Below are 115,343 nucleotides of genomic sequence, written 5' to 3' on the forward strand. Positions count from 1 at the left end.
CCAAGGCTGGCCGGGGTGGTACACCAAGTGGGTTCACCACCCCATGCCATCGATTAGGCGGCGGCTTCAACCACAAACAGATGACTGCGCGCCCCCCGCACAAAGTGGGCGTGATGGGCGGTTTGGGCCATGAGTCCTTCAATCAGCAACCACGCCTGGGCGCTGCGTTCGGGAATATCCTCAATCACCACAAAACCGCCGGGTTTTACCGCCGTTAAAGCAAAGCGCAGGGTGTTAATGTTGGCATCCACCGCATGCAGACCATCATCAATAATGAGATCAAACTGCTTACAGCCTAAATGATCCGGCAACGCGGCTAGGGATTGAGGCTTGAGCTGATCCACATGGGCGGTGCGGATACGTGTTTCCTGGAATAGAATCTGCGCATCCACATCGGCACCATAGACCTGGGCCTGGGGCAAAAAGTCGCGGAATGCCCGTAATGAGGCCCCCGGCTTACCCCCCACCCCCATTGAGGAGACCAGTTTGGGGTTGTTGGTCCCCAAGCCAACCTCCAACAGGTTTAAGGGGGCATCCAGACCCAGTTTCTCCAGCAGGGTGGCATAGAGATGGTGGTAGTTGTGGATGGTGCTTTTATCCGACCCATACTTTTGGAACAGCGCCCCCAACGGTTGCGCAGTCTGGTTTACACCACCGCCCCAGCTCTCACAGGTTGGGTTTTGAGCAGGGGCTGCCACCACCCCAAGATCCTGCATCAACCCTTGTAGATGGGCAGGAAACTGGTTGGCATTATTCAACGCCAGGTTGGGATCGTTGACGTTGGCACTGTTGGGAAACCACATGGTCAAACGCTGTAGCAGGCCCATATCCACAAACCCATAGATCTCTTTTAGGGTATCAAAATCACGACGGGCACGGGTGATCTCCCGGTTACGCATGCGCGTCACTTCCTGCTCAATGGGATCCATGTCTGTTCCTTTCTTAACCCCGTTTAAGGGCCATCCACACCGTGTTGCCACGCCTGGGTAAAGGCGGCATGAAAGTGGGAGAGTTGATGGTGTTGGTGTACAAACTGGTAGGCGGCTTCCGCACGCTGCTCCAGCTCCTGCACAGGTTTTTGGGCCGCTTCTTGGCAATAGGCCACCAGGGTGTCAATTTGGGCATCGGGTAACATCAGCGCAAAGTCATGGCCATCCACCCCGCTTTGCTCGGTCATAATCGGGATCATGCCACCGGCCATCACATCCAGCACACTGGTACTGGCCCCTTCCGAACCGGTGGGGTAGAGCATAAAGGCCGCCTGCGCTACCAGTGTTTTAAACGCAGCACTGCTGATATCCACAAAACCATGCTGCTGAATGTTCGGTGCCTGGGCCAGGGTATCGGCATACAGCGCCAACAGCTGCTTTTCGATAGGCCCACAGATATGCAGCGTCAACGCTGGCATCTGCGCAAAGGCCTCAATACAACGGTCCAACCCTTTAAGCACCGCACCACTACCGCCAATCCAAACAAAATGGCGTTTGGCTTGGTCCATCTGCCGGGGGATATCCGCTTTGCTAAAAAACCGGTGGCTATGGTTGGGTACCCGATAGATGGGTCCATCAAACACCCCACGGTAGGTGCTGGTGGTCCAGGCGTTACCCAGGCAGATGATGGCATCACTGAGCAGGGCATTGCAGGTATCCTGATACGGCTTTAGGCGCATGGGGGGTAACAGCACCCCCTGACGCCGCTGTAGATCCCGCAAACGGTGCAGCTCCGCCACATGGCGCTGTTCGGTATAGGCTTCAGCGGCAAACAACAAACGCCGCCCTGAATACGAGCCTTTATAGCTGTTTTCCAAAGGGTTACCAAAACCAATCAGCACATCATACTGGGTATAATCAATGGGCTCATCCACCATGCAGTGGTAGACATCCAGATCATAACCAGACTGGGAGATGACCCGTCCAATGGTCCGGCTGGTTTCAATATTGGGGTGGTAGTTGGGAAAGCTGCGGTTGACGAAGGGATAGGGAATATAGCTGAGCAGCACCCGCCGCCCATGCTGGGTGGCATAGGGATTTTTAACCAAGGGGGGCTGTTTAAAAACCGCCATCATGCCCTCCTAAGCGCGCTCTGTTGGCAAGGCAACCCCGGCCTTGTGCAACAGCGCCTGGGCCAGTTCCGCCAACGGAGCGGCCTGCTCCTGGGGGCTGTGCAGCGCCCGTTCACACCAGGTGAGCTGCTCAGGTCCTGACCAGGCCGATTTTTGTAGCTCAACCAACTGGGCTTGCGGTGTTTGCGCAGGGGCTGTAGAGAGCACCGTCAACGGTTTTTTCATCCCCTCAAACAGGGGCGTAAAGTTGGCGGGCTGAGCCTGATCCAAGCCCATAAGCTGGTGACGCACCTGTTGGCAGATGGGCAGATGACCGTTGGCCTGCAACCACTGATCCACCCGCCCCTGAGGTTGAATGTTGCTCAGCGGATCCACCGCCACCACCCCAACCACCCGTGGGTCATCCGCCACCGCTGCGGCCAACACCGCCCCAAGGGAGACCCCCACCAGCAAAAAGCGCTGTCCGGGGCTATGGTTTAACACCAGGTTAAGATCCGAGATCAGAGCCTCCAACGTCAGCGTCTCTACCTGGGTATTAACCGGGCTATGGCCCCGCAGTAGCGGAAAGAGCAAATTGGCCTTACCCACCCAGGGAACCGCCCAACGGTAGAGTGGCTCTAGGGATTGCAACAACCCGTGTAGAAAAATCACGGTGAGCTCAGACGCCATGGTTTTTTCCACCAACGGAATGGCCACCTCACCATTATGCAGCATGCGTATGCCGCTATCCTGCTCTGAAAACCCCCGTTTTTCAGGGGGCAGAATCTGTAACTGATCCCACTGAAATTCAATATTTTTCCATAACAGTTTCTGGTTCCCGGCATTCACCAGGGTGCCATCCATCATCTGGAACAGGTGGGTCACATAGGGGCTGTTGTCGTAGATGGCATCCAGGCTGTTATCGGGAATGTTAAACTTGGCAAAGTGCTCTCGACGCACAAAAAAGGCATTGACCTCAAAAGCGGCCACCAGCTCATAGCCTTTGCTTTGGCCCAGCTCCACCATGGCCGCCAGAGAGGAACCATGGCTCACCTTGGGGTCGGCATCCTGAATATAGATCACATCATTGGGCACGGTCTGGTTGATCTCAATCACCACCACATGGGGGCGGTAGTGCTGGCAGGCTTTCCACACATGGTAGTCGTTGCCATCAATATCAATGCTCAACAGGGCGGGGTCTTCAGGACAGGGGGTCTGCGCCAGCAGGGTGTCCAGATTATCCTCCGCCGTATAACCGACAAAGGCGTTAAGGGGGTGAATATCCGGGTAAGGCTGGCAGTTATCCAACAGTTCTAAAAACTTACGGGCGCTGCCCTCAATCAGCACCCCCTGCCACCCTTGGTTGGTCAACAGGTGCCAGGTGTTGCTCAGGTGTTGGCCATCCCACGCGCCAAACTCCACACTAAAGCGGTTGGGGGGGTTAACAATCCCCATAATCGCCTCAATCACCCCATCTTCCCCACACTGTGAGTGCACATTGCGACGGTGTTGATGCAGATGAATGGATTGGGGGTTGAGTCGATCCCGTGGGGTTAAACGCATGGTGGGCATGGTGGTAGGCATCCCAGGCTAAAAAAAAGAGTGTAAAATCCGACCTTATTCTGCCCTGTTTTACGGGTAGCCCCAAGGATTATAAAACATGGCCCTGCCTCATCGGCCAAGGGTGACCCCAATGGCTGCCATCTCATGCAGGCTGGCGCCTGCTGGGCGACCGGTTTTTGCCCCCCCTGATGGCGCTTATCGCCCCCCCGACCCTCAGAAGAAAACCAACGGCGGATGCCCCAGCGCCACATCCGCCCCTTTAGCCCGAGCCGAGGCCAAAACACAGGGGCAAACCCGCTCAGAGTTCTCCGCCACCAGATAGAAGCGCGTGGGATGCCCCCCATGCGCCCAGGCGTCGGCAACCGCCCCCTTTACGCACAGGTAGCGACACACCCAGCCACAGCCCATGAGTGGGGGGATAAGGCTCTCGATGCACACGGCCCCGACCCTGACCAACTTGAAGCGTCGTAGGGGCTCCTGAACACTTGTTCGAGACCATGCCTTGCAGGGGCACCCAACGCCCCACCCCAAGCTGTGAGGGCATGGTAAAGTAAGTCAGGCCAGCAGGGCGGCACACCCAGACACAGCCCATGAGAGGGGGGATATCTTGACGCGCACGGCCCCAACCCTGCCCAACTTGAAGCGTCGTAGGGGCTCCTGAACACTCGTTCGAGACCATGCCTTGCAGGGGCACCCAACGCCCCACCCCAAGCTGTGAGGGCATGGTGAAGCTAAGTCAGGCCAGCAGGGCGGCACATCCAGCCACAGCCCATGAGGGGGGGGATAAGGCTCTTGACGCGCACGGCCCCAACCCTAGAGGGGGGCTGCTGGCTGAACACCTGTAGAGCAGTCCAAGCGCATGAACATCTTCGGGCTAGGCCCCACCAAACCGTAGAAAAATCGCCGGTGTGGGGAGAGGCCAACCCCGCCACGCGCCCCCAGTGCCTAACCGCAGGGGGGCACAACACCCTGCCCGACTACCCCCCAGATCCAGGCCGTCGGCTGGACCGGTGGTGCAGCTGATCCAACTGGTCCAGCTCCCAGGGGGTAAAGCCCGCCTGAAGGCGCACCTCGCGGTTTACCGCCCCTTTGCTGCCATATTTAAAACGCCCATTGCTGGTTAACAGATCCAAAAACGCCTGTTGCCGGTCCATACCACGGGTCTTGCACAGCGCCGCAAACCAGCGGCTGCCCGCCGCCACATGGCCGATCTCCTCTTCCCCAATCTCGGTGAGAATGTCGGCGGTCTGCTGGTCGCCCCCTTCCAGGAACTTACGTCGCATAATGGGCACCGCCTCTAAGGCTCTGGCCTCAAGATAACGGGGCACCAACATCATGCGGTGCAGGGGATCTTCCGCTGTTTTTTCCGCCATTTGCCACAAACCATTATGGGCGTGAAAATCCCCATAATCGTATCCATATTGACGCAGCCGATCACGCAACATCTCATAATGTTTGGCCTCTTCCAACGCCACCTGCGCCCAGTCCCTATAATAGGCGTGGGGCAAGCCAGAGAAGCGCAACACTGCATCCCAAGCCAGATTGGTCGCCACAAACTCAATATGGGCCAAGGCATGAATATGAACCGCCCGCCCCTGGGCAGAAACAGGGTTACGCTTAGGCACCTGCTTAGGCGAGACCAGCTCTGGCTTTAGGGGACGCCCCGGTGCCTGTACGCCACCATGCCCCACCACCCCATAGTCCGTCTCATGATCAAGCGCCAGCCACAGCTGGGCCGCTTGCCGGGTCAGGGCCATTTTGGTTTCAGGATCGGTCTCATAATAGGCCGACAAGGCCACTTCGCGGGCAAAGTTAAGGGACATGGCTTTCATTCAGATCAGAGGGGAAAACACCTACTTTATAAAGCTTCCTAGCCACAGACAACCCCGACTGTCGCCGCGGATGCTTTAAAGCTCAACAGCCCCCCCAAACGCAGCCCGCCCGCACATGCCGCCCGCTGCAACAGCAACGCGACCGCACCACCCGAAGCCCCCAAGAAAAAAGCCCGACCAAAAGGCCGGGCTTTTTTAAAAAGAGCCTTCCACAGAGCGATCAGCAGACCTTGGCGGCCGCCCGGATCAATGCCCGACCTTTTTCAAAGGCCTGATCGTTGATATCCACCAACTTGGGCTTGCGCACCTTAAAGCGATCCAGCAGGCACTTTTTCAGCACCTCCGCCCCAAAGGGTAGCTGGTCGGCCACGGCCCCCAACATAATGCTGTTAACCAGTTTCAGGTTACCCAGCTCACGGGCCGCTTCACCGGCATCGAACGGATAACAGGTCACCCCGGCTTCACGGATCGCCATTACCGGGTCCTCTGGATAATCAAACAGACCAATGGAAACCACAGGGGGCTCCAAACGCAGCGTATTCACCAACGCCGCAGCACCAGGACGCAGATGGGGGATCCAGCGCATGCCTTCAGCCGCTTCAAAACCCAGAATAAAGTCCGCCGTACCCGCGGCCACCACCGGGGAGAACACCTTCTCACCAAAACGCACGTGGGAGGTCACCACCCCACCCCGTTGGGCCATACCCGCCACTTCGGTTTTTTTAACATCATGACCGGTGGCAATGGCCGCCTCAGAGAGCACCTCTGCCGCGGTCATAATCCCCTGGCCGCCAATACCGCAAACCAGGATGTTTGTCGTTTGATCCGCTTCCATCAGGGCATCTCCGCAACAACAGGGGTAAAGGGTAAAATGGCATCGTGGGCGCAGGTATCGGGGCAGAGATTACAGCCGGTACAGGCGCTGGTCTCAATCTTCACCCAGGCCAGATCGACCTCTTTACCGTTATTCTTCACCTCTTTACCACGCTTGGTGACCAAAATAGCCGGGCAGCCGACATCCAGGCAGTTGGCGCAGCCGGTACACTTATCTTCCTCCACATAAAGAGGCTTAAGGGCATCATAATCATCAATCAACACACAGGGTTGATCGGTCAAGATCACAGAAGGCTCGTTCTGCTTCACCTCATGACGCACCGTCTTGAACAGATCGGGCAGCACATAGGGGTCAACACGGCGAATACGCTCCGGACGCACACCCAGGGCCTCCACCAGCTTGGCAAAGTCCACACGGGGGGCCTCTTCGCCATGGATATCCCGACCGGAACCGGGGTTTTCCTGACCACCGGTCATACCCACCGCACGGTTATCCAGCAGCATAATGGTGACATTGCCCTTGTTATAGACAATATCCAACAACCCCTGCATACCCATATGCAGGAAGGTGGAGTCACCAATCACCCCCACAATGCCCTTCTTCTCATCCACCGCACCCCGGCCTTTATCCAGACCCAGGGCAATCCCCATGGAGGCGCCCATAGAGATGCAGGTATCCAGTGCCTCCCAAGGGTGACCCGCACCCAAGGTGTAGCAACCGATGTCGCCAGAGATGTAGATGTTACGAACCCGTGAGAGGGTATAGAACACCCCAAGGTGGGGACAGGCGGTACACATGGTGGGGGGACGTGGGAACACCTTCACCGGGGGAATGGTGACCGGCGGCTTGTAGGTCTCGCCCAACAGTTTGGCCACCGGGCCCCGCATATTGGCCGGGGAGAGCTCACCAAACTCAGGCAGGATATCCTTACCGTGGATCACCACATCCAGCCCCATGGCCTTCAGCTCGCCTTCAACCAGCGGCTCAACCTCTTCGGCCACCACAATTTTTTCCACCTGCTCAGCCAGGGCACGGATCTCACGCTCAGGCAGCGGGTGGCTAAAACCCATTTTTAAGATGGGGTGGTTGGGGAAGGCCTCTTTGACATGCATATAGGCCGGGCCGGAGGTGATAAAACCAAGGCGCTTATCCGCACCCTGCTCCAGACGGTTCAACCCACTGCGGTTGGCCATATCCTTTAAGCGGCGGTCACGCTGCAACATCCACGGCACCCGTTTTTGGGCTGCGGCGGGGGTCATAACCCAGCGGTCAGGATCTTTTTTAAACCCCGCCACCGCTTTTTCATGGCGCTCCCCAACCGTCACCATGGCTTTAACATGGCAAATACGGGTGGTCATACGCAGAATAACCGGGGCATCCAGATCTTCGGACAGGCCAAAGGCCAGACGGGTCATCTCAAACGCCTCTTGCGAGTCCGCAGGCTCCAGAATAGGCAGGTGGGCAAAACGGCCCCAAAAGCGGGAGTCCTGCTCATTTTGTGAGGAGGAAAAACCCACATCGTCCGCCACAGCGATCACCAGACCGCCCCCCACACCCGCCAGGGTTTGGGTCATTAAAGCATCAGAGGCCACGTTCAGCCCCACATGCTTCATGGCACAGAAGGCACGGGACCCAGCCATAGAGGCACCGATGGCAACCTCCAGAGAGACCTTCTCATTCACCGACCATTCAGAATACATATCCTTAAACAGGCATACGTTTTCCAAAATTTCTGTGGAGGGTGTTCCAGGATAGGCGGCCGCCACACGGCAACCGGCTTCCCACACAGCACGGGCCACAGCTTCGTTGCCCGACAGTAACATTTTTGTACCCGCTTCTGCGGATACCAAGGGATGCGTTAGCATACGTTTATCCAACTTTCTCAGGGTCTCGCGCCCTGCTGGTCCAAACCGATAAGGATCGCCGGTTACCCCTTCCGGTGATCCACCACCCGTACCGCTTTACCTTGGGAACGGGGTACTTCACCGGGCATTTTCACCGCCACGCGACAGGAGATCCCGATGAAATCCTTAATATCCTTTAATGTCTTACTGGCCACACGATCCATCGCTTCCTGCCCCTGTTCAGCCAGGGGTACCGACGCTTCAACGTTGACCAGTAAAGAGTCCATATTACCGTCACGGAACACTTCAATCTGCCAGAATGGCGAGAGTGTCTCCGTCTTTAACAACACCGCCTCAACCTGAGAGGGAAAGACGTTCACACCGCGAATAATCAACATATCGTCGGTACGTCCCATGGGTCTGGCCATGCGTACATGGGTCCGACCACACTTACAGGGTGAGGGGTCTAAAAAGCTGATATCCCGTGTGGCATAGCGGATAATGGGGAAGGCCTCTTTGCTCAGGGAGGTGATGACCAGCTCCCCTTTTTCGCCCACCGGCAACGGCTCACCGGAGTCGGGATCCACCACCTCAACCATGAAGTGATCCTCCCACACATGCAGCCCTTTTTTGGCATGCACACACTCCTGGGCCACACCGGGGCCGATCAGCTCCGACAGACCATAAATATCCACCGCATCAATATGCAGGCGTGACTCAATTTCATAGCGCATGGCCTCGGTCCAAGGTTCCGCGCCAAAAAAGCCCACCTTCACCGGCAGTTTACGCATATCCAGCCCCATCTCCTCGGCCGCTTCCGCCAGGTTCAGCGCATAGGAGGGGGTGCAACAGATGGCATCAGGCAAAAAATCTTTAAGCAACATCAACTGCTTCTGGGTTTGCCCACCAGAGATAGGAATAACCATGCAGCCCAGCTCTTCGGCCCCGTAGTGAAAACCCAACCCCCCGGTAAACAGCCCATAACCGTAGGCGTTCTGCACCCGGTCACCGGCCTTCAAACCGCCGGCGCCCAGGGAGCGGGCCATCAGGCTAGCCCAGGTTTTGACATCCCGGCGGGTATAGCCCACCACCGTCGGTTTACCGGTGGTGCCTGAGGAGGCATGCACACGCACCACCTGCTCTTTAGGCACCGAGAACATGCCAAACGGGTAGTTTTGGCGCAGATGTTCCTTTTTGGTAAAGGGCAGATGCCGAATATCGGCCAGGGTCTGGATGTGGTGTGGTTTAACCCCCAACTCATCCATGGCTTCACGGTAGTGATCCACCGTGGCGTAACAGCGCTCTACCGTATTTTGCAAGCGGCTTAGCTGGAGCTGCTGTAGATCCTCACGGGGCATCGATTCCAATTCAGGCTGAAACATCTTCCAGGTACTCCTTACCCACCAACAGGTCACAAAAAAATGGTCCCCAGGGGTTAACCATCCCCCTTTATGGGTTCCTTCTAAGGGTGTCGGCCACCGATCTTTGGCCCGTCACAGGCTCCGCCCTGCTCCGGCCAACCACACCCTGCTCAACCACCGTCACCCCCCTTACAAGTGGGGTCTCACGGGCTCGCACAGCCCTATAAGGGCTCTGAACTTTTAGGCTCCATCCAGTGGTCCACATGGTCGGAACGCATATAGGCGGTTCCTGAGTAGTGGGCCACATGGGTGCCATCTTCCTTATGCACATTCACATCATAATGGCCGGTTTTGCGGCTACGGCTAAGCTGCTTGGCTTCGCAGATCAGCACCTCGCCCTCATAAGAAGGGGCCGAGAAGGTGATGGAACAGGAGAGCGCCACCGCCACCTGCCCTTCACTGTTACAGGCCACACCAAAAATGGTATCGGCAAAGGCAAAGACCGCCCCACCGTGGATAATCCCCACCCCGTTGAGCATCTCCTTACTCACCACCATACGGGCCAACCCATAGCCGACATCGGCATCGGTAAACTCAATACCCAAGGTACGGGCAAAAGGGATGTCACACATCCAGCGGCCCACTTTTTGGGCCAAGGCCTTGGCATCGTCACTCATCGGTTTTACATATCCTCAGAAATCATATCGTAACCCCGGTCTTCCAACGCCTTAACCAGCGCCTGGGGGTTGGCGGCCTTAAAGCGGATAATGACAATCCGCAGACCGGTTTTATCGGGGTGTAAGGGGGAGACAACCGTGGCGATATAGCCCCCCAAAGCATTGATCCGCCCCAACAGCTCGGTCAACTTGCCGGGTGCATCGGACAGGTGCATGGCGATCCGGGCACTCTCTTTTAAGGTCGAGCCGGTGACATCCAAAAAAAAGTCCATCAGATCAGACTGGGTCACCACCCCCACGAGCTGATCGTGCGCATTTAAAACCGGCAAAAAACCGATCTCTTTTTCCCGCATCAGCACCCCAGCCTCTTCAATCAGGGTCTTGGGGCCGGTGGTCACCACCGCTTTTTCCATAATGGTCTGGGCGGTCACCTTGCTGAGCAGATAGTTGGCCTCAGAGACCGACAGGGTGGTCACCGCTGAGGGTTGGGCCCGCTCCAGATCATGGCTGGTCACCACCCCCACCAACGCCCCATCCTCCACCACCGGTAGATGATGAAAGCGGCGCGTACGCATCAGCTCATTCATCTCGGTCCAGGTCGCCGTGGGGGCGATGGCAACCACCTCCAGGGTCATGATGCGATCCACATACATGGGCTTTCCTCTGCTCCGTTTAAACGTCACAACAACCAAACCATGGCCTGCACCCAACAGGGCCCGCCAAGCCGACTCCCCTACTCACCCCGCATACCGACTGCACCGGGCCGATCAGGGGAGCCTGTCACGGTGGGGCCACCGCGCTTAACAGCCCTGACCAGGCCGCACGCGCTAACAACGCGGGTTTAGTGGCCCAGATAGGCCTTTTTAATCGCTTCATCATTAAGCAGCGCCTTACCCGCCCCCTCCATCGCCACCCGCCCGGTCTCCAGCACGTAGCCCCGGTGGGCGATGGTGAGCGCCGCACGGGCGTTTTGCTCGACCAACAGGCAGGTTAAACCCTGTTCACGGTTTAGGGTTTTGATCACCCGTAAAATCTCCGCCACCAGCAGGGGCGCCAACCCCATGGAGGGTTCATCCAACAACAGCAGCTTGGGTTTGCCCATCAACGCCCGACCAATGGCCACCATCTGCTGCTGCCCTCCCGAGAGGGAACCGGCGGCGTCGTGGCGTTTCTCTTTTAAAATGGGGAACAGATCATAGATCCACTGCAGGGTCTCGCTCAGCCAAGCTTGCTGGTTGCGCTGGGCATAGCCCCCCAGCACCAGATTATCCTCAACCGATAGGGCAGAGAACATCTGCCGCCCTTCTGGCACATGCCCCATCCCCATTTGGGTCCGTAGGTGGGCTGCGGTTTTGGTAATGTTGGTGCCCGCAAACTCAACCTGCCCAGCCGCCATGGGTTGCACCCCTGAGAGGGTACGCAGCAGCGTGGTCTTACCGGCGCCATTGGCCCCAACAATGGCCACCAGCTCACCGGTGTGGACCGTCAGGGCAATCTCTTCTATGGCGGTTACCCGGCCATAGCGGCTGCTTAAACCCGCGACCTGTAACATGACTTCAGAGGCCATCAGTCAACGCTCCATCCCCCAGGTAGGCTTCGATCACACGGGGGTTATCACGGATCTCCGCAGGGCTACCCTCGGCCAACTTACTGCCAAAATCCAGCACCAGCAGCTGTTGGGAAATCCCCATCACCAGCTCCATATTGTGCTCCACCAACATGACGGTTATGCCACTTTGGGCCAATTTTTCAATTAACGCCCCCATCACCGCCGTCTCGGTATCGTTCAACCCTGCCGCGGGTTCATCCATCAGCAACAGCTTGGGTTCGCTGGCCAGGGCACGGGCCACTTCCAGACGTTTCAACTCACCATATGGCAGGGCATCGGCATCGCGCCCCTCCAGGTGGGAGAGCCCGCAAAAAGCCAGCGCGTCACGGGCTTGCTCCTGCATCAAACGGTCCTCTTTAACCGCTGAGGGCAAGCGCAGTGCAGCCGCCCAAAAGCCCGCCTGACCATGGCGATGCCGCCCCACCAGGACATTCTCTAACGCTGACATATTGAAAAAAATTTGAGGGGTCTGGAAGGTTCGGGATATCCCCATGGCCGCCATGGTGTGGGGTTCGGCCCCAACCACCGCTTGATCGTTATAAAAGATCTGCCCAGAGCTCGGGGTGTAGATACCCGACAGCAGATTAAACAGGGTGGTTTTACCGGCACCATTAGGACCGATCACCGAGAAGATCCCCCCCTGCTCCACCGCAAAGCTCAGCTCAAAAATGGCCGAGACCCCACCAAAGCTTTTGGTTAAATGGTCGGTACGCAGCAAGCTACTCATCGCACCGCCTCCGCACCCGGTTTAAAGCGGGTGAACAGCCGCACCATGGCCACCCACACCCCCTGGGGCAAAAAGATCATCAGGGCCATCATAATGCCCCCGAGAATTAGCATTTCATATTCATCAAACAGCACCAACACCTCAGGCAGTAGGGTCAGCACAGCCGCGCCAAACACCGCCCCATAGGTGGAGGCCAAGCCCCCAAGCACCACCATCACCACCAGCTCAATCGAGAAGTGGAAACCAAAGGTCTCAGGACTGACAAACCCTTGTTGATGGGCAAACAGAGAGCCCGCCACGGAGGCAAACAGGGCGGAGACCACAAAAATTTTAACTTTAATGGTGGCGGTATCCACCCCCATCATCTGCGCGCCAACCTCTGAACCATGCAGGGCACGCAACCCATGCCCCACGCGGGAGGCCACCAGGTTTAGGGCGATCCAGACCGAGATCAGCATGGCCACCATCGCCACCCCGTACCACTGCAGGTCGGTTTCGATCATCCAACCAAACAGGGCGAGCGGTGGGATATCACTCAGGCCATCCGGGCCGCCGGTAATCTCCACCGGCTGCACCATAAGGATGTTGCAGATAATGCCAAAGCCCAGCGTGGCCATAGCCAGATAGTGCCCTTTTAGGCGGAGCACCGGACGGGCAATACCCCAGGCGACAATAAAGGTTGCCCCCATCCCCACCACCATGGCCAACCAGGGGTTCAGACCAAAGTTGGTGGTGAGCAGACCACTGCTGTAGGCACCGATGCCAAAGAAGGCCGCATGGCCCAGCGAGATCTGCCCGCCATAGCCGATGAGCAGGTTTAACCCCACCGCCATCATGGCGTTAAAGGCGATCATGGTGCCCACAACGGTGACGTAGTAGTTATCCGGGAACAGGACCGGCAGCGCCGCTACCAGCACCACCAGGGCCAAAAAGCTCAGCAGACGCCTCATACCCGCGCCCCCTGTTTTTTACCAAACAGCCCACTGGGACGGAAAAACAGCACAAACAGAATGACAATAAAGGCGATGGCATCTTTGTAGCCGGAGTCGATCAACCCCGCCCCTAAAGACTCCAACACCCCCAAAATCACCCCACCAGCCACCGCCCCCATGGGGGAACCCATGCCCCCCAGGATGGCGGCACAAAACCCTTTAAGCCCCAGCATCATGCCGGACTCATAACTGGCCAGACTAATGGGCGCCACCAGCACCCCCGCCGCCGAACCCAACGCCGCCGATAAACCGTAGGAGAAAAGCAGCATGCGCCGCACCGGTATACCCGCCAGCGCGGCGGCCATGGGGTTTTCGGAACAGGCAAGAATCGCCTTCCCCGTCAAGGTCTTATTAAAGAAGCGATGCACCCCAAACACCAGCAGTGCCGTGACCCCCATGACCCACAGGTTTTGGGGCAACAGGGTCGCACCGCCAATATGAATGGGGGTATCACCAGAGAAGTGCGGCAGCGCATGGAACTGTTTACCCCAGATCAGCAGCGCCGCCCCCCGCAAAAAGACCGAGGCACCAATGGTGATAATAATAACCGCCACCACCGAGGCCCCACGGGCCTGGGCAATGGCAAAGCGTTCCAGCGCCAACCCCACCAGCACGGTCATGGCCATAGCCGCCAGAATCGCCACCGGTAGCGGGGCCCCACCAGAGACCATGGCGATGGCCCCCATGGCCCCCACCATCACGAACTCCCCCTGGGCAAAGTTCACCACCCCAGAGGCGTTATAGATAATGGCAAACCCCAGCCCCACCAGGGCATAGGTCGCCCCCAGTGTGATGCCAGTTAGCAGGTATTGCAGCAGTGCATCCATCATAGTGGTCGGTGACCTGTCTTACTTAACGATGGTCCAGTTACCATTTTTGATTTCCAACATCTTAAAGGCATCCATACCCAGCCCCAGATGATCCGTGGCGCTCATGTTGAACACACCACCGGTACCCACAAAGCCCTGGGTCTTCTCAATTTCATCCCGGATTTTTCTGGAATCCAGACTATTGGCACGATCAATGGCCTGCAGAACCACCATCAAACCATCATAGGCGTGCCCACCAAAGGTTGAGACGGAACCATGCTTGGCTTCATAGCTGTTTTTATAGTCCAGCAGCACCTGTTTTTGGGGGTCACTATCGGGCAGGCTTTCGGCCACCAGCAGCGCGGCGGCGGGCAGACGTACCCCTTCAGCCGCTTTACCTGCCAGCTGAATGAATTTTTTAGAGGCCACACCGTGGGACTGATAGAGCGGCACAGTAATACCCAACTGGCGCACGTTGCGGGTCACGATGGCGGGACCGGAGCCCAGACCAAAGTTTAAAATCGCCTGGGCGTCGGTGGTACGGATTTTGGTCAACTGGGCGGTCATATCGGTATCTTTTTTACCGTAGGACTCATCGGCCACAATTTTAATACCATACTGAGGGGCCAGGGCCTGGCTTTGGGTACGACCGGATTTATCAAAACCACCATCACCGGTGATCAAGGCAATTTTGGAGATACCACGGGCCTTCATATCGGTAAAGATCTTGGCCGCCGCCATACGGTCGGTATGGGGCATTTTAAAGGTCCACTTCTGTACCGGTTCGATAATCTTTACCGACCCAGCCAGGGAGACAAAAGGCACCCGGGCCCGTTTGATATCTGGCATAACCGCAATGGATGAGCCCGAGGTGGTCCCCCCCACAATGGCGTGGACCCGATCTTTTTTAAGCAGACGCTTGGCAAACTTCACCGCCATTTTGGCTTGGGTGCCGGTGTCATAGTGGATCAGCTCGACCTGACGGCCATCGATCCCACCCTTGGCGTTGACTTTATCCACATACATTTTCAGGGTCTTTAGCTCCGGGTCCCCCAAAAAGGAGGCCGGACCGGTGACCGACAAAAAGGTACCAATTTTAATATTCTCTGCCTGGGCTGTAGCCACACCCAGACCTAAACTGACAACCGCAGCGGCCATGGTTAGATTTTTTTTGAACGACATCAGCACATCTCCTTAGCGCAGCTGTATTAGAAGCGGTAGTTCAGTTCAAAACGCGCAAAGTGGGCGTTATCTTCATCCGCGGCATAGTAGTCACCGGGGTTCAGGAACTCATAAACCATGTGGCCACTCCAGCTCTTATCCATTTTATAGGTCAGTTTGCTGGCCAACAGGGCACCCCGGTTTTTACCGGTACCCGGACCATCATCGGTATCCGCCAAGATCATGTGACCACGCAGCTTACCGGCCAGTTTGTCGGTCAACTGAGCGCTCACACCCACAGAGGGGGTGATGATATTGCTGTAGTTACCGGGGAAGTTGTTGGAGGTGTTGTTGGCGGTGACGCCATCACCAATGACACTGTAGACATACAGTTCACTAAACTGGGGCCACTGCCCCCAAACCTGGTGCCAGCCCTCTTCATCGGTGGTATTGGGATCATCACCGGAGAGGTAGTATAGGCTCAGGTCGGCTACGGGCTTCATGCTCTCAGCCACGGGCAGCTTGTACTTAAGGGTAAAGTCAAACAGGTGGGCGTCACTAAAGTCGATCCCCCCTTGGCGCTCGCCCCACTGGGTTGCCAGCTCTATGTTTGCCGACAGTCGGTCACTGAACTTTGGCATAAAGCGGGCCCCCACGGTGTGCAGGTCGGCATCGTTACCGTCCCCATGGGTATCTTCATGTTTAAAGACGTAATAGTACTCCTGCTTAACCGAGTACTTGTTGTTTTTAATATAGATACCACCACCACGACCATCGTAACCGGCCAGCTGGCGCTCTTTGCTGTGCAGAGCAAAGTCATCTTCATCATTGTTGGCCATGGCAAACAGATCCACCGAATAGTCGGGCATCTTGTAGCTGGCACGAACGGCGTTATGGTAGATGGTACGGGAACCATCCCCGGGGGTGCCTTCCAAAATCACCTTACCGGTGCCGTAGATCAACGCCTGACGACCAATGCGTAGGTCCAGCTTACCGCCGAGCAGCTTGGTGAAGTCCAGGTAGAACTCATCAAACACAAACTCCGAGATAAAGCGCTTGCTCACACCGGGCTGGGCACCACTGGAGTCTTTATCATTAAAATAGTCCCAGAACTCATTGGTCACCCGCGCTTTAAAGGCGGTGTTGTCCGTCATCTGGTAACGACCCCATAGGCGGCTACGGGTACGGTGGTAGAGCCACGGTGCTAAAATGGTTCCGCCCAATTGGGATGAAAGGGGAATTTCATCCATGTTCACAACCCGAAAGCGCACATCACCGCCCCAGGTAAAGGGATCGCCCTTTTTATCTTCGGCCAAAGCCGTTGTGGTCATGGAGAAGGCCAACATGGAGGCCGCCAAGGTCATACCCGTCTTGTTCATATAGTCCACCCCATAGCGTGTTACAGAGCACCTAAACCACGTTTTTGCCATCATTTTCATGAATGACATAACGGTTTAGTGCCCAATAAAGCCCAATTTGTCGTGTGATAACCTTCAATTCATAGCAATATTTCCACCACAAAGCAAACGGAAGTTACGAAAAACAAACACATATTATACAAACATCATTATTGAAAATATGTTTTTAACTGTATATAAATTTCATTCCCTCCATCTGCCTCTTTTTTGGGCTTTGTATTTATTGAGCTATCTCGCGCACCAATGACATTCATCAAAATCATACCAACTTAGGTCTAGATTCATTTTAATGATGATCCTTTTGCCCCCTGCATTACCCGCCTATACTTTCTTCCATTCACCCACTATTGAGACCCGCCCCCAGCCAAGGAGCCCCCCGTGGATTATAAAGCCCTCATGCGTCCCGGCATTATCAACACCATGCCCTACCGACCCGGCAAACCCATTGAGGAGGTTGAGCGGGAGCTCGGTTTAAGCAACATTGTTAAACTGGCCAGCAATGAAAACCCCGAACCGCCCCTGCCTGAGGTACTCACCGCCATTCAAGGCGCGGCCCAGACGCTTAACCGCTACCCGGATGGCGCCTGTTTTGCCCTGACCAAAGCACTGGCGGAGCATCTTAAGGTCGAACCCCAATCGCTGATGCTGGGCAACGGTTCCAATGAAGTGATTGATATGCTCATTCGGGCGTTGGTCTCCCCCGGTGAAAATGTGGTCTACGCCCACCCCAGTTTTGTGGTCTACCCCATCACCTGTGGTATTCACTTTGAGTGTGGCCGCGCGGTGCCCTTGGATAAGCATGACAGTCACGATCTACCCGCCATGGCCGCGGCGGTGGATGACCAGACCAAACTGCTGTTTATCTGCAACCCCAACAACCCCACCGGCACCTACACCACCCAGGCAGAGCTGGATGTGCTGATGTCACAGGTGCCTGAGCATGTCATGGTGGTGCTGGATGAAGCCTACTATGAATATGTCACCGCTCAGGACTATCCCGATACCCTGCCCATGCTGGCGCGCTACCCCAACCTGATTGTGCTGCGCACCTTCTCCAAAATCCACTCCCTGGCCGGGTTACGCCTTGGCTATATGGTGGGGCATCCTGATCTGGTGGCGGAGCTACATAAAACCCGTGAACCCTTTAATGTCAACAGCATAGCCCAAGCCGCAGCCATGGCCTGCATTGACCGGTGGGATGTCGTCGCAGGCCGCCGGGAGCGCAACGCGGAACATATGGCGAGCTTTGGCCAAGCGCTGGCGGGTTTAGGTTTTGAGGTCACCCCATCCCAGGCCAATTTTCTGTTGGTACGCCACGCCAAACCCGCAGGCTGGTTGTGTGGCGAGCTGCTGAAAAAAGGGGTGATTGTACGCCCCATGGATCGCTTTGGCCTGGGGGATGGCGCCCTACGCATCAGTGTAGGTTTGCCCCAAGAGAATGCCGCCTGTATTGCAGCCTTAACAGAGATCTTGGCCTAAGGCGGGATCTCTGCACCCCCCCCTTTTAAACCCTGTTCCCCAGGGTTTAAAAGGGGCCCCCAAACAGCCCACGGCGCGGACAGCCTGAGCCCCCCAACCCCTAGCCCATGACCTGGGCAGAAGAGCCCCCCAAGCTACAGACCCCCAGCACAGCCGACGATGTAACCAAGCCAGCCCCAGAGAGCCTATCCATTTAACAGAGCTGGCCCTCCCCTACCCCCATCCCTCACCAAGGGGGACCGACCCGTTTGCTCAAGCCCCTCAGGGCCACTCAGCCAGCCCCCATAAAGCGCCCCAGCTGAACTTAAGGGCATGCCGCAGGCTTTAGATACGCCACAAGCCGTCCATCATGCTCGGGTTGGCTTGACGGTCACCGACCGTGGCGGCATCGCCTGTCGCCACGGCTTCTGATGTGAGCGGGGGTTGGAGCCAGCGCTCTCTTGGCGTATGGAGCAGGACGAGGGGCGTCGAGGATCACCCCCGACGCGGATGAGGGGCGAGGGGCGTCGAGAGTCGCCCCCGACGCGGATGAGGGGCGAGGAGCACCGGTGGCGGCCCCTTTGTGCTCTCCAACCGTAAGCGGGCCCCCCTGTTTGAACCATGGCGCGAGATCCCCGCGGTCGAGATGATCCGTTTTGGCCCCCTCTTCCTGGGGCTCTTCCCCCGCGCCCCCCCCTAGAGCGTATGGCAGCTCTCTGGGCTTATCAGCGGGTATCCCTCTGGGTTCATACCCAGCCCCCCAAAAAAAGAGGACCGAAGCGGTGGTCTATACACGGGTTACTTAGGGCATCAACCGTGGCCACCAGGCGGTGCAACGCAGAGGGAACAACGATGATGTGGAGACCATATGTGAACAGCACCCCAAGCGCCTGCGCCAGGGTAGGCCCCGAACCTGCCCTCTATGGCGCGCCCCCTGGGGTAGACCACGACGGCCCCCGGTTGCAAAAGGGGGCCGAGCTTATGCGCGCTGCCCTGCGCGGCCACACCACCCGGCTTGGCGCACCCAATCTCGGTATTGGCCACCCATACGGGTAAAATCCCCCTCAGGCCGGACGACGCTATTCCAGATACAGAGCAAACCCACAACACGCCCCAAGACCCGAGCGATGAAAGCCGCAACATGCCGGTGATCTAACCCCGTGCAAGTTGCGCGCAGCCTGCGCGGCCACCGCCGGATAGGCCGCGTTAACCGAGCCAAAGCCCCACCCGCCTAGCCACCGCGTTAACCGGGTTACACCGTCGCGCGGGGCGCCACCGATCAGCCCACCCCCCACACAACACCCCACCCACACCCATTGCCGACTCAAGAGAGAGGGACACCACACCGTCACCACCAGCCCCCAAGCTGTACCGATCCATGGGGTTTATCGGGAGCGGCCTGCGGATCCTGAACCTTCCCATTGCATCCCCCATGCAGAGCGGTCATCATGGCGGTTGGATTAAAAACAGCCCAAGAATGGTCCCATGGATAGCAACGACGCCCCCTCCTGGAAAAAGGTTCTGAGTGTTTTTGAGCTCAACAGCGCCATCCGCGATCTGTTAGAGGACACCTTTGCCCATGTGCGTGTACAGGGTGAGATCTCGCGCATCAGCGCCCCCGCCTCGGGCCATGTCTATTTTAATTTGGTGGATGATCAAGCCCAGATCCGTGCGGTGATCTGGCGGGCCACCAAAATGCGTCTCCCCCACCAGCCCCGCGCCGGGGAAGAGGTACAGATCACCGGGCGCATAGGGCTCTATCCACCCCGGGGTGAGTATCAGATTATTGTTGATGCCATGACCCCCAAAGGGGCGGGAAGTGAGCGGGAAAAACTGCTGCAACTGCACCGCAAACTGGCTGGGGAAGGTCTGTTTGATGCCGACCGCAAACGCCCCCTGCCCCACCTGCCCACCACCATTGGTGTGGCCACCTCAGAAACCGGTGCCGCCCTACAGGATATTATCCGTGTTTTAGAGAGCCGCAACCCCGGTTTTCATCTGATTTTAGCCCCCTGCCAGGTACAGGGGTTGGATGCCCCCGACGCCATTGTTCAAGCGCTATATGCCCTAAACCAGGATGCCCGAGCGGATGTCATTATCTGTGGTCGGGGCGGCGGTTCGGCAGAGGACCTGGCCTGTTTTAACAGTGAACAAGTGGTACGGGCCATTGCCGCCAGCGACATCCCCGTGGTGAGTGCGGTGGGGCATGAGGTCGACACCTCTCTGGCAGATTTGGCGGCCGATCTACGTGCGGCGACCCCCTCGCAGGCGGCGGAACTGGTCATGCCAGAGAAGATCGCGCTTAAACAGGAGGTTACCGATCTGGCCTTGCGCATGCAACGCCGCATGCAGGTAGAGTTCAACACCACCCAACAGCGCCTGACCCAGGCTAAACAGCGACTACAACACCCCAACCGGCGCATAGACCAAGCCCGGCTACGGTGCGACGAGCTGCAAATGCGGCTACACACCGCACTGGCCCGGCGACACCCGCAACTGCAACAGCGGCTGAGCACGCTGCAACAGCGGCTGGATAACTGGGCGGAAGGCCCCACCCTGCGCCAACATCAGACCCAAGTTGAGCAGCTCACTCAGCGGGCGACCCAGGCCTTTGGTCACGGGGTTGCGCAGAAAAAAAGCCGCCTAACCAGCGCCCAACAACAGCTCAGCGCCCTCTCCCCACAACAGGTTTTGGACCGGGGGTATGCCATTGTACGGGATCAAAACGGCACCATTGTGCGGGATGCCCACACCACCCCGGAACAGAGCGATGTTACCATTACCTTGGCCAGCGGAAAATTGGATGCCCGCGTGACCAAACAGCACCCATAAGATGATCTGGAGCCCACCATGCACGGACGCCTACTGCTACTGCTAGCGACTCTCTTTTTAAGCCCAGCCAACCTGTGGGCTGCGACCCTGGAGCTTTCCAACACGCTCATTCCAGGCTCAGCTGTGCTGTTAAAGATTAAGGATTTTCAATCCGGTAGCCAGTTTAACGGTACACTGGGTAAAGAGGCCTTTCCCATTCGCGACAACGGCTATGCCTTGATCGCCCTAGATATGTCTGCCAAACCCGGCAGCCTGCCCCTAACGGTGACTGTCACCGCCCCAGACGGCCAAAAGGAGCAACTCCGTCATACGGTTAAAGTGAGCAAACGCAGTTATAAAACCGAACGTATTGACGGCCTACCCAAAAAGAAGGTTGATCTCGACCCTAAGGATCTGGCCCGGGCGGGTAAAGAGACCCGCGCCATTAAAGCCACCTATAAAAGCCGTGGGGCCATACCCGGTTACATCAGTGGTTTTGCCATGCCGACTAAAGGGCGTTTTTCTGGTGTCTTTGGTAGCCGCCGTATTTTAAATGGCAAGCCCAGGCGTCCCCACAACGGGGTGGACATTGCCGCCCCCACCGGCACCCCCCTACGCGCCATTGCCCCGGCCGAAGTGGTGTTAACGGGTCAATCCTATTTTTTTACCGGCAACACCGTGGTTCTGCACCATGGTGATGGCATGACCAGCCTTTATGCCCACATGGATACCATCACCGTTAAAGAGGGCGATATGGTGGCGCGTGGCCAAAAAATCGGCACCATCGGCATGACCGGACGGGTAACCGGCCCCCATGTACACTGGGGCACCATGGTCCGGGGCAAACGGGTCGACCCCTTACTGCTACCGGGCATTCGAGATTAAGCCCCCCTTTTTTGTCGTTTGATTGTGAAGCCCTGGCCTTTTAGACCAGGGCTTCTTGGTCTCAGGCGCCCCCCAACCACACCCAGCAGGTCCGGCCTGCGCCTACCGCCCCTCATGGGCATCCTCAGACGCCCCCTCAGACACGGCCCATCAGCAACCACCCAACACAGAGCTCCCCCCCTAAACACAACCCATCAGCAACCACTCGATAGATAAGCCACCCTGACAACGCCCTAAACATGGCCCATCAGCAACCACCCGACAGATGGTGAAGTGCCTCTTTAATTGAACCGCCCCTGGGTCGATGCACTATGCACGCGGCCCCTGCGAATGATGCCCACCCCACAGCGCACACCCGATCACGCCCCCCACCTTGGGTGAATACCGCCTGACTTCACCCACCCCATACCCAGGCAGACGGCGAAAGAGCTTTTCAACAACACAACAGAGGGAGGCATGCAGACGCTGCCGGTTAATCAGCGTCAACGGCGCTCACGTCATTAGGGCCCCACCAGCCCCCTAAACACAACCCGCCTGCAACCTCCCGATAGATAAGCCACCCTGACAACGACCCAAACACAACCCATCAGCAACCACCCGACAGATGGTGAAGTGCCTCTTTAATTGAACCGCCCCTGGGTCGATGCTCTATGCACGTGGCCCCTGCGGATGATGCCCACCCCACAGCGCACACCCGATCACGCCCCCCTGCGGATGGATGTCTCGACTATTCTCTACAGCTTTGGCCCATGCCTCCTCTTGTTGAAAACCCAGGCAGACCTTACACCATGCTTGCCTTGTTTAATATTGAATGATATATTCATTTTTAAAGCACACCCAACAGGAGCTTGCCGTGCAGGTACGCAAAGCACATATCCGCCAGCAAATTTTAACCGCTGCCGAGCAGCAGTTTGCCCAACGCAACTACAGCCAGGTCACCATGGGGGCCATCGCTGGCCATGCGGGGATCTCTACGGGAAACATCTACACCTACTTCCCCAATAAAAAGGCGCTTTTTCAGGCGGTCCTACCCCCTGAGTTTATAGAGACCTTTTTACAGCTGACCCAAAAGCGTATTGCGGCCTTTAGCCAGCCCCAGGGCCTCTCCCCCCACACCTGTACGACAGAGGCCCAAGAGCTCACGCAATTTTGGATCAACAACCGCCTGAAGGTGATCATTCTACTGGCCAGGGCTGAGGGCTCGGAGCATGCTGACTTTACCCAGCACTACATCCACCGAATGACCGAGCAGACCTTACAACAGCTACCGGATCACCTGCCGACGCTCAAGGTGACCGAGGTGGTGCAGTTTACCTTTAACACCATGCTGGTGAACGACATACACACCTTGGTTTCCATTCTTCAAACCTTTGATGAAACATCCAAAATTCTTAAAGCGTTTGAGGCAGCCGGCACCTACCAAATGGCGGGCTTACAGGCCTTTACAGCCTGGTGTTGCCCGCCAGAAACCCCCTAATCCACACGCACTTGGAGCCGTCATCATGGCAGGGTTACAACTGGCGATTATGACCAAAACGGAACGCAACACCGCCCTACAGCAGATCCGGGATATCATTGGAGAGAACGGCGGTTGGATCACCCACCACACACTTTTTTCCAACCTCTCAGCCACCCTTAATTTTGAGCTTTCAAGCGAACAGATTCCCCTTTTTTTATCGGCACTAAACTTGGCAGGTTACACCCACACGGTAGAAACCCCAGCCAAGGGTCATGGAGATATTTTTGCTCAGATCGCCCTAACCTTTATCCATCACGAACCTGATCTTAAACGGTCCGTACCAGCCTTTGGCTAAGCCCCCAACCGGACCCGCCACGACCCGGTGAATGGGGCTTACCTATAACGCCCCCCTTAATCGTTGGGGCGACAGAGGCCGCACCCCAAGGGTTATGGGGCGGGTTTTGCTCCAATCGCCCGACCCCTTACCCCTCACGAACCAGACTTTTAAACGCACGGTGCCGACCTTTGACCAAGCCCCACACCAGGCCCCCCTAACCGGAGACCCCTTACGGGCTGGCCAGCCTCATCACTTATACAAAGCCCACGCCCCTTAACACTTTTTTTGGGGGGGCATGGGGGCCACATTCCAAGGGGCACGGAGGGCACAGGGGGCAAGCACGCCCCCAAACAGCCACAATGCATGTCGAGCCGGATAGACCACACACCGCGCCGAGCTTTGGCTACCCCCCCAACCGGGCAACACACACGGCCCGGCTGACCCCGCTTACATATAAAAATTCACATCCGCTTTTAATGCTTTGGGCAGAAAACTGGCGGCTCCGACCCAATCGGTAATTTCCGGTATAAAGGCCTGCTGGTCATACTCAAACAGATCAACGGTCATTTGGCAGGCCACCATCTGTACATCAGCTTCCAGACAGAGCTCACGCAGCTCAGCCACACGGGCTACCCCTTTATTATCCATCGTTTTTTTCATCATACCCGTCGCCATAGACTCAAAACCCGGCATCATGGCCATAACAGAGGTGGGAATCGTTAGATCCACCCCCTTGAGCACACCACTGGGCATTTTCATGGGCATGGCCGGGTTACCCAACGGCGTGACCTTAAGATCCAGATCTTTTTTGAGTAAATTCAGTCCGTAGAAGGTGAAAAAAATTGAAACATCCCACCCCAGCGCCGCTGCTGTTGAGGCTAAAATAAAGGGGGGATAGGCCCAATCTAAGGTGCCTTTGGTGGCGATAATGGTCATGGCCGGCGTGTGGTTGGCCGCCTGCATGGCCATACGCTGATCAAAGCGGTCATCAAACCACTGTTCCATCTGCTCGAACTGAACGGGGGTAACAGCCTGTTCCATTGCTTTTCTCCCTTAAACTTTACGAATTTGAAAAACAAAATTGGCACCATCCTCTTCCGCAGCCATCAAGTGATGGCCCGTCTGTGCGCAAAAAGAGGTCATATCCTTGATCGAACCCGGATCAGAGGCCATCACCTGTAACACCTCCCCCGTTTGCATGCCTTTGAGCCTTTTTTTGGTTTTAACGATCGGCAACGGGCAGTTCATACCCCGGGTATCTAATTGATGCGTTTGTTGTTGCATGAGGGTTCTCCTCCTCGTGAGTTGACTGGTCGGTCAAGTCCTGGTGCTAAAAAAACGCCTCAACCCTGAGGCGCCTGTGACCGCCATATATAAGCATATCGCTATATGCTTATATCCAGCAATAGGTTGACCGGTCGGTCAAGTCAAGATTTTTTTATCTCCCCCCCCCCCATAAACAGCCCATACACTTCAGAGATGCAGAACACCCATGCCTTGAACCATAAAGAACTTTTGCCCCATCCAACACAAACCTTATGGATAGCCCCCCAGACACCACAACCCCCAGCCCACTGTGGATAGATGCGGATCGTACCACGGATCCATGGCACCCGACTGGTTCAAGCGCTGTGGTGCAGACCTCGCCACGGACCCTCCTTGAGGGGTCAAGGCCTCTCGCCCCGAGCGTTCTCACGGTAGGGTCAGCGGTTAAAGGCCGATCCCCAAAAGCCACACCCGCAGCATGGAGCCCTCTTGTCGGCATCACCAGCCAACCGAGCCCACAGCTAACCTAGGCTCTGCGTGCCGATATGCCATCCTGTTGGGCCGTGCCATGCGTGTTGTGTCGAAGATCTACTTAAGGGGGGTCGATGCTGACCAGCAGGCACGGCTTACAGAGACAAGAGCTCTATGGCCCTTACCCCCATCACCGGGTTTTCGATGGATCTATACCGACCAAGAGGTGCATCAACAGGTGTGGGTGCCGGATCGATGCCGATCACTTAAAGCACGCTCAGAGAGCAACAGCCCATGGCGACACCGACCCCCTGGTTGCCCACCGGCCAGGGGGGGGAGAACAGCCCACCACCAAACGATGACTCTAAGCGATACAAGCAGAGGATGAGGAAAAACAGACCGAATGATCAAGCGCCATACCGCCCTAAAGGTGCAGAGATAGCGCACCCGCTCAAAGAGCGTCCCCCAGCCGAGCCTCTATAACAACACACCATCGCGCTGCCCTAACAGAGGTGGACAGGGGTGCCGAGCCATGAACATAGGGGTGGGATATAGGCGCTGCAGATCATCACCGACGGCAAGACTAAAGCACCGCCTTTAGAACAGATCAGCCACAGCCGATTCCGGCAGGGTTATGCCAAATTCATTTTGCAAAACATGTAGATAAGCTTGGGCTGTGGGTATACATTTTTCCTGACGCTGGCCATCCTTGGTCTGCAGGTACACCCCATCGGTCAGGGTTTTGCGCCCCCCTGGCATGGGACGGGTCACCAGCCGCTTTTGGGTAAAGATCGAGTCGGCTGAGGTTTGGGTATGGTGACATGCCGACTGAAAATCAGCCCGTTTTTGAGGGGTCACCTTAAACGCATAACGTGGCTGCCACGCGTTATCTTGCTCCAAAAAAAGTGCCAGATAATCGGTCGCATAAGGGCCAACGGTATAGAGGGTATCCTCCCCCTGCACACGGGTTGGGTTATGGATTGAGAGCGGCTGACCAAACACCTTACCATTGCCCACATCCACCAAATAACACGCCCCCTCCCAATGAACAAGCAGGGCCATATGGTCTGTTTTACCGCGCAGGGCATCCCCCGGGAACATCTCCGCCGCAATAAAATCGACCGCGTAACCCAGTGAGGTAAGCAGATCGTAAAACAGACCATTCAGCTCATAACAGAGCCCACCCCGGCCTGCTTTTACCAGCTTATCAAAAACCCCCTGGGGGGAATAATCCAGGGGAATCTGCTGGTGTATATCCAAATTTTCAAAGGGAATATGGGTGAGGAATTGCTGCTGTAATGTCGCCAGCAGTGCCAAGCTTGGCACGCAGGTTCCATCGTAGCCAATGCGGTGTAAAACGCGTTCTATATCCATGGGCAACCTCCACTTGGCCGACCTTAAACAGGGCACCCCCTGCTGAAAAGGGGGCCACACGACAGCTCATGGCCTGACCGAGAGATAGACATCTCTTAAGGGCTAAAAGATAAAGGGATCACCCCATTTGGTGTGACCCAAGCCTGCACGCTGCCGCCGCCCGACACCAACCACGGAGCAAGCAACCCTTAAGATAGGCAGGTTCCACACAGCAGAAGAGCGCGCAGATAGGAGGGGATTAGGATAACAGCTGGATATATCGAGCCGTTCAGCCCCCCAAACAGACCATTGCAGAGGATTAAGCCTGCTCAATGCGCACCGTTTTAAGGGCAGGACCCAAGGTACGAACCACCTCCGGATCATTACGGGTTTTGGCCAGCAAAATCACCCCTTCCAAAAAAGCCAACATCGCTTGAGCGGTGGCCGGTACATCCATCGGGGCCAGCTCCTTTTGTGCCACCGCCTCTTCCAGGGTGGCATGAAACTGGGCACTGGCTTTTTCAAATACCGCCGTCAAGCGGGCCCGCAACAGTTCATCACGGGTAGAGACCTCTAACGCTAAATTACCAAACAGACAACCCGGCATACGCTTTTGTTGATCTTTATCCTGGGCCGCCTTCTGCCAGTAATAGATGGCATCGACCATATATTCCAAACGCTCCATAGGGGGCAGCGCCCGATCAAAGGCCTCGGCCACAAAGCCCAATGCCCAGGCATCGGCCATCACATCAATCACCGCCATCACCAGCTCTTGCTTGGAGGCAAAAAAGTGATAGAAGGAGCCTTTTTGCACCCCAGCACGGTCGCAAATCTCTTTAATGCCCACATCGGCATAGCTGCGTCCATGGAACAGTTCACGAGCGGTCTCTAAAATACGGGAACGGGTATCGGTCTCTTTAGTCATAGTACCGTTAAGCTTACATGGAATGGACCGGTCGGTAAAGCAACGACACCCCACCGGTAACAGCCCCCCCTTGGGCGGAAATCAATACCGTAACGAGCATTGCAATTTTGGCGAATTTCGCCTATTTTGAGCTATTTTCCCCGGTTCGGACAGACGACGGCCCCCTTTCCTTCTAAGCAGAGCGGAAAAACAGCCATGAGCGGTGACAAAAAACAAGGTTTTGAAGCCTCCTTGGAACGACTGGAAACATTGGTCGGCGACCTTGAGCGGGGCGAGCTCCCCTTAGAAGAGGCTTTATCGGCCTATGAAGAGGGTATGAAACTGGCCAAACAGTGCCAAAAGCGGCTAGACAGTGCCGAAAAACGTATTGAGAAAATCGCCACCCCCGCCCTGAGTGACGAGGAGGCTTAAGACCATGGAACTAAAAAGCTACTTAGCCGACCAAAAGCACCTGGTAGAGAGCGCCCTGGACCGTCTGCTGCCCACCGCCGACCGTGAGCCACGCCGCCTAACCGGTGCCATGCGCTATAGCCTGTTGATTGGCGGCAAACGCCTACGCCCCATCCTAACCCTGGCCTGTTGTGAAGCGGTTGGGGGGAGTTCAGAGCGGGCCATGAACTATGCCTGTGCGCTGGAGTGTATTCATACCTACTCCTTAATCCATGATGATCTACCGGCGATGGATGATGATGATCTGCGCCGGGGCCACCCCACCTGTCACCGACAGTATGATGAGGCCACCGCCATTTTAGCGGGTGACGCCCTGTTAACCCACGCTTTTGAGCTGGCGGCCAAACCGGTATCGGGTGTCTTGCCGGAGATCCGCTTGGATCTAATCCGTGAACTTTCTCTCGCAGCGGGAACCCACGGCATGGTCGGCGGTCAAATGCTGGACATACAAGGTGAAAAACGCCCGTTGGAGCTGGTTGCCCTACAGAACATCCATATCCACAAGACCGGTGCGTTGATCCGGGTGGCCTGTTTGGCTGGGGCCAAGCTGGGCGGTGGCACCCCTGACCAGGTCAAACGTTTAAAGCGCTATGGCGAGGCACTGGGGCTGGCGTTTCAGATTACCGATGACATCCTGGATGAAGTGGGCGATGCCAAAACCCTAGGTAAACCGACGGGATCGGACCGCGCCCTGGATAAAGCCACCTACCCCAAACTGATGGGGCTGGCCCAGGCCAAAGAAGCTGCGGAAAACCTGATTGAGCAGGCACACAAGGCGCTCTCGACCTTTGGAGCCGAAGCAGATCCGCTACGGCAGCTGGCCAATTTTGTCATTGCCCGCACCCACTAAATACAGATCGTCTGCACATACTTAAAGAATGCGACTATGACCACCCTACTCTCGACCATTGAATCCCCTCAGGATCTCCGCCAACTGGGCGAGGCGACCCTGCCTCAGGTTGCGCAAGAGATGCGGGACCATATTATTGAGTGTGTCTCCCAATCCGGCGGGCACCTTGGCGCAAGCCTGGGTGTGGTGGAGTTGACCCTTGCCTTACACTACATCTTCAACACCCCGGATGACCGTTTGGTTTGGGATGTGGGGCATCAATCCTACGGTCATAAGGTGCTAACAGGCCGTCGTGATCAGCTCTCCAGCATCCGGCAGCGCCACGGTTTAAGCGGCTTTACCAAGCGATCTGAAAGCCCTTTTGACCCCTTTGGCACCGGCCACTCCTCTACCTCGATCTCGGCGGCCATGGGTATGGCCCGCGCTTCTAAAGCCAACGGCAGCACCCGCAAAGCGGTGGCGGTTATTGGTGATGGCGCCATGGGTGCGGGTATGGCGTTTGAGGCCCTTAACCACGCCGGTCATGATAATAAGGATCTGGATCTGGTGGTGGTGCTCAATGATAATGAGATGTCCATCTCCCCCAACGTGGGCGCCCTCTCCTCTTACCTAAACCGCATGCTGAGCGGCGGAGCCTACAACGCCTTTCGTGATGGCACCGGCAAGGTGTTAAAGACCATCTCCCAATCGGTGTGGGACGCGGCAAAAAAAGCTGAAGAGCATGTTAAAGGCATGGTCATGCCCGGCACCCTGTTTGAAGAGCTGGGCTTTACCTACTTTGGCCCCATTGACGGGCATGACTTTGACACCCTGCTGCCCACCCTGCGCAATGTACAGAAATTGGGCGGCCCCATTTTGCTCCATATCATCACCAAAAAGGGCAAAGGGTTTACCCCGGCTGAAGAGCACCCTTGCACCTACCATGGTGTGGCACCGTTTGATAAAGATACCGGCGCCATCCAAGCAGGCAGCAATGGCGACTCCTACACCAAAGTGTTTGCCCAAGAGCTGTGCAAGCTGGCAGAGAATAATCCAGAGATCCACGCCATCACCGCGGCCATGCGTGAGGGCACCGGTCTGAACCTGTTTGAAAAACAGTTTCCGGAACGCTTTCATGATGTCGGCATTGCCGAACAGCATGCCGTTACCTTTGCTGCAGGGCTGGCGACAGAAAATCTACTGCCGGTGGTGGCCATCTACTCGACCTTCATGCAACGGGCCTATGATCAGCTGATTCATGATGTCGCCTTGCAGGATCTACCGGTGATTTTTGCCCTCGACCGGGCGGGTCTGGTGGGGGCCGATGGTGCCACCCATGCGGGGGCCTATGATCTCTCCTTTTTGCGTGCAGTACCGGGCATGATCATTATGGCCCCAGCGGATGAAAATGAACTCCGCCATATGCTGCATACCGCCGTGGCCCTTAAAAAACCGGTGGCGCTACGCTACCCACGGGGCAGCGCGATGGGCCTGGAAGTAGAACCCCCCCAGGTGCTGGAGCTCGGTAAAGGGCGCTGCCTACGCAAGGGACACCAAGCCGCGATTTTGGCTGTCGGGCAACCGGTTCACCCTGCGATGGAGGCTGCTGAGCTGCTTGAACAAGAGGGGATCTCCACCTCGGTCTATGATGCCCGCTTTGTTAAACCCCTGGATCACGCCATGCTGCAAGAAGTTGCCATGCATGATGTGATTTTGGTGGTGGAAGAGAACGCCGTGCAAGGGGGCTTTGGCAGTGCGGTGCTGGAGTTCTTTAGCAGCCAGGGCGCGCTGGATAAAGGGCTAAAAATTCGCTGTATTGGCATCCCCGACCGTTACATCCCCCATGGCACCCAAGGGCAGTTGCGTGGTGAGATTGGGCTGGATGCCAAAGGGATCGCCGCCACCCTGCAAGAGCTGCTGTAAGGCTATAACGGGGCTTGGCATAGAGCGGCCCTGCCCCCTAAACGCGGCCCAAGCGACCTAACCCGTTGGTGCCACACCACGGCTGTGCCCAGGGTTGGCCACCAGCATATGGGCCCGCTGTGCGCTTATAGAGCGGCCAGACAGCCGCCAAACAGGTGTTTCTTTTTTCGATTGTTCCTGCTCTTTTTTGGCGATCCCCCCATGTCACACAAAGCCCCCAAACAGCGCCTGGATACACTGGTTCTCAACCTCGGCCTGGCCACCAGCGAAGCCCAAGCCCGTAGTTTAATCATGACCGGGCAGGTGTTGGTGGATGACCACCCAGCGACCAAAGCGGGGGCGCAGGTGGCACAGAGCGCCCCTATTCGTTTAAAAAACAGCCATAAAAGCCGTCAGTGGGCCTCCCGCGGGGGGGATAAACTGGTGGCGGGGCTCGACCATTTTAAACTGGACCCCACAGGTATGATTGGCCTGGATATTGGGGCCTCCACCGGTGGCTTTACCGATCTACTGCTGCAGCGGGGCGCGACCAAGGTCTATGCAGTGGATGTGGGTCATGGTCAACTGGCTTGGCGCTTGTTGCAGGATGAACGGGTGATCAACCTGGAGCGCACCAACGCCAAAGATCTTACCCCAGCGCTCATTGGTGACCCCATTGATATTTTGGTCTCGGATGTGAGCTTTATCTCCCTAACCAAGGCCCTGCCCGCACCACTGGCACTGTTAAAGTCCGGGGGGGTTGGGGTGGTCCTGGTTAAACCCCAGTTTGAGGTCCCCCGTGAGGTTGAAATGACCGGGGGTGTGGTGCGGGATCCGCAGCTACAACAGGCCTGTGTGGCACGCATTACCGTGTGGTTGCAAGAGCAGGGCTATGCGGTGCATGGTCACACCCCATCCCCCATTAAAGGGCCCAAGGGTAACCAGGAGTATTTGCTCTATTTTTCCAAACCACACACCTAAGCCCCCATAACCATTGCACCGAACCTGGGTTGCACGTAAGCTTTTAACGTTTTTAGGCTTCTTTAGTGGGATAATGATCCAATGCCATACACCCGTCACCTCCTTGCACTGCTACTGGCCACCTTGCTGCTGCTCCCGACCCTGAGCGGAGCTGAAGAGGAGGAGGATCGGGAGTTGGTGACCCTCGACCCCATGCAGCAAAAACAGATGCAGGCCAATATGCGGGATCATCTGGCCGCCATCAACGAGATCATCGGGGCCCTGGCTGAGGGGGACTATCATGCCGCAGGGAACATTGCCGAACAGCGTTTAGGGGTTAGCGCCCGCCATAAACATGGTCGGCCCGGCATGGGGGCTTCTATCCCAGACTCTATGCGTGCCTACGGTCTCTCTATGCATCAAGCCGCCAGCAACTTTCCCATCGCGGTGCAAGATGCCCAAATGGAAGAGCCTGAAGATCAGCTGCCTTTAATCTTTTCTGCCCTACAAGAGATCACCGACAACTGCGACGGCTGTCACAGCAGCTTCCGTATTCGTTAATATACACCGCACCCGGCATACCGCCCCCAGCAACCCCTGGCACACCCTGCGGGTACTCCTACTGCTGTTTGCCCTGGCGCTGGCCCCCACCCCCCATCTACCTAAAGATCATGGGGGGCAGACCCATGCCCAGCAGAGCATGCATCAGGCCCATGGGGGTATCCACAATGCACAAGGTGAACACGCCGCTCACCCTGTCACATCCGCCCCTCAAGGGGCAGACCTCTCTCACCCCAGCCACACCGCCCCAAGCGACCACGGCCACCTGCACAGCGGCGGCCTACATGACCATATGGGGGATATGCTGGTCGCGCGGAGCCATCCCCCCGCTCACACCACGGGGCAGCACCCGCAGCTCATGCTGGCCAATGCCGCACCCAACGGTTTTTTTGACCCCCTAGAACGCCCACCTGCCCCACATGCCTGTTACCTGACCTAACCCGGAAACACCGCTCATGCTGTATCCCCAAGATGCGACCCTCTGCCCTGCCGCCATGGTTTGGCAGGGTCGAACCCCAGGTCATGCTGCATGAAATTTCCGGGCTAACTTCTCTCAATAAAAGGGTCAGCACCCAACTGACCACACGGAAGGAACAGACCATGTCGCATGGGATCATGCGTCGCCTACCCATGCCTACATCCCAACGTTGGATATTGCTTATGGCGGCCACACTCACACTGTTTATGCTGTTGAGCAACCCAGCACTGGCTCACGGGGTTGCCCATGGCGACCGTATGTACAGACAACAGGCTCAAGGGGTTTTGACCCTCCCCTTTCTATACTTGGGGGCCAAACATATGGTCACCTGCTGTTTCTGTTTGGGGTGATTTTTTTTCCACTACCGGCTCAAAGAGGTTGGCCTGTATGTAACCCTGTTTGCTGTGGGTCACACCCTCACCCTGCTCACAGGTACCTTACTTAACCTTAACGTTAACGCCTATTTGGTGGATGCGATCATCGGTCTTTCGGTGGTCTATAAGGCGTTGGATAATATGGGCGCTTACCAAAGTTGGCTGGGGTGGCAACCTGACACCACAAAGCCACCTTTATCTTTGGCCTGTTTCACGGGTTGGGCTTGGCGACCAAGCTGCAAACATTTGACCTACCGACCCAAAACCTGTTTAGCAATCTGATCGCTTTTAACATTGGGGTTGAGCTGGGGCAGATCCTAGCCCTTAGCGTACTGCTGCTGTTCATGACGGTGTGGCGCAAAAGTCCACACTTCACCCGTCACGCTTTTACCGTTAACACCTGGTTAATGGCCGCAGGTTTTACCCTGATCGGCTTTCAACTCACCGGCTTTTTCCTGGCTTAAGGGGGTAGAACACCATGCATGCAAAGCCACAACAACACCCCGCATGCCCCAGTCAGCAGCAGCTACGACGCGCCCTGTTCCAGGCCCTGATCATGGCGACCCTATTACTGCTGCTTTGGGTACTACCCACAGCCTACCGGCTGGACCCCACCGGGCTTGGGCAAAACTGGGTTTGATGACACCCTTAACAGAAACCGAGGATATCATTGGCCAAATCATCACCCAAGCCCCCGCTCTTCCAGCCCCACCAGCGGCCCCTACACCCGCCACACAACCGGAGGTCGCGGTGGCCACAGCCCAGCCGCCCCTTAACCAGGACACCATGGAACTGACCCTGGCCCCCAACCAGAGTGCGGAGATTAAACTGGCCATGGTGCAAGGCGATGAAGTGCACGACCAGTGGACGGGCAATGGTGGACGCCTAAACTATGATACCCACGCAGACCCCTTTGATCATCCAGACGCCTACCACAGCTATGATCGGGGTCGCCACGTAGGTCGTAAAAAGGGGGTATTAAAAGCCCCCTTTCACGGCTACCACGGCTGGTTTTGGCGCAACCGCAGCCAGCAGACCGTGACGCTGAACCTTCAGGTTGAAGGCCTCTACCAACAGATCAAACGCGTAAAATAAGCCCTTAATGTTCAGCCCCTTCCTAGCTTAAAGGGGGCCGATACAACAGAAGCTTAAGCGCGGCCATTCTTCTAAACAAGGCCTCCAGGGTATGTACCTGGAGGCCGCAACCTTAAAAACGGGGCAACAACCACCTGCTCAGCAGCCCCCTGACTGATAGCCCCCCTAATCGCCCGCAAAAAACCAGAATCAGCCCAGAAGGTTTTGGTGGGACAATAAGCTTAACGGTACACCCTGAGACAGACAAAGCTTACCTCAGCCCGCCCTCACTGCACCAACACAGCTTACAGGTTGCTTGTGTTCTTCAATACCGCGTCACCGTACCCCTTGAGAGAGGGGAAGAAGCCCCCCGCCGACGCTAAAAAAAAGCCTCCAGAATTGAATCTGGAGGCCTTCTTTGACACACAATGTCACTTTAAAGCTCAGAGGCACAGCAACTTAGACGTACCATTTATGCGGCTATTTGGTACTAAAGCGACACACCCCATCCCAATCAACCGGTGGTGGTTCCGCCCGGTAGGTCTCACAACGTTTGACATAAATCTCGGCCAAGGCATCCGCAGGATCTTCGTTAAGAAGGGCCGCAAAGCCCGTGCTTGCCTCATCCCAACGTTGATTAAGGTAGCTCTGCTTGGCCACTTCCCAACGTGCGCAGCGGGCGACCTGATCTGCCGTCACTTTAAGGTGGTCTGGACCTTCGTTGAGCAACCCCAGCAGTTCATACACTTTAACCGGTATGGAGGTCCCCTTGGCCATCACCTGATCCACCGAGCGCACCAAGAAACGATCCCCACACGCCACACGTACCGACTCACTAATCAAAATGGCGGTACCATAATATTTATTCAGCCCCTCAAGGCGTGCGGTCAGGTTAACCGCCGCCCCCATCACCGTATAGTCCATGCGGTCAGAAGAGCCCACATTACCCACCACCATATCGTCGGTATGCAGACCAAAACGGGTGAACATAATGCTCTGTCCATCCGCCTTCCAGCGCGCATTCAACACCCCCATACGGTACTGACTCTCCAGGGCGGAGAGGCACCCTTTAAACGTGTGGTCAGCCACATCATTTGGGGCATTCCAAAAGGCCATAAGGGCATCACCAATAAACTTATCAATGGTACCTTCATGCTCCAACACAGCCCCACCCAGCTCTTCAAAGTAGTCCGAGACCTTCTTCATTAACTGCTCGGGGGGCATGCCCTCAGCCATATCGGTAAAGCTGGCGACATCCGTAAACATCAAGGTCAGCGGCTGACGCTGGCCACCCAACGCCACCTCTGAGTCCGACTGCATCAACTGACGCACCAACGCTTTGGGTGCATAGCGGCCAAACGTGCCCAAGGTAGATTTCATAGAGCCAATGGCATCGGCCAGGGCATCAATCTCTTCAATATTGGAGACCACATCCACCGGATCTTCCAACTCAAAGCGGCTGATCTTCTCTGTCTCACGGGTTAATGCCTTAATGGAACGGGCAATGCGCACCGCAATCCAGTAACTCAGCGGGAACATGAGCACCACGATCAACGCAGAGATGATCAAACTCTGCTCCAGAACACTCTGGATCGGCCCAATAAACTGCCGCAAAGGGGCCGTCAGGGCCAAATACTCCTGCTGGCCAAAATCACCCGGCACTGGCGATAAAGTGCCCAAATGTTTTTCGCCCTCAATCTCTACAATAAAGGTGTGGGCCTGGTTAAAGCTGCGGCCACCACGGGTCTTGTTTTTAAGCAGGCTGTCGATCCAACGGACCAAGGGGTCATTCAAATCCTGCAAACGGGCTGGTACCAATTTGGGTTTTCCGTCATCCGACTTCCCCATCACCATGGCTTTTGAGGCATCGGGATGGGCGGTCAACGCTCCCTTGGCGTTTACACTAAACACCTCCCCTTCTTGGGAGATCTGCTGACGGCGTAGAAAGTCGGAAATAGAGGAGAGGGTTACATCCATCCCCACCACCCCCCGCTTACCAGCATTACTAAACTGACGGGAGAAGGTCACACCAGGCTGCTGCAAAAAAGCGTAGATATAGAGGTTGGATTTAACCGTCTGCTTGGCGGCCATGGCATTTTTATACCACGGTCTTTGGCGGGGGTCATAGCGGGCAGGCTCGGGCTTGTTCTGGCCTAAAGGCTGGCCCATTTCATCCAAAAAAAACCACTGGGCCATACGCTGCCCTTGCCCATTTTCAGCAATACGCTTAATACCAAAATGGGTCTGGGCCGGTGCCCCAAGTTTATCAATCAGCTTACTATGCAGCTTAAAATTGGCGGCCTCGTAAAAATCCCCATTCTCAAACCCAACCAGTACGGCATAGATATCCGAACTGGCTCTAAGGGTGGCTAAGAGATACGCCTGGGCAGGATGGTCTTGATCTAGCACGACATCTGCAGCCAGCACAGGGTTGGCCGCCGCCACATCGGTCAACGCCATAATGGGGGAGTAGACACCATCCATACGCTCAAAAATGGTTTTACTCTTCTCTTCCATCAAGTTCCAGGCGGACTCAATGGTCACCACATGGCTGCGGTCGTAGTTAAACCAGATAATTGAACCCGTTGCCCCCAACAAAAGGATCGACAAAACGCTCAAAATATTCAGATGAAACGGAACCTTACGTGTTGTTTTCTGCATATCTGGACACCTTAAAACGATAAAAGCGCCCCAAATGGGCGCTTATGCATCTTAAAACCTGGATATATCTTACCCATTACGCCACCAACGTTCAATCAAATAATCCCGCAAAAACACTCACTTATAAGACAGAATCAGCGATTAAACAGACGCTGCATGGTTAAGTTACCGTTACCGGCCTGATAACAGGCCTGGGCTAAAAACAGCTCACCACAGGCGATGGCATCCATCAGCGCATCATGGGCGGCATAGCGGGGCAGATTATAGCGGGTACGGGCCGTAAACAGACGTAACGCGCCGGGCTCAAAGGTTGGGCTACGACGGTCCAGAATCTGCTTTTCAATGATCAGCGTATCCACCGCAGGAATAAGGGGGACTTCACCATACAACTGCTGGCAGGCATTGCGGATAAAGTTGATCTCAATGGGGCAGTGGTGGGCAATAAGAACATGCCCTTTTAGGGCATTTAAGACACGGGGCATCACCTCAGCCAGGGACTCCCCGTGGGCTTCGGCATGGTCATCGGTAATACCATGTACCACAGCAGAGTCATGAGAGATGGCATTTTCAGGACGGATCAGATAGTGGGCGCGATCTTTAAGGATCAAACGGCCATTACGCACGGGGGCATAGCCCACACTAAGAATTTCACTTTTTTTAGGATCTAGGCCGGTGGTCTCCAGATCCAAGGCCAAAAACTTGACATCCCGGTAATCGGTTTTGGCATCGACAATGGGTACTGAGAGAAAATCTCGGATGGGTTCACTTTTTGCTTTTTCAAATAAGCGTTTTCTTTGCCACTCCATAAAGGTGCGTTTAAACAGCATATTTCCCCCGAAAAATGAATAACTAATGCGCTACCAACCTACCTATCTTAAAGCCAAATTGAAAACCCAGATACAACAAGGGCGTCTGTCCAATAATCGACAGACGCCCATCATACCTTATTATCCGAAGCGTCCTACCTGAAAACGTTGTCCAAGCGCCGATTGCATTGTTTTTACCACAGAGAAGGCATCTTTAAGATGACTGCGGTCAAACTGTGTCAACTCTTCTGGGGGCATATAGTTATCGGCCTTATGGCCACCTTTAATCCGCTTGGCCTGGTGGCGTAGACGCACGGTGTTGATAAAGCGCATGGCGTCGATCAAATCGGTGGAGCCATCTTTACTAACCGCCCCACCCTCCATGGCCATTTCCAAGCGCTCAATGGTATCCACCGCCGTAACACCGGCATCCAGCGCATAGACACGGGCGAGATCCACAATAGGCACCACCCCACTATGTTTTAGATCAAAGGTATCTTTATGCGCTTTATCCCGTTGCAACACAAAGTTGCGGAAGAAACCCAAGGGCGGCGCGTGGGTTAACGCATTGGCCGCCATGTATGCCAGGAAGATATTGTTGCCTTTGGTTTTGCTCAGCATGTGCTTTTGCACCTGCTCAAACAGGGGCTCATGCCCCCCCACAAAGCGGATATCAAAAAACACACTGGCCAGCATTAATGCCTTCGGCTCGGGCTCTTCGGTCCACTTATCAAAGTACTGAATCCACTTAGAAACCGGCTGCCGCCACTCGGGGTTGGAGGCCATGACATCACCGGGGCACAGATAGTAACCGCAGGCATCCAAAGCATCGCGCATATGAATGGACAACTGCTCAAAATATTCACCATGTTCGGCTTCGTCATACTCATCCGAAAGGATCAGGGCATTATCCTGGTCAGAGTGCGCAGTCTGCTCAAAACGGGCTTGCGAGCCCCCCACCATCCAGGCATAAGGCACCGGTGATGGACCCATTTTTTGATGGGCCAGCTCCAGCAACCGGTTGTGGATGGCATCGGTCACCGAGGTGATCATTTTACCAATCAGGTGGCTATCCACACCGCTGTTGATATGGTTGACCAAAATGTTGGGGATCCGCTCTGAAGCGGTACTCAGCGTCTCCACATCTTCCGCTTTACGTACAATGCTCATTAATTGCACCGCAGAAGCAGGCTGGTTACGCACCAGATCGGTATTGGTGATCATACCCACCAGCTTCTCATCCTCTGTCACCGGAATATGGTGGATGTTGGTGCGCATCATCATCAACTGGGCTTCACTGACCGCCGCTGAACTTTCGATGGTTGAAGGGTCGGCGGTCATAATCGCCGACACAGGTTCATTGATATCCAGCCCCGCCACAATCACCCGCTTACGCAGATCCCGGTCGGTCACAATACCGATCAACTTATCCTGGTCATTCATAATCAGCAGGGAGGAGACCCGAATGTCGGTCATCTTAGTGGCCGCTTCACGCACGGTCATATCTGGCGTACCGGTAATGGGTGAGCGGGTCATGGCATCGCCAATGGCCTGGATGATAATGGGGGTTTTGGTCACCGTCTCATTGGATTCTTTAACCTGGATCGCGCTGCGCAGACGCTGGGCACCCATGGGGTCAAAGTAGTAAGAGAACTGGGAGTGATCGTCACAAAGCTTACGGAACAGGTCAAAGGGCATGAGATAGATCAGGCTATCTTCGGTGGCCACATTGGCGTTCTGGACCTTACCCCCATTCATCAGCGAACCAACCCCAAACACATCCCCTTCATCCAGGTGTGCCAACAGGTGGTTTTCAGGATCCCGTGTCTCCACCGCACCGGTACGGATGATATGCAGATGGTTGTTGTGGTTGCCAGGGGTCAGAACGGCGGTATCCCGTCGTACATAGCGAATTTCTAACTGACCGGGCAGATCATTCATCACCTCATCGGGTAGCAGATCAAACGGGTGTCGCTGGGTCAGAAAGTCCTTAATCTGAATTAATTCAATGTCCATGGTGTGCCACCCCTTATCCTTATTCAACCAACAGGCATCATAAACCGGTTGGAAAACGTATCGTGTATATGCTCATTCCCTATAGTGCCGGAATGACAGGACAATACGATGACAATCACAGGACATTCCAGAAAATTTTTTGCGAATGCAAAAAAACTTAAGCTTAGAAAAAATACCTATCATTCCATAAAAAAACCCCGCCCAGATGGGCGGGGTTTTAAGTGTCACTAAAATCTTACGACTTAGTGGGTAGCGCCACCAGCACCTTTGGGGATGCGGATGTCTTCTACCATGTGCTGAATCTCTGCGGGAGGTGCCTTAGTGATCCGAGAGACCACAAAGGCTGTTCCGAAGTTCAACAGCATACCGATGGAACCGATGCCCTCTGGGGAGATACCCAGCAGCCAGTTATCGGGGGTGTTCGGTGCCATAGGTGTGATGAAGATACCCTTGAAGTACAGGATATAACCCATGGTGAAGGTCAAACCAACCAACATACCGGCGATGGCACCTTCACGGTTCATACGGGTAGAGAAGATACCCATGATGATGACCGGGAAGAGTGAGGAGGCAGCCAGACCAAAGGCGAAGGCCACCACCTGCGCCACGAAGGCCGGCGGGTTTGCACCAAGATAACCCGCCACACACACCGCTACAGCTGCAGCGATACGTCCAGCCAACAACTCTTGTTTCTCCGAGATACCCGGAGCAAACGTACCTTTTAGCAAGTCATGCGAGATACCGGCGGAGATCACCAGCAGCAGACCCGCAGCGGTGGAGAGCGCAGCCGCGATACCACCAGCAGCCACCAGGGCGATTACCCAGTTAGGCAGCTGTGCGATTTCGGGGTTGGCCAACACCATGATGTCGCGGTCAACGTACAGCTCGTTGGCGTACTTAGCGTTGCCAACAGGTGCAGCCTTAGGATTGGGATTGACGACCTTACGCTCACCATGGCTACCACGGGATTCGCCATCAAACTTAGGCTTACCAACCAGAGCTTTACCACCAGCGTACTGCAATTTGCCGTCGCCATTGTGGTCATACCAAGCGATCAGACCAGATTTTTCCCAGGTCTTAAACCAACTCGGCATTTGGGTGTACTCGGTACCAGAACCGTCTTTACCGTTGACGGTATTGACCAAGTTCATGATGGACAGAGCGCCAACAGCAGGAGCTGTGGTGTAGAGCAGCGCGATGAACACCAAGGCCCAACCAGCAGACATACGAGCGTCACGTACCTTAGGCACGGTGAAGAAACGTACGATCACGTGGGGCAGACCAGCGGTACCAACCATCAGAGCGATGGTAATGGCGAACACGTCGATCATGCTCTTGTTGTTGAAGGGCTCGGTATATTCTTTAATACCGATATCCACCAACACTTTGTCCAGTGTCTGCAGCAGGTAGCCGGAGCCGTCGGCCATCTCAGAACCCAAAGCGATCTGGGGAAGAGGATTGCCGGTGAACTGCAGAGCAATGAAGATAGCAGGCACGGTGTAAGCGAAGATCAGCACAACGTACTGAGCAACCTGGGTGTAGGTTACACCCTTCATACCACCGAGCACAGCATACAAGAACACGATGCTCATACCGATGCCCAGGCCGACAAGAATGTCAACTTCCAGGATGCGGGAGAACACGATTCCAACACCACGCATCTGACCAGCCACGTAGGTGAAGGAGATGAAGATCAAGCAGATTACAGCAACCACACGAGCGGTGGTTGAGTAGTAACGGTCACCGATGAACTCGGGTACCGTAAACTTGCCGAACTTACGCAGGTAAGGTGCCAGCAGCAGTGCCAGAAGCACATAACCACCGGTCCAACCCATCAAGTACATACCACCTTCATAACCCATAAAGGCGATCAGACCCGCCATGGAGATGAAGGAGGCGGCACTCATCCAGTCAGCCGCAGTAGCCATACCGTTGGCGATAGGGTGTACACCACCGCCTGCTACGTAGAACTCACCAGTGGTGCTTGCTTTGGACCAGATCGCAATGCCGATATAAAGCACAAACGACAGGCCAACAAACAGATAGATAAGATATTGCAGTTCCATGTTGTCTCAATCCTCTCGCTTACTCTTCAGCCACGCCGTGTTCTTTATCCAACGCATTCATTTTGAACACATAGAAGAAAATCAGAACCACAAAGGTGTAGATGGCGCCCTGTTGAGCAAACCAGAAGCCGAGGGGATACCCGCCAATGCTGATGTTATTCAGCGCCTCAACGAACAGGATGCCGCAGCCGTAGGAAACGATGAACCATACGATCAACAGTTTCCAAAGTAAGCTGATATTGGCGTTCCAATACGCTGTATTATCCGTCTTTTCACTCATACTGTTCTCCCTAATGCTCAACAATGGCCTTGTATTACACCACTGAGCCAATAAGACCAGGGGTCGTCCATGGTGCGACCCAACCGAAAAAAACTAACCAAGTTCCATCCAACAGATCAATCTAAAAGCATATCTGCTGATGGATATTCATAACACTTATCCAATGGATGATTGATTATTCATACTGCATTCCGCCATAGCATGCCAACCTATTTTTAAAGAATAGCCCAACAATTTATTGATAGTTTTATCCATCAATTCGGCTTTTACGAAGAATATCTGCAAGCCATTGTTTACATTAACTATTCAGCAAACTTAAACCATGCATTTTTTGCAATATCGCACATTCACAGAATAAATATACGATGCGCCACCCATACAGCTCTCTGCATTCATTGAATGAATAACCACTAAACAGACAATAAAACCGACTCAACTCAACAGCAAATGCTTATATAAGGCCCGTTTCAGCCACCCTACCCTGTCATCCTAATCCACCCGCTTCGAAAAGCCGAACTTCTTTTATAATTAAATTTTTATATATACAATAAACCAAATGCATCCAACCCCCTTTTCATTGCCCGTGATTCTACCCATCGCTTTTCTTTTTGCAGCGCAACAAAACAAGGCTATTCTTTCGAAATATGACATCAGCCCCTAGATTAACTAATCGGACAACAGAGATGTTTTATTTTGCAACGCAACAAAACACTCAATAACCGTGCTCTATTCTTCTGATTCTCTACTATAACTGCCTTCTTCTTTATTTTGCGTTGCAGAAAAACCACCCCTCGCAATGGTCTTACCCGCTCCAAACCTAAAGCTAACACCTATTATTCCAATCGATCGTCTCTTAAGCAGGGTAGATTCTGTCTATAACGCCACCCCACCCCCTTGTTATTCAAACACTCCCCATGGTTACGCACAGATAATCTTCGATATCTCGAGATAACAACATTTAATAACCCTATAAACGATAGACCCTCTTTTCCAGTATCGTTTATCTCCCTCCCCCCCCATACAACAGGGGGGGAGGGATCACTTGCTACAGGGGCCATTTTTCTTCCATCAACAGGCATTCATAGGCTCTTGTGTCTCTCTCTTTAATCGATCGACTCGGTTCCCCCTCCCCTGACCACTTGCATGAACCCTTTCACGGTGGATTGGCTCAGGAGGTTTCGTAAACACGAGGGAAAACCATTAAAAGGGGTTGGGGATTATTAAGGGGAGGCTCTGCCTGCCCCTTAATCGGGTCCGGGCAGAGCCCGGCGGGTCCAGGGCAGAGCCTGTTGGGTCCGGGCAGCGCCGGTTGGGTCCAGGGCAGCGCCCGGTTCAGATGAATAAGCTTTTAGGGAGGTGGAAGGATCAGACACTCTCTGAACAAACCGCAGATCTGCCATGCCCGACGCATCCATCGACACTCTCAAAGAGATCGAGGTGGTCCTGCAAACACTCCCCCTACTAATAAAAAATCTTTAAAAGAGTGTGGCACGTTTTGCTGCTGGGGTTGGCTCAGGCGGTTTCGCGCACACGAGGGAAAACCATTAAAAGGGGTTGGGGATTATTAAGGGGAGGCTCCGCCTGCCCCTTAATCGGGTCCGGGCAGCGCCCGACGGGTCCGGGCAGCGCCCGGTGGGTCCAGGGCAGCGCCCGGTTCAGATGAATAAGCTTTTTTTGGGGGGGAAGGATCAGCCACTCTCTGAACAAACCGCAGATCTGCCATGCCCTGCGCATCCATCGACACTCTCAAAGAGATTGAGATGGTCCTGCAAACACTCCCCCTTCTATTAAAAAATCCTCAAAAGAGTGTGGCATGTTTTGCTGCTGGGATTGGCTCAGGCGGTTTCGCCCACACGAGGGAAAACCATTAAAAGGGGTTGGGGATTATTAAGGGGAGGCTCTGCCTGCCCCTTAATCGGGTCCGGGCAGCGCCCGGTGGGTCCAGGGCAGAGCCCGGCGGGTCCAGGGCAGAGCCCGGCGGGTCCAGGGCAGAGCCCGGCGGGTCCAGGGCAGAGCCCGGCGGGTCCAGGGCAGAGCCCGGCGGGTCCAGGGCAGAGCCCGGCGGGTCCAGGGCAGAGCCGGTTGGGTCCAGGGCAGAGCCGGTTGGGTCCAGGGCAGAGCCTGGTGGGTCCAGGGCAGAGCCGGTTGGGTCCAGGGCAGAGCCTGGTGGGTCCGGGGCCGCGCCGGTGGGTCCGGGAGTGCTATTAACGCCGTTCGAAGAGCCGTTCCAGATCTGCGAGGGAGAGACGAACATGGGTGGGGCGTCCATGGTTGCACTGCCCTGTATTGGGGGTCCGCTCCATTTCACGCAGCAGGGCATTCATCTCTTCACGGGTGAGATGGCGCCCAGAGCGTACCGAGCCATGGCAAGCCATGGTGGCCAGCACTTCATCCCGTGCTTCGGTCAGGGCTGTGGCCTCCCCCACTTTTTCCAGTTGTTCCACCACATCCCGCACCAGGGGGGCGATTTGCCCACGTGCCAGCAGGGCTGGGACCTCCCGGATGACGAAGGCATTTTCTCCAAAGGATTCCAACCCAATCCCCAATTGCGCCAGGGTTACTTGCCAAAAGGCCATGCGTTCGGCCTCTGCGGCGGTGAGTTGCAGCACCTCTGGCATGAGCAGCATCTGTGTTTCGATTTTCTCTTTACGGTCCCAGGCACCTTTCATGCGTTCATAAACAATGCGTTCATGGGCGGCGTGTTGATCCACCAACACCATGCCTGCTTCCGTTTGGGAGACAATATAAAGATTGTGCAACTGGGCCACCGCTTGCCCCAAGGGACCATGGTCTGGGGCGCTTTTCCCATCAGGTGGGGCCAGTGGTGGTGCGACGGGGGATTCCAACGAGGCATAGCGGGATTGACTCTCCAGCTCCAACGCCCCTTGTTGTTGAGGCGTCCAATCGGCCCGACGTGGTGGCGTGCCCTCCTGAACTTTGGGGGGGTAATTGGTTTGCCAGGATTGGGGCTGAGAGACCGCAGAGGGCAGTTCCACGGGGGGTTGCGCGGCATGCGGTGCAAAAGGCTCATCGGCAAAAGGGTCCACCGCGGGGGGGGCCTCAAAAACGGGGGGCTGCTCTGCACTTTGAAAAGGGCTTTCACTGGGGGTATAGGCCCGAGGTCCCAAATCTTGCAGGGCACCAGTCAGCGCCCGACGGAGCAGGCCATAAACCGATTGCCCATGGCGAAAGCGCACCTCCGCTTTGGCCGGGTGTACATTAACATCCACCTCTTCAGGATCCACCTCCACAAACAGCGCTGTCAGGGGAAAGCGCTCCCGAGGCATTAAGTCACGGTAGGCTTCACGCACCGCCGCGGTTACCACTTTATCCCGCACCCAGCGGCCATTTACAAACAGATGCATGCCTGAGCCTGAGCCACGGTTTAGGGTTGGCAACCCCACCCAACCGGAGACCCGCATCTGTTCATCCCCACTATTAATCTCCATACAGTTGGGCACAAACTCCCCCCCCAACACCGCCCCCAACCGCTCGACATAGCTGGATTCATCCTCAACAGGGCGATAATTTTGGGTCTCTTTACCATTAATAGAGAGCTTAAACCCCACACGGGGATAGGCGATGGCAAAGCGTTGGATGAGTTCGGTAATGTGGTTGGCTTCCGTTCGGTCTGCTTTTAAAAACTTCAGGCGGGCGGGGGTGTTAAAAAACAGATTACGCACCGTAACCCGTGTGCCAACCGGCATGGCTACCCGTTTGAGGGGTTGGCGCTCGCCACCCAAAACGGTTAAGGCCACCCCATCGGGTTCTTCATCAATACGGGTCGCCAGCTCCAATTGGGCGACTGATCCGACGGAGGGCAGCGCTTCACCCCTAAACCCCAAGGTGCCGATGCAAAAGAGATCCTCTGCGCTGTGGATTTTAGAGGTGGCATGGCGGGTTAAGGCCAGGGTGGCCTCCTCTTCCGACATACCGTGACCGTTATCCACCACCTGCATAAGGCGCTTACCGCCCTGCTCGGCCTTGATCTCTATTTGGCTGGCACCGGCATCGATACTGTTCTCCACCAGCTCTTTAATGACCGAGGCTGGACGCTCGACCACCTCACCAGCGGCAATCTGGTTGGCCAGGGTTTCAGGAAGCTGCTGAACACGGGGACGGGCTGAGGTCTGCATGGATGAAAACTCACAAAGTGGCAAAAGCACAGTAATGGGTTAACGGGCAGTGGTGACATTGGGGTTTGGCACTGCAGTGATCTTTGCTATGGCGCACAATTAGGGCATGGAACTCACCCAACACCGCCGCGTCGGCGGGTAACTGCCCATGCACCGCCTGCTGTAGGGTGTTGTAAGGCCAACGATTCTCGATCCAACCCAAGCGTTGAAACAACCGTTGGGTATAGCTATCTACAATAAACCAGGGCTGCTTGGCTTCATAACAGCATATGGAATCGGCCGTTTCTGGGCCAATACCATAAATGGTCAGCAGGGTCTCCCGCAGGCTCTCTCCCTCTATCTCAAACAGCAGCTTGGTGCAGTCTTGATAGTGAATCATAAAGAGAGCCAGCGCCCGGATGCGTTTATACTTTTGCCGAAAAAAACCGGCTGGGCGGATTAAGCTTTGAATCTGCGCCTCTGGTGCGCTGCGCAGGGCCTCGGGACTATGCAAACCAGCCCGGTGTAGCGCCTGCACGGCACCATGGGCTGCCACCCATGTGGTGTTTTGCACCAACATCGCCCCCAACATCATCTCAAAACTGCTCTGCGCAGGCCACCAGTGTTGAGGGCCATAGTGTTGCAGCAGATGATCGTAAACAGCGGGCAGTGGCCAGCTCTGGGCACGCATCAAACGGGATGCCTGCCCAGTATCGCTCACTTTTCAGACTCCGTATCCGCATCCCCCTCATGTTTAGGGAGCTTGGCCGCTTTTTGCAGCTTGTTCCACTCATCCACCGTTACCGCGCGCCACTCACCACTGGGGACATCCCCCAACTCCACACCGCCATAGCCCACACGGATCAAACGGGCCACCTGCACATCGTAGTGGTTAAAGATACGCCGCACCTCACGGTTGCGTCCCTCACGCAGGGTAATGGTGTACCAGCTGTTGTTGCCGGTCTCACGCCCCCGATCCAGGGTAATCTCCAAAGGTCCGGTTGGGCCATCTTCCAGGCGCACCCCTTTTTCCCGGATCTCCTTAAGCTGTTCTTCCAGCAAAACCCCATAGGTCTTTACCCGATAAACACGGGGAACCTCGCGGGAGGGGTGCATCAAACCATGGGCGAGCTGACCATCGCTGGTTAAAATCAACAAACCTTCCGAGTTAATATCCAGCCGCCCCACGGTAATGAGCCGTGTGCCGGGGTTTTGAATAAGGTCAAACACCGTACGGCGCTCTTGGGGATCATTGCGGGTACAGATAATACCCGTGGGTTTATTGAGAATAATGGCGGTATTACGGCTGCGCTTGGGTACGATAATCTCGCCATCCACCGCGACCCGATCTTTTTTGGCCACCTTAATACCCAGGGTTTTGACCACTTCACCATTAATGGCCACCCGCCCTTCCTGAATCCACTGCTCCCCTTCCCGGCGGGAACACAACCCTTGCTCAGAGAGCCACTTTTGCAGACGAGGCGCCGCCCCTGTGACACGGGCACTGCCCGCCGCACGCACCCGACCGGAAGCTGGATTATTGGGGGTGTTGTAGGATGGGGTCGGCATGGGGAACTTCTTTTTGGCCGGACGCTTATTCTCTTGATCAGACTGGGACGGATCGGTCGAGGTACGCTGGCTACCCGGCGCAGAACGCGCCCCGGTACGTGGGGCTGGCCGATTAAACTCAGTGCGCCCCTCCCCACCACGACCGCCTCGATCCGAACGTCCCTCGCCACGGCTGCTTGAATAACCGGAACCGCCACGCTCGCCACCGCGACCGCCTCGATCCGAACGACCCTCGCCGCCGCGACCGCCTCGGCTGTCCGCATAACCGGAACCACCGCGCTCACCGCCGCGACCGCCTCGGCTGTCCGAATAACCGGAACCACCGCGCTCGCCACCGCGACCGCCTCGATCCGAACGACCCTCACCGCCGCGACCGCCTCGGCTGTCCGCATAACCGGAACCACCGCGCTCACCGCCGCGACCGCCTCGATCCGAACGACCCTCGCCACCGCGACCACCTCGGCTGTCCGAATAACCGGAACCGCCACGCTCACCGCCGCGACCGCCTCGATCCGAACGACCCTCACCGCCACGACCGCCTCGGCTGTCTGAATAACCGGAACCACTGCGCTCACCGCCACGACCGCCTCGATCTGAACGACCCTCGCCACCGCGACCGCCTCGGCTGTCCGAATAACCGGAACCACCGCGCTCGCCACCGCGACCACCTCGGCTGTCCGCATAACTGGAACCACCGCGCTCGCCGCCGCGACCACCTCGGCCAGGGCGCTCACTCTCCCCATCATCCATCACCTTGGCCGCCCGGTAAGGGCGGGCAGGACGGGAGGGACGACGGGCATCTTGGCCAGAGCCCCCCTCTTGACGGGCCGTGGACTTAGCGGGTGCTTTTCGACCACCAGCATGTTTGGCCGTCCGCGAGCCGGGCTGCCCCTTGGAGGCCGCCGGGCTGCTGGGTTTACGCTTAGACTCTGGTGAACCTTTACCCTTGTGCACCGTCGACTTTTTACGGTTGCTACGGTTGGGACCAGATTTGGTCGAGCAAGCCCCACTGCTGCAGCTACTGGTGCGCGTTTTCCGGCGGCTCTTAGCTTGACTCATCGTATTTTCCTAACCACATGTACCGTAACAAAGTAGACCAACACTAAAGATCACCTTAACCAAACCGCTGGCCCCCGCGTAAGCGGTGCCGCAGCCCTGGACAAAGGGGATCCAACCCAATAGACACCAAGGGTCAGTACACATAACCGAGTACTGACCCTTGGTGGAATATGATGCTTTAAGGATAGAGGGCCAGCCGCAGACGACCAAACCTTTTTTGCTTAACGAAAACGGTGGGTGTCCAAAGGCAGGCCAATAGCCTCTTGCACCTTGCGCATATACACCTCGGCACGGGCACGGGCTTTTTCAGCACCTTGCGCCAACACTTCTTGAAGATAAGGCCGATCTTCAATGATCTCTTCATACCGGGTACGGATGGGCTCAAGCACCTCAACCACCGCTTCGGCGGTCTCCACTTTAAGTTTACCATACATATTATGATCAAAGTGGCTTAACGCGTCATCCATACTTTTGCCGGTCAGGGCGGTATAGATGTTCAACAGATTGGCCACACCGGGCTGGGCCGCTTCATCAAAGCGAATGGTGGCCTCATTATCGGTCACCGCTTTTTTGAATTTTTTAATGATGCGCTTGCTGTCATCCAACAACATCACTTTGGCCAAATCAGACTCGGCAGTTTTGGACATTTTTTTGGTGGGATCCTGCAGATCCTTCACCCGTGCCCCCCCCTTGGGGATCATCGGCTCAGGCACCACCAGGGTATCGCCATAGATGTTGTTAAAGCGCATGGCCACATCCCGCGACAGCTCCAGATGCTGCTTTTGATCCTCCCCCACCGGCACCCGCTCAGAACCATAGAGCAGAATATCTGCCGCCATCAACACCGGGTAGGTGAACAGACCGGCATTAATGTTATTTTTATGACGTTGGGATTTGTCCTTAAACTGGGTCATACGCTCCAGTTCACCCATTTGCGTATAGGTGTTGAGCAACCAAGCCAGCTCAGAGTGGGCCGGAACATGGCTCTGCACAAAAATGGTGCTGCGCTCCGGGTCAATACCACACGCCAGATAGAGCGCCGCCAGAGAGTAGATCGCCTCGGTCAGCTCTTTGGGGTCTTGACGCACCGTCAACGCATGCAGATCCACCACACAGAAGATACACTCGTGATCCTCTTGCAGGGCAATCCACTGCCGCAGCGCCCCCAGATAGTTGCCCAGGGTCAATTGACCGGTAGGCTGCGCACCACTGAACACCACAGGACGAAGGGATGGATCAGACACAAAAACTCTCCTAAACACCAACAAAAAACCGGAGGGATGGTACACCTTAAGCGCCCAGCCTCTGGCAACAATTTAGATCAAACCGGTCACACTGGCCACCGCATGGGTCACCATAGACATCATGGGACCCAGGATCTGCCCCAGCAGACCAGAAAAAGCCAAGACCATAACAATAATGATGCCCCAGCGCTCCAACCCCGCCCAGCGCATATCCCATGGGTGGGGCAGCACCGCGACGGCAATACGCCCCCCATCCAGCGGCGGCATGGGCAGCAGATTAAACACCGCCAAGATGACATTCATCTTCAACATCGCCAGCAGCATGAGCGCCACAGGGGTTGCGAAGAAGTCGGGCATTAACCCCGCACCATGCAGCAGCAGCGCCGCCACCACCGCCAGAACCAGGTTCATTAACGGACCCGCCAACGCCACCCAGAACATAGCCACCCGCAGAGAGCCATGGAAGTTGCGTGGGTTCACCGGTACCGGCTTAGCGCCACCAAAGGCAAAAGGTTGGCCCATGGTCACCATGGAGAAGATTAAAATACCCACGGGAATCACAATGGTCCACATGAGATCAATATGCACCAGGGGGTTTAAGCTCAACCGCCCCATCATGGCTGCGGTATGGTCACCAAAACGGCTGGCCGCATACCCATGGGCCCACTCATGCAGGGTGATCGCTAAGAGAATACCCGGTGCCCAGATGAGTACGTTTTGAATAATGCTATTAATATCCAGCATGGGTTACATCTCTTCCTGGGGTTCAAGATCCAACAACAGACGGATCTGGGCAATCAGCTGCTCCAGATCCAAAGGCTTTTGCATAAAACGGTGATAACCGGCTAAATCCTGCGCGCCGCTCTCAACTTCATCATCGGCACTAATGGCAATGACCGGGGTGCTGCGTAGCATCGGGTCAAGCTGTAGTTGATCAAACAGATCGGGCATCTGTGCACGAAAGCCCCCCACGTTCACCAACAACAGATCCACCCCCCCCTGTAACAGTTGCATTTTAGCCACATCCACATCACTCACCGGGTCCATACGCAGATAGTCATACCGGCGCATCAAGACCGACATCAGCTGGAGATCAACAGGGTTGTTTTCCAGATAGAGCACCACCTTGGGTTGTGGCGCTTGGGCCGCTTCATCCAACACCTGGCTGGAGAGCTCACAGACATCCCCACTTTTGGGGAGGGTAAACCAAAAGGTACTACCCTGCCCCACCTTACTCTCCAACCCCAGGGCGCCCCCCATGGCCTCCACCAGACGGCTGACAATGGATAGACCGATGCCGGTCCCCTCAATGGTGCCATCCTCAATCAAGCGGTGGAACGGCTCAAAGATCCGGGCTTGCTGATCCTTGGGTATGCCCATACCACTATCTTGAACCTCAATCCGGGCCTTACCCAGTGCATCCAAGCGACAGGAGAGCTCCACCACCCCGCCCTCATGGTTGTACTTCACACCATTGCTGGCCAGGTTGATCAAAATCTGTTTTAAACGGGTGCGGTCGGCCAGTACATCACAACGGTCACACAGCCCTCTTTTCAAGTTATGCCGCAACCGTACCCCTTTGCGGTTGGCCATGGGGGTGACCAGGGCAATGGCCTCACGAATCACCTCCTGCACATGCACCGGTCCAACCTTTAGACCCACCTTATTCTCTTCAATCTTGGCCAGGTCCAGAACATCGTTAATCAACTCCAGCAGGTGTCCACCCGCCTGAATGATCTCCCGCGTACACTCCCGTTGAGACTCCGTTAACGGCTCGTTGGGGTCGGACTGCATCACCTGTGCAAAGCCCAAAATCGCATTCATCGGCGTGCGCAGCTCATGGCTCATACTGGAGAGAAAGCGTGTTTTGGCCTCGTTGGCCCGCTCGGCGCTCTCTTTGGCCTGCTTCAGCTCAACCTCTTCCATCTTACGGGCGGTGATATCCCGCACCACCGCCACACAAAACGCCCGCTCTTCTAAGTGAAAACTGCTGGCCGAAACCCCAACCTGCAGGGTGCGGCCATCCGCCCGGCTGGCCGACAGCTCCCGGTAGAGGCTGGCCCGGTGTGGATCCTCCCCTGCCACTGGGGCCGGGGCATCGTGCAGGGCATCGTGCAGGGCATCTTCCAGTGGAAAGTCGGGCAATAACCACTGAATGGTAGGCTGTTCCATCTCCGCCAGGGTGTAGCCAAACATACCGGCCGCCGCCGGGTTGAGCATTTCAATGCTCCCCGAGGCCTCCATGACGACCACCCCTTCACGGGTATTATCCAAGATCGCCTGTAGCCGCTGTTCCGACGCCATATAGCGCTCTTGGGCTGCCTTTTGCGCCGTTACATCGGTCCGCACAGAGATAAACTCCCGCGGGGTACCGTCGGTATCCATAAACGGTACGATGGTGGCGGACACCCAGTAGGTGGATCCGTTCTTACGGCGATTTTTGACCTGACCATGCCAAGTTTGACCCGCGCTGATGGTATCCCACATCTCTTTATAAAAAGAGGCGGAGTGATGATCAGACTTCAGCATACGGTGGTTTTGGCCAATGAGCTCACTGGGGGTATAACCGCTGGTCTCACAGAACTTTTGGTTCACAAAGGTAATGTTGCCGTCATGGTCGGTGACACTGACAATGGCGTGTTGGTTCAAGGCCAGCTGCAGCTGCTCCAGCTCATGCAGGGCCGAACGCATATACTCCACCCGGCCCACCGTCTGCCGCCGCTGGCGTACCCGCTCCACCACCGCACGGACCATCAACCCCGGCTGCACCGGTTTGATCAAAAAGCTCTCGCTCTCCTTGGTCTGATCCAGCAGCCGCCGCCCGGCATTGTTCTCAACCATCAGCAAAATGGGCAGTTGCGAATAGGTTTCGCTCTGTCGCACCACCGCCGCAATCTCCAAGCCGTTGGCGTCGGGCATATACAGATCCAACAACAGGACCTCTGGCTTAAAGCGCTGAATGGCCGGTAGCAGCTCTTCGGCCTCACGAATGTAGACCACCTCCATCTCCACCATCTCTAACAGAGACTGGTAGAACTGCCCCAGGGGTTCATTGTCATCCATAATCAGCACGCGGGCGCGCTGGGCATGGTTGTGGCGTTGATGGTGGGCAATTAATTGGCGGGCCAGTTCATCCGCCGCAATGGGTCGGGCCCGGAACGCGGTACTGCCCAGGCGCACGGCACAGAGACGGTGGTCCATATTATCGCTACCGCCCAAGACCAGCAGCGGCATAGGCATCTGCTCTTCCTGGCACATCAAGCCGGGAATGGTCCCTTCATCCACCCGCGCAGCCATGGCTTCCAGATCCACCAACACCGCCGCTGCCGAGGATTTTAACACCTCATCACGCAGTGCTTGATAGCTGGGCATGGGCACCAGGCGGTACCCTTTGCTCTTTAAAAAACCACTTAGCTCCGCCAGCATGGTGGTGTCTTGAGAGAAAGCCAACACCGTGTGGGAGAGCACCTCCTCTTGCAAAAACAGCCCATAATCCCGCGGCAGTTCCACCGTCTCTTGATGCGCCAATTTGGCTTGGGCACTCTCACTAAGCTCCGCCAGCACCTCTCGCAGCTCCTGACGCATAGCCAGGGCGTCCTCCATAGAGATATCTTGACGGCTGAGTTTTTGCAGGAGGTTACCAGCGTCCTGAGCCAAGTCCCGCAGCGTACGGCACTCAAAGGTCGCGCAACTGCCCACCACCCCCTGCAAACGGGCATGCCACTGGGCACAGTGCCAGCGTCGTTGCCGATCCACATCCGTCGGGGCGGCCACCAGTAGATCCAGATCACGACACAGGGAGGGAATTTCTGCTATAAAATCAAGCCGTAGCTGCTGAAACCGCGTGGCTAGCTGCACTTCCTGCCTGGATGGAGCGTGCTCTGACACAGGGCTCTCCTAAGCGGCATCCCCATCCACAATGGTGCCATCCTGCATACGCAGGCGGCGTCCCATGCGGGCGGCCAGATCCGGGTTGTGGGTTACCATCAGTAGGGTCAGGTCCTGCTCTTGGTTGAGCGCCATCAGCAGATCATAGATGGCATCCGAGGTGTGCGTATCCAGGTTACCTGTGGGTTCATCGGCCAGCAGCAGCTTGGGCTCCCCCACCAAAGCACGGGCGATGGCCACCCGCTGTTGCTCCCCACCGGAGAGCTGACCCGGACGATGGGTAATCCGGTGCCTCAACCCCACCCGCTCCAGAACCGCCGTCGCTTGTTCCACCGCCTGGGTCCGTTCCATACGACGGATCATCAACGGCATCATGACATTTTCCAGGGCATCAAATTCCGGCAACAGGCGGTGCTGCTGATAGACAAAGGCGATATTCTCGTTGCGCCAGCGGGCCAGTTTGCCACGGGAGAGGGCAAACAGATCCACGCCATCCATGGTCACCTGACCTGAGCTGGGACGGTCCAGGGTACCCAAGATCTGAATTAAGGTACTTTTACCCGCACCCGACTGACCCAGCAGGGCCACCACCTCACCCCGGTCCAAGGTTAAGTCCACCCCTTTAAGCACCTCAACCATGCCCCCTTCGGTTTTAAAACCACGGGTCAGTGCTTGGGCTTTTAATAAAATAGAAGAGGGCTCACTCATAGCGCAGGGCCTCCACCGGATCCACACGGGACGCCCGCCAAGCGGGATAGAGTGTCGAAAGCAAGCTGATGCTCAAAGAGATAATGGTGATCCAGATCAGATCCGATGTCAGCACCTTAGAGGGGAGTTTATCAATGTAGTAGACATCCCCATGTAAGATCTGAATACCGAAGGTTTTTTCGATCCAACCAAGGGTGGCTTCCAGATTTTTAGCCAGCAGCAGACCAAAGCCCAAACCAGCCATGGTCCCCCCCACACCAATAATCCCGCCGTTGATCATAAAGATCGCCATAATCGAGCGCCCACGGGCCCCCATGGTCTTTAAGATCGCAATATCCTTACCCTTCTCCATCACCACCATAATCAACGAACTGATAATGTTAAAGGCTGCAACCAACACCACCAGGGAGAGGATCACAAACATGGTGGCCTTCTCCAGCTTAATGGCATTGAAGAAGTTACGGTTCATCTGCATCCAGTCCCGGATCCAATAGGGGCCAGCCAGACGTTTTTCCAAATCTCGGCGCACCCCCATGGCCAAATCAGCATGGGGGGTTTTAACCTCAATACCGGTCACTTTGTCGCCAAAGCGTAGCAGTTTTTGGGCGTCTCTTAAGTGGATATAGGCCAGGTTACTGTCATACTCATGCATACCGGCATTAAATATACCCACCACCCGAAACCGCTTAACCCGGGGCACGGTACCGGCGGGGGTCACGTTGCCTTTGGGCACCATGACCGTGACCCGGTCATTCAAGCCTACCCCCAGGTTATTGGCCAGCGACTGCCCTAACACAATGCCAAAGCCCGACATGGCCTCGATCTGCCCGCGCACCATATTGGCGTGCAGGTTGGAGACCTTTTTTTCCCGCGTTAGGTCAACCCCACGCACCGCAATGCCGTAGGCCTGCCCACCGCTATAGACCAAGGCGTTGGCCAAAATAAAGGGGGAAGCAGCCACCACATTCGGGGTGGCCTCTACCCGCTTGAGCACGGCATCGACATCCCCCATTTTACCACCGTAGGACTGCACCACCACATGACTGATCACCCCAAGGATTTGCCGTTGCAGCTCCTCCTTAAAGCCGGTCATCACCGCCAGCACCACAATCAGCGCCGCCACACCCAGGGCAATACCGGCTACCGATAGCCCGGTAATGGCGCTGATAAAACGTTGGCTGCGTTTGGCCCGCAGATAGCGCAACCCCACACGCCACTCAAAGGTGCTGAACATGGCCGCTCCTGTTGGTCGTGGTTACGCTTCCCGCTTCATTTGCGGAAAGAGCAGTACTTCACGAATATTGGCCGCGTCGGTCAACAGCATGACCAAACGGTCAATGCCAATACCCTCACCACCGGTCGGGGGCATGCCATACTCCAGGGCACGGATGTAGTCGGCATCAAAATGCATAGCCTCGACATCCCCGGCATCCTTGGCTTCCACCTGTTTTTGAAAACGGCTGGCCTGATCGGCAGGATCGTTAAGCTCTGAGAAGGCATTGGCGATCTCACGACCGGCAATAAACAGCTCAAAACGCTCTGCAATATCAGGGTTATCATCACTACGACGGGAGAGTGGTGACACCGAGATGGGATAATCAATAATAAAGGTCGGTTGCATCAATTTATGCTCAACACCCTCTTCAAAGACATTGAGCAACAGCATGCCATCATCCCAATTGGCGTCTGGCTCAATCCCCAAGGATTTGGCCAAGCTCTCCAGGTAGGCACGCTCGGTAATACGGGAGGCGTCGGCCTCCATATATTGAATGATCGCCTCTGCGGGGGTCAAACGGGCCCAGGGACCGGAGAAGTCCAGGGTCTGCTCCTGGTACGTTACCTCCAGCTCACCCTCATTGACATCCTTGACCACATCCTGCACCAGGGCTTCGGTAAACGCCATCAGCTCCTGATAGTCGGTATAGGCCTGGTAGAACTCCATCATGGTAAATTCTGGATTGTGCCGGGGAGAGAGCCCCTCATTACGGAAGTTACGGTTGATCTCAAACACCCGTTCAAAGCCACCCACGATCAAACGCTTCAGGTAGAGCTCAGGTGCAATACGTAGATAGAGCTCGGTATCCAGCGCATTGTGGTGGGTCACAAAGGGACGGGCCGTGGCCCCACCAGGGATGGGGTGCATCATGGGGGTTTCAACCTCCAGAAAACCACGCGACTCCATAAACTGGCGGATACGGCTAATCACCCGGCTGCGGGTTTTAAAGATATCCCGCACCTCTGTATTCACAATCAGGTCCACATAGCGCTGGCGGTAGCGGGTCTCCATATCCTCCAGGCCATGAAACTTCTCAGGCAGGGGGCGGACCGCTTTGGAGAGCAGTTCAAACTTCTCCACCTGCACCGTCAGTTCGCCCACCTTGGTGCGGAACAGATACCCCTCCACACCCAGGATATCCCCCACCTCAATCTTGCGGAAGACCCCTTTATAGAGATCGGCACCAATGATGTCCCGCTGTCCGCTGATCTGTAGACGGCCACTCTCATCCTGCACCGTGGCGAAGGTAAGTTTACCAAAATTACGCAGCAGCATAATGCGGCCAGCGATCTTGACCTTCACCCGCTCCAGTGTCTCGGGGTCGGTCTCATTACCGTGGGCTTCGCTCACAGTTTTTAGATCCACCTCAGGCTTAAAGCCGGTGGGATAGGGATTAACCCCAGCCTCTCGGATGGCCTCAAGCTTAACTTTACGGGCGGCAATCTGTTGGTTCTCTTCCTGTTGGGACATCTGTTTTTTTCCCGTTTGTACGTCGATCATAATCATCCAGAGGATGATAACGGTTTAAAGGGGGCTGCCGATCAGCCGACCTTCCCGCCCCAGTGTGGGCCGGTTTAAAAAAGCCTAGGCGTTGTCGCCGCCACCAATGCGCTGAGACAGGGCGGCTTTAATAAAGCCATCCAGCCCGCCATCCAACACCGCATCGGTATTACCCGTTTCATAGTTGGTACGCAGATCTTTAACCAGGCGGTAAGGGGCCAGCACATAGGAGCGAATTTGGTGCCCCCAGGCGATGTCACTTTTGGCATCGGCTGCGGCTTGGGCAGCTTCGGCGCGTTTTTCCATCTCTAACTGAAAGAGACGTGCCCGCAACATTTTCATCGCTTCATCACGGTTTCTATGTTGGGAACGGCCACTTTGACACTGCACCACAATACCGGTGGGTTGGTGGGTTAAACGAATGGCCGAATCGGTTTTGTTCACGTGCTGACCACCAGCCCCAGAGGCCCGGAAGGTGTCCACCCGCAGATCCTTATCCAGAATCTCCACCTCAATAGAGTCATCGATCTCCGGGTAGATATTGACGGAAGTAAACGAGGTATGGCGACGGGCTGAAGAGTCGAAAGGACTGATGCGAACCAGCCGGTGCACCCCACTCTCGACCTTTAGATAACCGTAGGCAAACTCCCCTTCCACCTTAATGGTGACCGATTTAATGCCCGCTTCATCCCCGGCCTGATAATCGATCTCTTCGGTTTTAAAGCCGGATTTTTCACAGTAGCGAAGGTACATGCGCAGCAAAATGGAGGCCCAATCCTGGGACTCGGTCCCCCCCGCGCCGGGATGGATCTCAATAAAGCAGTTGTTGCCATCCGCTTCACCAGAGAGCATACGGGCCAGTTCCAGCCCCTCTAAGCGGGTCAGGATTTCCGTCACCTGGGCGGTCACCTCGGCAACCATATCCTTATCACCCTCTTCCTGGGCCATCTCCAGCAGATCACGGGCATCACTGGTTTCGGTATCCAGCGCATCCCACTCACCGATGGTTTTTTCCAGGCGGTTTTTTTCGGTCATCACTTTTTTGGCGCGATCGGCATCCCCCCACAGATCGGGATCCTGGGCCAGGGACTCAAGCTCACTCAGGCGCTCTTTGCCCTGCTCATAGTTTAAATGTCCTTTGAGCAGTGCCAGTTTTTCACCGATGGCCTCGAAGGTTTTTTGTATATTCTCTTCCACAGCATTTGCTTCCGTTGGCACCCTGTACAGAGGATCTGTAAACAGAGGCTGGATATCCCATAGCTCCAGGCCATTACCGGGGTAACGACACATGCGGGTGGGCGGTTCCCATGTTTGGCTAAAACCCCGCTTTATACCATATTTACTACCCATGCATAAACCGGATTCGCAAGGAAGGGCCTCGGCACCGAGCATTCCACCCAACGCGCCCCTAAAAACAGGCCAAAAAACAGGCCAAAACCGCATCGACCACACCCGGGTTACAACATAAAGATGAGCGCACCCCCCACACACCATGCTCATTATTATGTTGTGCCACACCTTTAAAGCGCTTTAAACACCCAAACCCTAGATCCCCAACCCGTTTAAGGGTTAGCTTTTCTGTGTGCATAAAGTGCCACCACGGGGCACCGGGATCGTAAAACCCGCCTGCCGCCACACCCAACCGGTGATGCACAGCGCCCCCTCACAAAGCGGGTTGGCGTGTCGGCGCTCGATCGGCAACACCACTCAGCCCCATTATGGAGGAAGGGTCGATTGTCCGCCCCAGGCGGCGTATCGCGTTAAGAGAGAGCAAGAGAGTGTAAGCCGGAACCGTACAAAAACATGGCCAAGCGATGGTGTGAAAATGGGTACACAACAGGGGAGACCATAAGATGAGACGACGCTGCGGCGGGGCACTTTGGTCCTACCCACCTGAACCCCCGGTGGAGACCGCCTTTTTTCGGTTGGCAGGCTGTGAGGGAGAAGAAGCGCCCAAGCTCAGGGGTCTCGCCCAAGCCATTATGGAGAGTGACCGACCCCTTAGAAAGGAGCTGCTAAGGCCATTACCGACCTCTACGAAGAGATCCAGATGAGCGGTTTGGCCACCGAGGAGGTCACCCGTGCCTACCAAACGGTTGTGGCCGCGCTCATGCACTGGGCCGCACGGCGCAAAAGCTGGGCGCTGTCGGCTTAGCCCCCTCCCCACACACAGGTGCCGCGCCCCCAAGCCGCACGCCCTGCCCCCCTAACCGTGCCCCGACCTTCCCCACGATGGCACACCACCCTTTTATACGCTAAGAAGAGCGAATATTGCGGGTAATGGCGTGCAGAAGATCTTGCTTTTTAATGGGCTTAGTCAGGTGACCATCACACCCCACCTGTAGGCTTTTTTGTCGGTCACCGTCCAGCGCAAAGGCGGTGAGCGCCAAAATGGGGGTGGCGTCACGCCCTTCATCCTGCTCCCATTGGCGTATCTGCCTGACCGCCTCATAGCCATCCATAAGGGGCATTTGCAGATCCATCAACACCAGATCAAAGGGGTGCCGCTTAAACAGGTCAACAGCCTGCTCACCATCGGAGACCACCTCCACCACATATGCACTGTCTTTAAGATAAGCCTTCATCAACAAGACATTATCTTCAAAATCCTCCGCCAGCAGAATGCGCCCACCCTGCAAGGAGAGAACCGGGGGCGGGGTATCCAACACCTCCCGCACCACCTGGAGCAGCTGCCGCCGCTTGACCGGCTTGACCAACGCCCGCAACCCCCGCATACGTACTTTTTGCATGACCTCAGCGCCATCATCCGAGCTTAACAGAATGGTCGGCAGCTCCCTTAAGGTCGCATCTTCCCGCACCACATCAATGGCCTGCACCCCATCGACCATGGGCATGTGATAGTCGGAGAGCAGAACCTGAAAGGGATCTTGCTCCTGCTGGGCCTGGTGTAGGGCAATCCACCCATGGGCCGAGTTCTCAACGGCGGTTACCCTGCAACCAGCCTGGCTCAACATGGCGGTAAACACCTCCAGGTTGGCCGGGTTATCGTCCATCAAAAGTATGCGGGTTCCATCAAACACCATGCCCTGTTCATCCCACCTGGAGGGTTCCGGCTCAGTAAAGGCGTGACGCAGATTTAAGGTAAAAGAGAAGTCGGAACCTTCCCCCACAGAACTGGCCACCCTGAGCACCCCCCCCATCAGTTGCACCAACCGCTGACTAATGGCCAACCCCAAGCCACTGCCCCCATGGCTACGGGTGCTGGAGGCATCGACCTGACTAAACGGCTCAAAAATCCTTTCCAGCTGGTCTTCAGGAATACCACTACCGCTATCGTGCACATGAAAACACACCAACGCATGGTCCAACCCATGCTCTTCCGTCGAGAGCTGTAGGGTAATGCGGCCACGCTGGGTAAACTTCACCGCATTGCTCAGCAGGTTGACCAACACCTGCCGTAACCGTTTGGGGTCCCCCATCATCAAGCGTGGAATCTGTTCATCCAGGGTATAGGAGAGGGCAACGTCCTTGGTTTTTGCTCGGGGTTCAAAGATCTCCGCAACCCCTTGAACCAGCTCATGCAGATCAAAGGGGGCCGTATCCAGATCAAACTGCCCCGCTTCCACTTTAGAGAGATCCAGAATATCGTTGATCAGATCCAGCAGGTTTTCACCCGCCCGCTGAAACACCGTCACATAGTGCTTCTGCTCACCCGACAGATCGGTATGATCCAGCAGCTCCGACATACCGATAATGGCATTCATGGGGGTGCGGATTTCATGACTCATGGTGGCTAAAAATTCACTTTTGGCCAGACTGGCCGCCTCGGCCTGCTGTTTGGCCTCCACCAAGGCAGAGTGGTTGTCATGGATCACCTGGCGCATGCGTTCAAAGCTCTGCACCATACGACCCAGCTCATCCTGCCCAGCATGGGGCAGCGGGCTGTGGTAGGCACCATCTGCCAACTCTTCGGTGGCCAGCACCAACCCCTTCAAGGGTCGCCGCACCGCACGCTCCAACACCAGCTCCAGTAACGCGCCCAATACCACCACCGCAAAAATAAGCGACCCTAAAAGCTGCCGATGCTCCCCATGTAAACGGTTAAAGTCCGGTTCAAAATCCACAGTCAACAGCAGCGTGCCCAGTTTCTCACCCCGCAGTGTAATGACCTGCTCAAAGCGCTGCAGGGCTGGTTTGGCTGTGGCGGCTTGGATAAACAGCGGGTAGATCACCTCCCCCCGGCTGTTATGCAAAAGCAGACTGTGCCACTGAGGATTTTGGGCTAAAAAAGCGTCCAACACCTCATGGATGGTGGCCATTTGATTTTGAATAAGGTAGGGCAACATCGCTTCACTGGCGATGGAGAGCTGGCTCTGCGTCTGTGCCTGTAGGCGGGCTTCAACCTGCTGCTCATGTTGTGGTTGCCAATAGATCAGCAGGTAGGCGCTAAAGCTGATCACAAACAACAGCACCACCAGGGCCATACGCAAACGTAAGGATAGAAAGGGTTTTGTCATTTATTGTGCTGCCACATAATAATGCTCCAACTGCCAATCGTTCAAAACAGCATAATCTTTTTGAGCGGCTACGCCCATACGCTTCATCGGAATATTGGCCAACATTGCTTGGCCTTTTTTGCTCTGCCCCAGTTTTAAAAAAGCCTGCTGTATCTGCTGACGCACCTTAGGGGAAATGCGCTTATGGGCGGTGATGGGATGAGGGGGCATTTTACGGGTGGTATAAAACACCTTTAACCGAGACTTCACCGCGGGCTTTTGACGTTTTAATGTACCCAGCACACCCCCACCCGCGACCGCCTGCCCCAAGGCCACATGTAAATAGACCGAAGAGTGCGTTTTGACATAAAGCGGTTCAACCGTTAACCCATGCTGCTCGGCCAGTTCATAGCGCATTAACAGGGAAGCCCCCAGGGCATTGGGGGAAGGAAAGGCGATGGTCTGCCCCTGTAGCTCTTTAATATGGGTGATGGGGCTATCTTTTGCCACCACCAACACACCTGAGAGTTTGCGGCCATGGTCGCGCAGGATCGGCAAATAGCCCTGATGCTTGGCCGCCAACACGGCGTGGTAGGGGTTCATGTAGGCAAAATCAAAATCCCCACGCAAAAAACCCCGTTCAAATTCATTAATATCGGGGGATCCGGTCATATGCAGATGCAACCCGGTCAGCTTCTCCACCTCGGTGAGAATGGGGCGCCAAATGGCCGCCAGCTTACGTGGCTCGAACTGAGGCACCACCCCAAAGCTGTAGATCCGTGTTTGATCATGGGCCCAGCTTGGGGTCGCCCCCCATACCATGAGCGCCATCACCCCTATCATCAGATATCGCATCATACTCTCCAGGCTGCTCGCCATCTCACCTCACGTTTAGACCCCCCCATGGTAAACAGGTTCATTCACGACGCCTAGCGTTTGTAACCACTTTTTTTACCGACCACCCATAAAAAAAAGAGGGGCCGCAATAGCCCCTCTCTCTTTATGCCACTCATCCATGCGTGCCAACGGTCAGAGCACACCTTGCCGTTGCAAAAAGGCCACCACCTGATTGGCCAGATTCTCCGGGGTTTCATCCCCTGCCGCCAAATGCAGGTCGGGGTTATCTGGCGCCTCATAAGGGCTGCTAATGCCGGTAAAGTTGGGGATTTCACCCAAGCGGGCCTTTTTGTACAGCCCTTTGGGGTCACGCTGCTCACACACTTCCAGAGAGGCATCCACAAACACCTCAAAGAACTCCCCCTCCTCCATCAACTCACGGGCCATGCGCCGCTCGTTACGGAACGGCGAGATAAAGCTGACACAGACAATCAGCCCCGCCTCGACCATCAGCTTGGAGACCTCGGCAATACGGCGGATGTTCTCCACACGGTCTTCATCCTTAAAGCCCAGATCCCGGTTTAGACCATGGCGTACATTATCGCCATCCAGGCACATGGTGCGTTGGTTCATGCGGTAGAGCTTCTGCTCCACCAGGTCAGCCACCGTGGACTTACCCGAACCCGACAAACCGGTAAACCACAACACACAAGGATGCTGGGTGTTGGCCTTGGCCCGGGCATGCTTATCCACCTTCATGGCGTGCTGGTGAATATTGGCCGCCCGCCGCAGGGCAAAGTCCACCATGCCACAGCCGACGGTGGCGTTGGTTATACGGTCCACCAACACAAAGCTGCCCAGCTCGCGGCTCTCTTGATAACGATCAAACGGCAGCGGGTGATCCAACGCCACATTACACACCGCCACATCGTTGAGTGACAGATGCTCCGCAGCCATATGCTCGCTGGTATTGATATTAATTTTATGCTTGATCTTGGTAATCTGCGCCCGCACCGCAGCGGTGCCCATACGCAGCTGGTAGGAACGACCCGGCAGCAGCTGATCTTCACTCATCCAGATCAGGTGGGCGGCGAACTGATCGGTTACCTCCGGTCGGGACTGCGCCTGGGCGATCACATCCCCACGGGAGACATCCACCTCATCCCTCAACACCAAGGTGACCGCCTCTCCATGTCCCGCCTGGGGCAGATCACCATCCATGGTCACAATCCGTTCCACACGACTGCTCACCCCAGAGGGTAGGATCGCCACATCATCGCCCGCTTTGACCGTCCCCCCCGTTATGGTACCGGAAAACCCCCGAAACTCAGCATTGGGGCGGTTCACCCACTGTACCGGCATGCGGAATGGACCTTGATCATTGCTCTGACGCAGATGTACCGACTCCAGATAACTCAACAGCGGGCCACCGGTATACCAGGGCAGCTTAGCCGAAGGCGTCACCACATTCTCCCCCACCAGGGCAGAGAGGGGTATGGCCTCTACATGCCCAATACCCAACCCCTCCGCAAAGGGTCGGTAGGCTTCAACAATGGCCTCAAACTTCTCCTGGCTGTAGGCCACCAGATCCATTTTATTCACCGCCAACACCACCGTTTTAATCCCCATTAAAGCGGCGATAAAACTGTGACGGCGGGTTTGGGTCATCAACCCCTTAGAGGCATCCACCAAAATAACCGCCAGCTCTGCGGTTGATGCGGCGGTGGCCATGTTACGGGTGTACTGCTCGTGCCCTGGAGAGTCCGCCACAATAAACTTACGCTGATCGGTGGCAAAAAATCGGTAGGCAACATCAATGGTAATGCCCTGCTCACGCTCGGCGGCCAGACCATCGACCAACAGCGCCAGATCCAGGTTACCGGAGCCGGTGGTACCAAAACGGCCAGAGTCACTCTCCAGACTACTCAGCTGATCATCAAAGACCCGCTTACTGTCATAGAGCAGCCGCCCCAACAGGGTTGATTTACCATCATCCACCGATCCACAGGTGATAAAACGCAGCAGGTCCTTTTGATTTTGCTCATGAACAAAGCGATCCAGATCAAACTGCTTAGCTATACTTGCATGGTCACCCATTAGAAATACCCCTCCTGCTTTTTCTCTTCCATAGAGGCGCCCCCATCATGATCAATGACACGCCCTTCCCGCTCCGATGTCTTGGCCAACATCATCTCCCCCACCACGCCAGCCAGATCGGTGGTCTCACTCTCAATGGCCCCGGTTAGCGGGTAACACCCCAGGGTACGAAAACGTACCGACTTCATCTGCGGTGTCTCACCAGGCTGCAAGGGTATGCGCCCATCATCCACCATCACCAAGGTGCCATCCCGTTCCACCACCGGGCGGGACTGGGCAAAATAGAGCGGCACCACCGGGATCTGCTCCTGGTGGATGTATTGCCAAATATCCAGCTCTGTCCAATTGGAGAGCGGAAAAACGCGGATGCTCTCATCCTTAGCAATGCGGCCGTTATAGAGATTCCACAACTCAGGGCGCTGGTTTTTGGGGTCCCAGCGATGGGTGCGGGTACGGAAGGAGAAGATCCGCTCTTTGGCCCGGCTCTTCTCTTCATCCCGGCGCGCGCCACCAAAGGCGGCATCAAACCCATATTTATCCAAAGCCTGTTTTAAACTTTGGGTTTTCATAATATCTGTATAGACCGACGAACCATGGTCAAAGGGGTTAACCCCCTGCGCCACCCCTTCTTGATTGGTGTGGACCAACAGCTCTAACCCCAGCTTTTTTACGGTTTCATCCCGAAACCGGATCATCTCCTGAAATTTCCAGGTGGTATCCACATGCAGTAGGGGAAACGGTGGTTTGGAGGGATAGAATGCCTTCATGGCCAGATGCAACATAACACTGCTGTCTTTGCCGATGGAGTAGAGCATGACCGGCTTTTTAAACTGGGCCGCCACCTCTCGCATAATGTGGATACTTTCGGCCTCCAGCCGTTGTAAATGGGTCTTCATTTCTCTTCCAATATCCTCGTCTTGAACGACCATTGCAGCCAAGCGGCACCCCAAACAGACGGTTGACTGAACCCCTCTAAAAGAGAGACAGATCCGGCAGGCATTTGTAGATGTTCACGGCCCTATTCCGGTCAGCACACAGGCCTACTTCTGTAAGCAGGAGCTGCACCAATTTCACCACCACCGTCAAAAAAACCGCTGCGCCACCGATATTCCTGCGGTTACGCAAACATGAAGGGATTTAACCAACCTGTAAGCCGTGGATAACATGGGCATAGCGCGGGTGATAACCTGACAATCAAGCTACAGGCTTGTGGTTCATCCTGGCAAATACATTATTTTCTAGGTACATTAAATATTTTATATACTAATTTTTCTTGTTTATTATCTTCTGCCTGTCCTGAGCGTTCTCATGGTCATTTATACCCACCCCCATCCCAGTGAGGGTGGACGGGGGGCATCAGGTTTGGCAAAATCAACACAATGCGCCCCAGGCATACATACGCAGGGTTGCTGAGACTTATGCCTTCAATCTGCCAGATCTGGAAAACGCTTAACCCATGCAGAAATTTATTATTACCCGCAAACAGACCGGTATTGGCAGCGATCTGGTTTCTGTCATCTGCGCCCTGAACTATGCCATCCAGACTGGACGCCATCTGATCATTGACTGGCGACAGTCTATCTATATTCAAGACCCAAGCATCAATCTGTTTTTACAGCTGTTTCATATTCCAAACCAGATTGAGGGTATTCGGGTTTTTGTGGCGGCCCCGCAGTTTGACGACAGCTCTTTGCCCACCCCTATTTTGCACAGTGACCAGTGGCCGTTTGAAGACTACCACCATGCGATGTTGGAGGGCATTGACCGCCCGGAACCGACCCTGCTGATCACCCGCCCCATGCACCATTTGCCTTCAGAAGAGCGGCAGGCCGAGCTGTTTAGGTATATTCAGCCCGCCCCACGTCTGGCACAAAAAATTCAGCCCTTTCAGACGGCACATTTTAGTCCACGGCCGGTGATTGGGGTGCATATTCGCCACGGTAATGGGGAGCGCCTGGGACAAGGTAGGGATGCCCTGATTGAGCTGGGAATTGAGGGGATCTATACACGGATAATGCACACTGTCGCCCGCATCACCGACCAGCCGCACAGCCTGCTGTTATGTACGGACAGTCTGGATCTTCGGCAGTATGCCCAAGCCCACCATCCCCATTTAATCTATTGGGACTCCCAACTCCTAGCGGATAACCAAGGGCCCATCCATAACAAAGCCTTTGATCTGCAAGGGGCCGAAGATGCTGTGATAGAAATGTGGCTACTGGCGGCAACCCAAGGGTTGATCTACAACCCCAGCTGGTTCTCCCACTACGGGCGCATGGTGGGGCAGTTCATCACCCCCGCCCTTAATATTGATGAACAGAGTAAATATGGCACCAATCAGATCTATTTTGATCGGCTTTTACAGTCGGATCAGGCGTGATCACCGTTGCCGCGGCCCTGGGGTTACCCTTGTCCTAAGCGCCCCCCAAGGCCGCTGGGCACCCCCCTTATGTTCCCCCCCAAAAGGGGCACCATCAGCACCATATAGGCGGGTTTACCCCCCTACTTTTTTGTCACCCAACAGGAGTTGTATAGATGTACTATGCCATTGTATCCCAGGACGTTGAGAACAGCCTGCCCCTTCGCAAAAAAGCCCGCCCTGCCCACATAGAACGTCTAAAAGCTTTGGATGCCGAAGGTCGCCTGATGCTGGCGGGCCCCCTACCCGCTACCGACACCGAAGATCCCGGTGAAGCTGGTTTTACCGGCTCGTTGGTGGTGGCGCAGTTTGACGCTCTGGCCGATGCCCAAGCCTGGGCCGATGCCGACCCTTACGTAGATGGCGGTGTTTATGCCCACGTTCAGGTCAAGCCGTTTAAAAAAGTGTTACCGGCGTGAACCCATAGGGAGTGGCAGACTCCTATTCTTTAGGTAGTATTCCGCATAAAACCTGAAGAAGGAGAGAGATCATGGCACCACGCGTTTTGGTTCCCATCGCCCCAGGTAGTGAGGAGATGGAGGCCATCACCATTGTCGATATTCTACGACGGGCCGAGATTGACTGTACCTTAGCGGGCACCGTTGAAGGAGCCATCACCTGTAGCCGGGGTACGGTGGTGCTGCCAGACACCACCCTGGAGGCGGTGAAGGATGAGACCTTTGATCTCATCGCCCTACCTGGGGGTCTACCGGGCACTACCAATCTGGATGCAGACCCGCGCATTCACGCCATGCTCCAGCGTATGGTGGCCATGGGCAAGTTCACCACGGCCATCTGCGCAGCCCCCACTATTTTGGCCAATGCGGGTATTTTGCAGGGTAAAAAAGCCACCAGCTACCCTGCTTTTTTGGATAAATTGCAAGGGGCTGAGACCGTTCCCACCAATGGTGTGGTCTGTGATGGCAAGGTGATTACGTCGACAGGGCCAGGCACATCGCTGGATTTTGCCTTAACCCTGGTTGAGGTACTGGTGGGGCAGGAAAAACGGCAAACCTTGGAACAGTCACTTATGCGACCTTAACCCGGCTTGGAGTCCCACAGCTGTTGGAACAGATGCAACACCGCCTGGGCGATGTTGGGATCTTCACTGGCACGGGGTCCGGCTACGTTAAGCACCCGCCCAGACCACTGTTGCAAGCACACCTGCACTTGGGCGGCAGCCGTATTGGCAAAAGGGTCTATCAGGATCCAGGGTTTACCATAATGGTCCGCCCGCTGCTGGGTATACAGGGTGCCGCCAGTGGCTTGGCCCTGGCATAAAATTAAGGTGGCATCACTGTCGCGTACATTCCAGTCGGTACGCTGGGCATAGTCGGCCGTGGGGGTCTGCTGACCCCCAAAATGTGCAGGAATAACCCCTGCTTCACAACGACGCCCCAAAGGCACCCAGCCACCGATCTCTAAACCCGCTTGCCAAGCAGCTTGCCAAGCGGCTTGATCCACACCGGTTTGACCACCGGTCACCACTTTTTGCCAATGGTGGGGAACATCTGCTGGATTTTGCAGGTCAGCAACCACTACAATAATCTCACCCCATATTGGATGGCCCTAGCAAAAGGTAAGCGCTATGTTGACCGATGATGAACTGATTTCAGAGCTGAAACAGCGTTTCGACTCCAACAAAAAAGCGCTCTACGATCTTCGCACGGTAACCCGTAAGCTCGAAGAGGTAAACCAAAAGCTGGAGAGCTCAGAACAGCTCAAAAGCCACTTTATCTCGCACATGAAAAATGAGATCAACAACCCTTTAACGGCAATCCTCGGCATGGCCCAAGCTATGAGCCTGGGCGGTATTGAGGATCCTGATCTGTTGAAAAATATGGGGGTCACCATTTTTCGTGAAGCCTATGATCTGGACTTTCAGCTGCGCAACATCTTTGCCGCCGCTGAGGTAGAGGCTGGAGAGACGGAGCTGGAGCCCTCCTCGACAGATCTGCACGCTTTAATTCGTGATACCCTGGAAAACTTTGAGCATCTTATCCAGGCCAAAGGGCTACAGGTGACCTTACCCGAAGCGCTTAACCAGCCCTACCCTTTTACCCTGGATACCACCAAGTTCCGATTGCTCATGAGCAACCTGATCTCCAATGCCATTGAGTTTAATGAAGAGGGCGGCACCATTGAACTGACACTGTTTGATGGGGCTGAAGAGGACCCCCTGCTGACCCTCAGCAACAGCGGCCCAACCATCCCAGAAGAGGCCATGCGGGAGATTTTTAACCGCTTTACCCAGCTTGATAGCGGCACCACCAAAGCGCACCGGGGCCACGGCTTGGGGCTCTCCATCTGTAAAGCGATGCTGGATCTCATGGGGGGGGATATCCGAGTGGAAAACCAGGGGGATACAGGGGTGATCGTTGTGGTCAACCTAATCTCCTTGGAAGGGGGAACAGAGGAAGATGGCTTTGGTATGGAAGGTGATCTGTTCTTCGATGATCAGATTGAGGCCTTCTAATGGCGGCAAACCCCAACATTGGCACCCATTTTTTATTGCCAGGGGCGCTCTATGCCAAAGCGGGTCACCACCGTATTACCACGGTTTTAGGTTCCTGCGTGGCCATATGCCTATGGGATAAAGTGCGCTGTGAAGGGGGGATGAACCACTATAAACTCCCCCTATGGAACGGCGACGGCCTGCCCTCCCCCAAATTTGGCAACATCGCCACCGAAAAACTGCTGGAAAACCTGTTAATCATGGGCAGTGAAAAGCGCAATCTACAAGCCAAAGTCTTTGGTGGTGCTGCGGTGCTGAACAATCAGAGTGGTTTGCTTAATGTTGGTGAGCGTAATATTCAGGTTGCCATGGACATGCTACGGCAATTTAAAATTCCGGTTCTCGCCCAAGATTTAGGGGGTGAAATGAGCCGTAAGATTGTGATGGATACCGCCACCGGCAGTATTCTGATGAAACGCGCCAAAAACGCGTAACCCTCCTCTTTAAGATCCTGTTTGGAGTTGTACTTTAATGGATGCCTTAACCGCCCTTGAGACCCGCCGTTCGGTCAAACATTTTGACCCCAACCACACCATGCCTGAAGCCGATGAACGTAAGCTGCTGGAGCTAACCAAGCTCTCGCCCACGGCGTTTAACCTACAACATTGGCGTTTTGTGGTGGTCAAGGACACAGAGATGCGCCAGCAGATACAGGCGCTCTCCTGGAACCAAGCCCAGGTGACGGAAGCCTCTTTATTGGTGGTAATCTGTGCAGACCTTAAGGCGTGGGAACGCTACCCCGAACACTGTTGGCAACACGCCCCAGAGGATGTTCAACAGATACTGTTAAGCGCCATTGATGGCTTTTACCGGGATAACGATACCGTACAGCGGGATGAAGCGTTGCGCTCATGCGGCATTGCCGCCCAGAGCTTAATGATCGCCGCCAAAGCCATGGGCTATGACAGCTGCCCCATGGATGGGTTTGATTTTGAGGCCGTGGCCGAGGTCATCAATCTACCCGACGATCACCTGATCAGCATGTTTGTGGTGGTGGGTAAGGCGGTGGAGGAGGCCCGCCCCCGTGGTGGCCTACTGGATTATGACGATGTGGTCATTACCGATCGTTTTTATCCATAAGACCCCAGAGCCCCTGTATACAGACGCCCTTTCTGTTTAAGAGAGGGCGTTTTTTATGCCCGCGGCCAGATCGCCATTTGCTTAAGACGCCGCTGCAGCAAAAACAGCGCAAGCAACGCTAACAACTGCGCCAGGAACAGACCGGCATAGATGGTCATCATCTCATAATTACCCTGCTTAAGCCCAGAGAAGGCCGCCAGTTTATAGAGCTTGGAGAAGAACTGCAGATTAACCACATTAATCACCGCCACCACCACCCCAAAGATCCAGGCAGGGCCTGCACTCATGGCGATCAACGGTGTGGAAAAAGCGATAAAGAACCCTCCCCACAAGGGAATAAACCCAGCCAAGGCTGACATAAACGCCATGACCGCCGCCATACGTGAGAGCGGCAAAAGTGGCGATTGAGGGGTGGTTGCCCAAGATTCAAAACGATGTAACATGGAACATACTTTCTCTTAGTCGTACAAGACGTTAAGTACAGCCCTTTGTAACAAGCAAACCCCGCACCATGTTACGATGCCGCAAATTTATGCTTCCATGTGGGCCACCGCTACTCAAACGCCTCGGTTCATGTTACATTGACCTTCAGTAATCTGTTTTTAATAGACAAAGCCACGCCCTTCCCTGTTTGCAACATACCCATTTCTATGACTATGTTCAAACGGCAAGGCCTTGGTATAAGGGACTGCCTCAATGGATTTCTCTTTTGACGGTCAACATCTTATCCACCACATGGCGGATGGTATTCTTATTCATGATAAGGATATTATTCTCTACGCCAACCACAGCGCCCGTGTGATGTTGGGCACTGAGGTGGACACGGATCTGACAGAAAATCTAATCTCCATTCGCATTGACCCTGTCTGTCGGGAGGCTTGGCTACACAGTTGCGCCAACCACACGCATACGGCTGGCGTCTTTAAACATGTGGAGCTAAAGCTGCTGCCAGAAGCCAAGCCCTTTACCCATGCTGAAGCGCTGACCACCCAGCTTCCCGGTGATAAAGAGCTATTGGTCACCACCCTGCGGGATGTGTCGGAGAAAAAACGGCAAGAGGAGCTTATACGTCATAAAGCCAACTATGACGCACTGACCGGCTTACCCAACCGCGCCTTGTTCCTGGACCGTTTGCAACTGGAGCTTATGCGTGCCAAACGGACCGATGTTCGTGTGGCGGTCATGTTTATTGATCTGGACCGTTTTAAATGGGTCAACGACACTTTGGGTCATGCCGCCGGGGATGAACTGCTGCGTGTAACCTCGCAACGGTTGCTTACCTGCCACCGTCAGTCAGATACCGTGGCCCGTTTGGGTGGGGATGAGTTTACCGTCATCCTGCCAGACATGGCCCGCGGCCCCCACGCCGAACGGGTTGCTGCACAAATTCTGGAACAACTGGCCACCCCCTTTTCGTTGGAGGGGCAAGAGGTCACCATCTCCGGCTCTGTTGGGGTTACCATCTTCCCAGACGATGCTGACAACCTGGATGACCTGCTTAAAAATGCCGATACTGCCATGTATCGCGCCAAGACCGAGGGCCGTAACGCCTACCGCTTCTACACACCCGACATGCATGCTGAGGCGATGGCACGTATGGAGCTGGAAAAAGAGCTCTCCAGCGCGGTGGATGACCAGGAGCTGGCCCTGTGCTACCAGCCCATCATTGATCTAAAAACGGGCCAGGTTGCCGGGGGCGAGGCGCTTCTACGCTGGAACCACCCCACCCTGGGTTCGGTCTCTCCTGAGGTCTTTATACCCATTGCTGAAGAGATGGGGCTAATTGGGCAGATCACCCAGTGGACCTTGACCGAAGCCTGCACACAGGCGGTTAAATGGCGGCAAGAGCACCCCCATGTTGAGGATTTTTATGTCTCGGTCAACCTCACCTGCACCCGCTGCCGTGAGCTCTCAACAGATGATAAAATTCCTGATATTTTAAAAGCCAGCGGCCTGCCCCCCAGTGGTTTGGTGCTGGAGATCACCGAGAATATTTTGGGGGAAGACCCCGAACGGGCCATGGCCATGTTAACGGGCCTACGAGATCTAGGTGTACGCTTGTGGTTGGATGATTTTGGTACAGGTTCCTCCTCCCTAAGCGTTCTGCGTAGCCTGCCGGTGTGCGGTGTTAAGATTGACCGTGCCTTTGTGCCCGATGCTTTGAATGATGTGGAGGCCGAGGTCCTGGTCAACACCATTGTAAACATGGGCAACAGCCTAAACCGGGTCTTGATTGGTGAAGGGGTGGAGAGTGAAGCCCAACGTCACTTCCTGGAGCAAAAAGGGGTGCAGTTTGCCCAGGGTTACTTCTTTGGCAAGCCCTGCGCCGCCGAAGAGTTTACCGAACTGTTCTTAACCCCATAGAAGCGTCAACACCGCGCAACAAAAAGGGGGAAAGCTTCGGCTTTCCCCCCTTTTTTATGGAATCATCATCCCCTTAAGGCCCCAAACCCTTTCAGCACTCGCCCCATCACGCCACACCTAGGCATCGTCTTCTACAACATCTGGTGTGAGCCATGGATCCTGGCAGATCTGTATGCTGGCACCTCTGCACCCGCCAGCAATAGCCCAGTGCCAACGCTACACAGCACGGTTCACCACGGTCATGCGTCCCCCTGTCATCCGGGCGGGCAGCGGCACCAAACCACCCCAGAACAGCGGTTATGCATGGAGGCAAGCCCCACACGCCCTCACTTGTGACCCAGGGTGTGCAACAGTATGACGGGGTACAGGGCTCTGCCAACCCTGCCATGGTGCAAGGGGCCTCTCGGGTTGCCCTACAGCGAACATCCAGCCCCATTCAAACCGTATGGGTGTGGGGCACCGTACACTCAGGGCCAGCCGCCTGAACCCTGTGAAAATGGCCTTTAGACTACGAATATAGAGAAGGCCCATGCATACAGAGCCTCAACCGACACCTTGCCTGTCCAGACCTTCCGCTGCCCCAAGCGTAGCGCATGGCTTACCACAGTCACGCGGAACCCCCATCCCAGCCGTCGCCCTGACAGGCTGACACCCAGCCAAACGGTGCAGAAAGCCGGACAGAGCGCATCCCCAAGCCTCGGTCAAACCCTGCATCAGGCCACGCTACATCTCTCTAAACCTTCAGCCGCCCCAAGCGCAGGGCGTTGCGCACCACAGTCGAACCCCATCCCAGCCGTCGCCCTGACAGGCTGACACCCAGCCAAACGGTGCAGAAAGCCAGATAGAGCGCATCCCCATGCCTCGGTCAAACCCTGCACCAGGCCACATCTCTCTAAACCTTCATCCGCCCCAAGCGCAGGGCGTTGCGCACCACAGTCGAACCCCATGGCAATCACAGCTCTGACAAGCTGCACCCCCCAGCCAAACGGTGCAGAAAGCCAGATAGAGCGCATCCCCATGCCTCGGTCAAACCCAGCACCAGGCCACGCTACATCTCTCTAAACCTTCAGCCGCCCCAAGCGCAGGGCGTTGCTCACCACAGTCACGCTGGATAACCCCATCGCAGCCGCTGCCCAGGCGGGTTCCAACACCACTCCCCACCCCACCAAAACACCCGCGGCAATGGGAATAAGCACCATATTATAGGCAAAGGCCCAGAACAGATTTTGACGAATGTTGTTTAATACCGCGCGGGAGAGCGCCATGGCACGGGCCACCCCGCGCACATCCGCCGCCATGAGAATAATATCGGCACTCTCCACCGCGACATCGGTGCCACTGCCCAAGGCAATCCCCACATCGGCACGGGCCAGGGCTGGGGCATCGTTCAGACCATCCCCCACCATGGCCACCACCAAACCTTTTTCCTGCAGTTGTGCAACAGCATCAGCTTTATGCTCAGGCAGGGTTTCAGCCATCACCTGGTCAGGGTCAATACCCACCTGCTCCGCCACCACCTTGGCGGTATAGGCGTTATCCCCCGTAACCAAATAGACGGCACACCCCTGGGCTTTAAGGGCCGCAATGGCCTCTTTACTTTCACGGCGCACCGGATCACTCACCGACAGCAAGCCACTGTGTACACCGCCCCACGCCACATGGATCAAACTCTGCCCAGAAGAGGACCACAAATCCCCTTGGTGTACCAGATCACTATCGATCTCAACACCCTGCTCTTTTAGTAGAGAAAGACGGCCCAGGATCAACCTTTGGCCATCAACCTGAGCCTGCATACCATGACCGGTCAGGGATTGAACCTCAGTCACCGTACGGGGGCTTAGCCCCACCTCAGACAACCCCGCCACCACAGCGCGGGCAATGGGGTGTTCCGACTGCACCTCCACCGCCATAACCGCAGCCAGCAGATCATCCTCGCCCAAACGGTTGGTCAGCACCGGTTCACCACGGGTTAAGGTACCGGTTTTATCAAACAGCACCGCATCCACATGGTGGGCGCGTTCCAGCACATCCCCACCACGCATTAACATCCCCAAGCGCGCCCCACGCCCGGTTCCAACCATAACAGAGGTCGGTGTTGCCAAACCCAATGCACAGGGGCACGCGACAATCATAACCGCAATAAAGTGGGTCAGTGCATGGCTAAAATCTGCCCCCAGTAACAACCACCAGACCAGCAACACCACAGTTGCCAAGGTGATGATAACCGGCACAAACACCCCGGCAATACGGTCGGCCAAGCGGGCGATGGGGGGTTTGGCCCCTTGGGCCTCCCGCACCATGGTGATAATACGCGCCAAGGCGGTATCCCCACCCACACGGGTTGTGTGCATACGAAACGGCACAGAGCCATTAACCGTTCCCCCAGCCACCACATCCCCCTGCTCTTTTTGAACAGGAATAGGCTCACCGGTAAGCATGGCCTCGTGAATATGTGGCGCACCATCCACAATGGTGCCATCAGCCGGAATGGTCGCCCCAGGGTGTACCAACAGATGATCCCCAACCTCCAGCTCCGCAGCGGGCACCTCACGGATCTGCCCGTTTTCTCCCACCAACAGCGCGGTTTGTGGGGTTAAGGCCATCAATGCCCGGATAGAACCGGCGGTACGCTGCTTGGCCCTGGCTTCTAAATAACGCCCCACCAAAATGAGGACTATGATCATACCTGCGGTATCAAAATAGACATAACCCGCTTGACCTGCCCCAGCCCACCACTGAGGCAACACGGTAATAAACAGGGAGGAGAAGTAGGCGGTTAGGGACCCCACACTGACCAAAGTGTTCATGTTGGCGCTGCCATGTTTAAGCACCTGCCACGCCCCACGGTGGAACCCCCAACCTGACCACCAGACCACCGGGGTGATCAAGAGCCCTTGCAGCAGGTTAAGCCAACTTGGTTCCAACGCGTTGAGCATGGGCAAATGGCCATGCATAACCAGCATGTTGAGCACCACCAGTGCGGCCCCAACCCACAGCCGTTGCCCCAGGCTCTTGATCTCACGTTGTTGGGCCAGTTGGGTGCGGTCTGCCCCTCCCTCTTCTGCGACCAACAGTTTATAGCCGACCGTCTCAACAACCTGCTGAATGTGGAGCGGGGTAACATGTTCAGGAATATACGTGACCAACAGCTCACCGGTGGCCAAATTGGCGGACGCCTTCTCCACCCCTGAGCACGTCACAAGCGCCCCTTCCACCTTGGCCACACAGGAGGCACACGACAAACCCTGTAGCTGAAAAGCCTGGGTCACCCTTGGTACGGAAAAGCCGGTTTTAAGCACCAGTTTTTCCAACGCATCCAGCGTCACCTGCCCTTCCACCACCGCGGTGGCGGTGGCCAAATTCACACTGGCTTGGCTCACCCCATCCATAGCATTAAAACGGCGTTGCATACGGCTGGAACAGGCGGCACAACTCATGCCTTCAATCGGCAAATGCAGGGTTTGAACAGGGTCAGACATGGTTAAACTCGATCAGCAAAGGGGGGGATGGGAAGATGAGGTTAAACCTCATCCTCATCAGGACCAAAACGTTTAAACCACCACTCATCCGGGGGCAGGTAGCGCTCGACCTCTTCACGGGCAAAGGAGTATTTGTACTGGGCCAGATAGGCTTTAATCAACTTCTGTGCTTCCAAAATCTCCTGGGTGCGGGTGTGGCACTGCTGGGCTTTTTCTGGCGGATTTTTATCGGGGTGCCAACGCATGAGAAGCGCTTTAGTGCGGGTTTCAATATCCGCCAAACTGGCCCGCTCCCCCAACCCCAGAACCTCCCGAGCTTCGCTAATACGGGCATACAAACCCGGTTTACGCCCACTCATGAAGGATCAGACCAGCGTCGGTTTAGCGCATACCGATCCGGCTTTTGCGCCATAGGCAGGGTAAGCAGCCCCCAAAAGCTATGGGTATTGGGCCCTTGATGGGTGGTAATACCAATCTCCATCTGCTCATGTCCCAGCTCTGGTTGGGCTTTATAGGTACCAAACAGCCGATCCCAGATCGACAGATTAAAGCCAAAATTACTGTTCGCCTCAGAGGGTATGGTGGAGTGATGGACCCGGTGGACATCTGGCGTGACCAACAGCAGGCGCAACAGCCGATCCACCGCCAAAGGCAAGCGGATATTGCCATGGTTAAACATCGCCATACCGTTCAAGATCACCTCAAACAGCAACACAGCGGCGGCAGGGGGGCCAAGCCAGAGAATGGTAATAAACTTAATACCCATGGAGAGCACAATTTCAACCGGGTGAAAACGCGCACCGGTGGTGACATCGTAAGCGGGATCTGCATGGTGTACTTGGTGCAAACGCCACAACATTGGTACCGCATGGACCATCACATGTTGCAGGTAGATAATGCCATCCATCACCACCACACCCAGGACAACCGCAGCCAGACCGCTTATCCCCCAGATGTTCAGCAGCCCCCACCCCTGTTCATGCACATGGGCTGCCCAGGCTACCGCAGCAACCGGAAAGAGCAACCGAACCACCAGCGTATTTAACGCCACAATGCCCAGGTTGGCGGGCCAGCGCTGGCGACGGGTCAAGCGCATGGTCCGCCGAGGCCGCTTCCACTCCCACCAGGCAATGAGTGCAAAAATAGAAAAAAAGGCGACCAAACGTAAGACCGGTTCCTGCTGTAACAGCCACGCTTCCACGACAGATTCCCTTCAAAAAAAGCCCCCATCACCCCATAGAAACATAAAACCGTACGTTTGTAAAAACGTACGGTTTTATGTTCTACCCCACCGTTTGCCACCTAAGGATCAGTTGCAAGCGTGGTTATTATTTGCCATCCCGAACTTTACGGGTGTGGGCATGCTCACGCAGAATGGTTTCCATCTCGGAGCTGAAGAAGCTGATGGCGCCATAGCGACCATCCCGACAGTTACGGCATTGAGATCCCGCACTGCCCCACCCTTTAACACCGCTTAAACTGCCTGTGCATCCATCCTGACCACAACGGACCTCATTGCACACGTTGCATTTATAAATACGGGCCGGGCGACCCCCACAGACAGGACAACGAACACTAGACACGAAGCATCTCCTTTATCAGGGTGCAGAGCTTTCTAAACAAACATTCTGCATCCCCTACGACGCAGAATAAACCATCATAACATGCTATGAATGGTATAACCTATTGTGAACAACACACTACTATTGTCGGAAAACATCCTGCACAAATTCAATCTTTTTTTCAAAACGGTGCATTTTATTGAAAAACACCTCAACCAGCCTTCCTAAAACAGCCTTGGCTTTATTGAAGAGCACCCACTAAACAGGCCCATACCGTGGGACCCGCGGCCTTTATCCTCCTAAAACAGCGGTTCTCCCTCGACACGGCCACACTGACTCGATAACCGGCATACGTTATTCCAGCAAAAAGCCCCCATTTATGCCAGTCGCCCCCACCTGTCCCCCATGACAACAGCCCCCTCTACGGCACCATGGCCGACACCCCAGCGCCCAGGCATCGGCCCCTTTTGCCAGTGGTCCCTGCTGTTTGACCAAGGTTGACCATGGTCGCGGCTATAACGCGTTGCCCCCCTCTATTAGGTCCACACAGCCCAACGGATCACGACCCGCAGCCAGCCTTTTTCATGCAAGCGCACCCTCAGGGTTCATCCCCCCCTGATCCATCGACTGTCTATTTGACCACACACAGCCCAACCGGCCCGCCGCCACGCTTTTTAGCGATAAACGAACATCAGGCACCTCACCAAAACCCCATGAACACAGCCCAAAACGCGCGCGCCCGAACGCCTGGCGTCGATCATTAAGCGTACAAAAGGATGCTCAAGCCAGACCACACACCTTAAACCATAGGCAACGGCATGGATCTAACCCAGGCCATACGCTTGAGAGCGAAAAGGGATCAACCGTATGCATCTTCTTAAAAAAACACACGCTTCGCTTAGGCGCCGTAGCGTTACACCCCCCCTAAACACGCCCCTTGGTTGAGGGTAACGATCCAACGGGATGAAGGACCCCTATCTAGCCCCCCATAAAGCAAAGGCTAGAACCGAGCTATACGCAGCGCTGAAGCGGCTTAGATCGCTGCGTCAGGAGGAACCGTAGACCTAAAAAAAGAGGGGGATTTTCATCCCCCCCTTGGGTGCGCTCACTCTTTAACTGGCCGGTTGGTTGTGCCAGGAAAAGGCGGTAGTGGCTCATCGAGCACCTTGGGTTTTTCACCCGCTAAGGGCGCCAAGGGAATGGGGCACCGCCCAAGCGGCATCTCCCATAAGGGTTGATCGTCAACAGCTTCATCATGCCGGAGAAATTCCAGGCGAATTTCAACCCGTCGGCTCTCCTCACGGCTACTGCGGATACTGGTTGAAGCTGCCCCATCAATAATAATCATACGTTGCAACTCGCGGCGCTGGGCTTTACTAACCTCTGCCTCCATTAAGGTACAGAGCACCGTCTGAGCCCGGTTCATACTCAAACGCACATTATAGAGGTAGGTACCAATATCATCGGTATACCCCTCAATATGAATACGTTTGATCCAGCGCCCCTCCCCCTTTTTGCGCACACGCAGCAACATGGGGACAAAATCCTTAAGCTGCTGACGTACACCGGCCGAGAGATAGTAGCTATCCAGCCCAAAACGGGCGCTGTTACCAAAGCTGATGGTCTGCTCGGTACGGTTAATAACCAAGGAGAGGTTGGATTCCTTAGCGCTATCTTCCAAGGCATCAAACACCTTGGTGATCTCTTTTTTACGGGTCATCTGGCGCACTTCATCCCGCGACGCCACAGCGATCATGGAGATACTCATCACCACCAGAAACAGCATCACCAAGGCGGTCATTAAATCCGCATAGCTGATCCAAAAGGGGTTATCACTGACCTCCAGCCGTTTTTTTTCCGGCATTTTACGCAGGGTCATGCTCGCCCTCCTCCCCCAACAGATCGTTCCATGGCGGTGCGGGCACCGCCAAAATGGCCGACATCACTTGGGGCCACGCGGCATCGGGCACACCCGTGGCCGCTAAAAAAGGTTCCAACTGACCCAGATCCTGCTCTTCCGCTTTGGCAGCGGCCACCAGAGCGACCAGTGCTTGCATAACAACGCCTTGCTGAAATTTAATAGCCCGTCCTGCCTTAAGCAGGCTTAAACCAGCCTCCGGGTTGGCCACAACGGCCACCACCGACTCGGGTAGTCTCCAGTGACGACACAGCGCCGCCCCCATTTGACGGTGGTGGTAGCCGAACAGATCCTGTTCATAGCTCATCCACGCATCCATATCGCGCTGGGGATTTTTTTTCATCTGCAACCGGTACTCGGCGGAACGGCCCACCAGCGCCATACGCCCCATCCCCTGCATTAAACCCGCGGTATGGGCCAGCTGAGGGTGTACCCGGTGGCGACGCTGAACCCGGCCCAAAGTGGTAACCTGCTCCAAACAGCAGACCATACGCAGCGCCTGATGGTGGGCCTGGGCGGCCATGGGGTAGAGCGGACTGTAGGGGTTGACCATGGGCGCTTCCAAAAACAGCTTGCCCAAAAGTGACTCCAGAGCTGAGAGCCCTAACAGCACCACCGCTTCACGGATGCGACCCCGCCCCCCCCGGTATTGGTGGGCGGTTGCCCCCAATACCATGCCGGTCAACGCGCCATCCCGTTCAATAATCTCCGCCACCGCCATAAGATCTGGGGTAAAACGGTCCAGCTCACGGCGCAGATGCACCAAGGTACGGGGCAGTGGTAACGGGGGATGCTCTTTAATATGGGCTTTGAGGGAACGCGTCATGAACGCCCCCCCCAGCCGTTAACCCAAAAACCTGCTGAGAGCTCCAGTTCGGCCATGGCTTGGGCCATCTGCCCTTGCTGTTGACGCATCAGGGTATCGAACCAGGCCTCAAAATCAGCCTGTGTTGCCCCATCAGCTTCAACCGCCACATCCTTAAAGCGTTTCGCCAGCGGGGCCACTTCATAGATAAAGCGTACACTCGCCATAGCCCGGTCCAGCGCTTCTTGATAAATACCATATTCAAGCAGGGAGAGATCCAGCTCCACCACCCCTTTGGAAGCGTTGGACATCTGCTCAAACTGACGGCCAAACAGCGTTAACAACAGCCACTGCCGCCACATGCGTTGAAGCCCCTGGGGCTCTCCTGCTTTAACCCCTTTGACCATCGGCCAATTGTTCTCTTCCAACCGTTCCCGAACCCATTGTGCTAAACCCGGGGGGGTCTCTCGCTGATCATCCTCATCCCGGCGGCTTAACCACCCCCGCCGCGCCAGCCACAGCCCCATACCCAAAACCGCCTGGGCAAACTCGGTTCCATGCAGGGCCAACTGCCAGCTACGCTGCCCCTGCTGCCATTGGCTCTGCGCGCGGTGGGTCCAGGGTGCGGTGGTAAAGGGCTCTTCTAAATTGTCGGCATAGGGGGTGAGGAGATCATCCAAAAACACCCCCCACTGCTGATCATCCTGCAACTCTTGTCGCAGCGCCCCCCACACCTGTGCAGCTTCCGGGTGGGCCAAATGCACCAGCCAGTCATCCATAGCCTCCAACGCCTCTAAGCGTTGGGCCAAGGTACGCTGGGCCTGGCAAGCCCCCTCGCTTCCGCCATGGAGCAGTTGGGGGATAAGGGCAAACAGTTGCTCGAGCAGTGTGCTGCTTAATTGCTGATAGGCCTTGGTAATATCTGTCTCTTTACGCATAGGCAGGGCGGGCCAAGCCCATGCGTATGAGAAGGGCAATGGCTGCTCATCGGCCATCACCCGCTCTGCTGGCGCGGCAAACAGTAACCCACCTTGAAGCTGAGCATGAAGACTTAACGCCACTTCATAGCCCAAAGCGCTGTTCGTCTCATCGGCCATCACCAACAGATCATGGAACGGGGTTTTACCGTTGCCATCCAGGATCTCACCCACCTCTTCAATCAGGGTGATCGGTGCCCCCCCCTCCCGTGCAAGCCGTAGTGTTCGGCGCTGACTGCGCAGGGTAAAACGGTGGCTCAAGGTCCCCGCATCCAAACGATCAAAGGTATGCCGAACCTTGGGGTCCCGCAGCATGGTTAGCAGCTCCAGCCGATCGGCCTGGATCTTATGGCGGGTCAAGACCGAGCGGCCGCCCTTCTCCACCCCCAAACGGCCACCATCGGTCAAGGAGACCAACCGTTGCTGCCACCCTTTGCCCCGGTTTTGAACCTGCAACGCCAAACTGGCTTGGCGCAGATCCCACTGGGGGGTATCGTAAAACCGCACAATACGCGAGCGAATACGCCGTTTACCCTGTGCCATCGCCAGCACAGGGTGCCGGTGCAGGCTTGCAGCCCGCTCCGGTGGTACCCTCAGGCGTATGCACTGTTTGGGAAACATGACCGTTTACTTCTTAATCTTCTTACGCAGGGCATCCATACGCTCGCCCAGCATTTCAATATAAACCGACTGCTCCTCACTGGCGCCATGCACCACCTTACGCAGCTGTTTAACCAGTTTGTCAGCAGCCAGATCCGAGCTCTCTTCCATATCCCGGCGCATCTGCTCCATGTCACCACTAAAGGTACGGCTGACCTCATCCAAAGCCCCCATCATCCCTTTATGACGGGTCTCGTTTTGATCATTAATGGCAGAGATATGGTCGGCCAACAGGCTCTTCTCTTCCTCTTTGGTTTGGGCGATCCGTTCAGCCCAAGCCTCCAAGGTACGCTGCATGGTGCCCTGTTCGTCGGCCAGCTTCTGTTGGAGCAGGGTTAAGCGGCCATCCATATCCGCCACCAGGGCTTCTAAGCGTTGGCTCATGGCCAGGGCCTGTTGCCCACCCTCACCGGCCACCCCTTGTACAGAGCTGCTCTGCATATCGGCCATGGCTTGGGCCAACTGGTCGGTACGAGCATTGCTCTGGGCGGCATTATCCTCCAGCAGTTTCTCCAGCTCCCCCAAGGTTCCTTGTAAGCTCTCTTCCATCCGTTTTTGCAACATTGGCACAAGGGCGGCGGCATCCATATCCCCCCCCCCACTAACCGCGCCCATGGTGGCGCCATCAATAGCCGCCAAAATCGCTTCATTCTGGCTACGGCTTTGGGCCGTTAGGCTCTCTAACTGTTGGGCCATCTGCACACCCTGGCCCGTCTCATCCCCACTGACCGCGCCCATGGTGGCGCCATCAATCGCCGCCAAAATCGCTTCATTCTGGCTACGGCTTTGGGCGGTTAGGCTCTCTAACTGTTCGGCCATCTGCACGCCCTGGCCCGCCTCATCCCCTTTACTGCGCAGGAGCTCACTCACCTCATCCAGGGTATCCAACGAGCCCTTGAGCATCTGCCCAACCCGCTGCTCCACCTCATCGGCAAAATGGCCCATGGTGCCGTGCATGAGATCACTGACATGGGATTTTAACTGGGTAATGGCCTCGATCTGGGCCTCCCCCTGTTGAGTAAGCTGCTGGGCCAAAGCGGCGGGTTCCAAGGGTTCACCCGTCTCAACCGGTCTCTCTTCTGCCGCACCTTGCAGCTGCTCCAACATCTGCTGTGAGCGGTTCTCCAACTGGCTCTGCATCTGTTCACTACGCTGCACCAGACGGGCAGAGAGCCCCTCTAGGGTATTCATCATAGCCTGGTGTCGGTTACGGTTGGCTTCGCCCATGCTCTCCAGACGTTCGGCCATGCGGGCATCCCGCTCCGCACCGGTCTGTTGCAACAGGGCACGGATTTCATTAATGGAAAGCCCCATGGCGGTCTGGGCACGATCCATCCCTTGGCCGATACCCTCCACCCGATCCTGCAGATTTTTCATACTGTCACGCAGGGTCTGCCCCACGGTGGTACGTAGATTCTCCACCACCTCTGGCAACCCATCAGGCAGGGCCTCCTGTACCGCTTTTAGAGACTCCACCACCCCCCGGTGCATAATGCCCTGCTCCGCACGCATCTCACCCAGGCTCTCCTGCACGGCACCGGATAGTTCGTGCTGACCTTTTAAGGCGTTTTGCACCTTTTTATAGCTGTCGGCAATGTGGGTAACCACACCATCAAACTTACCTTGGCTCTCTTCATGAGATGCCTGGGACTGATGCAGGGCCGTGCGCACCTCATCCTGGGTCTCTTCCAGACTACCCAGGGCGTTTTGCAGCAGACGCTGTACATCCCCCAACTCACCCATACGGGAACGGATGGCCTGCTGGGCATCCATCACCGACTCCATAAAGCGGCGGCTATCCAAGCCATCGGCGCGGGTCAGGTTCATCGCATCGGTACTCTCCCGCTGGGCGTCGGCCATGCCGGACATATGCTCGGCGATATCCTGTTGCGCATCACGAATTTTCTCATACTCGCTGGCGGTCTCAGCCTGATGTTCCCGCACCTTCAGCAGCACCTCACCTTGGAGATTCAGGTTCTCTTGCAGGTTACCTAACAGCCCCTCAACCCCCTCTTCCAGAGAAAGGGTTTGGTTATCCTGGCTCTGCTGGCGCTGCTCAACATAGTTGACCACACGATCCAGCCCCCCTTTAAGGACATCCAGCATGGCAGGCTGACCTTCCAGCATGCTGCGCAGGCCAGAGAGCTGACCGGAGGCATCTTGTTGCAGAAGGCTGCTGAGCTGTGTTTGGAAATCTTGCAGTTGCGCGCCATAGCCATCCAGGCTGGTCTGCATCGGTGCCAGCCCTTGCAGGTTATCCGCCACGCCTTGCAGCTGTTCACCTTGGGTCTGCTGACTTTCGGTGACGGTGTTCAACCCGTCATGGAGGGCGTTCAGCACCTGTTGCTGTGTCTCTACCCCGCCTTGCAGGGTCAGTAGTGCCTCAGACAGCGTGGAGATGCCCGCCAACTTCTGTTCCTGAGAAATGGCCATTTCATCCAGCTTTTCACGCAGCTGGGCAAAGGCACTGGAGACCCGCTCCAGACGGTTACCCACCGTCTCTTCAGCCGCGTGCTGGCGGTTATCCATCTCCCCAAGCTGTTGGGCGATGGACTCCAGATGGTGATCAAAGCCCTCTGCGGTGGTTTGGCTCTGCTGTTGGCCCTCATCCAGTTTTTCAGCCACATTGGCCAGCTGACTCTCCACCGCTTCACTGCTGTTTTGCGCATGGGCCTCCACCGCCGTTAACTGCTCGGTAATGGCTACCAACTGACGGGTAGAGATCGCCTCTCCAGCCGCATGTTTCTCTTGAACCTCTTGCACCTGCGCCAACAGCCCATCCAGCTGCTGTTCCATACGGGCATTTTCGTGCTGGGAGCGGCTGTCGGCCTCGGTCAACTGTTCGGTCATCACCGTCAGCTGACGATCCATCACCCCCTCTTGCGTCTGGGCACGCTGCTGGGCCTGTTCAAGCTGGTCGGTAAGCTGGCTTAGACGGTCCTGTTGCTCCTCGTTCATCGCCTTCAACTGTTCGGTGGCCTGCTGCTGGCTACCACTCAGATCGGTCTGACCCGATTTAAGCTGTTCCAACATCCCCACCTGTTCGGTCACGGCGCTATTGAGCTGCTGCAGTTGATCCCGGTTCTCGGCCAGCTCTTCCGTATTGGCCCCAGACAAGCGTCGTTCCAGACGCTCCAGACGTTTGGCCAGTTTGCGTTGCAAGCGGGCTAAGCGATCGGCGTGGCGGGTGTGGATCGATTCCGTCAGCTGTTGCAGCACATCCCCACGTGCCAACCCTTTATCCTGGGCGTCACGCAGCTCTTGTTGGGCTTGCCGCAGATCTTCCATACCTTCCAGCTGCTCCAACAGCTGGGCTTTTTGACCATCCAAGGCCGTTTTGAGAACCGCCCCAGTCTGATCCTGAGCTTCATGCATGGTATCCAGGCGTCGAGCCAGCGCCATTTGATCGTTCTGCAACGACTCCAGAAAGCCCTTGGCGGGCTCCTGCTCTTTCAAAATACCCAGCTCCTCAGAGATCATGCTCTCCTGGCGGTGCAGCTGAGCGGACAGATTATCCAGACTGGCCTGATGCTGCCCCTGGTTGATCTCTACCCCTTGCAGGCGGGCATCGGCATCGTTATGCAGCCCCAGCAGGTTATCCAGTTTATCTTCCTGACCCTCCAGGGCGTCCCGCACCCCTTCCAGCTCTTGCCCTTGGTAGGCATCCTGATCACGCAGGACATCCAGTTGAGACTCCAACTGATTTTGCCCTTCACGCAGCACTTGAAAGTGCTCTTGATCGGTGGTCTCACGCTTGGCCAGATCCTCCATCAAGGTGGCCACACTGCTCTCCATGGTCTGCACACCGGTCTGCAACATCTCCTGCAAACTCTCAGAGAGGCTCCCTTGCTCCTGGGACATGCGTGCCATCAACAGCGCTTCACGCTGAGCGGCACCCCGGTTGAGATTTTCATCCAGCTGGGTCAAAACCGTTAACAGCTGCTGCTGGTTGCCCCCCTGCTCACTCAAACGATCCTGAAGAATCTGCCGTATCTCTTTTAGGGCAGACTCCATGGCGGGCACCATACGGGCCGCTTCACCAAAAGCGGCATCGTTGATCGGCACAGAGCTCTCGCTCGGTGCAACAGGCTGATCACCGGCCTGCGCGGCAGGTTTAAGATTCAACAAACTTTCATTCAGGGCTTTCACCGCCCCTTTAACCCCTTGCAGCAACTGCTCTTGGCGGTCTAAAGAAGCCTTCAGGGTGTCATCCTGCGGTTTGCCCTCGACCAGCTGCGCCACCTCTTGAGAAAAAGCGGTGGGCTGCGCGGCCAAAGCTTGGGTGATCTGCTCCAGACGTTCCCCAATACCTGCCAACAGCTCCGGCCCACGGGCCAGCGCCTCCATTTGGGCTTGTTGCCCCACATCCAGCTGCTGCGCCAGCCCTTCCAGGCCACCGCGCATGGCTTGGGCCATATCCGCCCCGCCCCCTTCCTCCGCCACCGTGCCGCCCGCGCTGGGCTGCGGCTGCTCTAACAGCTTCTCCAAGCTCTGCTGAGTGGCCTGGCCTGAGGCCTCAAAACGTGCCATGGCGGTTTTCATATCCCCAGCCATGCTTTGCACCACGCGGGAGAGATCCGCCAGGGTCTGGCTCTGCACCTGCTGCTGCTGGGCCGCCTGCTGGGCGGCATCGGCCATCTGCTTAACCGGTTCTGCCAGGGCGGCATGCAGGGCCCGCGCGGCACCATCATCACGGGCCACCGGGGTGCCATCACTACTCAACCCACCTTGGTAGGCCAGATCGGCGAGATACTCCGACTCCACCCCACCAGGGAACAGATCATCCAAAATGCCCTGTAGACGCGTAATCTGGGCATAGCGCCAGTGCAGGATCAGCTTCTCCAGCACGGTCACGGAGATCGCCGTTAAAATGGCGATAAAAGAGGCCACAAATGCGGTGGAAACACCGGTAAACAGATGCTTAAGCTGCTGGGTAACCTGACTGGCTTCGACGGTAGGGTTAAAGTCGGTCAAACCCAGCAAAATACCGGCGAAGGTTGAGACAATACCCGCCCCCGTCAAAATACCTGGGAGATGGCGGAAGAACTCCACCCGCATGGGGGTATCCACCATATTGGTATGGTTAAAATAGAGCTCTGCCGGTACCGTGCTGCGGTAGTGGGTACGCTCCTCCCCCGCCTCATCCACCACCACTTGGCGGTGTAGGGAGTCGGTAAAGTCATGCCACAGGCGTGAAAACAGCGGATAGTAGAACCAACCATAGAGCTCGGGCTCGGCCTCTCCCCGCTCAAACTCGCCGCGTTTGACCGCACGTACCAGCGTACCATGGGCCAAGCTGACCCGTGCGGCATCCAAGACCGACTGCCAGACATAGCCACCGCCAAAGAAGACTAAAAAACCACTAATCACCCCCAGCAGTGTCATGACAATCGGCGCTTCAGCCTGATTGGTCAACGGCACAGCCAGGAAGGTAGGCAGTGGCAAAGCCTCCATCATTTGCGGTGCATTTTCTGATACATGCATACCCGCAAGGACAGCAACACCCATTAAGATCAAAGACCATATGGTACCGAAAAACGGTCCCTTCATGGCGATACTCCACAACGTCAGAATCAAACCAAACAGGGGCAACACCCCCACCCACAAGCTGTTGTCACCCCACATCACAGCGGCACCCCCTATGGGGTCGCCCTTTATATGACTAAAGACAGCTGCGTGGCCTAAGAATAAGGCTAAAAGCAGGTAAAGACCATGCTTGGCCTGACGCCCTTTTAAAGATTCGTATAAACCCCTTGGTACAGTGGTAAATCTTCCGCACGATGCGCCTTCAACCACCGCGCTGAAGCCTCAATGATTGACAAAACCTTACAACGATGGGCCGATAAAAAAAATTATGGTCACATTTCTGTCCAAATCGGGGTTTTTTTCTCTTTTGGATTGTTCTATATCAACTCCCAATTTTGCTTGGCACCCTATGCTGAGCGGACCATTTTTAATAGAACCGGGGACCGACGCCACTGCGGGGCGTGTTGGCTCTTCATTCATTACCAATTAGAAGGGGGCATAAACGCCATGAGCGAACGCTTTACCAAAACCGCCGCCCGCAATGTGTTTTATGGTGGCACACTCTTTTTCTTCCTCATGTTCCTGGGCCTGACCATGGGTACCATGAGTGTCCTGCCCGAACGGGACAACCGTGAAAACATCACCGAAGCGGTGGCGCTGGGTAAACTGGTGTGGGAAGAAAACAACTGTGTAGGGTGTCATACCCTGCTAGGAGAAGGGGCCTACTTTGCCCCAGAACTGGGCAACGTTTATCTACGCCGTGGCGGCGAAGATGGCGGGCTTGAGTTCATCAAAGACTGGATCGAAGCTCAGCCTTCTGGTGTTGAGGGTCGTCGTCAGATGCCCCAGTTCAACCTCAGTGAAGAAGAGCTGGAAGGCATCGCCCAGTTCCTAAAGTGGACCTCCACCATCAATACGGCCAACTGGCCCCCCAACATCGAAGGCTAAAGGAGGCTGATCATGCAATATAAATCTCAAGCGGTGGCCTCCCTTTACTTCAAAGGGGCCCTGGTACTTTTTGTCGGTCAGATCCTGTTTGGTCTGATCCTGGGAACACAGTATGTTATCGGTGATTTTCTCTTCCCTGAGATCCCCTTTAACGTTGCACGTATGGTACACAGCAACTTGCTGATTGTTTGGTTGCTCATGGGCTTCATGGGTGCCAGCTACTACTTGGTACCGGAAGAGACCGAGAATGAACTGTTCAGCCCTCTGCTGGCTAAACTGTTGTTCTGGGTCTTCTTGATCGCCGGTGCGCTGACCGTTCTTGGTTACCTGCTGGTTCCCTATGCCACCTTGGCAGAGCTGACCCGCAACGACCTGCTACCCACCATGGGTCGTGAGTTCCTGGAACAGCCAACCATCACCAAGATCGGTATTGTCATTGTGGCGTTGGGCTTCTTGTTCAACATTGCCATGACCGTACTACGGGGCCGTAAGACTGCCATTACCATCGTACTCTTACTGGGTCTGTTGGGTCTGGCTGTATTCTTCCTGTTCTCCTTCTATAACCCAGACAACCTGGTGCTTGATAAGTACTACTGGTGGTGGGTTGTTCACCTGTGGGTGGAAGGTGTTTGGGAACTGATCCTCGGTGCGATCCTCTCCTTTGTGTTGATTAAGGTGACCGGTGTTGACCGTGAGATCATTGAAAAGTGGCTCTACCTGATCATTGCCATGACGCTGATCACCGGCATCATTGGTACAGGCCACCACTACTACTGGATCGGTACCCCTGAGTACTGGCAGTGGTTGGGTTCCATCTTCTCTGCTCTGGAGCCTATCCCCTTCTTCATGATGGTGGTTTTTGCCTTCAACATGATCAACAAGCGTCGTCGTAACCACCCCAACAAAGCTGCCGCTTTGTGGGCCATGGGTACCGCCGTTATGGCTTTCCTTGGCGCTGGTGTATGGGGCTTCTTGCACACCTTGGCACCTGTGAACTACCTGACCCACGGTACGCAGATCACCGCGGCACACGGTCACATGGCCTTCTATGGTGCGTATGTGATGATTGTTCTGACCATCATCTCCTACTCCATGCCCTTTATCCGCGGTCATGGTCCCACCAGTGGACGTGACTCTCAGGTTTTGGAAATGTGGGGCTTCTGGCTGATGACCATCTCCATGGTCTTCATCACCCTGTTCCTGACCGGTGCTGGCATCCTGCAAACCTACATGCAGCGCATGGGCGACGCCCCAGGTAGCTTCATGGATGTTCAGGATACCATCAGCTTCTTCTACTGGTTGCGTTTGGTGGCTGGTGTGGTCTTCATGGGTGGCTTGGTTACGTACCTGTACAGCTTCTTCAAGGGTCGTCCCCACGAAGAGGAAGAGACTGCATAACCCACCTTCTTAAGTAAAGATGGACACCAACCCCCTGGTGCGCCATCCTGGTCCGGTGAGGGGGCGGCGCAAGCCGCCCTACTCCCCCCTCTCGAGCCTCACCGGACCAACTTTTCTATCTATGACAAACGGATCCCCACCATGGAAAGCCAACCCCATCAGCTCGACACCAGCGATCTCCCTCACTATCAACCGGTTGCCAATGAGGTTGAGCTGTTTGAGTACGCTTATGGCCATAAGTTACCGCTTTTAATCAAAGGGCCAACCGGCTGCGGTAAAACCCGTTTTATCCGGCATATGGCGGCTAAGCTACAGCGTCCACTGTTTACCGTGGCCTGTCATGATGACCTGACAGCGGCTGATCTGGTGGGGCGCCACCTTATTGAACCCAACGGCGCAACCCGCTGGCACGATGGCCCACTGACCCGTGCTGTACGTGAAGGGGGGATTTGCTACCTGGATGAGGTTGTCGAGGCCCGTAAGGATACCACCGTCATCCTTCACCCCCTGGCCGATGACCGTCGTGAGCTCCCCCTGGAGCGCACCGGCGAGGTGATCACAGCCCCAGACAGCTTTATGTTGGTGGTCTCCTACAACCCCGGCTATCAACACATGATGAAGGGGATGAAGCCCAGCACCCGGCAACGTTTTGTGGCGCTGCGCTTTGAGTTCCCCCCGGCGGAAATTGAGCGGGATATCCTCATCAAAGAGACCGGTCTGGAGGCGCACTGGGCCGCCAAGCTGGTCACCCTGGGCAACAGCATGCGTAAACTGCGCGATGTAGACCTGGAAGAGGGCATCAGCACCCGTCTACTCATCTATGCGGCCCGCTTGATTGATGGCGGCATGGCCCCCCTGGATGCCTGCCGCGCCACCATGGCCGAGTCTATGTCTGACGACCCCCAAACCACCGAAGCGCTGATGGAAGTGATCCACAGCCACTTGGGGGGATAACCCCTTTGGACGCACACGCAGCCCTTAAAAGCAAATGGCGCCACATACAAGGGTGGCGCCGGTTAAGCCGCACCCTCTTTTTTGCACTGTTCCTGCTGGCGCCGACCTTAGATATTTTGCGTATGGATCTGCTGGAGGGACACCTGGTTCTGTTTGGCCACACCTATGCCAGCGCGTTGGCCGATTTTTTATTGATGGCAGAGACCTCACCAGCCGAAGCAGCCTGGGGGATCTTGATCTATATTCTGATCCCTTTGGTCGCCTTGGCGGTGGGGGTGTTATGGATCACCTTTTATTATGGACGTCTCTATTGTGGCTGGCTCTGCCCCCATTTTTCGGTGGTGGAGTGGATTAATGGCTTAATGGAACGCGCCCTCGGCAAACCCACTTTGTGGGAACAAGCGGAACAGAAGCCCCACCAAAAAGCCCTGTGGTTATCCATCACCCTAGGGGCCAGCCTGCTTATGGCCTTTACCTGGGCTTTAAGCCTGCTCACCTACCTTTTACCCCCCCAGCTGATTTTTAATAATTTATGGACCGGGCAGCTTAGTTTTAACCAAACCCTTTTCTTAAGTGTGGGCACCGCACTGTTTATGATTGATTTTGTGTTTGCCCGGCATCTGTTCTGTCGGTTTGGCTGTGCCGTGGGCATAGCCCAAAGCATTGCTTGGATGTCCAACCCATCAGCCAAAACCCCAACCTTACGGCTTAAGGCATCGGCAGCCTGTTCCGGCTGTGTGCAAGCGTGTGACAACGCCTGCCCCATGCGCCTTAACCCCCGATCAGGCAAACGACGCATCAACACCTGCACCCAATGTGGTCTATGCATGCAAGGGTGTGCCGATGTCCGCGGCGATGCCCCCCTCGGTGCCCCTTTGGTATGGCACCGAGGTGAGGAAGTCGCCAGTCGCGATGCCTCCCTTTTCATCCACAAAAAGCGGAAGTAGCGGCCATGGAAGAGACCATTGGAAAACTGTGGGACCGCATCATCACCCGTGCAGCCAGTGATCGGCACCCGGAAGCGGTTGTGCATTTGAAGGATATGGAGCGCCCCATCGGCATGCTGTTCCGGGCCCTTGGTGGCACCCATGGCTTGGCCATACGGGGGGTACAGGACCAGAACCACGGCGCCAAACGCAACTTCCGCCAGCGGGTTGGTGGTATTGGCGGCAAAGCCCCCATGGCTTGGCGAGACAGCCAGAGCATTCACCTGCCCAGCCTGTTGAATCTTTTCCCCACTCAAGCGCTCAACCGGGATCTTTACCTATGGCTGGCCGCCCTACTCAGCTACGCCACCGACCGACCGGAAAATGAACAGCAGTGGATGACGCAGTCTATGCAGGCCTGCACCCACCTGCTCAAGCACTATCCAGGGCTGGAAGACCGCTACACCCGGCTGGTTTCGGCCCATCTACATCAACGGGGTGAGCGCACTATTGAAGGCCAGTTAAACCAAGAGCGTGAGCAGATCATCCATCGCGCCCTGGCCACGCCCCAGGAGCCTTTGACGCTGCCCCAAGGCAAGACCCCCATCTGGCCGGTGCCGCTCTGGCCCCACCCAACCCCACCCATTGCCGAAGCCAACACCCAACCCAGCGCCGACCCGGATGATGAAGAAGATATTGAACGCCAGGATGGCCAAGAGCAGCAAGAGCAAAACAGCAGCCAGCAGGCACGCCGGGAAGAGATGGAAGAGAGCCATGATGGCATTCTTCTCTATCGCTTTGAGTCGATCTTTAGCTGGGCAGAGATGATTAAGGTAAACCGCGCCTCAGATGAGGAAGAGGATGAAGATCGCGCCCGCGATGCCGCTGAGGATATGGATGAGATGGCCCTAAGCCGGGATGGCAAACGGGTGGCCAAGGGTTTTCGCTTTGATCTGGATCTTCCCTCCGAAGCCGAGGATGATCTGATCTTAGGCCCTGGTGTGAAGGTGCCTGAGTGGGATTACCGCAAAAACATGCTGATCCCCGACCACTGCCTGATGCAGCCGATGCTGCCTAAAGATGCCGAACCCATAGCACTGCCAAACAAGCTGCGCAGCTCGGCCAAAAAAATTCAAGCTCAGATGGCCAGTTGGCGACCTGATGGCATCTGGCTACGCAAACAGTGGGATGGCTCAGAGCCGGATCTGGATGCGGTACAGGAACATCGCATCAATCTAAAAACCGGTGGTGGTCCGGCTGAAACCGGGCTTTACCGGGACTATAAGCGTGGGGTACGGGATATCGCCTGCCTGTTGCTGGCTGACCTCTCACTCTCTACAGATGCCTGGGTGGATGATGATCTACGCATCATTGATGTCATCCGCGACACCCTATTTCTGTTTAGTGAGGCCCTCACCTATACTGGCGATCCCTTTGCCCTCTACGGCTTCTCTTCCCGTCGCCGGGAACATGTGCGGCACCTGCACCTAAAGGGTTTTACCGAACCCTATAATGCCACGGTGCGTGGACGCATTAATGTTATCCGCCCTGGCTACTACACCCGCCTGGGGGCGGGTATTCGTCACAGTGCCCAACTGCTATCCAAACAACCGGCCAACCGTCGGTTGTTACTTATCCTCTCGGACGGTAAACCCAACGATTTAGATATCTATGAGGGACGCTACGGTATTGAAGATACCCGAATGGCCATTCGTGAAGCTCGGCAGATGGGCTTAACCCCCTTCTGCGTGACCGTTGATCGCCAGGCCAACAGCTACGCCCCCCACCTGTTTGGTGCACAGGGCTTCCGCCGTATTGCCAAGCCGGAGTCTCTGCCCACGGTGCTGCCCCAGATCTACCTGAACCTTACCCAGTAGCGCCCAGGCAGCCTGAACTCGATCGGTACACTCTGTTTGGGTGCGCAGAAAACATTTTTGTGCGCACCCATCAACACCTGCACAGAGCGCCAGCCCCCAACCGATCTTAACCTGACCCGAGCCCTGCACGCTGTTGCCCCCCTCTCGGTGGGTGCATAGGTACGTCTATCCTACGCACTTAGAAAACACCCACGCATGAAGATGGCCCCCAATCGATCTCAATCTGACCCGAGCCCTGCACGCTGTTGCCCCCTCTCGGTGGGTGCATAGGTAGGTCTATCCTACGCACTTAGAAAACACCCACGCATGAAGATGGCCCCCAATCGACCTCAACCTGACCCGAGCCCTGCACGCTGTTGCCCCCCTCTCGGTGGGTGCATAGGTACGACTATCCTACGCACTTAGAAAACACCCGCGCATGAAGATGGCCCCCAATCGACCTCAACCTGACCCGAGCCCTGCACGCTGTTGCCCCCTCTCGGTGGGTGCATAGGTACGTCTATCGTGCCCACCCATCGACACATGTACAGAGAGAGGCCCCCGACCGATCTTAACCTACGCAAAAGCCTGCACTGTGCTGGCGCGCTCTCAAGGCGTATGCAGGCTGCGTCTTTTGTGCGCACCTAAACATCCCCCCCCTATGGAGATGCCCCCAAACCGATCTTACGCTTACCCAATCCCCCCCCTCTTTACCCCTGTACACGTTTTAACCTCCCCTGTTGAGTGCGCCAATTGCGTCTTTTGTGCGCACCCTATAACACCCGCACAAAAAAATATCATCTATTTGTTTACAGGTGACTTTTTCGAACAACAACCCCCAACATTGGGATAAAGAGATCCAACAACAGAGCCCGCTCCCCGCCCTGCACACCTCGGCTATGGCTATTTTTTAATCATACACGAACAAGTAAGCATCACTCTCTCACAAGCTGGCTGTTTTTTAGGCGTTTTTAGCGCGTAAGAAATAGCCATTTCTTGATATATCCCTTTATTTTCTTATACTTATCAACACATGGCACGGGCGATGCCTTATAAGGGGCAGAAACCAAATGGGAGAATCAGCACCGCTCCCTTATAAGACCCCCACAGCGCACAAGGCGCTTAGCTAGGCAAAACGCAGGAGCCGAACATGAAATGGATCGTAGCCATCATTAAACCCTTCAAGCTGGATGAGGTCCGGGAAGCTCTAACTTCCGTTGGAATCTCCGGTATCACCGTCTCCGAGGTGCGCGGATTTGGTCGTCAAAAGGGCCATACCGAACTCTACCGTGGTGCAGAGTACCGGGTGGACTTCCTGCCCAAGCTCAAAGTTGAGCTGGCGGTAGACGACAGCGTTCTGGAGCAAGCCGTTGAGGCCATCCAAAAAGGCGCCAAAACCTCCAAGATTGGTGACGGTAAAGTTTTTGTTTACGACCTGGAAAGTGCTGTACGTATCCGTACTGGCGAATCCGGCCCCAGCGCGCTTTAAGTTTTGAGAAAGAGGAGCAACTCGATGAAAGCCATCAAACGTACCCTGCTGCCGGCCGCCGCTTTGGCCATGAGCAGCATCCTGCCCGCCACCGCCTGGGCTGAAGATACCTTGAACAGCGGTGACACCGCCTGGATGCTTACGGCAACCGCACTGGTACTGTTCATGACCTTGCCTGGTCTGGCTCTGTTTTATGCCGGTATGGTTCGTTCCAAAAACGTCTTGTCTGTCCTGATGCAGTGTTTTGCTGTTGCGGGTGTCATGTCCATTCTATGGGCCATTTACGGCTACTCTTTAGCCTTTTCTGATGGCGGCAGCGCTCAAGCCTACATTGGTGGCTTAAGTGATATGTTCATGAAGTCGGTCACAGTCGACGCCGTAAGCGGTTCGATTCCTACTTCTGTCTTTGCCACCTTCCAGATGACCTTCTTCATCATCACCCCCGCGCTGATTGTGGGTGGTTTTGCTGAGCGTATGAAGTTCTCCTCCATGTTGGTCTTTATGGCCATCTGGGGCACCGTAGTCTACCTGCCCGTATGTCACTGGGTATGGGGCGGTGGCTTCATGGGTTCTGATGGTGTACTGGACTTCGCTGGTGGTACCGTTGTACACATCAACGCTGGTATCGCTGGTCTGGTGGCCGCCCTGGTACTGGGCAAGCGTCGTGGTTACCCCACCACCGCCATGCCTCCTCACAACCTGGGCATGACCGTAACTGGTGCGGCCATGTTGTGGGTCGGTTGGTTTGGCTTTAACGCTGGTTCTGAGCTGGCTGCAGATGGTACCGCTGGTATGGCCATGTTGGTTACCCAGTTGGCTGCGGCGACTGCTGCTGTAACCTGGATGACTCTGGAATGGATGCAACATGGTAAGCCTTCCGTACTGGGTATCGTAACCGGTGCAGTCGCTGGCCTGGTTGCCATCACCCCCGCATCAGGTACTGCTGGCCCCATGGGCGGCATCATGATCGGTCTGGCCGCTGGCTTCTTTGCTTACATCGGCGCCACCGCCATCAAGCGCAAAATGGGCTATGATGACTCTCTGGACGCCTTCGGTGTACACGGCATTGCCGGTATCGTTGGTGCCATCCTGACCGGTGTGTTTGCTGCACCTTCCCTGGGCGGCGCTGGCCTCTCTGAAGGTAAAACCATCTTGAGCCAGGTTGCTGTACAGACCGAAAGTGTCATCGTAACCATCGTCTACTGTGCGGTTGTGACCTTCATCATCCTCAAGGTACTGGATGTGATCATGGGTCTGCGTGTTGAAGACGAAGCGGAAGAGATGGGCCTGGACTTGGCCGAACACGACGAGCGCGGTTACAACCTGTAATCCCTGCTCTGCAGAACAAGCGGTCCGGCGCAGAATCCGGACCGCTTTTAAAAACAAAAAAGTTTTCTTCTCCCTCAACAGCCCCAAATACGGGGCTGTTTTTTTATCACCACAGCCATTGTTACTTTATTTCCCGGTAAAACCAGACATTTAGGTTCACATACAATCTATAGCATGTTATCTTCCGCGCATCTAAGCATGTCCATTTACGGCTTTGGGCCTATTTCTTTTTTTTATACGCACGGTACATTTTGGTTAGCATGGGTCTACCCACCGGAGTTCTGGCTTAACCCCCACAACCCACGCCCCATGTCTTTGGACCTCACCCTTGAATGGCGTACACACCCCCCGCTGGGTTTGTAAACTAAGGATCGGTTCGCCCTATGGATATCTTGGACAGCGTGTTGAACTACCCCATACTCCGCACCAACGGGCAGGACTCCCCCATTCGTAGCCAATGGCGGGAACATAAGCTGCTCACCGCTTTTCAGCCCATCTTCAGCTTGGCACACCAACGCCCTGTGGGGTATGAAGCGCTGGTACGCGCTCAACATAAGACCCTTGGCGCCATCTCACCTATTCAGCTGTTTGGCAATGTGGATCAAGAGGAGATCATGCAGCTGGACCGAGCTTGCCGTCTGGCCCATGTGGGTAATTTTAAATCCCTGGCCCCGGACAATGCCTGGCTGTTTTTGAATGTAAACCCCTCTGTGGTCTTGCAGGGCATGCAGGGCAACACACATTTTTTAGGGGATTTACTGGAGTTTTTTCAGGTCCCCCCCAACCGGGTGGTGGTGGAGATTTTAGAAAAAGCGATTGAAGATGAACATCTCTTGGTCGAAGCGGTGGCCTACTTTCGCTCCATGGGATGTTTGGTCGCCCTAGATGACTTTGGCGCTGGACAGTCTAACTTTGACCGGGTTTGGCGCCTAGAGCCAGATATTGTCAAGCTGGACCGCAACATGATCCACAACGCCGTCACCAACCCCCGAGCCCGCAGCGTGCTACCAGGCCTTGTCCAGCTGCTACATACCGCAGGCTGCTTGGTGTTGTTGGAAGGGATTGAGACCGAGGCTGAGGCGATGATTGCCCTGGATACTGAAGCAGATTTTGTGCAGGGGTTTCACTTTGCCCGCCCCCAGACCGATCAAGCGCAGATTCTGCAAAAACAGTGTTCGGACCTCTCCCAGTTAAGCAACCGCTTTCGCAGCCATGCCAGCGATCAAACCCGGCAGATGTGGCAACGCATCACCCCCCAGTTGGAGCAGTTTGCCAATATGATCCATCGCTATCAAAACGGGCCACGCCGGGAAGCGTTTGATGAACTACTGGTGGATAACAATGTACTGCGCTGTTTTATTCTGGATGATGACGGGATTCAACAAGGCCCTAATCTGGAGTCTCAAGCAGAAGTGCGGGAAGCGTTTGAGCGTTTTGGCCCGGTCTCAGACGCCTCTTTGGCCGACTGGTCCCGCAAAGCCTACTACCGCCGCGCCTCGTGTAATGAAGGTCAGGTTCAGCTCTCAGGCCCTTACCTCTCAATCACCGATGGGCGCATGTGTTTGACCCTCTCCCAAAGCGTTATACGGGAAGGCAAGCGACAGATCATATGCTGTGATGTCGCGTGGGACTCCAGCGCACCCCTGATGACCGCATCCATCAGCCCCTCTGGCACCGGCACACGGATGGCGGGCTAGCCCCCCTGCCCGCCCCTAAACAAGCCGCATCATGAAGCCGCACTTTGACGCAGCAGTACTTTAACCGCCTCTTGAAACTGTTCTGCCTGCAGGGGGGTTAAAGCGATCCACACCCCCCGCTTGGGTGGTGCCAGCCACAGCGTTTGAGCTTCACGATAAACCGGTATGGTCTCTGCGGCCACCGTCACGGTGAGCCATGGGGTTGCGCTCTGCTGGGCCGCGGGCTCCCGCAGCTTTCCCCCCTCCCGCACCAGCGCCTCTTCCACCGCACGCCATAAGGGCTGAGACCACCCCTGCTCCTTTTTTTCACCCAAAAAACGTTGACCATTATGGTAGGTCACACGCAACGCCTTAATCGGCTGAGGGTAAGCCACCCGATCCAGCAGTTGCAGCGGATCTATATTCAGCACCGCCTCCATGCCACGCTCAACCCACATCAACTGCGTGGGTTCAGCGCTGCGCACCACACCATAGCGGGCCCCGTGCCGCACCCACCTTAACGGTTCCACTTGACCGCTGGCATTCTCCACGGTCAACTGCCAGCCGACAGCCTGGTCTTTTAAAGGGGTAAAGCGCTGACCTGTGGCCTGCAACAGCGGCATGATCCAGGCTTGCAACCGCTGTTCATGGAGCGGCTCATGGTGCAAGGATGCGGTAGAGAGGGTCATATCCGCCCCCTGAAGGTGCAGCGTAAAGCGGGCAACCCCACCCTGCCGCAACCCAACCGACGCCAACTGTGGCAACGACCACCCCGGTAACACGCGGTGATCCCGCAATGCCGCGACCTCATGACGCAGGGGCTGAAGATCGGCCATACGCATCAGCACCACCTCACCATCGGGCTTGGCGACATAACGGCTGGCTGGAGTGGTCCCGCGTTTACCCAGGGTCAGGCCAGCCAGCCGCTCACCTTGTGCATTCATATAATCGATACGACCACGGGGCTGATCCAACCCGAACGGCGCAAGCGCTCCGCCCACAGCGACCTGCTTAAGGACTTGTTTTTCAAGGGGATGTAAAAGCTGCTTGATACGCAGCTGGTCCATCAACCAGCTTGGATGATCTTGCGCCCGCCAGACACCAGCCACACGCTGTAGCGTCATGCGTTCGCCCTTACGGTCTTGATAGTGGATCTGCGTAATGTCCTTCCCGATCACCGAGGGCATCGGTTTAGAAGGCGGCACAGGCTGGGCCCCCCAGAGCACCAGCGCCACCACGACCACCACCCCCAACAACCCACCATTAAAACGCCAGTTTAAAAGCATACCTACACCTATCGATGTCGCCTGGACCACCAGACCCACAGCCCAATACCAAAAAAGATGAAAGGTAGTAGAATCACAAACAGCACAAATAGCATCTGGACCTGCCCTTCCTCCATGGTTAAACCGGCATCGACCACCGCCTTGGGGGTGATCGCGCTCATGGCCTCATCTTCCAACAACCAGCGCACCATCCCCATGGCCAGCGCCTGATTGGCCGGGTAGCGACTATAGCGGTCGGCCACAAAGTCAGAGTCCCGCACCACCACCAGGCGCTTCTTCCCTTCAACAACCGCAGCGCCCATGACCACCGGCCCGGGCAGATCCGTTTGGGCATCAAAGCGCACCTGCCCCCCTTGGCGTTGCACCTGCCGGTCCCGCTCCAACCACCCCTGTTCGGCCCCCGCCAGTAGCTTTTCGCGATGCCATGGCCCAGCCGTACGCTGTAAGGTCAACCCCCCGGCCGTGACCAGAAAAGGGACCTGATCCACCCCTTTAAAAATGGCGTGGGACTTGGGAAACTGCGTAATCATAGGCGTGGTGGGGTTGGAACCCAACAACTGCGCCCCCCTATCAATCACCAAACCTGGCTGTAGCTGAATACCATAGGGTGTTAACAAGGAGGCCAGCCCCCCATCACTGGGTGGGTCCAACAACAACAACAGCTTACCACCCGCCGCAAACCACTGTTGCAAACGCTGCTTCTCGGGTTCAAACAGCGCCGATTGCGGACCTGCCACCACCACCAACTCTACCTGATCCGCTATCTGCTTGCGTTGCGCTAAGGGTAAAGACACCACCCCATAGCCCTCATTTTTAAGCTGGGCCACCCACTGACGGTAGGCCATACGCCCCGCCCCCGTCAGCTCATGCTCCCCATGCCCTGTCAGAAAGGCAATCTGCTGTCGTGTCTGCTTGGCCAAACGGAGCATGGCGTTGGTTATGCCTGCTTCATCCAGTGTATTGACCTTCTCCCACCGCTGATCACGACGCAGCACCAACACCCCGATCTCACGGACATTATAGCGTTTGGCGATGTCCGGGTTAAGGTCCGGGTCGATCACCCGTAGTTTAAAGGCGGGGTTATGCAGCTGGTACCGTTCTAAGCGACGACGTAGGACACCATCGGGATCTCCGCCCTCTTCAACAAAAAGCAGGCCCTCCACATCGGCACCCAACGCGTTGACCGCCTGCACCGACTGCGCACTCAGGGTATGTCGCCGGTTTTTGGTCCAGTCCCACTGGCGGTCGTGCTGATAAGCCCCCAGCAACACCAGCACCAACAGTACACTACTAAGCAGCAGCGCGGTCAGATAGCGTAATCTCATCATCCCCCCCCCACCACACGCTGTAGGTGCAGGCGTAACGTCGCCAAAAACAGGGAAAAACCACTTAACCCCAACAGATAGACCAGATCCCACAAACGCAAGCTGCCATCCAAACAGTTCTGAAAACTGTTCATCAACGACACCCGCATCAGTAGCTGCTGCCACACCGCCCCACCAGAACCGGCCAGCCAGCCAATAATCCACAACAACAGCAACAGAGCAAACGCAAACAGACCAGCCATGACAGGGTTCTCAGCATGGGCAGAGGTGGCCACACCTACGGCACAAAACACCCCCACCAGCAACCACAAGCCCACCATGCCGGTCATCACCTGCCCCCAATCCAACACCCCAAAAGGGGTTAGGGAGAGGGGCATGAGCAAAAAAAGCGCAAGCAACAGCACCAGAAACAACCAAAGCCCAAAAAACTTACCCAAGACAATGGTACCGGGGGTCAGGGGCGAAGCCATGAGTGCGGGCCAGCTCCCGGCGCGCTTTTCTCCAGCAATACTCCCCATGGTCAACATGGGGGTCAGCAGCAGCAGTAAAATGGCCAAATTACCCAGCAAAGGCAGCATGGTAAAATCGGTCAACGGCAGTTGATCCACCCCATAGCGCGTATACTGGCTAAGCGCTTGACGGTAGTTGACCACAGCCCCAACAAACATGTACCCCCCCAACCCCAACAGAACAGCGATGACACTCCACGCCAGTGGGGAGAGAAACAGGCTGCGCAAGCTGTGGTGGGTAATCACCCATAGCCCTTTCATGCTTCTGCCTCCACCAACTGGGTAAAGAGTGACTCTAAGGGCAGCTGCTGGGGCTGCAAACAACGCAGATCCCACTGCTGTGCTACCGCGGCGGCCACCACAGCCTGGGTGGGGTCATCCTGAGCATCCGGGGTGATTAACCACCCCTCCTGCTGGGCCTGCACCTGGGCCACCCCCTGTAGGGCTTGTAGCTTCTGCGCCCCAGGATCACAGCCAAACTGAACATAGAACGCTCTAGGACCAGCCAGCCGTTGATCCAGATCCTTCATAGAAGTATTTAACCGTACCTGCCCCTGATGAATCAGCACCACCCGATCACAGGTCATACGAACCTCAGAGAGAATATGGGTGGAGAGCAGCACCGCACACTGTTGACCCAGTTGCCGGATCAGCGCCCGGATCTCTTGAATTTGGATCGGGTCCAGCCCGACCGTGGGTTCATCTAAAACCACTACATTCGGCTGATGCACCAGCGCCTGAGCAAGACCAGCCCGCTGTTGATAGCCCTTGGATAAATGACCCAACAGACGTCCAGACACCGCTCCCAGCCCACACAGTGACAACACCTCGGCCACCCGTGTTTGCCGTTGCCCCGTCGCCACCCCCCGTAGCTGGGCCAGATAGTGCAGATAGTCTGAAACCGTCATCTCTTTATAAAGGGGGGGCTGTTCCGGTAAAAACCCCAAATGAACTTTAGCCCGCTCCGGTTGTTGAACCATATTGATGCCTGCCACCTGCACCGACCCTGCACAGGGGGCCAAAACCCCTGCCAAAATCGACATGGTGGTGCTTTTTCCGGCACCATTGGGGCCCAGAAAGCCCACCACTTCACCACAACCAACCTGCAGGTTGATCTGGTGCAGCACTTGCCGCTTTCCGTAGTACTTATCTACACCATGCAGTTGGATTAAAGGGGATGTCACAAGCACGCCTCGATCTTTACCACATCATTACTGGCCAGACTGTTCACTTGCGCGTCATGCTGCTCTTTTTTTATGCACTCTGCGATTATTTTTTAATCGCTCGAACATCCAAGCACATGCGCTTATTCTTAACAGCCCTGCATAAAACCACCTATCTCTTTGTATTCTTTCGATGCTGCTTTCGTAAAACAGCATGGCACAGCGATTGCTCAATGGCTCTACGAAAAGCGATGCCATATTGGGCAGCTTTTCCAAACGGCCCCCATCACTGGGGCAAATAGGGAAAGTTACCCCAGCAAACCGTGCAACAGATGAAAAAATGATCCTTTTTTTTCACCCTCACGCACGGTTATGTATGACATCGCCGGAAAAATTGATTAATCTATGTGCTGTTTTGCGTGACCCACCCTTTTTACAAGGGTTGCAGCCCCTGCCAGATGCATCTGTATACGTCTGTTGCCAGGGATTGTGTCACGTCAAGCCTCTGGGGAAAAGTCTCCATGAGGTCCAAATGTATGTATGTTAAAGAGGCTGCACCAACCGTTGTTGATGTAGCATTCTAGACGGATGACTCCTTTCACGAAATGAGGAAGACCGAAGCATGGCTAATAAGGAAGCGGTAAATAAAGTTCTGGGCATGATCGACGCCAACAATGTGCGCTTTGTTGATTTTCGATTCACCGATTTTAAAGGCAAGTGGCAACACATCACTGCCCCCGCTCGTATGTTGACCGAAGAGGTATTCGAGTCCGGTCTCGGTTTCGACGGTTCCTCCATTGAGGGCTGGTGCGAAATTAACAACTCCGACATGGCTTATGTTCCCGATCCTGAATCAGCCGTGATGGACCCCTTCTCTGAAGATGCAACTCTGATCCTCAGCTGCAACATCATCGACCCCTTCACCGGTGAAGATTACAGCCGTGATCCCCGCTCTGTTGCCAAGCGTGCTGAAGCTTACCTGAGCTACACCGGCGTTGCCGACACCGCTTATGTTGGCCCTGAAGCTGAGTTCTTCGTGTTCGATTCCGCCCGTTTCGGTACCGACATGAACCACGTCTTCTATCATGTTGACTCTGAAGAAGGTGCATGGAACTCCGGTAAAGATTTTGAAGATGGTAACTACGGCCATCGTCCTGGAATCAAAGGCGGCTACTTCCCCGTACCTCCTGTAGACTCTCTGCAAGAGATGCGTAACGAGATGTCCAACCTGATGGAAGAGATGGGTCTGGTCATTGAGTTCCACCACCACGAAGTGGCAACCGCCGGTCAGTGCGAAATCGACATGCGCTTCGGCACCTTGTTGCATCAAGCTGACAACATTCAGAAGTACAAGTATGTTGTTCACAACGTTGCCCACCAGTATGGCAAAACCGCAACCTTCATGCCTAAGCCTTTGGCTGGCGACAACGGTTCCGGCATGCACGTACACGTTTCCTTGTGGAAAGATGGCAAGCCTCTGTTCGCCGGCAACCAGTATGCCGACCTCTCCGAGATGGCTCTGCACTTCATCGGTGGTATCAAGAAGCACGCGAAAGCACTGAACGCTTTCACCAACGCTTCTACCAACTCCTACAAGCGTCTGATCCCCGGATTTGAAGCACCTGTACTGCTGGCTCACTCCAGCCGTAACCGTTCAGCTTCCATCCGTATTCCGGCTTCCAACAGCCCCAACGGCAAGCGTTGTGAAGTTCGCTTCCCTGATCCTTCTGCTAACCCTTACCTGGCTTTTGCAGCTCTGGTTATGGCTGGCATGGACGGTGTGGAGAACAAGATCGATCCAGGTCCTTCCATGGATAAGAACCTCTATGACCTGCCCCCCGAGGAGCTGAAAGACATTCCTCAGGTTTGTGGTTCCCTGCGTGAAGCACTGGAAGAGCTGGCCAAGGATCGTGAGTTCCTGACCAAGGGCGACGTGTTCTCCGACGACCTGATCGATGCTTACATCGACATGAAGATGGAAGAGGTTTATGCCATGGAGCATTGCCCCCACCCCATCGAGTTCGAAAACTACTACAGCGTTTAAGCTGCAGTATGGTAAAGGGGCCTGCCGCTGCAGGCCCCCTTCAAAACGCCGGTCTTTTAGACCGGCGTTTTTTTTGGAGGTCACCCTCATGCCTTGGCAACCCGTTTGTCTCTTGATCTGGCTTATCTATAGTTTGCTGCCTGGACAGCTGCATGCCAAGCCTCTAAACAGCGCCGTGTGTGTGGGTATTGAACCACCGATTATTGAGATTATTCCTGTGCCGGTGAAAGCGGTACAAGCCCAACGTCTATCCCGTGAACAGATCGCCAAACGCGCAGGTCGTAAGCACCTGCGGGGTTATACCCACACTCAGTTTTTCTACGCCCCCCGCTATCTCTATGGTATGGCGACCCAGCCGGATCAACAGATCTGTCTGTATGTGGCAAAACTGGCTCTAACCATTGGCTATCATAAAACAGAGATATTGGTGGAAGACCGTTATCCCCCAAACAGCTGTAACAGTTTGGTGGTCAAAGCCCATGAACATCAACATGTTGATATCTATAACCGGGCACTGTCACAAGCTTTGACGGGGTTAAAGCTTGCGCTAACCGAGCGTTTGGGGCAACTGATTATTCGTGCGCCTAAAGCCACCCTTCACACGCAGCAAAAACAGATTGAAAAACTCATAAAACAATATGTTAACCAAGCATCTATGGGTATTATCCATGAAGCACGGCGACTCAACGGGCAGATTGATACCCTGAAAAGTTTTCAGAAGCTCCATCAACAGTGTGAAAACTGGTAAGCTTGTGTGCACCCTTTAAACAGACAGGGGTACACAAGGGTGCTGTCCACCACCCTTTTTTTTATCAAGCAATAACGGTTTAAGGATCATTATGTACGGGTTACGTTTGGCGCTTATGATACTGCTTGTGCTGTTTTTGTGGGTACCCTATGCCCAAGCAGCTTCCTGTGCCAAGCCACCACGCCCCACAGTATTGGTCAACGCCTCTAAGGCTAAACCACTTAATATTAAGCGTATTACCCGCTCTTCACTTATCCGCAAAGCAGGCATGCCCTATGTACGGGGCCTGACAACGGTGAAAAAATTTAACCGTTACCAGTTTAAGTTTGGCTTACAGAACCAGCGTAACGGGACACTCTGTCTCTACGTGACCAACCTGACCATGGCGGTGGGTTATAAGGATACTCAAGTCTATATGGACAACAGTTATCCACCAGGTAGCTGCGAGTTCCGGGTTATTAAAGCCCATGAATTAAAACATGTACGGATTTATAACGACTCGCTACTTAAAGAGCTGGGGCAGCTGAAACGGAGTATTCAACACACCCTCTCCAGCTTGACCCAACGGACCAACCGCCAGAACCTAAAGCGCAGCCAGGTGCGTATGGAGCGTAAAGTTAAACGCTTGGTACAGAGCTCTTTTAAACGTTTGCAAAGAAAAGCCAAACTGGCCAATAACCGTATTGATACCCGCAGCGCCTACCAACGGGAACAGCGCAAGTGCCGTAACTGGTAACCCCCTACGTATATTCCATCAAGTCCCCTCCCCCTTTAACCGATGAATAGGCTAAAGGGAAAACCAGCCTATGCTAAAGAGGACCGCCCTGCCTACAGCAGGAGAAGAGTTCCCACGGTTTAGGCATTAACGGATAAGGGAAAAGGGGTTAAGGTGGAACATACCCAAGCCTATGATGATCTCATTGACCAGGCCCAACACGGGCTGGAAGATCTTGAGCATATAAACACAGCACCACGCACAACCTGTTCACTGGATGATGCCCCACCGGAAAACTGGGTGGGTATGGCCGACTATGTGCTCAAGGGCAAGCGCCCCCCCGCCAAACGCGCCAAGCCCTCGCTACCCGATGAGCCGGCCCCAGATCGCTGGGTGGATATGCACACCTTTGCACTGGATGGCGTGCGCGCCCCTGAAAAGAGTGTGGATGAGCGAGACTTTTTGCCCGAATGTCTGCGCAACCCCCCACCCCCACCCGAGCCCCCACCGGAACAGTCCATTACGGTTTTTGATGCCCTTGCCCAGGTCTATCAAGTCACCCGCATGGAAGAAAGTGTGGTGTTCCGCACCCTGAACCAGCTCTCCAACAGTTGTCAGGAAGAGCTGGAGCAAGGTCAGCGTGATGAATCATCCGCCTCTCAGTGCCAAGCGGATCTTAAAGCTGTCTCTACCCGCTATGCAGGCAAGGTTGAGGAGATCTGTGATTGGTATATGGAAACCTACTTCCGGGATATTCGTAACCCCGGCGAGATCGGTTGATCAGGAGCCTGACCATGAAAGTTCTGGATCAACACACCTTAGAGGATCTCTTTGAACAATCCTCTAAGCGGGATCGTAAGCGGGCCAACCTGAACTGGCACCCGCAACTTGAGGATCCGATCCAACGGATGTTCAACGCCCTCCAGCCTGGCACCTATGTTCGCCCCCACCGCCATGATAAAGATCGGTGGGAGAGCTTTGTGCATATCTGCGGTCGAACCATTCTGTTAACCTTTGATGATGCTGGGCAGGTACTGCAAAGAACAGAGCTGAGCGAGCGTGAAAACCGCGCGGTAGAGATACCCGGCGGTCAATGGCATACCCTCCTCTGTTTGTCGGCCAACACCATGGTCATGGAAGTAAAAGCTGGACCCTACCTCCCGACTCAGGATAAAGATTTTGCACCCTGGGCCCCTAAAGAGGGGGAACCCCAGGTAAGTGACTGTTTAGCCTGGATGACCCACGCCAAACCTGGCGCACGTTTTCAAATTATTTAAGCGCAAGCCCCCTATCGGGGGGCTTTTTTTAGCTGGAGCAGAACAGAATAGGGAACCACATCCCTACAATCAGGCTCCAATATCAGTACATATGCCCATTATTATGCCTTTAAGGAGCTTAAAATCATGATCCTCATAACTGGAGCCACAGGCTTTGTGGGCCAAGCGCTAATCAAACAACTTATCTCCGACGGCTTGCAAGTTAAGGGATTAGCTCGACACCCAGAACAGGGCCAACCTATGGATGGGGTGACCTACCTACCGGCCGATATTGATGAACCCAAAACCCTAGAGCAAGCGATGGATGGGGTGACCTGTGTCATTCACTTGGTGGGTATTCTCGCTGAAAGCGGCAAACACACCTTTGAACGGGTCCACCACCAAGGCACCCGCCATGTGGTCGATGCCACCAAAAAAGCAGGCATTAAACGCTATATCCATATGAGTAGCCTAGGCACCCGTAAAGATGCCGTTGCCCAATACCATCAAAGCAAATGGCATGCAGAGAGTTATGTCAGGGAGAGCGGGTTGGACTACACCATCTTCCGTCCCTCTGTCATCTTTGGTGCTGAGGATAACTTTGTAAACCAGTTTGCCCGTATGATCCGCTTCTCTCCAGCCGTGCCCATTTTGGGTAATGGCCAATCTAAAATGCAGCCGATTGCGGTAGAAGATGTGGCCACCTGCTTTGCCACCGCGCTGAGCAACCCCCAGACCATTGGCCAAACCTATGAACTGGGCGGCCCCGAACAATTGACCTTTGAAAAGATCATGGAGACTATTTTAGAAGCCTTGGATAAAAAACGTTTTAAACTTCACCTACCCTTTGCGCTACTTAAGCTTGAAGGGAAGATTTTTGAAATGATCTTGCCCAACCCGCCCCTGACCTATGATCAAATGCTCATGGCCCAAGAGGATAACATCTGCCAAGCGGGTACCGGCATGCCCGAACCTTTTCAGTTCAACCCCCTCCCCTTTGCAGAGGGCATCCGCCGTTATCTACCATAATATTCTATCACTTTCAGGGGGCTAAACGCCCCCTGAAGTGAATATAACCAAACCTAACACGCTTTCTTGGCCAACACCGCCCTTCGCCAGCCTATCCTCGTTGCACAATACCTCATAGAAACAGTACTTTCCCCCCATGCTGACCCATAAACCTTCACCACCATGTAATATTTTGCTTAACACACGTCACAATAGGTAACCAAACACTCTTTTTTGCAAGAATATATATGCAAGCACCTAAATATAAAGCACTTCTAAATCCTGCAAAAAAGCAGCCTTAACCCTTGTTAATATAAGGGTTTTTTAATACGGACAAAATCAAACAATGCACTTTCCTGCAGCGCCTAAATAAGGTAATACTTACATAACATTCATCAAATTTTTTGCCATTCCATAGGATCTACCACCGTTAAGAGCGGTTGGGGAAAACCGGAAGCGGCGCCCCTGCTTTAAGGAGTTGCGACAATGAAACTCAATCCCTTACCCCTCCTGGTTGCGGGCCTGGTCTGGCTGGTCAGCAGCAGTGCCTGGGCCGCCCCTTTTCCAGCTGATTGGGCCAGCTGGCATCAAGCAACCACCCCCCTCACCCAAATTGGGGCTTTGCCTGGTTGTGAAGCCGATGTTTCGGCGTTTCCCCCTATTTATCAAGAGACCGTCGCCACCTACTGCAACGTTAAACCAGGTGGCCCGGGTAAAGTGGGTATTCTGATCAGCCCAACTGCGATGGATGCCTTTAAATCCCGCCAAGGGGGGTTTAAGGATGGTCCACAGATGATTTTGCATCTACAGGATCTCAAAGTGCTGTTCCTCACCTACTACCAAAATGGTCAAGCCGAGTATGCGGTATTTACCGAAGATGGTAAGGACATTACCGCGGCTTCAGGTCCGCTCTCCGCTGAGACGTGCAAAGTGTGCCACACCGGATACGAGGCCTTTTGTGTCCATGGTCAGTGTGGCCAAGCCAAATAACCGTTTAACACCGTTATAACCATCTTTGAGCATTGGCTTTTATGGGGGACAGACCCATGGGGTTTGGCATAAAATCTCTACCCGGCGTGGTCATGGGCGCGGCACTGGTGCCACTGGTCATTGCCCTGATCATTGTCAGCACCTTTCGCTACCACCATGATCGGGACAGTGAGCAGCAGCGCCTGTATGAGACCGCCTATATCTCTCTGGCCCCCATAAAAAGCCAGGCAAGCAACGCCATTAATGGCGCTAACAGCATGCTTTTGCGTGCCAAAAATGCTCAATTACTGTATGCGGCCAACCCCAACCTTATTCAACTTCGTTTAAAGGGAAAGAGCCAAAAAATTCCCGCCACCCCTTTTGCCCCAGAACAGCCCCCAAAAGCTATGTCCCAGCTCTACCACGCCAAAGGGCAGAGCAAGCTACCCTGGCCACAGCAACCTCAAATGGGCATTCACTGGGATCTTAAGGGCTTTACCCTGCACATTACCGAGCCCCTAAAAGATGTAAAAAACGGGGGGACCATTGAAGCGATCTTCCGGGTGGATGATCTGCGAGATGTCGGCAGCCGCGTGTTGACCAATGTACTCCTGGCCTCTGCGGTGGCCTTGCTCTCGGCACTGGCGGTGATCTTTTATGTCGGCTGGCGTTTACGGCGTAACGCCTGCGGTATGGTTGAAAAAATCAGTGCCATTGCTGAGACCTTTGCCCTGCACCAGCGTATACCCGATCAACACCTGCGTGAGTTTAAGCAGATCTCCTTAAGCATCAACACTCTTCTGGATAAATTTCAGACGGTTGTGCGTTCCGTTATCTTGCAGTCAGATACCATTGAGGCGTGTGTTAAAGAGCTGGTGAACGTTAAGGATGCCCTGGACGAAGATACCCAAAAGACCGACCAAGTGGCGGTTAATGTGCACACAGAGAACCAAAACCTTGGGGATAAAATTCACCATATTGGTCAAGCTGTGGGGAACGCCCTAGCCAGCTTGGAGCAGATCGACCGTTCCACCGGCAACCTGTCTGGGGATATTGACCAAATCGCCAACCGGGCCAGTGGTGCCCAACAGAACATGACCGTTATGGCGATGGCGGCCCAGAATATGTCGGGGAATATCAGTGGTGTACGGGAGAGCTTGGACCATGTGAACCAATCGGTCTCGCATGTGACCAGCGCGGTTAACCAGATGGATCAAGCACTGGGCGCGGTACGGGACCGCAGTAATCTGGCCAATGAGCAGGCCAACCATGTGGAACAGATTACCGGCCAAGCGGCGGATGTTATGAAAACCCTAACCAGTGTCTCACAAGAGATTGGTAAGTCGGTTAAAGTCATCAACAACATTGCAGAACAGACCAACATGCTGGCCTTGAACGCCTCGATTGAAGCGGCAGGTGCCGGGGAGGCAGGCAAAGGTTTTTCTGTGGTTGCCAATGAGGTAAAAGAGCTGGCGGGTGAGACATCCAAAGCCACACAGATGATTGCCAACCGGGTTGAAGCGGTTCAACAAAGTGTGAGCACAGCCAGTTATGCGGTGGGGGAAATCACAGAAGGTGTACAGGAAATTCGCCGCGCCAATGAACAAATCTTTGACTCTGTCGAGGAGCAAACCAGTGCCATTGGTGAGATCGTCGCCTCCATGCGCTCGGTGGATGATGCCACCAATGAGGTTACCCATAACGCCGAAGCCCTGGAACAGGCTGCACAAGAGGTGGTACAGGTCTCCCATGAAGGGGCGGATAGTGTAACGGCCATTGCCAACATCACCACCACGGTGGTTAAGGATAGCCAACAGGTTGCGGAAGAGACCCGCCGTGCCCGTAAGCTGGTGGAAGATATTCATGATGCCGCCCAACATAACGCCCAAACCTCTGAAACCGTTCATGGACAGATGGCACACCTGTCCAAATTGGTCTCCTATATTGGAGGATCGGTTAACTACTTTGTGCTGCTCTCAGAGGTTATTCAGGGGACATCCCTTGCTCTTAAAGATGCCAAAGAGGGGCTCGACGCAGGCACCCCACCCTTTGCCATTGGGGATGTCAAAGGTAGCCACCTTGCTTGGTTAAACACCTTGGAGAGCATGATCCATGGACGGAGCGAGGCCAAACTGGGGGTGATCTCGGATCGTCATCAATGCGGCTTTGGCCAATGGTACGATCAACAAAGCGCCGAGCAATTTAACGACAGCGCACTGTTTAACCAAGTGGATCAAACCCACGTAAAGATCCACCAGTTGGCCCACCAAGTGACCGAGACCCTGGTTCAACAAAAGGATGTGGATCAGGCGACCAACCTGGCCAAAGAGTATCACCAGTTGTGTGATCACCTGTTTGAGCAGCTGGATAGCCTTTATCTAAGTGGCCGCAAAGAGTCGTAAGCGCCCCTACCCTACACCGCCCCCCCTGTAAACCATACACGGTGGCGGGGGTTTCACCGACCTCTCCAGCCCATGTCCGGCTAAAAGTTATCCACAGTTTTATACAGAGCTGTGGATAACTTTGTGGATAACTGCGCCCAGCCTAAACATACCAACTCAGCCCCCATTTCCATTTTTTTTCCACACCCCAGGGGAGAATTCCCCAGCTTCTGTGGAAGAGGCTGTGGAAAACTCTTGAAGAAACAAGCTAACCATCTGTTTTTAAAAGGCAGAGAACTTTTTGCCTGTTTTTTAATCACCTTGCAAAAACGAGGGAAAATCCTGTTTTTCCACATCTTTTCCACATCTTTTCCACATCTTTTCCACAGTTATCCACAGGCTGTGGATAAAGCTGTGGATAAAGTTCTTGAGGCGGGAGGGTTCCCCCCCGAATCGGCAGCCACAAGCTTTTACTTTAATCTTTTTATAGCAACACGTTAGGCAACAGGCACGGCCAGTAACTGGCGGTTTTCAACATCCACCCCTGTGATCTTAACTGTCTGCAATTGCCCCGGTTGTGCTTGGGCATTTGCCACGGCGACATCCAGAAAAGCATCGGTTTTGCCCAAAACCAGCCCCTTTTGGTTGGTTTGCTCCACCAACACACGTTGGGATGTCCCTACCCGAGCCTGGGCAACCTCTGTCCACACCTGTTTGCCGACCTCGGCCAACTGTTTGGCCCGCGCTTTAATCTCTTGATCCGCGACCCGGAAACGGCGGGGAATCTCTGTTGCGGGGGTATCTGGTCGATCGGAGTAACGGAAGATGTGCAGCAGGGGAATTTGCAACTGCTCGATCAGGTTACAGCTCTGCTCAAAGGCCTCTGTGGTCTCGGTGGGAAAGCCCACAATGACATCAGCCCCCAACACTAGCTCTGGTCTAACGGCCCGCAGACGTTGAACACGATCGATCAGCGCGGCCCGGTTACTGCCCCGGTGCATGCGTTTAAGCACCATATCATCCCCAGATTGCATAGAGAGATGCAGATGAGGGCATAAACGAGGTTCCCGCCCCATAAGGGCCACAAACGCCTCATCAATATCCATAGGGTCGATGGAAGAGATACGGATACGGGGCAGATCTTTAAGCGTGAGCAGTGTTTCCACCAGCTGGGCCAGTGACCACCCCTGCCCCAGCTCTCGCCCATAACTGCCCAGGTCAATTCCCGTTAAGACCAGCTCTTGGTAGCCCCCCTGTACAAAGGTTTGGGCCTGATCCTTCACCCATTGGGGGGATTGAGAGCGGGAGGCCCCCCGCACCGAGGGGATTAAACAGAAAGTGCAGCGTTTATCACAACCATTTTGCACCTGAACAAAGGCTCTGGCTTGCCCTTTAAAGGCATCTGGAGAGATCAACGGGCCATCTGGGGTTGGGGCATCCTCTTCGGTTAACGGGGTCCGGTCCATGGGGGCGACATGTTGGCTTGGCTGCTGGGGTACCTCTTTGGCATCCAGAATGGCCAGCTCTTGGCGGATCCCTTTTTTCTCCTGGTTACCAAAGACCAGTTCAACACCGGGCAGGTCGGCCAACACCTCTGGATTACGCTGGGCATAACATCCTGTCACCAGAATACGGGCACCGGGGTTGTCCCGTCCGATACGACGGATCTGTTTACGGGCCTGGCTATCGCTCTCAGCGGTCACGGAACATGTGTTGACGATAACCACTTGTGGGGTATCCCCCGCTTCTGCGCGGGTATAGCCTGCCTGAGCGGCTTCAGCCTGCATGGCGGCCCCTTCAAACTGGTTAACACGGCAACCCATATTAATGATTGAGAGTGGTTTTTTTGTATCTTTGGGGTCATCCATCTTGACGAAATGTCCCTATTGACCTAACGTTGAACCAACAGGCAGCCATGAGCTGCCTTTTTCTTCCCTTTTTTTGCTACAGCGGGCCATACGTACCATGTCTTCGGCGCTGCGCAACGGTTTTTCCCCATTTGTACAGAATCTTCTGGATGATCTGCACTGGATTGTGGGTCCCATCTATATGGTAGGTGGTGGTCTACGGGACAGTCTGCGTCACCGGTTTACGGCCCATGAGCTGGATTTGGTGGTTTTAAAGCCTCTGGATCAGTGTCGTGAACTGTTACAGAAGGCTGGTTACCACGCGGTGGTTCAGGGGCAACGACCTAATACTCTTATTCTACCGTTAAAACGGCAGGAGCCCCCTAACAATATTAATATCGCCTGCTGCTGCGGTGGCGTAAAGGCGGATCGTGGTATTGAGGAGGATCTGCGTCATCGTGACATTACCGTAAACGCCATGGCCTATACCTGGCCGGATGGCCCGGTCATTGATCCTTTTAACGGTGTTAAGGATCTGGAAGAAGATCGCATTCGCCTGGTGGATGGTGAAGCGACGGTTCGTGAAGATCCTTTACGTGCTTTACGTTTTTTCCGGTTTATTATCCAGTTGGTGGGTGAGCCTGACCCGGAAGATCTTAATGCGGCTGCGCGGACCACCCTTTATCAGGTACAGCCTGAGTTACTGCGGGGAGAGACTGACCGTATACTCTCGTTACCTTTACGGGACAAACGTAGTCAGCACTATATCTTTGAGTTGTTTAAAACACCACTGGGCAAGGATCTTTTACCGGAGTTTTCTCCCCTGAAGGCTTTTCCTGAGATACCGGGCTCTAAAGAGACGGTTTGGGAGAATGCGCTTAATACCATGTTATTGCTCTCACCTCCACAGGGGGGGGAGGAGATCTCCTTACTGGATTTACGTTGGGCGGCTTTGCTTCATCAATTGGGCAAACCGGCTGCGGCCCGTTGGGATGAGCATGGTTTGGTGAGTGGTTATGGTATTCATCGGGATCATTCGGTTAGGCGTAGTGCTAAGGTTTTACAGCGGCTTGCGTTTACCAAGCGTCGTCAGCGGCGTATTTTGACGATGATTCAGTATATGGAGATGCCGTTTCCGCCTGGTGAACGTATGTTGCGGCGTATGATTAA

97 protein-coding genes and 1 pseudogene (1 of these 98 running past the window's edge) are annotated in these 115,343 nt (G+C 55.3%); 42 read left to right on the forward strand and 56 right to left on the reverse strand.

The features are described 5' to 3' along the window. Window positions 1–53 precede the first annotated feature (53 nt). The 3 genes from V5T57_RS07130 to V5T57_RS07140 are packed head-to-tail and all read right to left on the reverse strand — an operon-like array spanning window position 54 to window position 3,613. Window positions 54–929 carry a class I SAM-dependent methyltransferase gene (locus V5T57_RS07130; RefSeq protein WP_332890490.1) on the reverse strand — a complete coding sequence of 292 codons (876 nt, stop codon included), beginning with the start codon at window positions 927–929 and terminating at the stop codon, window positions 54–56. 23 nt (window positions 930–952) lie between these two features. After that, on the reverse strand, window positions 953–2,062 hold the full coding sequence (locus tag V5T57_RS07135; protein ID WP_332890491.1) for a glycosyltransferase: 1,110 nt from the start codon (window positions 2,060–2,062) through the stop codon (window positions 953–955). Window positions 2,063–2,071: 9 nt separating this feature from the next. Further along, window positions 2,072–3,613: an alpha/beta fold hydrolase gene (locus V5T57_RS07140; protein ID WP_332890492.1), complete on the reverse strand. Its 1,542-nt coding sequence runs from the start codon at window positions 3,611–3,613 to the stop codon at window positions 2,072–2,074. Window positions 3,614–3,946: 333 nt separating this feature from the next. Here V5T57_RS07140 and V5T57_RS07145 point away from each other — a divergent pair, with 333 nt between their 5' ends. Further along, window positions 3,947–4,075, forward strand: coding sequence for a hypothetical protein (locus V5T57_RS07145; RefSeq protein WP_332890493.1), 129 nt, complete (start codon window positions 3,947–3,949; stop codon window positions 4,073–4,075). A gap of 506 nt (window positions 4,076–4,581) precedes the next feature. On the opposite strand, the gene V5T57_RS07150 is transcribed toward V5T57_RS07145, so the two are convergent. From V5T57_RS07150 to V5T57_RS07205, 12 genes are all read right to left on the reverse strand, one after another. Then, window positions 4,582–5,427, reverse strand: a complete 846-nt coding sequence (locus V5T57_RS07150) for a ferritin-like domain-containing protein (RefSeq protein WP_332890494.1) — start codon at window positions 5,425–5,427, stop codon at window positions 4,582–4,584. Between the two features lie 229 nt (window positions 5,428–5,656). Next, the gene (locus V5T57_RS07155) at window positions 5,657–6,271 is read right to left on the reverse strand and encodes an indolepyruvate oxidoreductase subunit beta (protein ID WP_332890495.1); all 615 of its coding nucleotides are present in this window, start codon (window positions 6,269–6,271) and stop codon (window positions 5,657–5,659) included. Beyond that, a complete protein-coding gene (locus V5T57_RS07160) occupies window positions 6,271–8,136 on the reverse strand; it encodes a thiamine pyrophosphate-dependent enzyme (RefSeq protein ID WP_332890496.1) in 1,866 nt (621 codons plus the stop codon). Before V5T57_RS07160 ends, V5T57_RS07155 begins: the two co-directional genes overlap by 1 nt. Window positions 8,137–8,198: 62 nt before the next feature. Continuing rightward, window positions 8,199–9,497, reverse strand: a complete 1,299-nt coding sequence (locus V5T57_RS07165; protein ID WP_332890497.1) for a phenylacetate--CoA ligase family protein — start codon at window positions 9,495–9,497, stop codon at window positions 8,199–8,201. Between the two features lie 200 nt (window positions 9,498–9,697). Continuing rightward, the gene (locus V5T57_RS07170) at window positions 9,698–10,153 is read right to left on the reverse strand and encodes a PaaI family thioesterase (RefSeq protein WP_332890498.1); all 456 of its coding nucleotides are present in this window, start codon (window positions 10,151–10,153) and stop codon (window positions 9,698–9,700) included. A 5-nt stretch (window positions 10,154–10,158) separates the two neighbouring features. Next, window positions 10,159–10,806 (reverse strand): CBS and ACT domain-containing protein, encoded by a 648-nt coding sequence (locus V5T57_RS07175; RefSeq protein WP_332890500.1) that lies wholly within the window; start codon window positions 10,804–10,806, stop codon window positions 10,159–10,161. A gap of 188 nt (window positions 10,807–10,994) precedes the next feature. After that, the gene (locus V5T57_RS07180) at window positions 10,995–11,720 is read right to left on the reverse strand and encodes an ABC transporter ATP-binding protein (RefSeq protein WP_332890501.1); all 726 of its coding nucleotides are present in this window, start codon (window positions 11,718–11,720) and stop codon (window positions 10,995–10,997) included. Next, window positions 11,710–12,489 (reverse strand): ABC transporter ATP-binding protein, encoded by a 780-nt coding sequence (locus tag V5T57_RS07185; protein ID WP_332890502.1) that lies wholly within the window; start codon window positions 12,487–12,489, stop codon window positions 11,710–11,712. The genes V5T57_RS07180 and V5T57_RS07185 overlap by 11 nt, the downstream gene beginning before the upstream one ends. Continuing rightward, complete coding sequence (locus V5T57_RS07190; protein WP_332890503.1) at window positions 12,486–13,439, reverse strand: branched-chain amino acid ABC transporter permease; 954 nt, start codon at window positions 13,437–13,439, stop codon at window positions 12,486–12,488. Before V5T57_RS07190 ends, V5T57_RS07185 begins: the two co-directional genes overlap by 4 nt. Beyond that, window positions 13,436–14,311 carry a branched-chain amino acid ABC transporter permease gene (locus V5T57_RS07195; protein ID WP_332890504.1) on the reverse strand — a complete coding sequence of 292 codons (876 nt, stop codon included), beginning with the start codon at window positions 14,309–14,311 and terminating at the stop codon, window positions 13,436–13,438. Before V5T57_RS07195 ends, V5T57_RS07190 begins: the two co-directional genes overlap by 4 nt. Before the next feature lie 18 nt (window positions 14,312–14,329). Next, the gene (locus V5T57_RS07200) at window positions 14,330–15,472 is read right to left on the reverse strand and encodes an ABC transporter substrate-binding protein (protein WP_332890505.1); all 1,143 of its coding nucleotides are present in this window, start codon (window positions 15,470–15,472) and stop codon (window positions 14,330–14,332) included. Window positions 15,473–15,498: 26 nt separating this feature from the next. Continuing rightward, complete coding sequence (locus tag V5T57_RS07205; RefSeq protein ID WP_332890506.1) at window positions 15,499–16,830, reverse strand: alginate export family protein; 1,332 nt, start codon at window positions 16,828–16,830, stop codon at window positions 15,499–15,501. Window positions 16,831–17,247: 417 nt separating this feature from the next. Here V5T57_RS07205 and hisC point away from each other — a divergent pair, with 417 nt between their 5' ends. The 5 genes from hisC to V5T57_RS07230 all read left to right on the forward strand — a co-directional run bounded on the left by hisC (window position 17,248) and on the right by V5T57_RS07230 (window position 23,837). Then, the gene (hisC, locus tag V5T57_RS07210; protein ID WP_332890507.1) at window positions 17,248–18,348 is read left to right on the forward strand and encodes a histidinol-phosphate transaminase; all 1,101 of its coding nucleotides are present in this window, start codon (window positions 17,248–17,250) and stop codon (window positions 18,346–18,348) included. A gap of 1,464 nt (window positions 18,349–19,812) precedes the next feature. Further along, window positions 19,813–21,159, forward strand: a complete 1,347-nt coding sequence (gene xseA, locus V5T57_RS07215; protein WP_332890508.1) for an exodeoxyribonuclease VII large subunit — start codon at window positions 19,813–19,815, stop codon at window positions 21,157–21,159. 18 nt (window positions 21,160–21,177) lie between these two features. Continuing rightward, complete coding sequence (locus V5T57_RS07220; RefSeq protein ID WP_332890509.1) at window positions 21,178–22,023, forward strand: M23 family metallopeptidase; 846 nt, start codon at window positions 21,178–21,180, stop codon at window positions 22,021–22,023. Window positions 22,024–22,876: 853 nt separating this feature from the next. Then, complete coding sequence (locus V5T57_RS07225; protein WP_332890510.1) at window positions 22,877–23,500, forward strand: TetR/AcrR family transcriptional regulator; 624 nt, start codon at window positions 22,877–22,879, stop codon at window positions 23,498–23,500. Between the two features lie 25 nt (window positions 23,501–23,525). Then, a complete protein-coding gene (locus V5T57_RS07230; protein ID WP_332890511.1) occupies window positions 23,526–23,837 on the forward strand; it encodes a hypothetical protein in 312 nt (103 codons plus the stop codon). Between the two features lie 429 nt (window positions 23,838–24,266). On the opposite strand, the gene dsrE2 is transcribed toward V5T57_RS07230, so the two are convergent. From dsrE2 to V5T57_RS07250, 4 genes are all read right to left on the reverse strand, one after another. After that, complete coding sequence (gene dsrE2 / locus V5T57_RS07235) at window positions 24,267–24,860, reverse strand: sulfur carrier protein DsrE2 (protein ID WP_332890512.1); 594 nt, start codon at window positions 24,858–24,860, stop codon at window positions 24,267–24,269. A 12-nt stretch (window positions 24,861–24,872) separates the two neighbouring features. Continuing rightward, a complete protein-coding gene (locus V5T57_RS07240) occupies window positions 24,873–25,103 on the reverse strand; it encodes a sulfurtransferase TusA family protein (RefSeq protein WP_332890513.1) in 231 nt (76 codons plus the stop codon). A gap of 1,050 nt (window positions 25,104–26,153) precedes the next feature. Further along, a complete protein-coding gene (locus V5T57_RS07245; RefSeq protein ID WP_332890514.1) occupies window positions 26,154–26,930 on the reverse strand; it encodes an arylamine N-acetyltransferase family protein in 777 nt (258 codons plus the stop codon). A gap of 298 nt (window positions 26,931–27,228) precedes the next feature. Then, window positions 27,229–27,834, reverse strand: coding sequence for a TetR/AcrR family transcriptional regulator (locus V5T57_RS07250; protein ID WP_332890515.1), 606 nt, complete (start codon window positions 27,832–27,834; stop codon window positions 27,229–27,231). Between the two features lie 195 nt (window positions 27,835–28,029). Here V5T57_RS07250 and xseB point away from each other — a divergent pair, with 195 nt between their 5' ends. From xseB to V5T57_RS07300, 9 genes and pseudogenes are all read left to right on the forward strand, one after another. Further along, window positions 28,030–28,245 (forward strand): exodeoxyribonuclease VII small subunit, encoded by a 216-nt coding sequence (gene xseB / locus V5T57_RS07255; RefSeq protein WP_332890516.1) that lies wholly within the window; start codon window positions 28,030–28,032, stop codon window positions 28,243–28,245. Window positions 28,246–28,249: 4 nt separating this feature from the next. Beyond that, complete coding sequence (locus V5T57_RS07260) at window positions 28,250–29,134, forward strand: polyprenyl synthetase family protein (RefSeq protein WP_332890517.1); 885 nt, start codon at window positions 28,250–28,252, stop codon at window positions 29,132–29,134. Between the two features lie 36 nt (window positions 29,135–29,170). Beyond that, window positions 29,171–31,036 carry a 1-deoxy-D-xylulose-5-phosphate synthase gene (gene dxs / locus V5T57_RS07265; protein WP_332890518.1) on the forward strand — a complete coding sequence of 622 codons (1,866 nt, stop codon included), beginning with the start codon at window positions 29,171–29,173 and terminating at the stop codon, window positions 31,034–31,036. Window positions 31,037–31,237: 201 nt separating this feature from the next. Then, window positions 31,238–31,996 (forward strand): TlyA family RNA methyltransferase, encoded by a 759-nt coding sequence (locus tag V5T57_RS07270; protein ID WP_332890519.1) that lies wholly within the window; start codon window positions 31,238–31,240, stop codon window positions 31,994–31,996. A gap of 81 nt (window positions 31,997–32,077) precedes the next feature. Beyond that, window positions 32,078–32,536, forward strand: coding sequence for a hypothetical protein (locus tag V5T57_RS07275; protein ID WP_332890520.1), 459 nt, complete (start codon window positions 32,078–32,080; stop codon window positions 32,534–32,536). A gap of 139 nt (window positions 32,537–32,675) precedes the next feature. After that, complete coding sequence (locus V5T57_RS07280) at window positions 32,676–32,975, forward strand: hypothetical protein (RefSeq protein ID WP_332890521.1); 300 nt, start codon at window positions 32,676–32,678, stop codon at window positions 32,973–32,975. Between the two features lie 191 nt (window positions 32,976–33,166). After that, a pseudogene (locus V5T57_RS20890) lies at window positions 33,167–33,852 on the forward strand (HupE/UreJ family protein). A gap of 14 nt (window positions 33,853–33,866) precedes the next feature. Beyond that, window positions 33,867–34,028 carry a hypothetical protein gene (locus V5T57_RS07295; protein ID WP_332890524.1) on the forward strand — a complete coding sequence of 54 codons (162 nt, stop codon included), beginning with the start codon at window positions 33,867–33,869 and terminating at the stop codon, window positions 34,026–34,028. Next, window positions 34,028–34,483, forward strand: coding sequence for a hypothetical protein (locus V5T57_RS07300; protein WP_332890525.1), 456 nt, complete (start codon window positions 34,028–34,030; stop codon window positions 34,481–34,483). Before V5T57_RS07295 ends, V5T57_RS07300 begins: the two co-directional genes overlap by 1 nt. Before the next feature lie 459 nt (window positions 34,484–34,942). Here V5T57_RS07300 and V5T57_RS07305 read toward each other — a convergent pair whose 3' ends face one another. The 21 genes from V5T57_RS07305 to cysD all read right to left on the reverse strand — a co-directional run bounded on the left by V5T57_RS07305 (window position 34,943) and on the right by cysD (window position 65,937). Continuing rightward, window positions 34,943–37,123, reverse strand: a complete 2,181-nt coding sequence (locus tag V5T57_RS07305) for an adenylate/guanylate cyclase domain-containing protein (RefSeq protein WP_332890526.1) — start codon at window positions 37,121–37,123, stop codon at window positions 34,943–34,945. Between the two features lie 134 nt (window positions 37,124–37,257). Then, window positions 37,258–37,950, reverse strand: coding sequence for an exonuclease domain-containing protein (locus V5T57_RS07310; RefSeq protein WP_332890527.1), 693 nt, complete (start codon window positions 37,948–37,950; stop codon window positions 37,258–37,260). Window positions 37,951–38,070: 120 nt separating this feature from the next. After that, window positions 38,071–39,945, reverse strand: a complete 1,875-nt coding sequence (locus V5T57_RS07315) for a putative nucleotidyltransferase substrate binding domain-containing protein (RefSeq protein WP_332890528.1) — start codon at window positions 39,943–39,945, stop codon at window positions 38,071–38,073. Window positions 39,946–40,187: 242 nt separating this feature from the next. Next, window positions 40,188–42,011, reverse strand: a complete 1,824-nt coding sequence (locus V5T57_RS07320; protein ID WP_332890529.1) for a sodium:solute symporter family protein — start codon at window positions 42,009–42,011, stop codon at window positions 40,188–40,190. Window positions 42,012–42,030: 19 nt separating this feature from the next. After that, on the reverse strand, window positions 42,031–42,291 hold the full coding sequence (locus tag V5T57_RS07325; protein WP_332890530.1) for a DUF4212 domain-containing protein: 261 nt from the start codon (window positions 42,289–42,291) through the stop codon (window positions 42,031–42,033). A 1,244-nt stretch (window positions 42,292–43,535) separates the two neighbouring features. Then, window positions 43,536–43,691, reverse strand: a complete 156-nt coding sequence (locus V5T57_RS07330; RefSeq protein WP_332890531.1) for a hypothetical protein — start codon at window positions 43,689–43,691, stop codon at window positions 43,536–43,538. Window positions 43,692–44,158: 467 nt separating this feature from the next. After that, window positions 44,159–44,545 carry a ribosomal eL19 family protein gene (locus V5T57_RS07335; protein WP_332890532.1) on the reverse strand — a complete coding sequence of 129 codons (387 nt, stop codon included), beginning with the start codon at window positions 44,543–44,545 and terminating at the stop codon, window positions 44,159–44,161. Further along, window positions 44,496–46,427 (reverse strand): DNA mismatch repair endonuclease MutL, encoded by a 1,932-nt coding sequence (gene mutL, locus V5T57_RS07340; protein WP_332890533.1) that lies wholly within the window; start codon window positions 46,425–46,427, stop codon window positions 44,496–44,498. Before mutL ends, V5T57_RS07335 begins: the two co-directional genes overlap by 50 nt. Window positions 46,428–46,437: 10 nt before the next feature. Next, window positions 46,438–47,127: an endonuclease III domain-containing protein gene (locus V5T57_RS07345; RefSeq protein WP_332890534.1), complete on the reverse strand. Its 690-nt coding sequence runs from the start codon at window positions 47,125–47,127 to the stop codon at window positions 46,438–46,440. Continuing rightward, on the reverse strand, window positions 47,124–49,034 hold the full coding sequence (locus V5T57_RS07350; protein ID WP_332890535.1) for a pseudouridine synthase: 1,911 nt from the start codon (window positions 49,032–49,034) through the stop codon (window positions 47,124–47,126). Before V5T57_RS07350 ends, V5T57_RS07345 begins: the two co-directional genes overlap by 4 nt. 221 nt (window positions 49,035–49,255) lie before the next feature. Further along, window positions 49,256–50,278 (reverse strand): tryptophan--tRNA ligase, encoded by a 1,023-nt coding sequence (gene trpS / locus V5T57_RS07355; protein ID WP_332890536.1) that lies wholly within the window; start codon window positions 50,276–50,278, stop codon window positions 49,256–49,258. Between the two features lie 72 nt (window positions 50,279–50,350). Continuing rightward, window positions 50,351–51,022: a site-2 protease family protein gene (locus V5T57_RS07360; RefSeq protein WP_332890537.1), complete on the reverse strand. Its 672-nt coding sequence runs from the start codon at window positions 51,020–51,022 to the stop codon at window positions 50,351–50,353. A gap of 3 nt (window positions 51,023–51,025) precedes the next feature. Next, window positions 51,026–54,166, reverse strand: coding sequence for a PAS domain S-box protein (locus V5T57_RS07365; RefSeq protein ID WP_332890538.1), 3,141 nt, complete (start codon window positions 54,164–54,166; stop codon window positions 51,026–51,028). Window positions 54,167–54,175: 9 nt separating this feature from the next. Then, entirely contained in the window at window positions 54,176–54,874 is a 699-nt protein-coding gene (locus V5T57_RS07370) for an ABC transporter ATP-binding protein (RefSeq protein WP_332890539.1), read from the reverse strand. Continuing rightward, window positions 54,867–56,108, reverse strand: a complete 1,242-nt coding sequence (locus V5T57_RS07375) for a lipoprotein-releasing ABC transporter permease subunit (protein WP_332890540.1) — start codon at window positions 56,106–56,108, stop codon at window positions 54,867–54,869. The genes V5T57_RS07370 and V5T57_RS07375 overlap by 8 nt, the downstream gene beginning before the upstream one ends. A 21-nt stretch (window positions 56,109–56,129) precedes the next feature. Further along, window positions 56,130–57,650, reverse strand: coding sequence for a lysine--tRNA ligase (gene lysS / locus V5T57_RS07380; RefSeq protein ID WP_442918180.1), 1,521 nt, complete (start codon window positions 57,648–57,650; stop codon window positions 56,130–56,132). Between the two features lie 84 nt (window positions 57,651–57,734). Continuing rightward, complete coding sequence (gene prfB / locus V5T57_RS07385; protein WP_442918181.1) at window positions 57,735–58,847, reverse strand: peptide chain release factor 2; 1,113 nt, start codon at window positions 58,845–58,847, stop codon at window positions 57,735–57,737. A gap of 1,058 nt (window positions 58,848–59,905) precedes the next feature. After that, window positions 59,906–62,128, reverse strand: a complete 2,223-nt coding sequence (locus tag V5T57_RS07390) for a HAMP domain-containing sensor histidine kinase (protein WP_332890542.1) — start codon at window positions 62,126–62,128, stop codon at window positions 59,906–59,908. After that, a complete protein-coding gene (locus V5T57_RS07395; protein WP_332890543.1) occupies window positions 62,129–62,986 on the reverse strand; it encodes a phosphate/phosphite/phosphonate ABC transporter substrate-binding protein in 858 nt (285 codons plus the stop codon). A 150-nt stretch (window positions 62,987–63,136) separates the two neighbouring features. Continuing rightward, window positions 63,137–65,041 carry a sulfate adenylyltransferase subunit CysN gene (gene cysN / locus V5T57_RS07400; RefSeq protein ID WP_332890545.1) on the reverse strand — a complete coding sequence of 635 codons (1,905 nt, stop codon included), beginning with the start codon at window positions 65,039–65,041 and terminating at the stop codon, window positions 63,137–63,139. Beyond that, window positions 65,041–65,937, reverse strand: a complete 897-nt coding sequence (cysD, locus tag V5T57_RS07405; protein WP_332890546.1) for a sulfate adenylyltransferase subunit CysD — start codon at window positions 65,935–65,937, stop codon at window positions 65,041–65,043. Before cysD ends, cysN begins: the two co-directional genes overlap by 1 nt. A gap of 560 nt (window positions 65,938–66,497) precedes the next feature. Here cysD and V5T57_RS07410 point away from each other — a divergent pair. From V5T57_RS07410 to V5T57_RS07420, 3 genes are all read left to right on the forward strand, one after another. Next, window positions 66,498–67,421: a nodulation protein NodZ gene (locus tag V5T57_RS07410; protein WP_332890547.1), complete on the forward strand. Its 924-nt coding sequence runs from the start codon at window positions 66,498–66,500 to the stop codon at window positions 67,419–67,421. Window positions 67,422–67,576: 155 nt separating this feature from the next. Then, window positions 67,577–67,879 carry a YciI family protein gene (locus V5T57_RS07415; protein WP_332890548.1) on the forward strand — a complete coding sequence of 101 codons (303 nt, stop codon included), beginning with the start codon at window positions 67,577–67,579 and terminating at the stop codon, window positions 67,877–67,879. A 71-nt stretch (window positions 67,880–67,950) separates the two neighbouring features. Continuing rightward, entirely contained in the window at window positions 67,951–68,502 is a 552-nt protein-coding gene (locus V5T57_RS07420) for a DJ-1 family glyoxalase III (protein ID WP_332890549.1), read from the forward strand. Here the strand turns inward: V5T57_RS07420 and V5T57_RS07425 are convergent. Then, window positions 68,499–68,999 (reverse strand): putative molybdenum carrier protein, encoded by a 501-nt coding sequence (locus V5T57_RS07425; protein WP_332890550.1) that lies wholly within the window; start codon window positions 68,997–68,999, stop codon window positions 68,499–68,501. The genes V5T57_RS07420 and V5T57_RS07425 overlap by 4 nt on opposite strands. Window positions 69,000–69,048: 49 nt before the next feature. Here V5T57_RS07425 and V5T57_RS07430 point away from each other — a divergent pair, with 49 nt between their 5' ends. The 3 genes from V5T57_RS07430 to V5T57_RS07440 are packed head-to-tail and all read left to right on the forward strand — an operon-like array spanning window position 69,049 to window position 71,055. Continuing rightward, window positions 69,049–69,936 (forward strand): sensor histidine kinase, encoded by an 888-nt coding sequence (locus V5T57_RS07430; RefSeq protein ID WP_332890551.1) that lies wholly within the window; start codon window positions 69,049–69,051, stop codon window positions 69,934–69,936. Then, window positions 69,936–70,409 carry a chemotaxis protein CheD gene (locus tag V5T57_RS07435; protein ID WP_332890552.1) on the forward strand — a complete coding sequence of 158 codons (474 nt, stop codon included), beginning with the start codon at window positions 69,936–69,938 and terminating at the stop codon, window positions 70,407–70,409. The genes V5T57_RS07430 and V5T57_RS07435 overlap by 1 nt, the downstream gene beginning before the upstream one ends. Before the next feature lie 37 nt (window positions 70,410–70,446). Further along, window positions 70,447–71,055 (forward strand): nitroreductase family protein, encoded by a 609-nt coding sequence (locus V5T57_RS07440; protein ID WP_332890553.1) that lies wholly within the window; start codon window positions 70,447–70,449, stop codon window positions 71,053–71,055. Window positions 71,056–71,108: 53 nt separating this feature from the next. Here V5T57_RS07440 and V5T57_RS07445 read toward each other — a convergent pair whose 3' ends face one another. Continuing rightward, on the reverse strand, window positions 71,109–71,498 hold the full coding sequence (locus V5T57_RS07445; RefSeq protein ID WP_332890554.1) for a hypothetical protein: 390 nt from the start codon (window positions 71,496–71,498) through the stop codon (window positions 71,109–71,111). Window positions 71,499–71,751: 253 nt separating this feature from the next. Here V5T57_RS07445 and V5T57_RS07450 point away from each other — a divergent pair, with 253 nt between their 5' ends. Further along, window positions 71,752–73,419 carry an EAL domain-containing protein gene (locus V5T57_RS07450; RefSeq protein ID WP_332890555.1) on the forward strand — a complete coding sequence of 556 codons (1,668 nt, stop codon included), beginning with the start codon at window positions 71,752–71,754 and terminating at the stop codon, window positions 73,417–73,419. A 299-nt stretch (window positions 73,420–73,718) separates the two neighbouring features. After that, window positions 73,719–73,904 (forward strand): hypothetical protein, encoded by a 186-nt coding sequence (locus V5T57_RS07455; protein ID WP_332890556.1) that lies wholly within the window; start codon window positions 73,719–73,721, stop codon window positions 73,902–73,904. Window positions 73,905–74,132: 228 nt separating this feature from the next. Here the strand turns inward: V5T57_RS07455 and V5T57_RS07460 are convergent, their stop codons facing one another. The 9 genes from V5T57_RS07460 to V5T57_RS07500 form a co-directional block, all read right to left on the reverse strand. Next, window positions 74,133–74,432 carry a hypothetical protein gene (locus tag V5T57_RS07460; RefSeq protein WP_332890557.1) on the reverse strand — a complete coding sequence of 100 codons (300 nt, stop codon included), beginning with the start codon at window positions 74,430–74,432 and terminating at the stop codon, window positions 74,133–74,135. 45 nt (window positions 74,433–74,477) lie between these two features. Continuing rightward, on the reverse strand, window positions 74,478–76,898 hold the full coding sequence (locus V5T57_RS07465) for a heavy metal translocating P-type ATPase (protein ID WP_332890558.1): 2,421 nt from the start codon (window positions 76,896–76,898) through the stop codon (window positions 74,478–74,480). Between the two features lie 41 nt (window positions 76,899–76,939). Next, entirely contained in the window at window positions 76,940–77,257 is a 318-nt protein-coding gene (locus V5T57_RS07470) for a J domain-containing protein (protein ID WP_332890559.1), read from the reverse strand. Continuing rightward, complete coding sequence (locus V5T57_RS07475) at window positions 77,254–78,099, reverse strand: sterol desaturase family protein (RefSeq protein WP_332890560.1); 846 nt, start codon at window positions 78,097–78,099, stop codon at window positions 77,254–77,256. Before V5T57_RS07475 ends, V5T57_RS07470 begins: the two co-directional genes overlap by 4 nt. 127 nt (window positions 78,100–78,226) lie before the next feature. Beyond that, the gene (locus V5T57_RS07480) at window positions 78,227–78,481 is read right to left on the reverse strand and encodes a hypothetical protein (RefSeq protein ID WP_332890561.1); all 255 of its coding nucleotides are present in this window, start codon (window positions 78,479–78,481) and stop codon (window positions 78,227–78,229) included. 1,084 nt (window positions 78,482–79,565) lie between these two features. Beyond that, window positions 79,566–80,339 carry an OmpA/MotB family protein gene (locus V5T57_RS07485; protein ID WP_332890562.1) on the reverse strand — a complete coding sequence of 258 codons (774 nt, stop codon included), beginning with the start codon at window positions 80,337–80,339 and terminating at the stop codon, window positions 79,566–79,568. Beyond that, the gene (locus V5T57_RS07490) at window positions 80,326–81,204 is read right to left on the reverse strand and encodes an HDOD domain-containing protein (protein WP_332890563.1); all 879 of its coding nucleotides are present in this window, start codon (window positions 81,202–81,204) and stop codon (window positions 80,326–80,328) included. Before V5T57_RS07490 ends, V5T57_RS07485 begins: the two co-directional genes overlap by 14 nt. Beyond that, window positions 81,201–82,781, reverse strand: coding sequence for a CYTH domain-containing protein (locus tag V5T57_RS07495; protein WP_332890564.1), 1,581 nt, complete (start codon window positions 82,779–82,781; stop codon window positions 81,201–81,203). The genes V5T57_RS07490 and V5T57_RS07495 overlap by 4 nt, the downstream gene beginning before the upstream one ends. 6 nt (window positions 82,782–82,787) lie before the next feature. After that, complete coding sequence (locus tag V5T57_RS07500; protein ID WP_332890565.1) at window positions 82,788–88,370, reverse strand: anti-phage protein ZorA-like protein; 5,583 nt, start codon at window positions 88,368–88,370, stop codon at window positions 82,788–82,790. Between the two features lie 483 nt (window positions 88,371–88,853). Between V5T57_RS07500 and V5T57_RS07505 the strand changes: the two genes are divergently transcribed. The 8 genes from V5T57_RS07505 to V5T57_RS07540 all read left to right on the forward strand — a co-directional run bounded on the left by V5T57_RS07505 (window position 88,854) and on the right by V5T57_RS07540 (window position 98,943). Continuing rightward, the gene (locus tag V5T57_RS07505) at window positions 88,854–89,294 is read left to right on the forward strand and encodes a c-type cytochrome (protein WP_332890566.1); all 441 of its coding nucleotides are present in this window, start codon (window positions 88,854–88,856) and stop codon (window positions 89,292–89,294) included. Window positions 89,295–89,306: 12 nt separating this feature from the next. Further along, window positions 89,307–90,692, forward strand: a complete 1,386-nt coding sequence (locus tag V5T57_RS07510; protein ID WP_332890567.1) for a cbb3-type cytochrome c oxidase subunit I — start codon at window positions 89,307–89,309, stop codon at window positions 90,690–90,692. 141 nt (window positions 90,693–90,833) lie between these two features. Beyond that, the gene (locus tag V5T57_RS07515; protein WP_332890568.1) at window positions 90,834–91,646 is read left to right on the forward strand and encodes a CbbQ/NirQ/NorQ/GpvN family protein; all 813 of its coding nucleotides are present in this window, start codon (window positions 90,834–90,836) and stop codon (window positions 91,644–91,646) included. Window positions 91,647–91,651: 5 nt separating this feature from the next. Next, window positions 91,652–92,593: a 4Fe-4S binding protein gene (locus tag V5T57_RS07520; RefSeq protein ID WP_332890569.1), complete on the forward strand. Its 942-nt coding sequence runs from the start codon at window positions 91,652–91,654 to the stop codon at window positions 92,591–92,593. 5 nt (window positions 92,594–92,598) lie between these two features. After that, entirely contained in the window at window positions 92,599–94,449 is a 1,851-nt protein-coding gene (locus tag V5T57_RS07525; protein WP_332890570.1) for a nitric oxide reductase activation protein NorD, read from the forward strand. A 1,129-nt stretch (window positions 94,450–95,578) separates the two neighbouring features. Beyond that, on the forward strand, window positions 95,579–95,917 hold the full coding sequence (locus V5T57_RS07530) for a P-II family nitrogen regulator (protein ID WP_332890571.1): 339 nt from the start codon (window positions 95,579–95,581) through the stop codon (window positions 95,915–95,917). Between the two features lie 24 nt (window positions 95,918–95,941). Further along, window positions 95,942–97,246, forward strand: a complete 1,305-nt coding sequence (locus V5T57_RS07535; RefSeq protein ID WP_332890572.1) for an ammonium transporter — start codon at window positions 95,942–95,944, stop codon at window positions 97,244–97,246. A gap of 383 nt (window positions 97,247–97,629) precedes the next feature. After that, on the forward strand, window positions 97,630–98,943 hold the full coding sequence (locus V5T57_RS07540) for an EAL domain-containing protein (RefSeq protein ID WP_332890573.1): 1,314 nt from the start codon (window positions 97,630–97,632) through the stop codon (window positions 98,941–98,943). Between the two features lie 29 nt (window positions 98,944–98,972). Here the strand turns inward: V5T57_RS07540 and V5T57_RS07545 are convergent, their stop codons facing one another. The 4 genes from V5T57_RS07545 to V5T57_RS07560 are packed head-to-tail and all read right to left on the reverse strand — an operon-like array spanning window position 98,973 to window position 103,232. Beyond that, window positions 98,973–100,208 carry a DUF4340 domain-containing protein gene (locus V5T57_RS07545; RefSeq protein WP_332890575.1) on the reverse strand — a complete coding sequence of 412 codons (1,236 nt, stop codon included), beginning with the start codon at window positions 100,206–100,208 and terminating at the stop codon, window positions 98,973–98,975. A gap of 8 nt (window positions 100,209–100,216) precedes the next feature. Next, on the reverse strand, window positions 100,217–101,536 hold the full coding sequence (locus V5T57_RS07550; RefSeq protein ID WP_332890576.1) for a GldG family protein: 1,320 nt from the start codon (window positions 101,534–101,536) through the stop codon (window positions 100,217–100,219). Beyond that, complete coding sequence (locus tag V5T57_RS07555; protein ID WP_332890577.1) at window positions 101,533–102,303, reverse strand: ABC transporter permease; 771 nt, start codon at window positions 102,301–102,303, stop codon at window positions 101,533–101,535. Before V5T57_RS07555 ends, V5T57_RS07550 begins: the two co-directional genes overlap by 4 nt. Next, window positions 102,300–103,232, reverse strand: coding sequence for an ABC transporter ATP-binding protein (locus V5T57_RS07560; protein ID WP_332890578.1), 933 nt, complete (start codon window positions 103,230–103,232; stop codon window positions 102,300–102,302). The genes V5T57_RS07555 and V5T57_RS07560 overlap by 4 nt, the downstream gene beginning before the upstream one ends. Between V5T57_RS07560 and V5T57_RS07565 the strand changes: the two genes are divergently transcribed. The 10 genes from V5T57_RS07565 to V5T57_RS07610 all read left to right on the forward strand — a co-directional run bounded on the left by V5T57_RS07565 (window position 103,220) and on the right by V5T57_RS07610 (window position 112,827). Then, window positions 103,220–103,507 (forward strand): hypothetical protein, encoded by a 288-nt coding sequence (locus V5T57_RS07565; protein WP_332890579.1) that lies wholly within the window; start codon window positions 103,220–103,222, stop codon window positions 103,505–103,507. The two genes, V5T57_RS07560 and V5T57_RS07565, sit on opposite strands and share 13 nt — an antisense overlap. Before the next feature lie 320 nt (window positions 103,508–103,827). Then, window positions 103,828–105,249, forward strand: coding sequence for a type I glutamate--ammonia ligase (glnA, locus tag V5T57_RS07570; protein WP_332890580.1), 1,422 nt, complete (start codon window positions 103,828–103,830; stop codon window positions 105,247–105,249). An 88-nt stretch (window positions 105,250–105,337) separates the two neighbouring features. Then, entirely contained in the window at window positions 105,338–105,997 is a 660-nt protein-coding gene (locus V5T57_RS07575) for a hypothetical protein (protein ID WP_332890581.1), read from the forward strand. 91 nt (window positions 105,998–106,088) lie between these two features. Further along, entirely contained in the window at window positions 106,089–106,733 is a 645-nt protein-coding gene (locus V5T57_RS07580; protein ID WP_332890582.1) for a hypothetical protein, read from the forward strand. Window positions 106,734–106,886: 153 nt separating this feature from the next. Then, entirely contained in the window at window positions 106,887–107,492 is a 606-nt protein-coding gene (locus V5T57_RS07585; protein WP_332890583.1) for a hypothetical protein, read from the forward strand. A gap of 14 nt (window positions 107,493–107,506) precedes the next feature. Beyond that, entirely contained in the window at window positions 107,507–107,989 is a 483-nt protein-coding gene (locus V5T57_RS07590; RefSeq protein ID WP_332890584.1) for a WbuC family cupin fold metalloprotein, read from the forward strand. Between the two features lie 126 nt (window positions 107,990–108,115). Next, window positions 108,116–108,997, forward strand: coding sequence for a complex I NDUFA9 subunit family protein (locus V5T57_RS07595; protein WP_332890585.1), 882 nt, complete (start codon window positions 108,116–108,118; stop codon window positions 108,995–108,997). Window positions 108,998–109,462: 465 nt separating this feature from the next. Then, window positions 109,463–109,966 (forward strand): hypothetical protein, encoded by a 504-nt coding sequence (locus tag V5T57_RS07600; protein WP_332890586.1) that lies wholly within the window; start codon window positions 109,463–109,465, stop codon window positions 109,964–109,966. Between the two features lie 56 nt (window positions 109,967–110,022). Next, window positions 110,023–112,347 carry a methyl-accepting chemotaxis protein gene (locus V5T57_RS07605; protein ID WP_332890587.1) on the forward strand — a complete coding sequence of 775 codons (2,325 nt, stop codon included), beginning with the start codon at window positions 110,023–110,025 and terminating at the stop codon, window positions 112,345–112,347. Window positions 112,348–112,470: 123 nt separating this feature from the next. Then, on the forward strand, window positions 112,471–112,827 hold the full coding sequence (locus V5T57_RS07610) for a hypothetical protein (RefSeq protein WP_332890588.1): 357 nt from the start codon (window positions 112,471–112,473) through the stop codon (window positions 112,825–112,827). On the opposite strand, the gene mtaB is transcribed toward V5T57_RS07610, so the two are convergent. Then, window positions 112,824–114,194 carry a tRNA (N(6)-L-threonylcarbamoyladenosine(37)-C(2))-methylthiotransferase MtaB gene (mtaB, locus tag V5T57_RS07615; RefSeq protein WP_332890589.1) on the reverse strand — a complete coding sequence of 457 codons (1,371 nt, stop codon included), beginning with the start codon at window positions 114,192–114,194 and terminating at the stop codon, window positions 112,824–112,826. The genes V5T57_RS07610 and mtaB overlap by 4 nt on opposite strands. 97 nt (window positions 114,195–114,291) lie before the next feature. Here mtaB and V5T57_RS07620 point away from each other — a divergent pair, with 97 nt between their 5' ends. Continuing rightward, a protein-coding gene (locus V5T57_RS07620; protein ID WP_332890590.1) for a tRNA nucleotidyltransferase/poly(A) polymerase family protein crosses the window boundary here: on the forward strand, window positions 114,292–115,343 show its 5' portion. The gene runs 364 nt beyond the window's last position; only the first 1,052 of its 1,416 coding nucleotides appear in the window; it begins with the start codon at window positions 114,292–114,294; the stop codon falls past the right edge of the window.

This window comes from Magnetococcus sp. PR-3 (assembly GCF_036689865.1).
Lineage (GTDB): Bacteria > Pseudomonadota > Magnetococcia > Magnetococcales > Magnetococcaceae > Magnetococcus.

What these genes read in the sequence shown, in the direction of transcription:
- V5T57_RS07260 (WP_332890517.1), top strand. Translation starts at nt 28,250, where the DNA reads ATGGAACTAAAAAGCTACTTAGCCGACCAAAAGCACCTGGTAGAGAGC.
- V5T57_RS07505 (WP_332890566.1), top strand. Translation starts at nt 88,854, where the DNA reads ATGAGCGAACGCTTTACCAAAACCGCCGCCCGCAATGTGTTTTATGGT.
- V5T57_RS07160 (WP_332890496.1), bottom strand. Translation starts at nt 8,136, where the DNA reads ATGCTAACGCATCCCTTGGTATCCGCAGAAGCGGGTACAAAAATGTTA.
- cysD (WP_332890546.1), bottom strand. Translation starts at nt 65,937, where the DNA reads ATGAAGACCCATTTACAACGGCTGGAGGCCGAAAGTATCCACATTATG.
- V5T57_RS07410 (WP_332890547.1), top strand. Translation starts at nt 66,498, where the DNA reads ATGCAGAAATTTATTATTACCCGCAAACAGACCGGTATTGGCAGCGAT.
- V5T57_RS07280 (WP_332890521.1), top strand. Translation starts at nt 32,676, where the DNA reads ATGCATCAGGCCCATGGGGGTATCCACAATGCACAAGGTGAACACGCC.
- V5T57_RS07165 (WP_332890497.1), bottom strand. Translation starts at nt 9,497, where the DNA reads ATGTTTCAGCCTGAATTGGAATCGATGCCCCGTGAGGATCTACAGCAG.
- dsrE2 (WP_332890512.1), bottom strand. Translation starts at nt 24,860, where the DNA reads ATGGAACAGGCTGTTACCCCCGTTCAGTTCGAGCAGATGGAACAGTGG.
- V5T57_RS07415 (WP_332890548.1), top strand. Translation starts at nt 67,577, where the DNA reads ATGTACTATGCCATTGTATCCCAGGACGTTGAGAACAGCCTGCCCCTT.
- V5T57_RS07170 (WP_332890498.1), bottom strand. Translation starts at nt 10,153, where the DNA reads ATGAGTGACGATGCCAAGGCCTTGGCCCAAAAAGTGGGCCGCTGGATG.
- V5T57_RS07390 (WP_332890542.1), bottom strand. Translation starts at nt 62,128, where the DNA reads ATGACAAAACCCTTTCTATCCTTACGTTTGCGTATGGCCCTGGTGGTG.
- dxs (WP_332890518.1), top strand. Translation starts at nt 29,171, where the DNA reads ATGACCACCCTACTCTCGACCATTGAATCCCCTCAGGATCTCCGCCAA.
- V5T57_RS07540 (WP_332890573.1), top strand. Translation starts at nt 97,630, where the DNA reads ATGGATATCTTGGACAGCGTGTTGAACTACCCCATACTCCGCACCAAC.
- V5T57_RS07575 (WP_332890581.1), top strand. Translation starts at nt 105,338, where the DNA reads ATGCCTTGGCAACCCGTTTGTCTCTTGATCTGGCTTATCTATAGTTTG.
- V5T57_RS07450 (WP_332890555.1), top strand. Translation starts at nt 71,752, where the DNA reads ATGGATTTCTCTTTTGACGGTCAACATCTTATCCACCACATGGCGGAT.
- V5T57_RS07270 (WP_332890519.1), top strand. Translation starts at nt 31,238, where the DNA reads ATGTCACACAAAGCCCCCAAACAGCGCCTGGATACACTGGTTCTCAAC.
- V5T57_RS07205 (WP_332890506.1), bottom strand. Translation starts at nt 16,830, where the DNA reads ATGAACAAGACGGGTATGACCTTGGCGGCCTCCATGTTGGCCTTCTCC.
- V5T57_RS07200 (WP_332890505.1), bottom strand. Translation starts at nt 15,472, where the DNA reads ATGTCGTTCAAAAAAAATCTAACCATGGCCGCTGCGGTTGTCAGTTTA.
- V5T57_RS07515 (WP_332890568.1), top strand. Translation starts at nt 90,834, where the DNA reads ATGGAAAGCCAACCCCATCAGCTCGACACCAGCGATCTCCCTCACTAT.
- V5T57_RS07180 (WP_332890501.1), bottom strand. Translation starts at nt 11,720, where the DNA reads ATGGCCTCTGAAGTCATGTTACAGGTCGCGGGTTTAAGCAGCCGCTAT.
- V5T57_RS07240 (WP_332890513.1), bottom strand. Translation starts at nt 25,103, where the DNA reads ATGCAACAACAAACGCATCAATTAGATACCCGGGGTATGAACTGCCCG.
- V5T57_RS07150 (WP_332890494.1), bottom strand. Translation starts at nt 5,427, where the DNA reads ATGTCCCTTAACTTTGCCCGCGAAGTGGCCTTGTCGGCCTATTATGAG.
- V5T57_RS07455 (WP_332890556.1), top strand. Translation starts at nt 73,719, where the DNA reads ATGCATGGAGGCAAGCCCCACACGCCCTCACTTGTGACCCAGGGTGTG.
- V5T57_RS07590 (WP_332890584.1), top strand. Translation starts at nt 107,507, where the DNA reads ATGAAAGTTCTGGATCAACACACCTTAGAGGATCTCTTTGAACAATCC.
- V5T57_RS07310 (WP_332890527.1), bottom strand. Translation starts at nt 37,950, where the DNA reads ATGCTGTTTAAACGCACCTTTATGGAGTGGCAAAGAAAACGCTTATTT.
- V5T57_RS07565 (WP_332890579.1), top strand. Translation starts at nt 103,220, where the DNA reads ATGTCACAAGCACGCCTCGATCTTTACCACATCATTACTGGCCAGACT.
- V5T57_RS07275 (WP_332890520.1), top strand. Translation starts at nt 32,078, where the DNA reads ATGCCATACACCCGTCACCTCCTTGCACTGCTACTGGCCACCTTGCTG.
- V5T57_RS07300 (WP_332890525.1), top strand. Translation starts at nt 34,028, where the DNA reads ATGACACCCTTAACAGAAACCGAGGATATCATTGGCCAAATCATCACC.
- V5T57_RS07250 (WP_332890515.1), bottom strand. Translation starts at nt 27,834, where the DNA reads ATGACTAAAGAGACCGATACCCGTTCCCGTATTTTAGAGACCGCTCGT.
- xseB (WP_332890516.1), top strand. Translation starts at nt 28,030, where the DNA reads ATGAGCGGTGACAAAAAACAAGGTTTTGAAGCCTCCTTGGAACGACTG.
- V5T57_RS07595 (WP_332890585.1), top strand. Translation starts at nt 108,116, where the DNA reads ATGATCCTCATAACTGGAGCCACAGGCTTTGTGGGCCAAGCGCTAATC.
- V5T57_RS07600 (WP_332890586.1), top strand. Translation starts at nt 109,463, where the DNA reads ATGAAACTCAATCCCTTACCCCTCCTGGTTGCGGGCCTGGTCTGGCTG.
- V5T57_RS07315 (WP_332890528.1), bottom strand. Translation starts at nt 39,945, where the DNA reads ATGGACATTGAATTAATTCAGATTAAGGACTTTCTGACCCAGCGACAC.
- V5T57_RS07370 (WP_332890539.1), bottom strand. Translation starts at nt 54,874, where the DNA reads ATGAGTGAGCCCTCTTCTATTTTATTAAAAGCCCAAGCACTGACCCGT.
- V5T57_RS07375 (WP_332890540.1), bottom strand. Translation starts at nt 56,108, where the DNA reads ATGTTCAGCACCTTTGAGTGGCGTGTGGGGTTGCGCTATCTGCGGGCC.
- V5T57_RS07420 (WP_332890549.1), top strand. Translation starts at nt 67,951, where the DNA reads ATGGCACCACGCGTTTTGGTTCCCATCGCCCCAGGTAGTGAGGAGATG.
- V5T57_RS07435 (WP_332890552.1), top strand. Translation starts at nt 69,936, where the DNA reads ATGGCGGCAAACCCCAACATTGGCACCCATTTTTTATTGCCAGGGGCG.
- V5T57_RS07335 (WP_332890532.1), bottom strand. Translation starts at nt 44,545, where the DNA reads ATGTTCGTCTCTCCCTCGCAGATCTGGAACGGCTCTTCGAACGGCGTT.
- cysN (WP_332890545.1), bottom strand. Translation starts at nt 65,041, where the DNA reads ATGGGTGACCATGCAAGTATAGCTAAGCAGTTTGATCTGGATCGCTTT.
- V5T57_RS07185 (WP_332890502.1), bottom strand. Translation starts at nt 12,489, where the DNA reads ATGAGTAGCTTGCTGCGTACCGACCATTTAACCAAAAGCTTTGGTGGG.
- V5T57_RS07580 (WP_332890582.1), top strand. Translation starts at nt 106,089, where the DNA reads ATGTACGGGTTACGTTTGGCGCTTATGATACTGCTTGTGCTGTTTTTG.
- V5T57_RS07135 (WP_332890491.1), bottom strand. Translation starts at nt 2,062, where the DNA reads ATGGCGGTTTTTAAACAGCCCCCCTTGGTTAAAAATCCCTATGCCACC.
- V5T57_RS07305 (WP_332890526.1), bottom strand. Translation starts at nt 37,123, where the DNA reads ATGCAGAAAACAACACGTAAGGTTCCGTTTCATCTGAATATTTTGAGC.
- V5T57_RS07245 (WP_332890514.1), bottom strand. Translation starts at nt 26,930, where the DNA reads ATGGATATAGAACGCGTTTTACACCGCATTGGCTACGATGGAACCTGC.
- V5T57_RS07525 (WP_332890570.1), top strand. Translation starts at nt 92,599, where the DNA reads ATGGAAGAGACCATTGGAAAACTGTGGGACCGCATCATCACCCGTGCA.
- glnA (WP_332890580.1), top strand. Translation starts at nt 103,828, where the DNA reads ATGGCTAATAAGGAAGCGGTAAATAAAGTTCTGGGCATGATCGACGCC.
- V5T57_RS07320 (WP_332890529.1), bottom strand. Translation starts at nt 42,011, where the DNA reads ATGGAACTGCAATATCTTATCTATCTGTTTGTTGGCCTGTCGTTTGTG.
- V5T57_RS07325 (WP_332890530.1), bottom strand. Translation starts at nt 42,291, where the DNA reads ATGAGTGAAAAGACGGATAATACAGCGTATTGGAACGCCAATATCAGC.
- V5T57_RS07350 (WP_332890535.1), bottom strand. Translation starts at nt 49,034, where the DNA reads ATGAGTCAAGCTAAGAGCCGCCGGAAAACGCGCACCAGTAGCTGCAGC.
- mutL (WP_332890533.1), bottom strand. Translation starts at nt 46,427, where the DNA reads ATGCAGACCTCAGCCCGTCCCCGTGTTCAGCAGCTTCCTGAAACCCTG.
- V5T57_RS07470 (WP_332890559.1), bottom strand. Translation starts at nt 77,257, where the DNA reads ATGAGTGGGCGTAAACCGGGTTTGTATGCCCGTATTAGCGAAGCTCGG.
- V5T57_RS07175 (WP_332890500.1), bottom strand. Translation starts at nt 10,806, where the DNA reads ATGTATGTGGATCGCATCATGACCCTGGAGGTGGTTGCCATCGCCCCC.
- lysS (WP_442918180.1), bottom strand. Translation starts at nt 57,650, where the DNA reads ATGATCGACGTACAAACGGGAAAAAAACAGATGTCCCAACAGGAAGAG.
- mtaB (WP_332890589.1), bottom strand. Translation starts at nt 114,194, where the DNA reads ATGGATGACCCCAAAGATACAAAAAAACCACTCTCAATCATTAATATG.
- V5T57_RS07555 (WP_332890577.1), bottom strand. Translation starts at nt 102,303, where the DNA reads ATGAAAGGGCTATGGGTGATTACCCACCACAGCTTGCGCAGCCTGTTT.
- V5T57_RS07130 (WP_332890490.1), bottom strand. Translation starts at nt 929, where the DNA reads ATGGATCCCATTGAGCAGGAAGTGACGCGCATGCGTAACCGGGAGATC.
- V5T57_RS07330 (WP_332890531.1), bottom strand. Translation starts at nt 43,691, where the DNA reads ATGGCAGATCTGCGGTTTGTTCAGAGAGTGTCTGATCCTTCCACCTCC.
- V5T57_RS07430 (WP_332890551.1), top strand. Translation starts at nt 69,049, where the DNA reads ATGTTGACCGATGATGAACTGATTTCAGAGCTGAAACAGCGTTTCGAC.
- V5T57_RS07490 (WP_332890563.1), bottom strand. Translation starts at nt 81,204, where the DNA reads ATGACGCGTTCCCTCAAAGCCCATATTAAAGAGCATCCCCCGTTACCA.
- V5T57_RS07460 (WP_332890557.1), bottom strand. Translation starts at nt 74,432, where the DNA reads ATGCGCTCTATCTGGCTTTCTGCACCGTTTGGCTGGGGGGTGCAGCTT.
- V5T57_RS07530 (WP_332890571.1), top strand. Translation starts at nt 95,579, where the DNA reads ATGAAATGGATCGTAGCCATCATTAAACCCTTCAAGCTGGATGAGGTC.
- V5T57_RS07550 (WP_332890576.1), bottom strand. Translation starts at nt 101,536, where the DNA reads ATGATGAGATTACGCTATCTGACCGCGCTGCTGCTTAGTAGTGTACTG.
- V5T57_RS07445 (WP_332890554.1), bottom strand. Translation starts at nt 71,498, where the DNA reads ATGTTACATCGTTTTGAATCTTGGGCAACCACCCCTCAATCGCCACTT.
- V5T57_RS07465 (WP_332890558.1), bottom strand. Translation starts at nt 76,898, where the DNA reads ATGTCTGACCCTGTTCAAACCCTGCATTTGCCGATTGAAGGCATGAGT.
- V5T57_RS07230 (WP_332890511.1), top strand. Translation starts at nt 23,526, where the DNA reads ATGGCAGGGTTACAACTGGCGATTATGACCAAAACGGAACGCAACACC.
- V5T57_RS07360 (WP_332890537.1), bottom strand. Translation starts at nt 51,022, where the DNA reads ATGCTGGATATTAATAGCATTATTCAAAACGTACTCATCTGGGCACCG.
- V5T57_RS07145 (WP_332890493.1), top strand. Translation starts at nt 3,947, where the DNA reads ATGCGCCCAGGCGTCGGCAACCGCCCCCTTTACGCACAGGTAGCGACA.
- V5T57_RS07190 (WP_332890503.1), bottom strand. Translation starts at nt 13,439, where the DNA reads ATGAGGCGTCTGCTGAGCTTTTTGGCCCTGGTGGTGCTGGTAGCGGCG.
- V5T57_RS07440 (WP_332890553.1), top strand. Translation starts at nt 70,447, where the DNA reads ATGGATGCCTTAACCGCCCTTGAGACCCGCCGTTCGGTCAAACATTTT.
- xseA (WP_332890508.1), top strand. Translation starts at nt 19,813, where the DNA reads ATGGATAGCAACGACGCCCCCTCCTGGAAAAAGGTTCTGAGTGTTTTT.
- V5T57_RS07220 (WP_332890509.1), top strand. Translation starts at nt 21,178, where the DNA reads ATGCACGGACGCCTACTGCTACTGCTAGCGACTCTCTTTTTAAGCCCA.
- V5T57_RS07500 (WP_332890565.1), bottom strand. Translation starts at nt 88,370, where the DNA reads ATGAAGGGACCGTTTTTCGGTACCATATGGTCTTTGATCTTAATGGGT.
- V5T57_RS07395 (WP_332890543.1), bottom strand. Translation starts at nt 62,986, where the DNA reads ATGGCGAGCAGCCTGGAGAGTATGATGCGATATCTGATGATAGGGGTG.
- V5T57_RS07495 (WP_332890564.1), bottom strand. Translation starts at nt 82,781, where the DNA reads ATGTTTCCCAAACAGTGCATACGCCTGAGGGTACCACCGGAGCGGGCT.
- V5T57_RS07605 (WP_332890587.1), top strand. Translation starts at nt 110,023, where the DNA reads ATGGGGTTTGGCATAAAATCTCTACCCGGCGTGGTCATGGGCGCGGCA.
- V5T57_RS07140 (WP_332890492.1), bottom strand. Translation starts at nt 3,613, where the DNA reads ATGCCCACCATGCGTTTAACCCCACGGGATCGACTCAACCCCCAATCC.
- V5T57_RS07295 (WP_332890524.1), top strand. Translation starts at nt 33,867, where the DNA reads ATGCATGCAAAGCCACAACAACACCCCGCATGCCCCAGTCAGCAGCAG.
- V5T57_RS07485 (WP_332890562.1), bottom strand. Translation starts at nt 80,339, where the DNA reads ATGACCCTGCGTAAAATGCCGGAAAAAAAACGGCTGGAGGTCAGTGAT.
- V5T57_RS07535 (WP_332890572.1), top strand. Translation starts at nt 95,942, where the DNA reads ATGAAAGCCATCAAACGTACCCTGCTGCCGGCCGCCGCTTTGGCCATG.
- V5T57_RS07195 (WP_332890504.1), bottom strand. Translation starts at nt 14,311, where the DNA reads ATGATGGATGCACTGCTGCAATACCTGCTAACTGGCATCACACTGGGG.
- V5T57_RS07510 (WP_332890567.1), top strand. Translation starts at nt 89,307, where the DNA reads ATGCAATATAAATCTCAAGCGGTGGCCTCCCTTTACTTCAAAGGGGCC.
- V5T57_RS07155 (WP_332890495.1), bottom strand. Translation starts at nt 6,271, where the DNA reads ATGGAAGCGGATCAAACGACAAACATCCTGGTTTGCGGTATTGGCGGC.
- V5T57_RS07545 (WP_332890575.1), bottom strand. Translation starts at nt 100,208, where the DNA reads ATGCTTTTAAACTGGCGTTTTAATGGTGGGTTGTTGGGGGTGGTGGTC.